The organism is Cupriavidus sp. TMH.W2 (assembly GCF_050847365.1).
GTDB lineage: Bacteria > Pseudomonadota > Gammaproteobacteria > Burkholderiales > Burkholderiaceae > Cupriavidus.
Genome location: NZ_CP193793.1, coordinates 1,642,732 through 1,758,074 on the forward strand (window position 1 = coordinate 1,642,732; position 115,343 = coordinate 1,758,074).

The following is a 115,343-nucleotide window of genomic DNA, read 5'->3' on the forward strand; positions in this document are numbered from 1 at the left end:
GGCCTGCGGATTCAGCCCATGGACACAACGCTTGTGCCGCACGACGAAGCGTCGCGTCAATAGTGTTGCGTTGACGCTGTGGGGGCTTGAAGCGCTGCGGCGAACGCAGCATCATGCGCATTTGGCATGCGCAATCGGGGAGCACAGCTTATGCAATGTCGCCTTGAGTTTGGCTTGGGCCGTCGGGATGGTGTGCGTCGCCTGAGGCATGCCGCGCTCTGCGCAGCATTGCTGATGGGCATCCACCATGTCGCCCAAGCCCAGGAGTTTTACGTGCTTGGCGGGCTGCAGCAGACGCCGTCGCTGGGGGAGAAGACCTATGGCTACACTTATGAGTACGCCCATAACCTGACCGACAATGTCTACGCCTCCTTCTCTTATCTGAACGAAGGGCACGTCACCAACCACCATCGTGATGGCCACAGCGCGCAGTTGTGGGGGCGGTTGCTGTCGGCGGACCGGCGCTTTGCCTTTTCGCTTGGCGTCGGTCCGTACCGTTATTTCGATACCACCGTGAGGACAGCAGAAGGCGGCGCGAATGACCAGCACGGGTGGGGCATCCTGATCAGCGCGGCAGGCACCTGGTATATCAACGGCGGTCCGTGGATCCTGCAGGCGCGATACAACCGCGCGCAGGCATTCGGCAGCATTGACACCAACACCTTCCTGCTCGGCGTGGGCTACCAGCTTGACCGGGGGGGCAGGGATGGCCCGGTCGTGCCTCCGACTTCGTACAACAACCTGACGACCCACAATGAGCTCACCGTGTTCGGCGGCACAACCATTGTCAATAACTTTGATTCTCCCAGCGGCATCGCCTACGCGGCCGAGTACCGGCGCGGCATCCTGCCGTACGTAGACCTCACAGCCACCTATCTGAACGAGGGCGATGCCCGGGTCGTGCGCCGGCAGGGCCTGGCCGCGCAAGCCTGGCTGGTGCGGCCATTCTTCAATGACCATCTGACGCTTGGCATCGGCTTTGGTCCCTATTTCGCACGGGACCATGACGATGGTGGCGGGGTCACGCGTACGCTCGGCCTGTTCACCATGTCGGCGAGCTATCGCATCAGTCCGTCCTGGACCACGCGCTTTTCCTGGCATCGCACCATCACGACCAATAGCCGCGATACCGATGTGATGGTGCTGGGCCTGGGGTATCGGTTCTAGCCAGCCGGAGACACCCCTCCGGTTGTCATCAACGCCGCTGCGCCGACCAGGACGGTATCAGCCGAAAAATTCATCTCCGAGGTTCGCCCCGCGTGATCAGGGCAGGCAAGGTCGCGCCGGCAGTGGGCAACATCATTGCCAGCGACGTCGCGAGCAGCGAGCCGGGCCATTTCATAACAAGGCATTTCATAACCCTTCCTGGGTGACTGCCAGAGGAGAGGCCAAAGCGCGCATTTAGCCTCATGACCTCCATTAACGCTGATCCTTTTGACTGACCGAGGTGGCCAAGATCGCCCCTAGCCGGGCGCCGCTGATCCCGCAGCCGCCCCGCCTTATCCTTCCGCGCAGGGGAGTTGATACAAATTGTATGCAATTTTTGTATCACCGAGTGCTTATCCCTGTTATTCTTGCTCCCCGATATCGCCGGGGCCAGCCCCCCCCCCGCTTCCCCGGCGCAGGAAGAACAAGACAGTCCGGAAAGATATCCGGCCAGACAACAGGAGACATGAATGGCGCCCTTGCTGTTCAAGGTGGAAGACCGCCCCCCACGGTTGACGACGTTCTTGCTTGCGCTCCAGCATCTGCTGGCGGCCCTTGGCGGCATCATCGCGGTGCCGCTGGTCATCGGCGGTACCCTGAAGCTGCCGCCGGACCAGGTCGTGGCGCTGGTGAATGCCGCCCTGCTCGGCTCGGGCATCGTCACCATCATCCAGTGCAAGGGCGTCGGCCCGGTCGGCATCCGCATGCCGTGCGTGATGGGCACCAGCTTCGCCTTTGTCGGCGCGGCCATCAGCGTGGGCGTCGAGCACGGCGTGGCCGGCATCCTGGGCTCCGCGCTGGCGGGCTCGCTGGTGATGATCCTGGGCAGCTTCTTCATGCCCGCGATCCGCAAGCTGTTTCCGCATACCGTCACCAGCGTGGTCGTCACCATGATCGGCCTGTCGCTGATCCCGGTGGCCATCGACTGGGCCGCGGGCGGCCACGGCAGCAGCAGTTATGGCTCGCCCGGCAATCTCGCGATTGCCGTCGCGGTGCTGGCGCTGGTGGTGGCCGTGGTGCAGTGGGGCAAGGGCATGCTGTCGGCCTCGGCCATTGTCGTCGGCATTGCCGGCGGCTACCTGCTGTGCCTGGCACTGGGACTGATCGACTTCACGCAGTTTCACCGGGCGCCGGTGTTCGCGGTGCCGCAGCCGCTGCACTTCGGCATATCGTTCCCGATCTCGGGCGTCGTCGCCATGTCGATTGCCTTCCTGGTGACCATCGTCGAGTCGACCGGCACGTTCATGGCGCTCGGCGCGGCCACGCAGCGGCCGATCTCCGGCAAGTGCCTGTCGCGCGGCATCCTGTGCGATGGCTTTGGCTCCGCCTTTGCGGCGCTGGTTTGCAGCCCGCCGCTGTCGACCTTTGCGCAGAACGTCGGCGTGGTCTCGCTGACCGGCGTGGCCAGCCGCCATGTGGTGGCGCTGACCGGCGTGATGCTGCTGCTGGCCGGGCTGTTCCCGGTGCTGGGCGCGCTGGTGGTGACAATCCCGCAACCGGTGCTCGGTGGCGCGGGCCTGATGATGTTCGCGATGATCGTGTCGGGCGGGATCCAGATGCTCAGCACGGTCAGGTTCACGCAGCGCAATACCCTGATCGTCGCGGTCTCGATCGGCTGCGGCCTGGCGGTGACCTTCCGCCCGGAACTGCTGTCGAAGCTGCCGGCCTTTGTCCATGAAGTGTTTGGCTCCGGCATCACGGTGGGCTCGCTGTCGGCGGTGATCCTCAACCTGCTGCTGCCTGGCCGCAAGGATGAGGCGCAAACGGCTGACGATGCGCAGCATGGCGGCGTAGGCACCGCTGCCGGCGAAGCCGCCTGAGCTACCAGACATTGAAAAAGGCGCGCCGGCCCACTTGCCCGCGCGCCTTTTTTGCCGTGACTGACCCGTCCTGAATTCGGACGCGGTACGTCCCGCCCTCACGCCACCTTGCGCCTTCGCCACGCAGCTTCCACGGCGGCATCACGCAACGCCGTCGGCAGCGCGCGCAGTTCCGCAGCAAGAAAACACCCGCTGCGCCGGCCGTCGCGCGGGGCCTGATGCCGGCCGACGGAGGCATCATCGTGACCGCAGCACGCGCCTAGCACGCACGCTGATGATGGCCGGCAGCACCGGGACCGGCGGGTATTACACCGTGCAGATGCCGAAGCAATAAGCCCGCACGCGGGCAGCCTCCCCTGGCGCCCCCTGCGGGCGGGCCGCCGCTATCCCTCCCTTCCCTTCCGCGTTAGTGGCGCCAACTTCACCCGGCATCCATGCGACGCCCCCACTCTCCGGGTTTCCCCGCGGTTGAGTTCTGCGCTCTCATATCATTTAATTCAACGTGAATTAATTAATAGCGCCAGCCTCAGGGCCGGACGAACAGGACGGAGACAAGATGACCGCATCCAAAGCAGGCCGTGGCGTGAATTCCGCCAGCCTGCGCCTGTACAACGAACGCGCGCTGCTGCTGGCGCTGCGCCGTGCCGGCGAAGCCTCCAAGGCCGACCTGGCGCGCATGGCCCAGCTGACCAATACGGCGGTCGGCAGCATCGTGCAGACCCTATCCGAGGAAGGCCTGGTCGAGCAGTCCGGGCGCCGCACCGAAGGCCAGCGCGGCCAGCCCGCCAGCCTGATCCGGCTGCAGCCCAAGGGCGCCTTCGGCATCGGCGTGCGGCTGGACCGGGGCAGCATCGAGGTGGTGATGGTGGACTTTGCCGGCCATATCCTTGCCAGCCGTGCCCATCAGCTGGTCCTGCCCCACCCCGACCAGGCGCTGGAGATGGTGCGGCATGACATCGCCGAGCTGCGCGCCCTGCTCACCCCCGCCGAACAGAAGCGGCTGCTGGGCATCGGCGTGGCGCAGCCGTACAACCTGGGTGCCTGGCTGCGCGAGCTCGACGTACAGGGCGAGGCCTTCCAGGCGAGCTTCCGCGCCTGGGACCAGGCCGATTTCCCGGCGATGCTCAACGCCGCCACCGGCTTGCCGGTGTTCGGCGAGAACGACGGCACCGCCGCCGCGGTGGCCGAGCTGTTCTACGGCCGCCACCATGCCCAGCATTTCCTCTATGTGTTCCTTGGCCCCGCCATCGGCGGCGGCGTGGTGCTGAATGGCGATTGCGTGCGCGGTGTCTCGGGCAACGCGGGCGATATTGCGATGATGCCGGCGCCGCCCAGCACCCTGCCCTCAGCGCCGTCGGCAAACGGAAATGGCAAGCGCCATGACATCCTGATCTCACGCGCGTCGCTCAACGCCCTGACCCGCCACCTGCGCCACCACGGCGTGGTGGTCAACGGCCATGCCGACCTGCAGCGCCAGGCCGAGCTGGGCCACCCGGCGGTCGAGGAATGGATTACGGACTGCGTCGATGCGCTGGCGCCTGCGCTGCAGTCGGCCCTGGCCGTGCTCGACGTGCCGCTGGTGATCTTCGATGCCGATATCGACGGCGGCCTGGTCGCCACGATGATCGCGCGCCTGCAGCAGGCGCTGGATGAAAGCGCCCCCGAAGCCCGCGCGCCCGCCACCGTGGTGCGCGGCTGCTTTGGCGCCAACGCCGGCGCGGTAGGTGCCGCGTCGCTCCCGATGTTCATGAACTTCTCGCCGCGCGCCGAACTGCTACGGGGTGCGTCGGCCATCGTTCCGGAGGCCAGCCATGCCATTGTCTGAAGCACCGCGTACTTCGGCCGTCCCGGCGCACCTGCATGGCAGCCATGCGCCGCTGCTCGAACTGCGCAACATCTCCAAGACCTTCCCCGGCGTGAAGGCGCTCACCAACATGGCGCTGACCGTCTACCCCGGGGAGGTCCATGCCCTGATGGGCGAGAACGGCGCCGGCAAATCCACGCTGATGAAAATCCTGTCGGGCGCCTACATTGCCGACCCGGGGGGCGAGTGCCGCATAGCGGGCGCGCCGGTGGCCATCGACGGCCCGGCCACGGCGCGCGCCCACGGCGTGGCCGTGATCTACCAGGAGCTGAGCCTGGCGCCCAACCTGAGCGTGGCCGAGAACATCTACCTGGGCCGCCACCTGCACCACCGCGGCATGGTCGACCGCACTGCCATGGCGCGCGCGTGCGAGGCAACGCTGGCCCGGCTGGGCGCGGACTTCACACCGCAAACGCCGGTGCATACGCTGTCGATCGCGCAGCGCCAGCTGGTGGAAATTGCCCGTGCGGTGCATTTCGAGACCCGCATCCTGGTGATGGACGAGCCCACCACGCCCCTGTCCACCCGCGAGACCGACCGCCTGTTCGCGCTGATCCGCCAGTTGCGCGCCGAAGGCATGGCCATCATCTACATCAGCCACCGCATGGCGGAAATCGATGAACTGGCCGACCGCGTCACCGTGCTGCGCGACGGCTGCTTTGTCGGCACGCTCACGCGTGAGGCGTTGACGCAGGCGGCGCTGGTCAAGATGATGGTCGGCCGCGACCTGTCCGGCTTCTACACCAAGACCCACGGCGAGACCGCGCCGGGCGAGATCATGCTGTCAGTGCGCAATATGTCCGACGGGCGCCGCGTGCGCGGCTGCAGCTTCGACCTGCGCGCCGGCGAGGTGCTGGGCCTGGCGGGGCTGGTCGGCGCCGGGCGCACCGAGCTGGCGCGGCTGGTCTTCGGCGCCGATGCCCGCACCGATGGCGCCGTGTTCGTGGCCGGCACGCCGCTGGCCGTCACCGGCCCGCGCCAGGCGATCGATGCCGGCATTGCCTACCTGACCGAAGACCGCAAGCTGCAGGGCCTGTTCCTGGACCAGAGCGTGCACGAGAACATCAACCTGATCGTGGCCGCGCGCGATGCATTGCGCGGCGGGCGCCTCAACCGCGCCAGCGCGCGCCAGCGCACCGCCGCCGCGATCCGCTCGCTCGGCATCCGCGTGGCGCACCCGCAGGTCAATGTGGGCTCGCTGTCGGGCGGCAACCAGCAGAAGGTGATGCTGTCGCGCCTGCTGGAAACCCGGCCGCGCGTGCTGATCCTGGACGAGCCCACGCGCGGCGTGGACATCGGCGCCAAGGCCGAGATCTACCGCCTGATCAACGAGCTGGCGCGCGCCGGCGTGGCGGTGCTGATGATTTCCAGCGAGCTGCCCGAGGTGGTCGGCCTGTGCGACCGCGTGCTGGTGATGCGCGAAGGCGAGCTGGTCGGCGAAGTGCCGGGCTGCGCCGATGCCGCCGCCATGCAGGAACAGATCATCGCGCTGGCAACTGGTGCCGGCGAGCAAAAGCCCACCGTCCTGCATTGAACCGTTGAATTCCCGTACAGGCCGGCAAAGAACGGCCGCGCCGGGGCGGCAAGCCGCCTCGCAGCATCAGGAGACACTTATGCGCAATCCCCTTTCGTCCACGGCCCACGGCGCCACCGCCCAGGCCTGCGCGCCGCTCGCACGCGCCACCGGTCGCGCCACCACGCAGGAACGCCTGCGCGCACTCGGCATGCTGCCGGTGCTGGTGCTGCTCTGCTTCGGTTTCACGCTGCTGACTGAGAACTTCGCCAGCCTGCAGAACCTGTCGATCATCGCCCAGCAGGCGTCGATCAACCTGGTACTGGCCGCGGGCATGACCTTCGTGATCCTGACCGGCGGCATCGACCTGTCGGTGGGATCGATCCTGTCGATCTCGGCGGTGGTAGCAATGCTGGTTTCGCTAACGCCGCAGCTGGCCGCGCTGAGCGTGCCGGCGGCATTGCTGTGCGGGCTGCTGTTCGGCCTGCTCAACGGCGCACTGATCGCCTTCATGAAGCTGCCGCCGTTCATCGTCACGCTGGGCAGCCTGACCGCGGTGCGCGGACTGGCGCGGCTGGTCGGCAACGACAGCACGGTCTACAACCCGGATATCTCGTTCGCCTTCATCGGCAACGGCGACCTGCTGGGCGTGCCCTGGCTGGTGGTGATCGCCGTTGCGGTGATCGCGGTGTCGTGGCTGGTGCTGCGCCGCACGGTGCTGGGGCTGCAGATCTACGCCGTCGGCGGCAACTCCGAGGCCGCGCGCCTGTCGGGCATCAAGGTGTGGGTGGTGGTGCTGTTCGTCTATGCGGTGTCCGGCCTGCTGTCGGGGCTGGGCGGCGTGATGTCGGCCTCGCGCCTGTATGCGGCCAACGGGCTGCAGCTGGGCCAGTCCTATGAGCTGGATGCGATCGCCGCGGTGATCCTGGGCGGCACCAGCTTTGTCGGCGGGGTCGGGTCGATCGCAGGGACACTGGTGGGCGCGCTGATTATCGCGGTGCTGTCCAACGGGCTGATCCTGCTGGGCGTGTCGGATATCTGGCAATACATCATCAAGGGCCTGGTGATCATCGGCGCGGTCGCGCTCGACCGCTATCGCCAGAAGGGCTCGGCCCGTACCTGAGATGCGCCCGCACCGGAGACAAAGCGTGATCAAACCCATCCTCAAGGCCCTGGCGGCGGGCTCGCTGGCAGCGCTGTGCGCCGTGCCAGCCATGGCACAGGCCCCCGCGCAGACGGCGCCGGCTTCCGAGGCGCAGGCCGCGCCGCGCCCGCTCAGGAAGGTCGGCGTAACACTGGGCTCGCTGGGCAACCCGTACTTCGTTGCACTGGCCCGCGGCGCCGAGGCCGCGGCCCGGCAGGTCAACCCGAACGTGAAGGTCACCGTGCTGTCGGCCGACTACGACCTGAACAAGCAGTTCACCCATATCGACAGCTTTATCGTCGCCGGCGTCGACCTGATCCTGATCAACGCCGCCGATGCCCGCGCCATCGAGCCGGCGGTACGCAAGGCGCGCAAGGCGGGCATCGTGGTGGTGGCGGTCGACGTGGCCGCGGCCGGCGCTGACGCCACCGTGCAGACCGACAACACCCAGGCCGGCGAACTCGCCTGCGGCTTTATCGCCGACCGGCTCAAGGGCCGCGGCAACGTGATCATCCAGAACGGCCCGCCGGTGTCGGCGGTGCTGGACCGGGTCAAGGGCTGCAAGAGCGTGCTGGCGCGCCACCCCGATATCCGCATCCTGTCCGACGACCAGGATGCCAAGGGCTCGCGCGAAGGCGGCCTGAACGTGATGCAGCTGTACCTGACGCGCTTTCCCAAGGTGGATGCGGTCTTCACCATCAACGACCCGCAGGCCGTGGGCGCGGACCTGGCCGCGCGCCAGCTCAACCGCCGCGGCATCCTGATCGCCTCGGTCGACGGCGCGCCCGACATCGAGGCAGCGCTCAAGGCCGATACGCTGGTGCAGGCCTCGGCCAGCCAGGACCCGTGGGCCATTGCCCGCACCGCGGTGCAGCTGGGCGTGGGCATGATGCATGGCCAGCGCCCGCCCAACCCGACCGTGCTGCTGCCGTCCACGCTGGTGACGCGCGCCAATGTCGGCCAGTACAAAGGCTGGGCCGCGCCGCGCTGAGCGGCAGGGCCGGTCCCTCCACCCCTTCACCTGTTTTCTGATCCATGATGGCTAGCCACCCTGCCGGCGCTCCGGTGCCTGAACCTGCCCCGGAGTTTGATTTCGTAATGTTCGGCGCCACCGGCGACCTGGCGCGGCGCAAGCTGCTGCCCGCGCTATTCGACGCCCATGCCGCCGGCTCCCTGCATCCGCGCGGGCGCATCCTGGCGCTCGGCAGCCAGCCGCTGTCGCACGACGCCTACCTGGCCATGCTCAACGATGAAGTGTTGCCGGCGCTGGCGGGCAATGCCGCGGCGGCGGCCTGGCAGGGCTTTCTCGACCGCATCCTGTACCTGCAGGTCGATGCCAACGCCGATGCCGGCTTCGATGCGCTGGCCGAGCTGGTCAATGCGCGCGCGGCACCTGTCGTAGTGTTCTACCTGGCCACGGCCCCGCACCTGTTTGTCACCATCTGCGAGCAACTGGCGCGCGTGGGCCTGACCGGTCAGCGCAGCCGCATCGTGCTGGAGAAGCCGCTCGGGCACGACCTGGCCTCGTCCGAAGCCATCAACGCCGAAGTGGCGCGGCACTTTGCCGAGGACCAGATCTACCGGATCGACCACTACCTGGGCAAGGAGTCGGTGCAGAACCTGATGGCGGTGCGCTTTGGCAACGTGCTGTTCGAGCCGCTGTGGCGGCGCGAATGGGTGCGCCAGGTGCAGATCACCATCGCCGAAGAGCTGGGCGTGGAGCGCCGCGGCAACTTCTACGACGGCATCGGCGCGCTGCGCGACATGGTCCAGAACCACCTGCTGCAGCTGCTGTGCATGGTGGCGATGGAGCCGCCCACCAGCCTGTCGGAAGACGCCATCCGCGATGAGAAGCTGAAGATCCTGAAGGCGCTGCGGCCGATCCGGCCCGAGGACGTCGCCGAGAAGGTGGTGCGCGGCCAGTACACCCGCGGGGCCGCTGGCGGCGACCCGGTGCCCGGCTATGCCAGCGAGCCCGGCATCGCGCCCGACAGCCGCACCGAGACCTTCGTCGCCATCCGCGCCGAGATTGCCAACTGGCGCTGGGCCGGCGTGCCGTTCTACCTGCGCACCGGCAAGCGCATGCAGTCGCGCGTGGCGGAAATCGTGATCCATTTCCACGATGTGCCCTACCCGCTGTTCCCGCATCCGCTCGGTGTCATGTCCGGCAACCGGCTCGTGATCACGCTGCAGCCCGAGGAAAGCATCCGGTTGTATTTCCTGACCAAGCAGCCGGGCGACACCCAGGCGCTGACTCCCGCGTCGCTCGACCTGCAGTTGAACCACGCCGCGCCACGCGTGCGGCGCGTAGGCGCATACGAGCGCCTGCTGCTCGACGTGATCCGCGGCCGGCTGGGCCTGTTCGTGCGGCGCGACGAACAGGCCCAGGCATGGCGCTGGGTCGCGCCCATCCTGAAGACGTGGGAGAGCTCCCCCACGCCGCCCAAGCCCTACACCGCCGGCTCCTGGGGCCCGGCGGCGTCCAGTGCCCTGCTGTCGCGCGACGGCATGGCCTGGCATGAAGAGATGTAGTCCACGTATTGACTGGTATTGCCCAAGTATTGCGGAGCACCCGAGATGACCACTTCCCTACCGGCCTGGCAAGCCCTGCGCGCGCACGCCGACACCCTGCGCGGCACCCATATGCGCGACTGGTTCGACGGCCCGCGCGGCCCGCTGCGCGCCGAGCGTTTCACTGCAGAAGCCTGCGGCCTGATGCTGGACTACGCCAAGAACCGCATTACCGACGACACCCTGGCACTGCTGTTCGCGCTGGCCGGCGAAGCGCGCGTCGCCGAGCGGCGCGACGCCATGTTCGCCGGCGAGCCGGTCAACACCACGGAGCACCGTGCCGCGCTGCACATCGCGCTGCGTGCCTATCCGGAGGATGGCTATCGCGCGCTCGGCGTATCCGTCGGCGCGGACGTCGCCGCGGTGCTGGCGCAGATGGAACGCTTTGCCGGCGCCGTGCGCGGCGGCGCGTGGACCGGCTTCGATGGCCGTGCAATCACGGACATCGTCAATATCGGCATCGGCGGCTCGGACCTGGGCCCGCGCATGGTCTGCCGCGCCCTGGCCGACGCGCAAGCCAGCGGCCCGCGCATGCACTTTGTCGCCAACGTCGACGGCAGCGACCTCGCGCGCACGCTGTCCGGGCTCGATGCCGCCGCCACGCTGGTGATCGTCTGCTCCAAGACCTTCACGACGCTGGAAACCATGGCCAACGCCCGCACCGCGCGCGACTGGTTCCTGCGGCAAGGCGTGACGCGCGCCGGACTGGCACGGCATTTCGTGGCGGTGTCGACCAACCGCGAGGCAGTCGCCGAGTTCGGCATCGACCCGGCCAATATGTTCCCGTTCTGGGACTGGGTGGGCGGGCGCTTCTCGCTGTGGTCGGCGGTGGGCTTGTCGATCGCCGTGGCCATCGGCTTCGAGCGCTTCCGGCAACTGCTGGACGGCGCGCGCGCCATGGACCTGCATTTCGCCAGCGCGCCGCCTGAACGCAACCTGCCGATGATCCTGGGCCTGCTCGACGTCTGGTACCGCAGCTTCCTCGGCGCCGGCAGCCGCTGCGTGGCACCGTACTGCGAGCCGCTGGAGCTGCTGCCGGCCTTCCTGCAGCAGCTGGAGATGGAAAGCAACGGCAAGTCCGTGCGGCTCGATGGCGGCGCGCTCGACGCGGGCTCGGCCGCGGTGGTGTGGGGCACCACCGGCACCAATGGCCAGCACGCCTACTTCCAGATGATGCACCAGGGCTCGCAGCTGGTTCCGGCAGACTTCATCGCCACGCTGGAGCCGGTCAGCGACCTGCCCGGCCACCATACCAAGCTGCTGGCCAACTGCTTTGCCCAGGGCGAGGCGCTGCTGCGCGGACGCACCGCGGACGAAGTGCGCGCCGAGGGCGTATGCGACGAGGCGCTGGTGCCGCACCTGGTGTTCGAGGGCAACCGCCCCAGCAATACGCTGCTGCTGCAGCGGCTGGACCCATACCACCTCGGCGCGCTGCTGGCGCTGTCGGAGCATCGCACCTTCGTGCAGGGCGCGCTGTGGCAGCTCAACTCCTTCGACCAGTGGGGCGTCGAACTTGGCAAGAAGCTGGCAGCGCCGATCCAGCGCGAACTGGAAGGCATGGCCGACGCGGGCGCGCACGATGCCTCGACCGCCGCCCTGATCCGCCGCGCGCGGGCAGTGCGGACAACGGCCGCAAGCTGACCCGCAGCAGACCAAAAGGAGACACCGATGTCCACGCCCCTACCCCGCTATGTCGTGTTCGGCGAGGCCCTGACCGACATGGTCCGCCAGCCCGACGGCAGCTGGCTGGGCCTGCCCGGAGGTTCATGCTGGAACGTGGCGCGCGTGGGCGCGCGGCTGGGCATTGCCACCGCCTTTGCAGGCGCCGTCAGCCTGGACCTGTTCGGCGATGAGCTGGCGCAAGCCAGCGCCGAAGCTGGCCTGGACAGCCGCTTCCTGCAACGGGTGGCATGCTCGCCGTTGCTGGCCTTCGTGGCCTCGCGCCATCCGCCGCAGTATTTCTTTGTCGGTGACGACAGCGCGGACCTGCATTTCGACCCGGCCCGCTTGCCAGAGGGCTGGCGCCAGGCGGCAGAGGTGATCCACTTCGGCTCCATCAGCCTGGTGCGCCAGCCGCTGGCGGCACGGCTGTGTGAAGAAGCCACGCTGGCAACAACGGCGGGCAAGCGCATTGCCTTCGACCCCAACTTCCGGGACCTGATGCGCGCACCGGGTTACGCCAACGTCCTCGCACACATGCTGCGGCTGGCCAGCTACGTCAAGATCTCCGACGAAGACCTGGCCGGGCTCTTTCCCGCGCTCGATACGGACGCAGCACTGGCACAGGTACGCGCCATGGCACCCGATGCAACACTCATGCTGACGCGCGGCGCGCATGGCATGACGTTGCTCAAGGGCAGTATTGTCGTCGAGCAACCCGCGCTCGCAGTGAATGTGGCCGACACCGTCGGCTGTGGCGATGCGGCGATGGGCGGCTGGATGGCCGGCGTGCTGTCCGGCGCGGCGGGCGACCTTGCCGCACAGGCGCGGCTGGCTGCCGCCGCGGCAGCCATTGCTGCGACCCGGGCCGGCGCGTATCCGCCGCGGCGCGAGGAAGTGGAAGAATTGCTGGCTGCCTGAAGGGCCGGCGAAAGGAGCCGCAAGCGATCAGCAACGGGAAAGCCGGAGCCAGCAAGGGAAGCCTTTTGGGAAAGCTCTAAATATGCGCAAGATCTCGGGAAAGTAACCCCCTCCTTACATTGTCGGTGGCAAAGTGATGTGCTAGCCAGACTAGCCTTGGCCACAGGCAACGTTATTCGGGCGTCCTCACGGACGTACGACACATGCAAGCGGTCGGGCTCGCACAACTTATCACACCGTGATAGCATACTTATGCGCGACCGTAGCCTCGACACACTGTTGGACCTGGATGGACTCCGCTTCGTCATAGATGACGAAAGCCTGCATTGGGTAAAAATCGTGGTGCGCACCTGCCCTGTCTCGCAGGAACGCCCTCACGGACTGAGGTATTCGCTGACACTGCATGACAGGATTGGCCGCCGTTTGCTTGGCTTTGACAATGCGCACGGCATCAATGAGGGATCCGGGCCAGGAGTGCGGACGCGCATTGAATACGACCACCAGCACATGGCGGCGGGCGTTCGATCCTATGACTACCAGGATGCTTCCACGCTGCTGGAAGATTTCTGGACAGAGGTCGACAAGATCCTGCAGCAAAAGGAGTGAATGATGAGCGGCAACCTCAAGATTGGCATCGCCTCACTGGAAGACTTCAAGGCCCGCACCATGGCGATCGCCCGCGGCAAACTCAAGCCCGGAAAGGATGAGCCCAAGGTCTGGTTTCAATCGCTGGACGTGCTGGCAAAGGTCCTGTCCCCAGCCAATCGCCAATTGCTCGCGCTGATCGCGGAAACGAATCCTGAATCGCTCGAAGAGCTATCGCAGAAAACCGGACGGGCCGTGTCGAACCTGTCGCGGACACTCCGCACGATGGAGGGCTACGGCTTGATTCACTTCGAACAAGGGCCACGCCGCAGGCTTGCTCCGCGCGTTGACTACAGCGGCGTGGAGCTTGAGCTTGCTTTTCACTAGCGTCCGCTGACATGGTTGGCGGCATGGCCGGCGCGTGCTGCTCAGCGGTTCGGCGCTGCTGATCCTGGTGCTGGCGTGGCCCATGTGCCTGCGCGAAGACTTGCTGGTGCGCGCCAGCGACGCCAGCGCCAGCCTCGGCGGCGGCGACTACGTGGTCTGGCAGCGCGACCGGATGGAGCCGGCCGCTGCGCGCGCGTTCCGCAACTGGCTGGTGCGGCAGGCGACGCCGTCACCAGCCTGATCATTCAGGAACCCGCCTTGTAATTCGTATCCTTGACGATCTTGACCCACCTTGCCGCATCCTCGGCAATGGTCGCGCCGAACTGCTCCGGCGTGCCTCCCACCACCTCATAGTCGATCGCGGCCAGGCGCTGCCTGATTTCCGGCTGCGCCAGGATGCGGTTCATTTCCTGGTTCAGCCGCGTGACGATCTCCTTGGGCGTGCCGGCCGGCGCCAGCAGGCCCGCCCAGGAATTGAACGCCATGCCGTCATAGCCGGCCTCATGCATGGTCGGCACATCCGGCAGCGCGGGCGAGCGCTTGGGCGCGAACACCGCCAGCGGACGCAGCTTGCCGGCCTTGATCATCGCCATGCCGTTGAACGGATCGATGGTCATGTCCACCTCGCCCGCCACCACCGCCTGCATCTGCGGCCCGGTGCCGCGGTAAGACACGCTGACCACGTCCGGCGTGCCCGCTGCGGCCTTGAAGGTGGCGCCGATCAGCTCGATCATGCTGCTGCCGGCCGACAGGCTCAAAGGCTTGCTCTTCGACCTGGCCAGCGCCACGAACTCCTGCACGGTCTTGGCCGGCACCGACGGATGGACCACCATCACGAAGCCGATATTGCTGATCTGCGAGATTGGCGCAAAGCTCTTCAGCGGCTCATAGCCGGCCTTGTACAGCACCGGGCTGAGGGTCTGCGCGCCGGCGCTGTTGAGCAGCAGCGTATAACCGTCTGGCGCCGCGCGCGCCACGACGTCCGTGCCGATGATGCCGTTGGCGCCGGGGCGGTTTTCCACCACCACCGACTGCTTGAGCGCCTCGCCCAGCTTCTGCGAGATCAGCCGCGCCACCACGTCGGTGGCCCCGCCGGGTGCGAACGGCACCACCATGCGGATCGGTTTGCTGGGATAGGTGTCACTCCAGGCCAGAGCAGGCATCGCGCCCAGCACGGCGGCGCACAGCATCAGGCGGCGGCGCGAGTTCGGTTTCATCGGGTTGTCTCCTGGACGGCGGTTGTCGGAAGCCGGCGATATTCATATTTATGAATTCGATTTTACGCATATAAATTACCTCGTCAACCGAGGGTATGTGCGGACGGGTGGCCGAGACCAGCGCGCTATGCGCGCTTCGAGTCCAGGGAAGTGCCGGGCGCGTGAGTGCTGGCGCGGTGGAGGACCCGTGGCCAGGGTCCCCACCGCGCGACGCCGCCTCAGGCGGCACAGGCAGCCGCCTGCACCCCCATTTCGGCAAATACCTCGGCAATGGCCTTGACGGCCCCCGGGATCCCGGCATCACCAAAATGGCCGATGCATCCCACACGGAACGTTTCGACCTCGGTCAGCTTGCCGGGATACAGAATGTAGCCGCGCGCCTTCACCTTCTGGTAGAAGGTCTTGAACGCATAGTTCGGATCGTCGGGTGCGTGAAACGTCACGATGATCGGTGCCTGCACCGAGCGGTCGAGATAGCTGCGCACCCCCAGGGCCGCCATGCCGTCGAGCAGCAACTGGCAGTTGCGGGCGTAGCGCGCGCCGCGGGCGGCGAGCCCGCCCTCCTCCATATATTGCTGCAAGGCCTGGTCGAGCGCGGCGACCACATGAGTCGGCGGGGTGAAGCGCCACTGCGTGGTCTTCTCCATGTATTGCCACTGGTCATGGAGATCCAGTGCCAGCGACTGGCTGTTGCCCTCGGTTGCGGCCAGCGCCTCTCTCCGGGCGATGACGAAGCCCATCCCCGGCACCCCTTCCAGGCATTTGCCCGACGCAGCGATGACCGCGTCGAAACGGACCCGTCGCGCATCGATGTCAAGCGCGCCAAACGAGCTCATGGCATCGACAATCAGCCCCCGGCCATGGCTGGCAACCACCTTCGCGATGGCCTCGAGCGGGTTGAGCACGCCGGTGCCGGTCTCGCAATGGACCACGGCGACATGCGTGATGGATTTATCGTTCTGCAATGCGGCATCGATGTCTTCCGGCCGCATGATCTGGTCCTCGGGAAAGTCCAGGGTAGACAGCCGGCGACCCATGGTGCGGCAGATACGCGCAATGCGCCGGCAATAGGCGCCGTTGACCGGCACCAGCACATGCCCGTCGCGCGGCACCATGGTGCCGATGGCGGCCTCCACCGAGAAGGTGCCGCTGCCTTGCATCGGGACGCATTCATGAGTGCCTTCGCCGTGGACGATGGCAAGAATCTGCTTGCGGATGCGCCCGGTGATGGCATTGAAATCGCTGTCCCAGGAGCCCCAGTCGCGCAGCATGGCTTCGCGCGTACGGTCGGATGTGGTCAGCGGACCGGGGGTCAGCAGGATCGGGGTGGTCATGCGGTGTCTCCTTGCAGTATTCAGTGTTGCCAGTGATGGATTCAGTGCCTGGCGAGGGTGCGCCAGCCCTGGGTGCGCGCCAGCAGCACGCGCGTGCACAGGGCGTAAAGGATGCAGACCACCGTGGAGGTCAGCACGATCAGGCTGGCGAGCGCCGCGGCGGACCCAATGTCGCCCGCGTCGTCCATGTGCATGATGGCCACTGAGGCGAGAATGGTTTCAGGCGTATAGAGGAAGATCACGCACGACAACGTGGCCATCGACACCACGAAGTAGTAGCGGGCGATATCCAGCACCGCCGGCAGGCAAACCGGCAGCGTGACCCGGAAGAACGTCTTGTAGAACGGCACCTTCAGCGACGCGGACACCGCCTCGAACTCGTTGTCGATCTGCTTGAGTGCAGTCACCGCGGTCAGGTGGCTGGACGTGTAGTAGTGGATGATCGTTGACTGGATGACCAGGATCATCGTGTTGTACAAGAAGTTCAGCGGATTGGACGGATGGTTGAAAAACACCACGTAACCGAGGCCCAGCACCAGGCCCGGCACAGCCATCGACAGCACTGCCAGGAAATGCATGGCCGGCCGCATAAAGCCGAGGTTGCGGGTTTTCTCGATCAGGTAGGCGCCCGCGAACACGATCAGCGAGCCGAAGAACGCGGTGGTGGTCGCCAGCACCAGGCTATTGCGGTATGCCACCGCCATGTCGCTCTCGAACAGCACCGTGTGGTAGTTCCGCAGCGACAGCGTCAGATCGTAGGGCCAGAGCTTGATCAACGATGTGTACACGGCCATGCCGATCACCGCCAGCAGGAGCAGGCAGACCACGGTGCTGTAGGCGCCCAGCAGGAAGTTGGCCCACCGGTTGTGCTTGGGCACATATGGCACCGAGCGCGCCGTCAACTGGGCGCGCAGCTTGCGCCGCACCACCGAGTCGATCACGAACGAGATCACCGAGGGGATCAGCAGCAGCATGCCGACCACGGCGCCCATCGAGAAGTTCTGCTGGCCAATGACCTGCTTGAAGACATCGATGGACAGCACGTTGAAATCGCCGCCGATGACCTTCGGCGCGCCGAAGTCAGAGATGACATAAGTAAAGGTCACGGTGGCCGCGCTGATGAGCCCGTACTTGCACGACGGCAGCGTGATCGTGGTGAATTTCCTCAGGTTGCTCGTGCCCAGCGCGCTGGCTGCCTCATACAGCCGTCCGTCGGCGAGCGACAGCGCGGTGACCAGGATCATCAGCGCATGTGGAAAGGTGTTGTAGACCTCGGCGATCACGATGCCGGGCGCGCCGTAGATCGAGACACCACCCAACAGCCACTTCAGCACGCCCTGATTGCCAAACCACTGCACGAAGGAGATCGCCGACAGTAGCGATGGCGCCAACAGTGGAATCAGGGCAATCAGCCTGAAGGTCGCCTTTAGCGGGGCCGGCAGCGTGCTGCGCGTCAGCGCATAGGCAAAGATGAATGCGGCAGGAACCGAAATACTGGCGACGCTCAGCGCCAGCACAACGGAATTGCGCGCCGACTGCAGCAGGTAAGGTGTGTGCAGGTAGGTGACAAAGTGCGCCAGGCCAACGAAGTTGCCTTGCCGGTCGAGCAAGGCGTTGACGAGGATGGCGCACAGCGGTGCCAACAGGAACAGCACCAACGCAAGCAGGACCGCCGCCAGCACGCCGCGCGCGAGCCAGTCGTCCCAGTTGACGCGCGCCAGCGGCGCGCGCGCCGCGCGTTGGCGTGGCAAGGCCAGGTCATTCATCTCCGTCTCCTAGGCAGTGGCGGCCGCGAAGGCCTGGATGCGGTTGGCCCGCAGCGCAAGGCGGAGCGAGCGCCCCGGCCTGACCTCGAAATCGTGGAACTGGTCGAGGGTGAACTTGAGCGACAGCGTCTGGCCCGGCAGGTCATCGCACTGAACTTCAGCGATGCAGGAGTCGCCCAGGAACTCCACCTTGTCCACGCGAGCCTGAATCTGGTTCGGCGTCAGCGGCGGCAGGTTGCCGATCTTGCGGTCTTCCGGACGCAAGTAGAGGTTCACCGCCGTACCGGGGGCGAAATCCCGTGCGCAGCCCTCGCACTGCAACTCCATCTTGCCGACCCGGTACCGCTGCCCGCCCAGCGCGACGCCAGACAGCACGTTGACCTTGCCGACAAAGTCCGCCACAAATGGCGATGCCGGGCGTTCATAGACCTCGAGCGGCGTGCCGATCTGCTCGATCGCGCCATGGTTCATCACAACGATGCGATCGGCCATGGACAGCGCCTCCTCCTGATCGTGCGTGACCATGATGGTGGTAACGCCCACCTGCTGCTGCAGCCGGCGGATTTCGCCACGCAAGCGCACCCGCTCAAGCGCATCCAGCGCGGACAGCGGCTCGTCGAGCAACAGCAGCTTGGGATTGGTGGCCAGCGCCCGCGCCAGGGCCACGCGCTGCTGCTGGCCGCCGGACAGCTGGCTTGGATACTTCTTGCCAGAGGTGGGCAGGCCGACCAGGGCCAGCAACCTGGCAACGCGCGCATCCACCTCGGCGCGAGCGGTGCGCCGGTTCACGAGCCCGTAGCCGACGTTGTCCGCAATGGTCAGGTTCGGGAACAGTGCGTACGACTGAAACACGATGCCATAGTCGCGCCGCGAAGGCGGCAGCCTGGAGATGTCGCGGCCGCTCTGGCTGATGGTGCCGGCCGTCTGTGCCTCGAGCCCTGCGATGATCCGCAGCAGCGTGGTCTTGCCACAGCCAGATGGGCCCAGCAGGCAAAGCATCTCGCCCTGGCGGACCGTCAGGTCGACCCCGCGCAGCGCGCAGAACGAATCAAAATCCTTGCGTACTCCCCTGATCTCGAGGGCAGCCGGCATGCTCGCCCCGTCACCGGCGATTTGGATGCTACTCATGTCCATGATGTATCCGAAGTCGAAAACAGCCTGGAGCACCGTCCGCGCAGGAAGGGACGGTGCCGGAACGAAACGCCTGCTCAGCGGCCGGCGACCTTGCTTTCGTAGCGCCTGCCCCATTCGGCCAGGATGCGGGTGCGGTTCTTGGCCGACCAGTTGAAGTCGTTCTTGCTGAAGCGCTGTTCGTAATCGTCGGGGATGCCGTCGAGCTTCTTCGCTACGCCTGGATAGGCGACCACGGCCCACCAGTTGGCGTGGATCTGGTTGGCGTCGCGGCTCGCCATCCAGTCGGCAAAACGCCTGGCTTCGGCCAGCTTCCTGGTGGTCTTCATGATGCCGGTGGCTTCAATGTCCCAGCCGAGGCCTTCTTTCGGGAAGATCAGATCCACTGGCGCGCCAGTCTTGCGCACCTGGTGGGCGCGGAACTCAAACGAGATACCGATCGGGAACTCGCCGGTGGCGGCTTGCTGGCAGGGCTTGGAGCCGGAGTGCACGTACTGGGCCACGTTCTGGTTGAGGGCGTCCATGTACTTCCAGCCCTCGGACTCGCCCCACATCTGCAGCCAGGCGGTGACATCCAGATAGCCGGTGCCGCTCGAAGCCGGGTGCGGCATCGAAATGTGGCCCTTGTAGACCGGCTTGGTCAGGTCCTTCCATGTCTCAGGCTTGGGCAGCCCCAGCTTCTGCGCTTCCACGCGATTGAAGCAGATCGTCGCTGCCCAGACGTCCATGCCGACCCAGGCGGGCGGCCGCGCGCTGTCGGAGTAGGCGGCATTGAGCGCGGCAAAGCCCTTGGGCTCATAGGCCTGCAACATCCCCTCCTGCTTCAGCAACTCCAGGCTGCTGGCAGCGAGGCCGGCGACGACATCGGCCTGCGGATTCGCCTTTTCGGCCAGCAGGCGCGCTGTGACGATACCGGTGGAATCGCGCACCCAACGCACCTCGATGTCGGGATTGGCTTTCTCGAAGGCCTCCTTGTACAACCGCATCGCATCGGTTTCCAGCGCGGTGTAGACGCTGAGCGAGGTTTTTTGCTGGGCGTGGGCCGCCGCGGTCCAGAACGCGCAGGCAAGTGCGCAGACTGAGGCGGCTGCGGCAGCCGAGCTGCGCAGGGTGGCGTTTTGCATGAATGTCTCCGGTCTGTATGAAGTGCAGATCTGTGCCTGACTTGTGATCCCGCCGCCACGGTCGAATCCGGCACGTGGGGTAAGATGGAATTCAATGTAGACCGTCAATCGTCGACTGTCAAACGTAGATTGCCAACTGTTGACAATTTACAGTTCATTGCCTTTAATGGAGACATGGAAATGACCTCTGCCCTTCAGCTGCTGCGTTCCAGTTCGCTGCCGATGCTCGTCCAGGACGAGATCGAGCGAATGATCATGACTGGCGAACTGGCGCCGGGTATGCGCATCAATGAAAGCGACGTGGCTGCCGGCTTCGGCACAAGCCGCGGGCCGGTCCGGGAGGCGCTGCGCGCGCTCGAGGAGGCCGGGCTGGTGCGCAACGAGAAAAACCGCGGCGTGTTCGTGCGAGAGATCCAGCTGGAGGAAGTCGAGGAAATCTATGAGCTGCGCGAAGCACTGGAAGAGATCATCGGCCGCCGGGTGGCGCAGCGCATGGATGCCACGCTGCTGCAACACCTCGATGAACTGGTGGGCGCAATGGAAGAAGCCAGCGTGCACAAGGATGCGGGCCAATACGCAGCACTGAACCTGCGCTTCCACGAGCGGCTGCTGGAAGCCGCTGGCAGCCGCAAGCTCGCTGAAACTTACCGCCGCCTTGTCAAGGAGCTGCATCTGTTCCGGATGCAGGCCCTGACCAAGGGCGGCGGGCTGGACGTATCGGCCGACGAGCACCGCTCGATCCTGGCTGCGATTGCGTCCGGCGAACCCGCGCGCGCCGGCGCCGCGTTGCGCAAGCACGTGGCCGCCAGCCGCGCGCGGATGCTGAAGGCGCACCGGCAACAGGCGCAAACCGGCGGCCGGTCACCGTAAATTCTTCTCCAACGGGAGCGACAGATGGCAACGACGAAGATCGAAGTGAATGGCAGGGGATATCGCCGCAGCGATGCCCCGGTCGTGGTGGTGTGCGTGGATGGCTGCGCCCCCGAATACTTGCAAGCCGCATCCGCCGCGGGCGTGGCACCCCACCTGACGCGGATGATGGCGCAAGGGGCCAGCCTGCTCGGCGACTGCGTGGTGCCGTCTTTCACCAACCCGAACAACCTCTCCATCGTCACCGGCGTGCCACCGGCCGTGCATGGCATCTGCGGCAACTACTTCTTTGACCGCGATGCCGGCCGCGAGGTCATGATGAACGATCCGCGTTACCTGCGCGCCCCTACCCTGCTCGCGGCCTTTGCCGACAATGGCGCGCGCGTGGCCGTGGTGACCGCCAAGGACAAGCTGCGCAAGCTGCTCGGTCATGGCCTGCGTGGCATCTGCTTCTCGTCGGAGAAGGCCGACGAAGCCACCGAGGCGGAAAACGGCATCAGCGATGTGGTAGCCATGGTCGGCATGCCAGTGCCATCGGTATACAGCGCGGAGCTTTCCGAGTTCGTCTTCGCCGCCGGCGTCAAGCTGATGGAGCGCGTGCGGCCTGACCTGACGTACCTGTCCACGACCGACTACATCCAGCACAAGGCGGCGCCCGGCAGCGACACCGCCAATGCCTTCTACGCCATGATGGATGGCTACCTGGGGCAACTCGATGCCCTGGGCGCCACCATCGTGCTGACTGCCGACCACGGCATGAACGACAAGCACGGCCCCGACGGCGAGCCGCGCGTCATTTACCTGCAGGACCAGCTCGACCGCTGGTACGGCGCCGGCGCTGCCCGCGTCATCCTCCCCATTACCGATCCGTATGTGGTCCACCACGGGGCGCTCGGATCTTTTGCCACGGTCTACACGCCCGACGCAGAATCGGCCGCGCGCTGGATCCCCCGCATTGCCGACCTCGACGGCATGGAGGCCGTCCTGACGCGCGAGCAGGCCGCGGCACGCTACGAGCTGCCTCCCGACCGCATCGGCGACATCATCGCCGTATCGCGCCGCGACGTGGTCATCGGCACCTCGCGCGAGCGCCACGACCTGTCCGGCCTGGACGCACCGCTGCGCTCGCACGGCGGCGTGTCGGAACAGGTGGTGCCGCTGGTCTGCAACCGCCCCCTCCGCGGGCTGGACCCGGCGCGGCGGCTGCGCAACTTCGATGCTTTCGACCTTGCGCTGAACTACGCGCATTAATCGCCCAGAGGGCGGCCAACCGCCTCGCCCAATCCCTTAGGAGACACCATGAACGCACCGGAACGCGCCGGCGTGCGGCAGGAAGCCCTGCGCATCGCTGGCGAGAAAATCTACCGCAACGATGTCATTGAAGTGACCTACCCGTACACCGGGGAAGTCATCGCCACCGTGCCCAAGGCCACGCTCGACGACGTGCGCCGCGCCTACCGCATCGCGCGCGACTACCAGCCCACGCTGACGCGCTATGAGCGCTACAAGATCCTGATGCGCGCGGGCGAGATCATCGCCTCGCGCCTGGACGAGATCTCGCGCACCATCACGCTGGAATCTGGCCTGTGCCGCAAGGATTCGCTCTACGAGGTGGGCCGCGCCTCCGACGTGCTGCTGTTTGCCGCCAACCAGGCGCTGGTCGACGACGGCCAGGTGTTCTCGTGCGACCTGACCCACCACGGCAAGAGCCGCAAGGTCTATACGCTGCGCGAGCCGCTGCTGGGCGTGATCACCGCGATCACGCCGTTCAATCACCCGCTCAACCAGGTCATCCACAAGGTGGCGCCGTCGGTGGCGACCAATAACCGCATGGTGCTCAAGCCCAGCGAGAAGACACCGCTTGCGGCTTTCATGCTGGCCGACATCCTGTATGAGGCCGGGCTGCCGCCGCAGATGCTGTCGGTCATCACCGGCGATCCGCGCGAGATTGCCGACGAAATGCTGACGCATCCGGACGTCGACCTGGTGACCTTCACCGGCGGCGTGCCGATCGGCAAGTACATCGCCGCCACCGCGACTTACAAGCGCCAGGTGCTGGAGTTGGGCGGCAATGACCCGATCATCGTGATGGAAGACGCGGACCTGGAAGAGGCCGCCACGCTGGCCGCCAGCGGTTCGTACAAGAACTCCGGGCAGCGCTGCACGGCGATCAAGCGCATGCTGGTGCATGAGTCGGTGGCGGATCGTTTTGTCGATCTGCTGGTGGCCAAGACCGAAGCACTGCACTACGGCGATCCGATGGATCCGAAGATGGATATGGGCACAGTGATCGACGAGGCCGCCGCGATCCAGTTCGAAAAGGTGGTCAATGAGGCCATCGCCGCCGGCGCGAAGCTGCGCTGCGGCAATATCCGCCGCGGCGCGCTGTACTCGCCGACGGTGCTTGATCACGTCGATCCTGAAATGACCGTGGTGAAGCATGAGACCTTCGGGCCGGTGTCTCCGGTGATCCGCTTCAGGGATATCGAGGATGCGATCCGCATTTCCAACGGCACCGCCTACGGGCTGTCGTCGTCGGTCTGCACCAACCGGCTGGACTACATCACCCGCTTTGTGCGCGAACTGAAGGTCGGCAGCGTCAATGTGCGCGAGGTGCCGGGGTATCGGCTGGAACTGACCCCGTTCGGTGGGATCAAGGATTCCGGCCTAGGCTACAAGGAAGGGGTGTTGGAGGCGATGAAGAGCTTCTGCAATACCAAGACCTACTCGCTGCCCTGGTAACCGGCGCAAGCTATCCGACGCAAACCAAGACAAGGAGACATCATGAAAATCGGAGTCCCCAGGGAAATCAAGAACCATGAGTATCGCGTAGGCCTGACACCCTCATCGGTACGCGAGATCGTGGCACACGGCCACACCGTGCTGGTCGAGACCGGCGCCGGAGCCGGCATCGGCGCCGGCGATGAAGACTACCGCAAGGCAGGCGCCACCATGGCGGGGTCCGCCGCGGAGGTGTTTGCCAAGGCGGAAATGATCGTCAAGGTCAAGGAACCGCAGGCCGCGGAACGCGCCATGCTGCGCGAGGGCCAGATTCTCTTCACCTACCTGCACCTCGCGCCAGACCCGGACCAGTGCGCCGACCTGGTCAAGAGCGGCGCAATCTGCATTGCTTACGAGACCGTGACCCAGGCCGGCGGCGGCCTGCCGCTGCTGGCACCCATGTCGGAGGTAGCGGGACGCATGTCGGTGCAGGCGGGCGCGCATTGCCTGGAGAAAGCAAGTGGCGGCATGGGCATTCTGCTCGGCGGCGTGGCCGGCGTGGAACCGGCCAGGATCGTGATCCTGGGCGGCGGCGTGGTTGGCTCCAATGCCGCGCAGATCGCAGTCGGCACGGGTGCGCAGGTGGTGGTCATCGACCGCAACATTGACGTGCTGCGTCGCATGGACCGCTTGCTGGGCGCGCGCGTGATGACCGTGTATTCCAACCAGGACAATCTGGAGCGCCATGTGCTGTCGGCTGACCTGGTGATTGGAGGCGTGTTGGTGCCGGGCGCCGCTGCGCCCAAGCTGGTGACCCGTGCCATGGTCGACGCCATGAAGCCGGGCGCGGTCATCGTCGACGTCGCCATCGACCAGGGCGGCTGTTGTGAAACCGCGCACGCCACCACCCATGCGGAACCGACCTACGCCGTTGGCAATGTGCTGCACTACTGCGTCGCCAATATGCCCGGGGCCGTGCCGCGCACATCCACCTATGCGTTGAACAACGCCACGCTGCCGTTTGCATTGCAGCTCGCCGACAAGGGCTGGAAGGCGGCATTGTCAGGAAACCCGCATCTGGCAAACGGATTGAACGTCGCGTTCGGCAAAGTGACTTGCCGTGAAGTCGCGCAGGATCTTGGCTACGAATACGCGAACCCCTCAGCCGTCCTGGCAGCCTGAGACCGCTCACGCGGACTGCGCTCCTTCCGGAGCGCAGGGAATCTCAGCGGCCCGAACCCGCCGGTGCCGCCATCGCAGCGGCAGCTTGCGACCCTCTCCAATCCCGCCTCTAATAGTCTTGAGTACCGTCCAGGCAACGACGGTCGGGAGGCGAAATGCGCTGCAGCCGTTGTGGCTTTGCAAACCTTGCGGGGGCGAACTTCTGTGAGGAGTGCGGGACACGCCTAGCCCGCGTTTGCCCCCAGTGCGGAGAAGAAGCCACTGCAGCCGCGAAGTTCTGCCGCGCCTGCGGCTTTGCGCTCAGCGACGCCCCGACCAGCGCCGCGGCAACGTCGGCCGCGCCCCCGCCTGCCGCGCCGGCCCCGGTCCAGTACACCCCGCCCCACCTGGCCGACCGCATCCTGGCCGAGCAGGCGGCGATGGAGGCCCGGGGCGAAACCGCCGGCGAACGCAAGACCATTACCGCCCTGTTCGCCGACATGGCGGGTTCCACCGCGCTCACGCAAGACCTGGATCCTGAGGACGCGCGCCGGCTGATCGACCCCGTGGTGACGCTGATGATGGAGGCCGTCCACCACTACGAGGGCTACGTCGCCAAGTTCCTCGGCGACGGCATCCTGGCGCTGTTCGGCGCACCGATTGCCCATGAGGACCACGCCTTGCGCGCGCTCTACGCGGCGCTGCGCATGCAGGACGCAATGCACCGGCACAGTGACCGCGTGCGCCTGGAGCAAGGCATTCCGCTGCAGATCCGCATCGGCATCCATACCGGCGAAGTGGTGGTGCGCTCGATCCGCAAGGACGACCTGCACACCGACTATGACCCGGTCGGGCATACCATTCATATCGCCTCGCGCATGGAGGGCATCGCCACGCCGGCATCGATCCTGGTCAGCGAATCGACCCACAAGCTGACCGAGGGCTATTTCGAGTTCACGGCGCTGGGCACCACGCACGTCAAGGGCGTGCGCGATCCGCTGGCGGTGTATGAGGTAGTGGGCCTGGGCGCGTTGCGCACGCGCCTGCAGGTGGCCGCGCATCGCGGCCTGGCCCGGTTTGTCGGGCGACAGGACGAGCTGGAGCACCTCAACGCGGCGCTGGATCACGCCAAGGCAGGACACGGGCGCATCGTTGCGGTGGTCGGCGAGGCTGGCGTCGGCAAGTCCCGGCTGTTCCATGAATTCAAGGTCAGGTCGCAGCAAGGCTGCCTGGCGCTGGAGACCTTCTCGGTCTCGCACGGCAAGGCCTTTGCCTACCTGCCCCTGATCGAGATGCTGAAGAACTACTTCCAGATCACGGCGCAAGACAGTGACCGCTCTTGCCGCGAGAAGGTGACCGGCAGGCTGCTGACGCTGGACCGCTCGCTGGAAGAGCACCTGCCTTACCTGCTCTATCTGCTCGGCGCAGTCGAGCCCGATTCGCCGCTGCCGGCCATGGACGCGGCCATCCGGCGCCAACGCACTTTCGACGCCATTGCGCGGCTGCTGGTCCGGGAAAGCCTCAACCAGCCGCTGGAAGTCATCTTCGAAGACCTGCAATGGCTGGACGGCGAAACCGAAGCCTTTCTCAATATGCTGGTCGACCATGTTCCGGGCGCGCGCATCCTGCTGCTGGTGAACTACCGCCCGGAGTATCGCCATCGCTGGCATGCCGGCGGGCATTACTCCCAGCTGCGGCTGCAGCCGTTGGGGCAAGCCGAGGCCCAGGAGCTGCTGACCGCGCTGCTCGGCGACGCCCCCAGCCTGGTGCCGCTGAAACGGCTGGTCCTCGACAAGACCGAAGGCAACCCCTTCTTCATGGAAGAAGTGGTCCAGACCCTGGCCGAGGAAGGCACGCTGCTGGGCCAGCCCGGCCGCTACCGGATCGAGAAGGCGCCGGCGCTGCTGCACATCCCCACCACCGTGCAGGGCGTGCTGGCCGCACGTATCGACCGGCTGCCGCTGGCCCAGAAGGAGCTGCTGCAGACGCTGGCGGTGATTGGCAAGGAGTTTCCGCTGAGCCTGGTCCTGCGCGTAACCGGCCTGCCGCAAGACCAGCTGCACACGCTGCTGGCAGACCTGCAGGCGGCCGATTTTGTCTACGAACGCCCGGCCTTCCCGGAAGTCGAGTACGTCTTCAAGCACGGGCTGACCCAGGAGGTGGCCGGCAGTTCACTGCTGACCGAGCGCCGCAGCGCCTTGCATGAAAGCTCCGCCCAGGCCATCGAGGCCATCTTCCACGGCCGGCTCAAGGACTACTGCAGCGATCTGGCGCACCACTACAGCCACAGCGGCAACATCCCCAAGGCGGTCGAGTATCTGCACTGCGCCGGCCAGCAGGCGCTGCAGCGCTCCGCGCAGGAGGAAGCCATCCGGCACCTGAGCGCCGCCATCGAACTGCTCAAGCGGCAACCCGACAGCACCGAACGCGCGCGCCTGGAATTAACGTTGCTGCTGACGCTCGGGCCGGCACTGTTTGCCGCCCGGGGCCAGGCTTCACCCGAAGTGGAGGCCAATTACCGGCGCGCGATGACTTTGTGCGAGCAAGGCCGGCAGACGCCCTATGTATTCTCGGCGCAGTTGGGGCTGTGGGCGTTCTATCAGCTCCGCGCGAATTACCAGGTCTCGCTGCCGCTGGCCAAGCGCCTGCTTGCGCTGGCCATGGAATCGCAGAAGCCCAAACAGCTGGCCGAGGGCCATCGCGCGATGGGCGCCACGTTGTTCCGCCTGGGCATGCTGGTCGCCGCGCGCGAGCATATGGAGGCGGTGCTCGCCGTGCCGCACCCTGAGCATTCGACCTACGACTTCCTGACGGGCTACGGACGCGACCCGGCCGTCCATGCCACCGGCACCCTGGGCTGGATCATGTGGTACCTGGGCTTTTCCGACCAGGCGCTCGCGCGCAGCCAGGAGGCGCTGGTGCTGGCCCGCGCGCGCCCGGATGCGTACAACCTGGCGCTGTGCCTGGTGTTTGCGGCGGAACAGCACCGGTGGCGGCAAGACGTCCGGATGACAAGAGAGTATGCGGAAGCCGCCATCGCCATATCGGGCGAACAGGGCTTCCCGATCTACCTGGCCTGGGGAACAGTCCTGCAGGGCTGGGCGCTGTCTGAACAGGGCGATCACCGGGAAGGCATAGCGCTGATGCGCCAGGGCGTGGCCGCCTATGAGGCAACCGGCGGGGAACTGGGCATGCCGAACCTGCTGACCATGCTGGCCGAGGGCTGCGGCAAGGCTGGCCAGCCCGCTGCCGCACTGGACGCGCTCACCCAGGCACAAGCCATGGTGGAAGAGACCGGAGAGCGGCTCGATGAAGCGGCTGTGTACCGCCTGCGCGGCGACATGCTGCTGCGCTTGTCGGCGCAAGGCGCCGGCTCTGGCGCCGACAGCGAGGAAGCCGAAGCCTGCTTCCAGCGGGCAATTACGGTCGCCCGCGCCCAAGGCGCAAAGCCGCTGGAACTGCAAGCCGCCATCAGCCTGGCCCGGCTGTGGCAACAACAAGGCAAGCGCGCGGCGGCGCATGAAACGCTGGCGCGCATCCACGGCAGCTTCAGCGAGGGCACCGATAGCGCTGACTGGCTGCAGGCGCAGGCACTGCTGGCGGAGCTGGCCGGCCACAATGTCTATGATCCAGGGCCTGCACGCACATGACCGCAACCCCAGGCGCCCCTCTGCAAGACCGTTTTGCCGCGCTCTGGACGATTGCGGGCGGCACGCGCGCGGCAGACGTTTACGCCGACCTGGCCCGTTGCTACGGCGAGCCGACACGGCACTACCACACCCTGGACCATGTGCGCCGCTGTCTGCATGACCTGGACTGGGCCCGCAGCGCGATACCGGATGCCGTCGACGTGGAGCTGGCGCTCTGGTGCCACGACGTCATCTACGTGGCCGGCGCCACCGACAACGAGCGGCGCAGCGCGGCATGGCTGCGGCACTGGTCGGGCGGCACCATCGCCGCGGCCGAGCGCGTTGCCGGCCTGATCCTGGAAACCACGCACGCCGATGTGCCGGCAAGCCTGGCCGGCCGTTTCACCGCCGATATCGACCTGGCCGCGCTGGGGTGCAGCCGCGCGCGCTTCCAGCATAACGGCACCTGCCTGCGGGCCGAACGCACCGACCTGGACGACGCCGCTTATGACGCCGCCGAGCGCGCCTTCCTGGGCCGGCTGCTGGCCAGCCCGCGCATTTACTTCACCGACCTGTTCCAGTCGCGCTTCGAGGCGCAGGCGCGCGCCAACCTTGCCTGGCGCCTGGGGCAACCGGGTCTGCCTGGTGCCTAATGACTAGAGGAATTCGCCGCTGATATCGATGCTGGAGCGCTGGCCGACGTTGTCGTAGTTCCGCTCCAGCCATGTGGCCGCCGCTTCCCGGCCCTTGTCGCGCAGCGAGCACAGAAAATCCCAGTCGGCGTTGTACTTGGTGGAGATCCCCAGCGCGGCCATGGTCTCGTCCGAACGGATCGAGTGGATCCACATCTCCTTCATCTCCTTGCCATCGACCTTGCCCTGCTGGATCAGCGAGGTGACAAAGGCGATGGCGCGCATCTCCCGCATCAGCGATGAGTTGAAGCTGACCTCGTTGACCCGGTTCAGGATCTCCGCGGCCGTGGTCGGCACCCCGCGGCGCACGATCGGGTTGATGTGGACGATCACGACATCGCGCGTCTGGCAGTGGTAGATCAGCGGATAGATCGCCGGGTTGCCGACATAGCCGCCGTCCCAGTAATGCTGGCCGTCGATACTGACTGCCTGGAACAGCGTCGGCACGCAGGCCGAGGCCAGCACCGCGTCAATGCTCAGTTCTTCCGGCGGGAAGATGCGTATGCGGCTCGTCTCGATATTGGTCGCGCAAAGGTAAAGCTGGATCGGGCAATGTTCTCGCAGCGCCGCAAAGTCCACCTGGCTGCCCAGTACGTCGCGCAGCGGATTGAGATTGCTGGGATTGAACTGGTACGGTGACAGGAGCCGCAGCGTGATGTCGGCCATCGCGTACAACGGGGAATGGTTCAGGCCCAGGGTATGGCTGCCCTTGAACCACGGCAGCCAGCGAAACGGGTTGAAGCGCTGCGCCGAGTTCGCAATCGCCAGCCAGAAGTCATGCAAGGCCAGGCGCGCGCCGTCGCTTCCGCCCCGCATCAGGCCATAGGCCAGCACCGTGCCGTTCATGGCGCCGGCACTGGTGGCGCTGACGCCCTCGATCGCCAGACGGCCGTCCTCCAGCAGCCGGTCGAGCACGCCCCAGGTAAAGGCGCCATGCATGCCTCCGCCTTGCAGGGCCAGCGCCACGGGCTTGGGTTGTGCAGGCTCCGGCTGCATAGATTCTTCCCTTCAGCGGCGGAGACCCGCCATGCTCAAGTGTAGGGAAGAACCATGCATGCAGCGTAGGGCAGCGCGAGTGTTGTGACACACTCGGCGGTGGCCCGGGCCATCAAGGCACTACAATGGCCGCATAAAAGCAGACCGGCTCCTTTTGTGCGCCACATACATCACTTACCGGCTCGCCCAGCCATCCACCGTCCGGCCTCGCTGATCGTGGCCGCCAGCCTTGTCCTGGTCTTCATGATCGCAGGGCTTGGCGCATTCGCCCTGGTGCAGATGCGCCGGGACGCCATGGACAATGCCGGCGTCGCGGCGGCCAACCTGGCGCTGACGCTGGAACGCAGCATCACCCGCAATCTGCAGATCCACGAGCTGTCGATTGGTGGCGTGGTGGAAGCCATGCACGATCCCGCACTGCTGACGCAACCGCCGGCGCTGCGCCAGCGCCTGCTGTTCGACCGCTCGATCAACGCCGAAGACATGGGTTCGCTGCTGGTCGCCGACGCCAACGGCAAGCTGGTGTACGATTCGCACCAGTGGCCGCCGCGTCCGGTCGATGTCTCCGACCGCGACTACTTCCAGGCCCACCTCGGCGCCGATCACGGCGGCGTGTTCCTGAGCCGGCCGTTCCAGCCGCGCCTGACGCCCGAGAACAAATCCATCGGCATCAGCCGGCGGCTCTCCGCGCCGGACGGCAGTTTTGCCGGCATCGTGGTCGGCACACTGCGCCTGCAGTACTTCCGCAAGCTGTTCGATGGCGTCAGCCTTGGCGCCGGCGGCACGCTGACGCTGGTGCGCACGGACGGCACCATCATCATGCGGCGTCCCTATGAAGCGGAATCGATCGGGCGCGACATCTCCTCCAGCCCGTCGTTCGCGCCGTTGCTGCAGGGCACGCAAGGCACCTTTATCGGCGTCGCGGCGCTTGACGGCGTGCAGCGGCTCTACAGCTTCCGGCGGGTCCCGGGCTTTCCGCTGTTGGTCGTGGTGGGTCGCGCCACCCACGACGTGCTGGCACCGTGGTACAAGCGCGCATGGATATTCGGCGCCCTGATCTGCGCCCTGGACGCCGCCATCATCGCACTCTCGCTATTGCTGTCGCGCCAGTGGCGGCGCCGGGTGGAGATGGAGGAGCACCTGCGCTGGATGGTCAACACCGATGCCCTGACCGGGCTGGGCAGCCGGCGCGCGCTGGACGATGCCGCCGACATGGAATGGAGGCGTGCGCGCCGCCACAGCCAGCCTTTGTCGCTGCTGATGCTCGACGTCGACCACTTCAAGGAATTCAATGACCGCTACGGGCACCAGGCCGGCGACGATGCGCTGGCCGCGGTAGGGGCCTGCATCCAGGGGCACATACGGCGTCCCGGAGATTACGCAGGACGCTATGGCGGCGAAGAATTCGCCATCCTGCTGCCCCACACCGGCGCCGCCGGCGCGGCCGCCAGGGCGCAGACCATCCGCGCCGCGGTCGAGGCCTTGCAGATCCCGAACCCGGCGGGCGCCAACGGCGTGCTGACGGTCAGCGTCGGCGCGGTGACCGACGCCAACATCCCTGGCAGCGAACAGGGTTTCGCCGAACTGCGCGCCTTTCTCCGTGCCGGCGACGAAGCGCTCTATCTGGCCAAGCGCTCCGGGCGCAATTGCGTGGCAACTTTCGGCACAGCCACGGCGGCGATGGCGTCTTGAGCGTCCCTTCCGCCACGTCAGCTACGCCAGTTCGAATCCATCCCGCGCGGCCACTGCGGCGCGGTGGAAGTCATGCCGGACTTCTTCCTCGCGCGACCAGATCCGCTTGACCGGCTGTTCCGCAGCTTTCAAGGCCGGGCTCTCGGCAAACTCGTGGCGCCTGCAAAAGTTGCATGGCGTGCTAGTCGATACTGCAACCGCATGACCCATACGGCATCCGCAGCCGCGCCCAAGGTCTCCGCACGGCCCGCGCCGGATACCTGCCCGGATGGCGTATCCCTTGCACGACGAGCGCGTCAAAACGGGGCGGGACCGCTAGTGAGCCATGCAGCCGCCGGTGCCTGCACTGGCGGCTGCACCGGCGTCAGCGCGCCGTGCCCGAACCGCTGGCCGCACCGCTGCTGCCGCTCGACGTGCCGCTCGGGCTGGTCGAGCTGGTCGCGCCGGACGTTCCGGTGGAGGCGCTGGAGCCAGGGGCGCTGCGGCTGCGGTTCTGTTCCGTCACCGAGCCCGAGCCCGACAGCGAACCGGAGCCGCTGGTACTGCCGGTGGCGGTGCAGCCTGCCACGATGCCAAGTGCGAGCAGGGCTGTGCCGATGCGTAGAGTTGTTTTCATGTCTTCCTCCAACTAGCAGATTGGCGGCAAGGCCTGGCGCATGGCACAGCCTGCCGGCGAGCGCGCTGGAATCGCCGCTGCGCTGCGAAAGACGCAACTGGCGTACCAGTGGAGAGGTGCGAGAGCGGTGCCGGCGACGCAGCCCGCGGTAATGCAAGAAAGGAGGATGATCGCCGCCCTGTCACAGTAAGAAGTGCTCGACGCGGGTAAAAATTACCACGCAACTGCGCACCATCAAGGCGCTGGCGCGGTTGTTCAGCCTCGGCTGAAAACGCCAGACTCCGCTCCTAACGCGCCAGGGTCCACTTATGGGCGTAGCGGTCCGGGCGGAACAACAGGTCTGCGCAAAGCACCGGCATGCCCTCGATATCGTATGGCGTGCAGCGCAGCCGCAGCAACGGCTCGCCCTCGGCGACGCCTAGCCGGCGTGCGGCCTCGGCGGGCGCCGCTATCGCGGTGGCTTCCATCGCCACGTCCCTGAAGCGGTACCCCAGCCGGCTTTCAAACAGCGCCATGGCGTCGTTGGTTTCCAGGTCTTCCTGCACCAGGCGGCGCATCAGCGGCTCGGGGCCCATCAGGTTGAAATAAGCCACCGCGGCATCGTCCCAGTAGCGCACCGTCGCCACGCTCAACACCTTCTCGCCGGGCTGCAGCCGCAGCGCTGCCGCTACATGAGCCGGCGCGCGCATCAGGCGCACGGAAGCCAGCTTGCCATAGGCCAACTGGCCGCGGGCGCGGGCAGTCTCATAGAAGCCTGTCAGCGCGCCGAGGCTCGGCGTGTCCGCCGGACGGGTTACAAAACTGCCTTTGCCATTGACCTTCTCGATCAGGCCAGCGTTGTGCACGCCGGACAGGGCCTGGCGCACGGTGATCCGGCTGACGCAGAACTCGGCCATCAACTCCGCCTCAGACGGGAGTTTTGCGCCTGGCCCCCATGTATTGCAGGCAATCCGCTGGCGGATCTCGTTTTCGATCTCTTTGAACCTGGGCAGCGCCACGTGTTTCCCGCCTTGGCGGCGGCTCCGAACTGGGTGAGCCGATTATACCTATCATGATAGGTGGCGTCATAGCCTATTGACCTGTTATAACAGGTAATGGCAGTATCTATCGTCAGCAGATGTGTGCATCCACCGAAGATCACCGCATGCTGGCAACTCAGGAGACACCAAATTGAATACCAGGGCATCACAAGACCCCGCGGGGCCGGCGGCGGAGTTCGATTACATCGTCATTGGCGCGGGATCGGCCGGATGCGCCGTGGCCGGGCGCCTGGCTGAGGACCCCAATGCAACGGTAGCGCTGCTGGAGGCGGGGCCGCATGACCATCACTACTCGATCTGGGCGCCGGTGGGTATTGCCGCGGTCGTCGCCAAGGCCGGGCCGCGCAACTACGCCTACTACACCGTACCGCAACCCGGGCTGAACGGGCGCCGCTCCTACCAGCCGCGCGGGCGCGGCCTGGGCGGCAGTTCGTCGATCAACGGCATGGTCTATATCCGCGGCCACCGGCGCGACTATGACGATTGGGCCGCTCTGGGTTGCCGGGGCTGGAGCTTCGAAGACGTCCTGCCCTACTTCCGCCGCAGCGAGCGCAATCCTCGGCTCGCCGGCCAGGAACACCCCCTGCATGGCAACGACGGCCCGCTGCACGTGAGCGACCTGCGCTCGCCCAACCCGTTCGCGCAGCGCTTTGTCCAGGCTGCGATGCAGGCCGGCCTGCCGCACAATGACGACTTCAATGGCCTCAGCCAGGAAGGCGTGGGCCTGTTCCAGGTGACGCAGCGCAACGGCGAACGCTGGAACGCGGCACGGGCCTACCTGCACGGCGGCAATGCGGCGGACACGGCGCTGAACGGCGGCCGCCGCGGGCTGGCAGTGCTGACCGACACGCAGGCGCTGCGCATCGTGTTTGAAGGCAAGCGCGCTGTCGGCGTGGAAGTCTTGCGCAGCGGCATTGTGCAAATGCTGCGCGCACGGCGCGAGATCGTGGTCAGCGGCGGTGCCTTCAACTCGCCGCAACTGCTGCTGGCCTCCGGCATCGGCCCGGCAACGCAGTTGCGCGGCTTCGGCATCGAAGTGGTCCATGACCTCCCGGGCGTGGGCGAAAACCTGCAGGACCATCTCGACATCATCGTCAACAAGCAGCTGCAGACCACCGAGCTGTTCGGCAAGACCGCCCGCGGCATGCTGCGCCTGGCGCGCGAAGTGCTGCGCTACCGGCGCGCGCGCACCGGCATGGTGTCGTCCAATGTTGCCGAGGCCGGGGCCTTCCTGCGCACCCGCCCTGAGCTGGAGATCCCCGACGTGCAACTGCACTTTGCCGTGGCGCTGCTCGGCAACCGCAACCTGGGCAATCTCGGCCACGGCTACTCCTGCCACGCCTGCGTGCTGCGGCCGAAGAGCCGCGGCCATGTCCGCCTGCGCAGCGCGGACATGCGCGAAACGCCGGTGATCGACCCGCGCTTTCTGTCGGCCGAAGAGGACATGGCCGGCATGGTCGAAGGCGTGCGCGCGATTCGCCGCATCTTCGCGCAGCCGGCGCTGGCGCAGCACGGCGGGCGCGAGATCCTGACCGACGCCTTCGGCCCCGACAGCAGCAATGAAGCCGCCATCCGCGACTTCGTGCGGGCCCACGCGGACACGGTCTACCACCCGGTCGGCACCTGCAAGATGGGCGTCGACGAGATGGCGGTGGTCGATCCCGACTTGCGCGTGCATGGCGTGGAGGGCCTGCGCGTCGCTGACGCGTCGATCATGCCTACGCTGATCGGCGGCAACACCAACGCGCCCGCCATCATGATCGGCGAAAAGGCCGCGGACCTGATCAAGGCCGCGCTCCGCTAAGCCGGCTCACACCCTGCGTTGTCAACCACAATACCGAGGAGACCCCCCATGCAAGCCACTGCCGCAGTCACCATCAGCCCGGAAGCCTACCGCGCGCTGGAAAACGAAGCCTTTCCCTTTACCGTGCGCCGCTGCACGCCGACGATCGGTGCCGAAGTCGAAGGCATCGATTTCCGCGAACCGCTGGACGACGACACCTACCTCTCGCTGCGCCGCGCGCTGCTGAAGTACAAGGTGCTGTTCTTCCGCAAGCAAACCATTACGCCCGCTCACCACGTGGCTGTGGCGCGCCGCTTCGGCGAACTGGAAGTGCATCCGATGCTCAGCTGCCACCCGGAGCTGCCCGAGCTGGTGGTATTCGGGCGCGACGGCACCACGCGCGGCCGCGAGAACCTGTACCACTCGGACGTTAGCTGGCGCGAGATCCCGTCGATGGGTTCGATGCTGCGCTGCGTGGAGTGCCCCGAGGTTGGCGGCGACACCATTTGGGTCAACATGGCCGCCGCTTACGAAAACCTGCCCGAAGACGTCAAGGCACGCATTGCCAGCCTCCTGGCCGTACACGACGCCATCCCGCTCTTCGGCGCGGCCCTGGACGAAGGGAAGTACGCCGAGATGCGCGCCAAATATCCCCCCATGGTCCATCCGGTAGTGCGCACGCACCCGGAGACCGGCGAGAAGATCCTGTTCGTCAATGGAGCCTTCACCACGCACTTCACCAATTTCGCCAAGGAACAGCCATACCGCTTCGGTTCGGACTTCCGTCCCGCGGAACTGGACCTGCTGCAGTACCTGTACCGCCAGGCCGCCGCGCCGGAATACCAGGTGCGCCTGCGCTGGCAGCCCGACACCATTGCACTGTGGGACAACCGCTCCACGCAGCACTATGCGGTGCAGGACTACTTCCCGGCCGTGCGCCACATGAACCGCGCCACCATCATCGGCGACCGTCCGGTCTGACCGAACCCCAACCCATTCGAGGCAACCGGCATGCATAGCGTCGACACGTTCTATATCAACGGCAAGTGGGTGCAGCCCGCAGCGGGCGCAGCCCAGGCCGACATCATCGATCCGGCCACCGAAGCAGTCGCGGGCAAGCTCGCCATGGGCACCGCGGCGGACGTGGACCGGGCCGTGGCCGCCGCGCGCGCGGCCTTTCCGTCCTGGTCAGAGTCCACGCGGGAAGCGCGTATCGCCCTGCTCGAGCGCATCATCGCCGCCTACCAGGCGCGCATGGGCGACCTGGCGCAGGCGGTGCGCCAGGAAATCGGCGCGCCGGTCACGCTGGCCACCAACCTGCAGGCCGCCATCGGCCTGGCGCAATTGCAGGCGACGCTGCAGGCGCTGCGGGACTTCGAGTTCGAAGCCGCCCGCGGCAAGAGCTATATCCTGCGCGAGGCCATCGGCGTGGCAGTGCTGATCACGCCGTGGAACTGGCCGCTGAACCAGATCGCTGCCAAGGTGGCGCCGGCGCTGGCGGCGGGCTGCACGGTGGTGCTCAAGCCGTCGGAGATCGCGCCGCTGGACGCGCGGATCTTCGCCGAGATCATGGATGCCGCCGACACGCCGCCGGGCGTCTTCAACATGATCTATGGCGAGGGCCGCGTGGTCGGCGCCGCGCTGTCGTCGCATCGCGACGTCGACATGGTGTCGATCACCGGCTCGACCCGCGCCGGCGTGGAAGTGGCCATCAGCGCCGCGCCCACGGTCAAGCGCGTGGCGCAGGAACTGGGCGGCAAGTCGCCCCTGATCATCCTGGACGATGCCGACCTGCAGGCTGCGGTGACCAGCGGCGTGGCGCAGTGCATGGTCAATTCCGGCCAGACCTGCATCGCGCCCACGCGCATCCTGGTGCCGCGCTCGCGCTACGAGCAGGCCGTGCAGATCGCCGCCGCCGTGGCCAATGCGGTGAAGGTGGGCGACCCCTCCGATCCCGAAACCAAGATGGGTCCGATCTCCAACCGCGGCCAATACGACAAGGTGCAGCACCTGATTGGCGTGGGCATCGAGGAAGGCGCGCGGGTGGCTGCCGGCGGCCCGGGCCGCCCGGATGGGCTGGAACGCGGCTTCTATGCGCGCCCGACCATCTTTGCCGACGTGCGCAACGACATGACCATCGCGCGCGAGGAGATCTTCGGCCCGGTGCTGTGCCTGCTGCCGTACGACACCGAGGATGAAGCCGTGGCCATCGCCAACGACACTGAGTTCGGCCTGGCCGCCTACATCGCCTCGTCCAGCCCGGAACGCACGCGCAAGCTGGCCGCGCGGCTGCGCGCCGGCAATGTGCGCATCAACGGGGCAATGATGGACATCACGGCCCCGTTCGGCGGCTACAAGACCTCCGGCAACGGCCGCGAATACGGCCCGGAAGGCATTGCCGAATTCCTGGAAACCAAGACTGTGACCGGCTGAGCCTGCGTTGCTTCGGCGCTTCGGCGCTTCGGCGCCTGACCGCCCGGTCGTGCAGCACAACGCTGCCGCCCGGGCGGTGTCGCTTTCAAGGCACGCGCGAGCAGCCGGCGCAATGCCTGCCGTGCTTGTCTGACATCGGCGCGCGGCGGTGTCCGACAGCCGCCGACTGCCAGCCAGCTATCTTCATAGCAGCGCCAGGCCTTTTTGCCAGGGCGCCCGGCTATGTCGACCATTCCCGAATCCGCTGCCTCGCCGATTCCCCCGGTTCAAGATGTCCCGTCGGCGGAAGGGGCCGGCGTGCGCGCAGATCTGCCGGCCGGCGCCGAGACCGAAGCCACGGCAGGCTCGACTGCGGTCACCGCAGGCGATGCCGTCACCACATCCCTGCATCGCGCCAGCACGGCGCTGGTGGTGTTGGCCACACTCTTTTCGCTGTACGCCATGCATATCGCGCGCGACTTCCTGGTTCCGGTGGTGATTGCGATTGTGCTGGCCTATTTGCTGGATCCGCTGGTCTGTGCGCTGCAGCGGCTGGGCCTGCCGCGCGCCGTGGCCGGCACGGTGGTGCTTCTGGCCCTGCTGGGCGCCCTGCTCAGCGGCGCGTACCTGCTGCATGGGCAGGTAGAGTCCATCGTCAACAGCTTGCCTGAGATGGCCAGCAAGCTGTCGCGCTCCGTGGAGGCGCTGATGAGCGGCGGCGACTCCATGCTGCAGAAAATACGCCGCGCCGCCACCGTCCTCAGCGGCACCGGCCAGCCGCCGCCGGCGCGCGGCACGCATGTGGTGGTGGACCAGTCGGCAGGCCAGATCGACCACATGCTGCTGGCCGGCTCGGTCAGCATTTTCACCATGGCCGGCCAGGCGGTGGTGGTGGTGTTCCTGCTGTACTTCCTGATGCTCGCGGGCGATACCTTCAAACGCAAGTTCATCAAGATGATGGGAACCACCATTTCGGAAAAGAAGATCAGCGTGCATATGCTGGACGAGGTCAACCACTCCATCCGCCGCTACATGGGAATATTGCTGCTGACCAACGCGGGCCTTGGCGTCTGTACCTGGCTGCTGTTGAAGTGGCTTGGGGTCGACAACGCCGGCAGTTGGGCACTCGCCGCAGCGGCGCTGCATCTGGTGCCTTATTTTGGCGCCATGGCTGTCGCAGCGTGCCTGGGGATGGTGACATTCATGCAGTTCGGCACCCTTGGCATGGCGGCAGCGGCCGCGGGCGGCTCGCTGCTCATCGCCACCCTGATCGGATCGGTGATCACCACCTGGTTGACCGGCCGCATGGCCCGGATGAACGCCGTCGCGGTCTTTGTTGCACTGCTTTTGCTCACGTGGCTCTGGGGGGTGTGGGGCATGTTGCTTGCGATCCCGCTGATTACCAGCGTCAAGGTGGTTGCCGATCACATTCAAGGCCTGCAGGTGATGGCAGAGTTCCTTGGCGAGTAGCCGCCGCTCGCGGCCCACGGAACCAGCCTTCCGCCCCTATACTGGAAACGCGAATGCTGCGCCACAGCATTTTGTGCACCGGGGATCGGGCGGGGGAAGAATAATGATATTTCTATGCGACCTGTGCGACGCGCAGCTGGGCCGGCCTGGGCATGTGCCGCCGCACGCCAGACTGGTGATGTCGGCAACGCTGCGCACCGCCAGCGGCCACAATGCGTTTGTGTACAGATGCCAGCACTGCGGCCAGACGCTTTTGCTGGCATCGCAGGATGGCGAGGTCCCGGACCGCTGGACGCGGCTGGATGCGGACGGTTGGCAGTAGCCGCGGCCGGATGTGGCAAGTACTGCCCGTAGATGCCGTGCGCCGCGGCAACGGCTCCCCCCTGGGGGCTAATGCCGTTCAGTTGGCGACTGTCGTTCCCGCGCAGGCGGGAACCCAGTGACTTCATCCCCAAAGGGGACGTGAAAGACGCTGGATTCGCGCCTGCGCGGGAATGACGGTAGGGCTTGAGACCTTGACTGAACGGCATTACCCCCTAGGGGCAGGATTACAATCGTTGTCCCAGCCTCCCAAAAAAGACCCGCGCCACACACAGGCCGGCATCACCGAGACAACCATGCTGAACCTCCAGGACTCCTCGCTGCTGCGGCAGCAGTGCTATATCGACGGCCGCTGGATCGATGGCGAGCGCCGCATCGATGTGACCAATCCCGCCACCGGCGAGCGCGTCGGCCAAGTGCCGCAACTGGGCGCAGACGAAACCCGCCAGGCCATCGAAGCCGCCAACCGCGCGCTGCCGGCGTGGCGCGCCCGCACCGCCAAGGAACGTTCAGCGCTGCTGCGCAAATGGTTCGCGCTGATCCTGGCCAGCCAGGAAGACCTGGCGCGCATCATGACCGCGGAGCAAGGCAAGCCGATCGCCGAGGCGCGCGGCGAGATCGCCTACGCGGCCTCGTTTATCGAATGGTTTGCCGAGGAAGGCAAGCGGGTCTATGGCGATACCATTCCCGCCCCGGTGAGCAATCAGCGCATTGTCGTGACCAAGGAGCCGGTGGGTGTCTGCGCGGCCATCACGCCGTGGAACTTCCCGGCGGCCATGATCACGCGCAAGGCGGGCCCGGCGCTGGCGGTCGGCTGCACCATGGTGCTCAAACCCGCCTCGCAGACCCCGCTGACGGCGCTGGCGCTGGTGGCCCTGGCCGAGCGCGCCGGCATTCCGGCGGGCGTGCTGTCGGTCCTGACCGGCTCGGCCAGCGCGATTGGCGGCGAGATGAGCAGTAATCCGCTGGTGCGCAAGCTGACTTTCACCGGCTCGACCGAGGTCGGGCGCGTGCTGATGGCGCAGACCGCGTCGACCGTCAAGAAGGTGTCGATGGAGCTGGGCGGCAATGCGCCCTTCATCGTGTTCGACGATGCCGACCTGGATGCGGCAGTGGAAGGCGCAATCGTGTCGAAGTACCGCAACGCCGGCCAGACCTGCGTCTGCGCCAACCGCATCTACGTGCAGTCGGGCGTGTACGACGCGTTTGCGCAGAAGCTGGTGGCGGCGGTGGCGGCCCTCAAAGTTGGCAACGGCATGGATGACGGCGTGCGCATCGGCCCGCTGATCGACGACAAGGCCGTGGCCAAGGTGGAAGAACATATCGCCGACGCGCTCGGCAAGGGCGCCCGCCTGCTGCAGGGCGGCCAGCGCCACGCGCTGGGGCATTCCTTCTTCCAGCCGACCGTGCTGGCCGACGTCGCCCCCGGCATGCTGGTCGCGCGCGAGGAGACCTTCGGCCCGCTCGCACCGCTGTTCCGTTTCGAGACCGAGGACGACGTCGTCGCCATGGCCAACGACACCGAGTTCGGGCTGGCCAGCTACTTCTACGCCCGCGACCTGGGGCGGGTCTGGCGCGTGTCCGAACGGCTGGAGTACGGCATGGTCGGCGTGAACACGGGCCTGATCTCCAACGAGGTGGCGCCGTTCGGTGGCGTCAAGCAATCGGGCGTGGGCCGCGAAGGCTCGCACTACGGCATCGACGATTACCTGGTCATCAAATACACCTGCATGGCCGGCATCTGACGATGCCTGGCCTCAGCACGCCGCGTGCCCGCATGCGGCATGCCGGGGTCCGGCCCACGGCTCGGCCAGGCGGCAGGCGTCCCGAAACCGCGCGATCCGGTCATGGACGCGTTGCATCTGTTCGAGCTGGTAGCTGGCCCGCTCGAAGCTGTAGCGGGTCCCAAACTCATACAGCGCCCCGTCGGCGGCGCGGGACAGGCCTTCCAGCGCCTGCGCCAGCGCCCGACCTTCCACACTGCGGTGCCGGCGCAAGCGCCAGGACAGGGCCTCCTGGCCCTGGTCCAGCAGGCTTTGCTCGAGGTAGCCAAGGCGCTCGGCGAGGCCCTGCGCGTCATGCAGCACCGAAAGATAAGCGCACACGACCGCGAGGCGCCGGTGCATTTCGCCGCCGCGAAGCAGCAGTTCGCGCGCACAGGCGCGGAAGGCTTCCGCCTCGAACGCCGTGCCTGCGGCCGTGGACTCCCGCATGTAGACGTCCAGCGGCAGCACTGATACCGCCAGCCCGGGCGGCAGCACACTGGTGAAACGGCTGGCGATGGCCTGCTGCAGTGCGCTGTCCAGTTCGCAACAGGTCTGCGCGTCGGCATCGACGTAGAAATCCAGCGCCGGCTGCCGCCCGTGCCCCACCGACACCACGGCACGCGCGGGCGGGCGCCCGGCCATGGCCAGCACTTCCAGGCCGGCTTCGATGCAGCGCTGCTCCCCGGCTTCGGCACCCAGCGCCAGGACGATATCCTGCATCTGCAGTGTGCCGACGATTTCCCTCCGGGTTGCCGCGGGCAGGAAGGCGCCCCGGCGGTCGGCGGCCATCGCCATCCGCTTCAGGTCGACATGTGTTGTCGCATTGCCAGTCATATACCCTCTGATTGCTGAAGTCGTGTTCTATGCCCGCCGCGTAGCCATGACAATGGCGGCATGCAGGCTTTGCAGGACGTGCGGCGGCTCGGCCCTGGTCAATGCGGCCAACAGCATGCCGTCGTCCAGCCGGAAGCGGCACAGCACCAGGTGGGAGCGCGCCAGCGCCAACATCTGCGGCGGTGTCAGGGACACCAGCACGCGGCCGACATCGCGGTCGATCCCCAGCCGGAACAGGGCCTCGGCCTCGTTCTCGCGCATGAGCCGCTGCGCCAGCAGCAGGTAGGACAGGTTCAGCGCCTTGATCTCCCGAAGGCTGTCGCTGTCGGGCCCCTGGCCATGGTCCTTGCCGGCCGGCCCGGCTTGCCTTGCATGCTTCATGTCAGCCTTGCGCCAGACGTGCTTCGTCAATTGCCATGAACAGTCCAGGCGCGGGCGCATGGGCCAGGATCATGGGGCGCCCGGCGATGGCCCGCAGCGCGTGCTTGTCGCGCAGCGTGATGGTCCGGTGCCGCACCCCGATCAGTCCGACCTCCGCCAGCCGCGAGAATTGCCGGCTCACCGTTTCCAGCGTCAGGCCGATATAGCTGCCGATCTCTTCCCGGCTCATGCGCAACACGAATTCCGAGGACGAGAAGCCACGCGCCGCAAAGCCGTCGGCCAGCCACAGCAGGAAGGTCACCAGCCGCTCTTCGGCAGTCATCAGCGCCAGCATGGTCTGCAGCGCCCGCGCATGCCGTAGCTGGGCGTCCAGGGCCAGGAACAGCCGGTTGCCGAGCGGCGGCAGGCTGGCCGCCGCATGGCGCAGCGCATCCACCGGGAACTGGCACAGCTTGGTGTCTTCCAGTGCGGTGGCGTAAGACGCGTAGCGCAGGCCTGCCAGGCTATCCAGTCCGACCATGTCGCCGGGAAAGTGGAAGCCGACCACCTGGGTGCGTCCGTCCTCGGTCGTGACATGGGTCTTGAGGGTGCCGGCACGGATGGCATACAGCGCGGTTACCGGGTCGCCCAGCAGGTACAGGAATTCGCCCTTGCGCAGCCGGACCGAGCGCTGCCCCGGCTCGGCGCCGGCTGGCTGGCAGCCATGGCGCCGCTGTCCGCAGTCCGGGCAGCCGCCGGCCATCTGGCAACCGGTGCTGCACGGCATGGCATTGTGCCGCGGGCGGCGTTGGTCGGACTGTGTCATTGGCGCTGTGAATGGAATCGCTGAGAACCCCTGTGCGCCCATTCTAGGGAGCCGGCCCGGCCAGACAATCCGTACATTCTGATTTGCGGCAAGGAACCTTCTGACTCTGAGGACGCCTCCCGACAGCGGCTTGCTGCATTGGCCGGATGCGTATTTGCCCTGCAAGGCAGCCGCAGGGGTATGCTTACAGCACCATCAGGATCAAAGGCGCTGGCTCACGCGGGCACACGCGCCCCGGACCAACCATGACCAGATGCCCCGACGATCCGCAACCGCAAGCCGGAAGCGCGCACGGCCCCGGCGCTGGCGGCCAGGACGACCGTCAGGCGGCGGATACACCCTATCGGACGCTGGTGGAAGCCATCCAGGACTACGCCATCTTCACTCTCGACGTCGACGGCCATGTCTCCAGCTGGAACAAGGGTGCGGCGCGCATCAAGGGGTATCAGCGAGACGAGATCCTGGGCAAGCACTTCTCGCAGTTCTACACGCCCGACGCGGTCGCCCGGCATTGGCCCGAAGCCGAGCTCAAAGCCGCCGCCGAACTGGGCCGGTTCGAGGACGAAGGCTGGCGCGTGCGCAAGGACGGCACCCGCTTCTGGGCCAACGTCGTCATTACCGCCCTGCGGGACGCCGACGGCCGGCTGATCGGCTTCGGCAAAGTCACGCGGGACCTGACCGACCAGCGCCGCGCCGCCGAGGCGCTGCGCGAGAGCGAGGAAACGCTGCGCCTGCTGGTGGAGGGCGTCAAGGATTACGCGATCTTCATGCTCGATCCCGGCGGCCGTATCGTCAGCTGGAATTCCGGCGCATCGTATATCCAGGGTTACCGCCGCGACGAGATCATCGGCCGGCATTTCTCGGTGTTCTACCCGCGGGAAGACCTTGCCGCGGGCAAACCGGAACGGCTCCTGGACCTGGCGCGCCGCGCCGGGCGCGTCGAGGACGAAGGCTGGCGGGTGCGCAAGGACGGTTCGCTGTTCTGGGCCAATGTCACCCTGACCGCGATCTACGACGAATCGCGCGCGCTGCGCGGCTTTGCCAAGGTGACGCGCGACATGAGCGAACGCCGCCGCCGCGAGGAACTGGAACGCTCCAGCCAGCGCCTGAACGAATTCCTCGCCACGCTTTCGCATGAGCTGCGCAATCCGCTGGCGCCGGTGCGCAGTGCGCTGACTGCAATGCGGCTCGCACCGGAAGATGGAGCGCTGGCAAACAAGAGCCTGGGCCTGATCGAGCGCCAGGTGGCTCACCTGAGCCGGCTGGTGGACGACCTGCTCGATATCGGGCGCATCACCTCCGGCCGGATCGAACTGCGCACCGGGCCGGTCCAGTTCAACGACATCCTTGCGCTCGCCATCGAAGGGGCCCGGCCCGTGCTCGATGCCAAGGCACAGCGCGTGGACGTGCAGAACCCGGCCGGGCCGATCCGCATGGATGCCGACAAGACGCGGCTGGTGCAGGTCATGCAGAACCTGGTGCTCAATGCGTCGAAGTTCTCGCCGCCGGGCACGGTCGTGGTAATTGCCGCCACGGTCCAGAACCGCACACTGGAGGTCCGGGTCATCGACCAGGGCCGCGGCATCGCCCCCCGCGCCACCGAGGACATCTTCCACCTGTTCGTGCAGGAAAGCCGGCCGGGCACGGATGTGCACGGCGGGCTCGGCATCGGCCTGTCGCTGTGCCGGTCGCTGGTGGAGCTGCATGGCGGCACGATCGCTGCCGCCAGCGCCGGGCCGGGGCTGGGCAGCACCTTTACCGTGCGCCTGCCGCTGCCGGCCGCGCACCAGGCCGACGCGGTCCACGGCCCGGCACAGCAGGCGCCAGGCCCGGGCACGCCGAAGCTGCAGGCACAGCGCATCCTGCTGGTCGACGACAACCGCGACGCCGCCGACAGCCTGGCCATGCTGCTGGAGATGTGCGGCCACGAGGTGACCATTGCCTATGACGGTGCCGAAGCCCTGCACGTGGCCCCGCGCTGCCGTCCGCATATCGCGCTGATCGACCTGGCCATGCCCGGCATGGACGGCTTCGAGGTGGTGCGCGCCATGCGCGGCGTGGCCGGCACCGAGTTGACGCGCTTCGTGGCGCTGACCGGCTTCGGCCTGCCCGCGGACCGGCAGCACACCGAGGCAGCCGGTTTCGACGCGCACCTGGTCAAGCCGGTGGAGCTGGAAACGCTGTTCGCCACAATTGCGCGGCTGCGCCGGCCGGACTGACCAGCCGCAGCCCCGAACGCGACCTTCGTCAATCCCAAACACGCGCCCGCCGCCCCTGCGACACACTAGGGCCATGGGCTCTATGGCCCATTCCATCGCAACAGACCACAGAAAGGAGACAGCGATGCAGGGTTGGATCAGGCGCGCAGCCGCAGGGCTGCTGTTTGCGTTGGCGGCCACCGCCGGCGGTACCGCGCTGGCGGACTATCCCGACAAGCCGGTGCGGCTGGTGGTGCCCTTCCCGCCCGGCGGCGCCACCGACCTGCTCGCGCGCGAGATCGGCAACGCGCTGTCGCTGCGGCTGCACCAGCCGGTGGTAATCGACAACCGGCCTGGCGCCGGCGGCAACCTGGCGGCCATCGCCGTGGCGCGCGCACCGGCCGACGGCTACACGCTGCTGTTCGGCACCTTCGGCTCGCTGGCGGTGAACAAGAGCCTCTATGACAAGCCCGGCTACGATCCGCTGAAGGACTTCGCACCGGTCGCTTCGGTCGCTTACCTGCCCAATGTGCTGGTGGTGCATCCCAGCGTGCCGGCGCACAACGTGCCGGAACTGCTGGCGCTGGCGCGCAAGGAACCGGGCAAGCTGACCTACGGCTCGTTCGGCAACGGCTCGTCGTCGCACCTGGCGGGCGAGCTGTTCACGCACCTGGCCGGCGTCAATATCACGCACATTCCATACAAGGGCAGCGCCGCGTCGATGACGGACCTGATCGGCGGGCGCATCACCATGATGTTCGACAGCGTCTCGACCGCGCTGCCGTATATCCGCGACAGTCGCGTGCGCGCGCTGGCGGTGACCACGCAGAAGCCATCGGACCAGCTCCCGGGCGTGCCGACGCTGGCCGCCGCCGGCGTGCCCGGCTACGAACTGACCGCGTGGTTCGGCGTGGCCGCGCCGGCTGGCACGCCCAAGGTAGTGATCGACCGCCTCAACGGCGAGATCGTGGCGGCGCTGAAGCAGCCGGAAATGGTTGCCAGGCTCGCCAGCCAGGGCACCGTGCCCTTCCCCGCGACGCCGGCACAGTTCGGCAGCTATATCCGGGCGCAGTACGAAAAGTGGGACAGCCTGATCAAGTCGGCCAATATCAAGCTGGACAACTGATAGCCCGACCGATGGCCTGACTCAGGCCGCGTCCGGCGCGCCGAAGCGCCACGACAGCCGGCGCGCCGCCTGCCTCAGCAGCGCGGCGGTGGTACCTTCGGTGCTGCTGTCGAAGCTGCCGCTGGAACCCATCACCGCGATCACCAGCGCCAGGCTGCCGGTATGGTCGAACACCGGCGCCGCCAGCGTGTCGATGCCCGGCACCGGGTGGCTCAGCGCATTGTCGAGCCCGGCCGCGCGCACCTGAGCCAGGCCGCCGGCGTAGGCCGGCGCCAGCTTGCCGCCGGGCGCAAGCACTTCCGCCGCGGCGGTGCCGGCCATGCGCAGCTCATCTTTTTCCAGCAGGCCCGCCAGCACGTTGGCCGGCAGCCAGGCCGCCGCAGTGCGGCCGATGGCGGTATGGACCAGCGACAGCACCGTGCCCACGCGCAGGCTCACGTGCTGCGGCCGCGCCGATTCCTCCAGCCGGACCACCGTCGGCCCCAGCGGCCCCAGCACCGCCATGGCCACGCTCAGGCCCGTGGCGCCGGCCAGCTCGATCACCTCCGGTTCCGCCTCGCGCGTCGGCGACAGCCGCTGCAGCGCAATCAGTCCCAGCTCCAGCGCCAGGGGTCCGCACAGGTAGTTGCCCGCCGCATCGCGCGCCAGCAGGCCGGTCTTCTGCAGGCTGACCAGATGCGGGAACGCCTTGGCCGGCGGCATGCCCGCGGCCAGCGCCAGGTCGCGCAGCGCCAGCGGCCGGCCGGCAGCCACCAATGCGCCCAGCAACTGTCCGGTGCTGTCCAGCGACTGGATGCCGCGCTGCGGCTTGCCGCCTTCCAGGTCTTGCCGGGCTTCTGTAGCGCTGTTCATAACGGCTCCTGTGCTTCGCGCAGCGCGGCGCCGATGTCGGCCGCCGCAGCCAGCAGGGCCTGCGCCGCCGCGCCACGCCAGTCCACGTCGATGGCACCGGTCGAACCCACCAGCGTCAGCACGAGCCGCAGCGCTCCCGCTGCGTCCAGCACCGGCACGCTGAGGCTGCTGACCGCCGGACTGGGGGTGTCGATGCTGCGCTCGATGCCGCGTGCGCGGATCTCAGCCAGCCTGGCGCCGAAGGCGGCCAGGTCGGACTCGGTCGCATCCGGCTGCTGCGCGCGCCACAACGGCTGCCACAGCGCCGGCGGCTGGAAGGCGCAGAACACGCGCCCGGTGGCGGTAGCGGACAACGCCATCACCGTGCCCACGTGCAGATTGACGTGCAGTGGCGCGCTGGCCGGCACATAGCGCACGATGGTCGGGCCCTGCGGCCCGGCAAGGCTCGTCGCCACGCTGAAGCCCAGGGCCTGCGCCAGCGCATCCACCCGCGGCAACGCGGCGCGCCAGGCAGGGTCCTGCTCCAGTTGCAGCATGCCCAGCCGCAGCGACAGCGGCCCGGGCTCGTAGCGGCCCGACAGGTGGTCGCGCTTGATCAGGCCCAGCCGTGTCAGGCTGACCAGGTAGGCATGCGCCTGGGCCGGCGCCAGTTGCGCGGCGTCGGCCAGCGCGGCCAGCGCCAACGGCGCGCGCGCAGCGGCCAGCGCCGCCAGCAGGCGCCCGCCCACCTCCACGCTCTGGATGCCGCGCTGTGCCTTGTCGGCACGCGCCGCGGGCTCGCCTGCCTGTGCTGCTTCCCCAGCCTTGCGTCTGGCCATTGCCATCCAGTGTGATCGGAAACCCCGGATATTAATCGAACGCCTCCCGAAGCTACACGAGCAAGGGTTTACCCGCGAGTTTCGGCATATCTGGAACGCGTTCGCCACTCACCTTAATTATTTGTCATAGACGAATCATTTCGCTATTGATTAATTTTCGAACGTTTCCTAAGATTGCACTACCCCGTCGCAACACGGCGCAACCGCGTCGCGAGACATCCCTAGCATTCATACGAACGGGGGCGAGACAGCACGCGCAGCCAGCGCAACGCAGCCATCGTGCCCTGCCGGTGCCGTCTCGCCTCCCCACACAGAGGAAAGACGCCATGTCCAAGGCATTCGCATCGCAGGCCGACCTGGAAGCCAAGCAAGTCACCTTTACCCAGCTGTCCGAAAACGCCTGGGCCTACACCGCCGAAGGCGATCCCAACTCGGGCGTGGTCATCGGCGACGACGGCGTGCTGATCGTCGACACCACCGCCACCCCGGCGATGGCGCAGGACCTGATCGCGCGCATCCGCACCATCACCGACAAGCCGATCAAGTACGTGGTGCTGTCGCACTACCACGCGGTGCGCGTGCTGGGCGCATCGGCCTACTTTGCCGAGGGCGCGCAGCAGGTCATCGCCAGCCGCGGCACCTACGAGATGATCGTCGAGCGCGGCGAGGCCGACATGAAGTCCGAGATCGAGCGCTTCCCGCGCCTGTTCGCCGGCGTGGAGACCGTGCCCGGCCTGACCTGGCCGACGCTGGTGTTCGACAAGGAAATCACGCTGTTCCTGGGCAAGCTGGAAGTGCGCATCGCCCACCTGGGTTCGGGTCATACCAAGGGCGATACCGTGGTCTGGCTGCCACAGCAGAAAGTGCTGTTCTCGGGCGACCTGGTCGAGTACGACGCTGCCTGCTACTGCGGCGACGCCCAGCTGGAGCAATGGCCGGCCACGCTGGACGCCCTGCAGGCGCTCAACCCCGAAAAGCTGGTCCCCGGCCGCGGACCCGCGCTGACCACGCCCGAGGAAGTGAAGCAAGGCATCGCCTACACCAAGGACTTTGTCTCCACCCTGTTCCAGGCCGGCAAGGAAGCCGTGGCCGAAAAGCTCGACCTGAAGGCCGCGATGGCGCACACGCGCCGCGCCATGGACCCCAAGTTCGGCCACGTCTTCATCTACGAGCACTGCCTGCCCTTCGATGTCTCGCGTGCCTACGACGAGGCCGCCGGGGTGCGCCATCCGCGCATCTGGACGGCCCAGCGCGACAAGGAAATGTGGGCCGCGCTGCAGGACTGAAGCAAGCAGAACCGAACCGGCAACAGAGCAACAAGGTGGATGGAGACACAAGCATGAGCAGCATCGACTACCAGCGGCTGTCGTTCGCATACCAGCCCTGCGCGGAACAGCGCGCCGGGCAATCCGCTGCAGCCGCGCCCGCCGCGGTGCATCCGGTGGTCGTGGTCGGGGCCGGCCCGGTCGGGCTGGCCACCGCCATCGACCTGGCGCAGCGCGGCGTGCGCGTGGTGCTGGTGGACGACGACTGCACGCTGTCCACCGGGTCGCGCGCGATCTGTTTTTCCAAGCGCACACTGGATATCTTCGACCGGCTGGGCTGCGGCGAGCGCATGGTCGACAAGGGCGTAGGCTGGCATGTCGGCAGGGTGTTCCTGCGCGACGAGCAGGTCTACAGCTTTGATCTGCTGCCCGAGAGCGGCCACCGCCGCCCGGCCTTTATCAACCTGCAGCAGTACTACGTCGAAGGCTTCCTGCTGGAGCGCGCGCAGGCGCTGCCCAATATCGAGATCCGCTGGCACAACAAGGTGGTCGGGCTGGAGCAGCGCGGCACGGGCGATGCCAGCGTGGTGCTGACCGTCGAAACCCCCGAAGGCTGCTATCCGCTGGCCGCGCGCTACGTGGTGGCCGCCGACGGTTCGCGCAGCCCGATGCGCAAGCTGCTGGGCCTGGACAGCAAGGGCCGCACCTTCCGCGACCGCTTCTTGATTGCCGATGTGAAGATGGAAGCGGACTTCCCGGCCGAGCGCTGGTTCTGGTTCGACCCGCCCTTCCACCCCAACCAGTCGGTGCTGCTGCACCGCCAGCCGGACAATGTCTGGCGCATCGACTTCCAGCTGGGCTGGGATGCCGACCCGGTGCTGGAGAAAACGCCGGAGCGCGTGATCCCGCGGGTGCAGGCACTGCTGGGCAAGGACGTGAAGTTCGAGCTGGAATGGGTCAGCGTCTACACCTTTTCGTGCCTGCGCATGGACAGTTTCCGCCATGGCAATATCCTGTTTGCCGGCGATGCCGCGCACGGCGTGTCGCCATTCGGCGCGCGCGGCGCCAACAGCGGCATCCAGGACGCGGAGAACCTGGCCTGGAAGCTGGCCTGCGTGCTGCAGGGCCAGGCCTGCGACAAGCTGCTGGACACCTACGCCAGCGAGCGCGAATACGCCGCCGACGAGAATATCCGCAACTCCACCCGCTCCACCGACTTCATCACGCCCAAGAGCGCGGTGAGCCGCGTGTTCCGCGATGCGGTGCTGACGCTGTCCAAGCGCCATGCGTTTGCGCGCACCCTGGTCAACAGCGGACGATTGTCGGTGCCCGCGGTGCTGCAGGATTCGCCGCTGAACACCAACGACGAACCGCAAGGCTATGCCGGCAACATGGTGCCCGGCGCCGTCTGCTGCGACGCCCCGGTATCCGGCGCGCACGGCGCGGGATGGCTGCTGTCGCACCTGGGCGGAGATTTCACGTTGCTGGTGTTCGGCAATCCCGATGCGATCGATGCCGGCACGCCGGGCGAGCTCGCCGCGCTGAAGCACGCGGGTGTGCCATTGCAGCTGGTCTATGTGACCGAGGCCACGGAGCCGGCGCCGAGCTGCACCGACGCCACCGTTCTGCGCGATCACGAGGGACTGGCCGCGGCGCGCTACGGCGCCACTCCCGGCACCTGCTACCTGATCCGCCCGGACCAGCACGTCTGCGCCCGCTGGCACCGCCCCGACCCGGCCGCGATCCGCACTGCGCTGGCGCGCGCCACCGGCGCCGACCTGCAAGCACCGCAGCCTGGCCGCATGGCCGCCTGAGACCGGCCAGATCCCTGCACCGCGGAGACTTTCATGCCCAATTCGCTCAATACCCAGCCTAACCTGGCGCGGCCCGACGACTTCTACGAAGCGCTGATCGACATGCACCGCGACCTCGACGACGCCCGGAGCCAGGCCGCCAACGCGCAGCTGATCCTGCTGCTGGCCAACCATATCGGCGACCACGACGTGCTGCTTGCCGCCATCGCCGCCGCGCGCGAAGGCGTGGCCGCCATGCCGGCCACGACGCCAGCCTGACCTGACGCCGGTGCGGCCAGGCCGCACCGGCGCCGCGTTTTTCTCAAACCATCCCGGGCCAACGCGCGCCAGACGCGGCCCGCTGGCGGCACCCGCCGGCTGCCCGCCGCCGCAGCCAACACCGTACGGAGACAACGTTCATGAGCCATCCGGTCTCAGGGGATCTTTCGTCCCTATCCAGCCTGACGCCCCCCGCCCAGCCCCTTCCCGCGCTGGCTGCGCCCGATGAGGACGCGCTCTACCGCAAGGTCTGGCTGCGCATCATCCCGTTCCTGTTCGTCTGCTACGTGGTGTCGTTCCTGGACCGCATCAACATCGGCTTCGCCCAGTTGCAGATGAAGCAGGACCTGGGCTTTAGCGACGCCATGTACGGCCTGGGCGCCGCGGTCTTCTACGTCGGCTACGTGCTGTGCGAGGTGCCCAGCAACATGCTGCTGGCGCGTTTCGGTGCGCGCCATACGTTCACGCGCATCATGGTGCTGTGGGGTGTGGCTTCGGTGGCGATGATGGCCGTTTCCACGCCCACCCAGTTCTACGCGCTGCGCTTCCTGCTGGGCGTATTCGAGGCCGGCTTCTTCCCCGGCATCGTGCTCTACCTGACCTACTGGTTCCCGGCGCGCCGGCGTGCCGCGGTGATGGCGATCTTCTTTGCCGGCGTGGCGGTGGCGGGCGTGCTGGGCGGGCTGGTGTCGGGCTGGATCATGCGCGACATGGCCGGCGTGCTCGGCCTGCAGGGCTGGAAGTGGATGTTTGCGATCGAGGGCGCGCCCGCGGTGCTGCTGGGTCTGGTGGCCGCGCGCTGGCTGGTGGACGGCCCGCAGCAAGCCAGCTGGCTGACCGACGGCGAACGCGCCCACCTGGCGCGTGACACCGCCGCGCAGGCGCATGCCGGCGGCCATTCGCTGCAGGCGCTGCGCCAGGTGCTGCGCAACCCGCGCGTGTACCTGTTCGCCTTCATCTATTTTTCGCTGACCTGCGGTTCGCTGGCACTGAGCTTCTGGATGCCACTGATGATCCGCGACTTCGGCATCACGGACGTGGTGTCGGTCAGCCTGTATTCAGTCGTGCCCAATGCGGTGGGCGCGGTCGGCCTGATCCTGATCGCGCGCCATTCCGACCGCACCGGCGAGCGCCACCGCCACTTCCTGCTGTGCACGGCAGGCGGCGCGCTAGCCCTGGCGGCGCTGACGCTGCACCTGCCCAGCCTGGCGTTGATGCTGGCCATCCTGTCGGTGGCCGCGGTGCTGATCTTTGCCGCGCTGCCGGTGTTCTGGTCGCTGCCGCCCAGCTACCTGCCGGGCGCGGGCGCGGCGGCGGGCATCGCCTTCATCAGCAGCATCGGCATCACCAGCGGCATTGTCAGCCCGTGGGTGATCGGGCAGATCAAGACCCAGACCGGCAGCCTGGACCATGCGCTCTACCTGCTGGCGGCGCTGCTGCTGGCCAGCGGGCTGGCGATGTGGCTGGGCGTGCCAAGACAGCCCGCGCGGCAGGCCTGAACCGGGCCACAGGCGTCTTCAAAACCGGAATGTCCGCACCCGCGGGGTGCGGCGTTCAGTGGGACCGGGCGCAGGGGATGACGGAGGCGATTTCCTCGCGCATTACCTCGACCACGTCGTCGATCTCCAGCCCTTCGGCCGTGACCAGCACGTCCTGTCCGCGGCCGATCGCGTAGACCACGCCGCGCCAGTGGCCGGGCTCGACGGCCTCGCACAAGCGGATATTGAATTCGGTGTCCTGATCCTGGCTATATACCGTCACCAGGTCGCCCACCTGGGGATTGCGCACCGCTTCTCCGTCGAACGCCCGGGCCACCACGGTCACCGGCGACTGCGTCAGCCCCCTGGCAAATCTTGCTCGCATGGTTCGCTCCTCTGTTTGCGATCCAAGTCCAGCTTACAAGAGGCCCGACAAATAACCAGGGATTTCCATCGAAAAGTGGAACCTGATGCGCTTTGCGCCTGTCAGACGCCGCCGGATAGACAGCGCGCGCAGATCGACCACAATAAAAGCACCGATCTTCGAGGAGACCCAACATGGGCAGCAACATACACGTCGTCCCGCACAACGAGGGCTGGGATGTCATCCACGAAGGCGCGCGCTACGCTGAATCGCACCATGCCACGCAGGAAGAAGCCGTCGCGGCCGGCGCCATTCAGGCGCAGCGCGAACATGTCGAACTGCTGATCCACGGCCGCGACGGCCAGATCCGGGCGCGCAACAGCTTCGGCCACGATCCGCGCGCCATTCCGGGCTGATCTTCCACGCGCGCTGCGTTGGTCAGTCCGCACCCCGCTACTTCTGCCGCGGGGGCACCAGGCCCTGGCCGGGCGCGCGCAACTCTCCCGCGCGCAGCAGCCGCACCGCGCAGGCCAGCGCGCGCGCCACGTTGTCGACCTCGCCTTGCATGCCAGTATCCTTGTCCAGCGTGGCGTGGCTGGTGGCATAGGGTTCGTAGTAGCCGATATAGCGGTCCAGCCGCGCCTGCGGGCCCGCCTCGATCAGCCCCATCCAGTCCAGCCAGTCGGACAGCGCGCGGCGCACGCCCTCGATGCCGGCCACGTCGCCGTGCACCACCAGGCCGTAAGCGCGCCCGGACAGGTGCTTGGGATAGTCCCAGCCCGCCAGCTCGATCGTCTTGGCGCGCACCACGTCCTTGCCGTGCGTGCTGGTGGGATCGGGATTGCCGCCGTCGGCACACACCAGCCGGTCCATCATCAGCTTCAGCGGGCTGGCGGCCTGGTACCAGTACACCGGCGTGACGATCAGCACGCCATGGCAAGCGGCCCAGCGCGGATAGATCTCGTTCATCCAGTCGTTGACCTGGCCCAGCGCATGGTTGGGATAGCAGCTGCATGGCCAGTGGCACAGCGGCATGGCCGTCGACACGCACGCCTTGCACGGATGGATGTGCAGGTCCGCGTCCGAGGTGAGGTGGCTCAGGTCGAGCAGGTCGACCTCGACGCCATCCGCCTCCAGGCGTTCCCGCGCGCGACCGGCCAGTCGCCAGGATTTCGACATCTCGCCCGGGCAGGTGTAGTCGTTGCGGGCCGCGCCACACACCAGCAGCACGCGCGACGGCGTGGCGGGATCGGCCTGGCGCTGCTGTGCGATCCGCACGGCCTCGCTGGCGGCGCGCCATTCATCCGAAAGGTCGTAATCAGGGTCTGCATAGCCAGGCCCCGCCTTATGCGTCTGCGGCGCCTTGCGGCCTTCCTGGTAGGCGTCCCAGGCGATGCGCTCGAGGCGGTCCAGGGCCTCGTCCTCCTGCCGGTACGCAGGGTCCGTGAAGCGCGCGAGAAAGCGCTCGCGGAAGGCATCGCGCGGCAGCGGGCCGGTCACCTGCCCCTTGCGCACATCGTCCGGGTTGCCGGGGTGGCGCGGCGCGCGCGGGGCATCCTGCAACGGCCGGGGTGGCTTGCGCGGGTGCTCTGGCATGGCGGTCTCCGTACGGGTGGTGGTGCGGCAGAGATGCAAGATGAGCGCCATCGCCCGGGCGCGGCTGGTCCCGCTTGCCGCCAGTCGTGGCAAACGCGCGCAGCGAGGCCGCCCCCCGGGCGTTCTTTCCATCGGCACGGCGCGCGCAGGTAGTTTTTACAAGCAGTTCCGCATCGCGCACATGGCGGGCAGCGGCGTAATCCCTTGAGGCGCCTCGGCTCGGCGCGTAACGGCGCCGGGCCGGGCGCGCTGGCACGCACTTCGCATGGAGGTGCCATCCCGCCGGCTGGCCGCGAGGCGCCGGTTCGGGATTTTGTTGCTCCGCCGGAGCGAAACACCGGGAGGACTTTGTGCGGATCTGCCAGATCGACCTGACCGGAGCGCCCGATGCCGATCAGCACGCACTGCAGCGCGTGGCGGCCCTGGGCTTCGACCACGTGCTGATCGGCGGCTGGCCGCACCTGCCTGGGGAACACACGCTTGCGGCCTGCGCCCGGCATGGGCTGGCGCCGCTGCTCGATATTTCGCTGGACCGCTATCTGGCCGACGGTGCCGCCGGGACTGACAACCTGCCGGACGCCGCCTGGATCGACACCGCGTCGCCGGCCTTTGCCCCCCACGAGACCGACAACCATATCCCCGGCACGCGCCTGCGCTGGCACGACCACCATATTGCCGAAGCGCTGGGGCAGTGGTGGGCGGCGCGGCTGCGCATGGCCTGGGCGGCGGGCGCCGCGGGGTTCTGCTGCCGCGCGCCGGCACGCGTGCCCGGCAGGTGCTGGACCGCGCTGCTGGAAACCCTGCGCAGCGATGCCGTGCCGGCCCAGGCCCCCGGCAGGCCGCGCTTTCTTGCCTGGACGCCGGGCCTGACGCCGGCGCAGTTGGACGATCTGGCGCCGGCGGGCTTCGACGGCGCTTTCTGCTCGCTGCCGTGGTGGGACTACCGCAGTGCCTGGCTGACCGAGGAGATGGCGCGACTGCGCCGCTTTGGCCGGGTCCTGGCGGCGCCGGCATTAACGCCGTCCAGTCATGACGCGCTCAGCGCGCGGCGCGCGCTGTGGACGGCTGCGGCCATCGGCGACGGCATCCTGGTGCCGGCGGGCTTCGAGACCGGCGGCGCGCTCGCGCGCGATCCTCTGGCCCCTGACGGCGCCGCGCAAGACGGCGCCCCCTACGACATCACCCATGAACTGCTGGAAGCCAACACCTGGCTGGCCGCGCGCGATCCGGCGCCGGCCCTTGCCGTGCGGCTGCTGAGCGGCCCCGATGCGCCGCTGACCGTGCTGGCGCGTTTGCCCGCGCCAGACCACGACTGCGCGTTGCCCAATGCGACGGTCCAGAGGGACGACCCCGCCGTGCCTGACGGCGGCCCGGCGCTGGCCGTGGTGCTCAACCCCGATCCGATCGCACCTGGCAGCCTTGGCGCCGACCGCGTGCTGAGCGCCTTGCCGCACGCCAGCGCCCGCCTTGAACCCGCGGCAGGCGGCCCCGGCGGCACGATAGACGGCGCCAGCCGGCTTGACGCGCTTGACAGCATCACGCTGGCGCCCGCGGATATCCGCCTGTATGAAGTGCCCCCGGTGCCGCTGCGCCGGCCCGGCATGCCCCGCCCCGACGCGCGCGCGCCGCATGGCCATGAGACCCTGGCCGTGACCGGCCTCGCCAGTGCGATGGTCGCGACGGAGGCCCCGCGCATCGCCATCGAGCGGGTCGAGCCCTCCTGCGACGAAGGCCGCTTCGCGGTGCGGCGCGTGGTGGGCGAGCGCGTGACCGTCAGCGCCGACATCTGGATGGATGGCCATGACAAGCTCGCCGCAGCCGTGCTTTGGCGCGCGCCGGGCGAGACCGGCTGGCATGAAGCGCCGATGCAGGCATTGATCAACGACCGCTGGCAAGGCAGCTTCCCGCTGGTGGCGCTGGGCCGGCATGAATTCACGGTCGAGGCCTGGCGCGACGCCTTCGCCAGCTGGCTCGACGAGGTCGGCAAGAAGCGCGCGGCAGGACTCGATGTGGCGCTTGAAACCGAAGAAGGCGCGCGGCTGGTGGCGGACGCGCTGCTCCAGTCCGGCCGGACGGGCAATGGCAAGGGGAATGGCCAGAAGGACAATCAAGAGGCCCCCGCGGACAGCAAGCTGTCCGCCATCGTCGACCAACTCACCGCCGCGGCCGGCGATGACGCGCGCCGCCTCGAACTGCTGCTGTCCGAGCGCACCGCGGCGGCGATGCACGCGGTGATGCAGACGCCGGCAGGACGCCCGTTTGCTTCGCGCCATCCGGTGACCATGCCCGTCGAGGCTGACCGCCTGGCCGCGCGCTATGCCAGCTGGTATGAACTGTTCCCGCGCTCGCAGAGTAACGACGCGCGGCGTCACGGCACTTTTGACGATGTCATTGCGCGGCTGCCCGCGATCCGCGCGATGGGCTTCGATGTGCTTTACCTCACGCCGATCCACCCGATCGGCCGCACCCATCGCAAGGGCCGCAACAACAGCTTGCGCAGCGAGCCCGGCGACCCGGGCAGCCCCTATGCCATCGGCGGCGAAGAAGGCGGCCACGATGCCTTGCACCCCGAGCTGGGCACTTTCGAGGATTTCCGCCGCCTGATCGACGCGGCCGCCGCCAACGGCCTGGAGCTGGCGCTGGACTTCGCGATCCAGTGCTCGCCCGACCATCCGTGGCTGAAGGACCACCCGGAGTGGTTCGCGCACCGGCCCGACGGCTCGCTGCGCTATGCCGAGAACCCGCCCAAGAAATACGAGGACATCGTCAACGTCGACTTCTACGCGGCGCCACCGGCCGGCGCCGCGTTGTGGCAGGCGCTGCGCGACGTGGTGATGTTCTGGGCCGGCCACGGCGTGCGCATCTTCCGCGTGGACAACCCGCATACCAAGCCGCTGCCGTTCTGGGAATGGATGATCGCCGACGTGCGCGCGCACCACCCCGACACCATCTTCCTGGCCGAGGCCTTCACCCGGCCCAAGATGATGGCGCGGCTGGCCAAGCTGGGCTTCAGCCAGTCATACACCTACTTCACGTGGCGCCACACCAAGTGGGAGCTGACGGAGTACATGACCGAGCTCACCCAGAGCCCGCTGCGCGACGTCTTCCGGCCGCATTTCTTCGTCAACACGCCCGACATCAACCCCTACTTCCTGCACCACGGCGGCCGTCCCGCCTTCCTGATCCGCGCGGCGCTGGCGACGCTGCTGTCGGGGCTTTGGGGCATGTACAGCGGCTTCGAGCTGTGCGAGAGCGCGCCCTTCGTGCTGGATGGCAAGGTGCGCGAAGAATACCTGGACTCCGAGAAATACCAGCTGCGCGTGCGCGACTGGCGGCAGCCGGGCAATATCGTCGCGGAAATCTCGCGCCTGAACGAGATCCGCGCCGGGCACCCCGCATTGCAGAATCACCTCGGCCTGCGCTTCTACCACGCCGGCAGCGATGCGGTGCTGTGGTTCGCGCGCTTCGTGCCGGGCACTGACTACCTGTTCGGCGACGATGTGCTGCTGGCGGCGATCAACCTGGATCCGCGCACGGCACACGACAGCGATATCGAAATTCCGCTATGGGAATGGGGCCTGCCCGACCAGGCCGGCCTGGCGGTGCAGGACCTGATGCGCGGCCAGCGCTTCGAGCTGCGCGGCAAGCACCAGCGCATCCGGCTCGACCCGGCGCAACTGCCTTTCGCGGTCTGGCATGTGCGCCCGCTGGAACGTCCCGCCCGCCGCCCACCCGTGGCGCCGGCTTCGACCGACCCGCACGGCGCCTGACAGGCATGCGTGGAGACACGGATGAGACGCCTTACCGAAACCGGCAATGCCGCCCTGCTCAACGCCGATCCGCTCTGGTACAAGGACGCGGTCATCTACCAGCTCCACATCAAGTCCTTCTACGACGCCAACGGCGACGGCGTGGGCGACTTCGCCGGGCTGCAGGCCAAGCTCGACTACCTGGTCAACCTGGGCGTGGACACCGTCTGGCTGCTGCCGTTCTATCCGTCGCCGCGCCGCGACGACGGCTATGACATCGCCGACTACCGCAATGTCCACCCCGACTACGGCACGCTGGCCGAGGCGCGGCGCTTCGTCGCCGCCGCCCATGCGCGGGGGCTGCGCGTCATTACCGAGCTGGTCATCAACCACACCTCTGACCAGCACCCATGGTTCCAGCGCGCGCGCCAGGCCAGGCCAGGCTCCGCCGCGCGCCGCTATTATGTGTGGTCCGACCATGACCAGGCCTATGCCGGCACGCGCATCATCTTCTGCGATACCGAGAAGTCCAACTGGAGCTGGGACCCGGTGGCGGGCGCCTATTTCTGGCACCGCTTCTATTCGCACCAGCCGGACCTGAACTTCGACAATCCGCAGGTGCTCAACGCTGTGCTGTCGGTGATGCGCTTCTGGCTTGACATGGGCATCGACGGGCTGCGCCTGGACGCGGTGCCGTACCTGGTGGAGCGCGAAGGCACCAGCAACGAGAACCTGCCGGAGACCCACGCCGTCATCCGCCATATCCGCGCGCACCTGGACCAGCACTTCCGCGGCCGCATGCTGCTGGCCGAAGCCAATATGTGGCCAGAAGACGCCCAGCAGTACTTCGGCCTGACCGGGCCCGAGCCGGAGGGCGATGAATGCCACATGGCCTTCCACTTCCCGCTGATGCCGCGCATGTACATGGCGATCGCGCGCGAAGACCGCTTCCCGATCACCGACATCATGCGCCAGACCCCTGAGGTGCCGCCCAACTGCCAGTGGGCCATCTTCCTGCGCAACCATGATGAACTGACGCTGGAGATGGTGACCGGCAGCGAGCGCGACTACCTGTGGGAAGTCTATGCCTCGGACCGGCGCGCGCGCATCAACCTGGGCATCCGGCGCCGGCTGGCCCCCTTGATGGAGCGCGACCGCCGCCGCATCGAGCTGATGAACAGCCTGCTGTTTTCGATGCCGGGCACGCCGGTGATCTACTACGGCGACGAGATCGGCATGGGCGACAACATCCACCTGGGCGACCGCGACGGCGTGCGCACACCGATGCAGTGGTCGCCTGACCGCAACGGCGGCTTCTCGCAGGCCGACCCCGAGCGCCTGGTGCTGCCGCCGCTGCAAGGGCCGCTGTACGGCTACGAGGCGGTCAACGTGGAGGCGCAGGCGCGCGACCCGCATTCGCTGCTGAACTGGATGCGGCGCATGCTGGCGCTGCGGCGCAAGCACCGCGCCTTCGGCCGCGGCACGCTGCGCTTCCTGTTTCCCGGCAACCGCAAGATCCTGGCCTACCTGCGCGAGTTCGAGGGCGAGCACATCCTGTGCGTGGCCAACCTGTCGCGCGCGCCGCAGGCGGTGGAGCTGGACCTGTCCGCCTTCAACGGCCGCGTGCCGGTAGAGATGATGGGCGCCACGCCGTTCCCGGCGATCGGCACGCTGACCTACCTGCTGACGCTGCCGCCCTATGGCTTCTACTGGTTCGTGCTGAGCGACGAGGCGCAGCCGCCCTCATGGCATGTGGAGGCACCAGAGCAAATGCCAGACCAGATCACGCTTGTGATGCAGAACACGGGCCGGCCCGAGCTGACCGACGCCTCGCGCCGCCTCATGGCCAGCGAAGTGCTGCCGCACTATATCGGCCGGCGCCGCTGGTTCGGCGCCAAGCATGAGCGCATCGAGCGCGTCGCGCTGACCTACCTGCTGCCTTTTGCGCGCGGCAGCGGCGGCGAGGATATCTACCTGGGCGAGGTCGAGGTGTCCCTGCCCGGGCGCACCGAACGCTACCAGTTGCCGCTGGGCATCCTGTGGGACCGCGAAAGCGCCGACGGCGTGTCGCAACTGGCGCAGGGTCTGTCGATGGCGCGCGTGCGCCAGGGCAGCCGCTTGGGGCTGGCCACCGATGGCTTCGTGGTCGAGCCGTTTGCGCGCGAGGTGGTGCGCGCGCTGCACGACGACGTGCAGATGCAGGCCGGCGACGACGTCATCCGCTTCCGCCCCGAACCCGGTCTGGCCGCGCTCGACCTGGAGCGCGACCCGATCGAGTATATGTCGGCCGAGCAGTCCAACAGTTCCCTCTCGTACAACAGCACGGCCGTGCTCAAGCTGGTGCGCCGGCTCTCGGGCGGCATCCACCCCGAGGCCGAAATGACGCGCTACCTGACCGCGCAGGGCTATGCGCACGCAGCCCCGCTGCTGGGCGAAGTGGTGCGCACCGGGCCGGATCGCGTGCCGCATACGATGATGCTGCTGCAGGGCTATATCCTGAACCAGGGCAATGGCTGGGACTGGACCCTGGACTACCTGGGCCGCACCATCGACGACGCCCTGCCCTCGCAGGAAGGCGAGGACGAGTTTGGCGAGGCCATGAACGGCTACGCCGCGCTGGCCGGCACGCTCGGCCGCCGGCTGGCCGAGCTGCATGCGGTGCTGGCGCGCCCCACCGGCGACGACGCCTTCGCGCCGCTGCCCGCCACCGATGGCGATGCGCGCGCGTGGGCCGGGCAAGCCCTGGACGCGCTGCAGCGCGCGCTGAACCGGCTGCAGCCTCCGCCCGCCACGGTGCCCGGGCCGGTGCGCCAGGCCTTCGAGGCCGACGTGCAGACCCTGCTGGCCGCGCGCGACGCGCTGCCGGCACTGGTAGAACAGCTTGCCGCCGCCGCGCCCGGCAGCCTGCAGACGCGCATTCACGGCGACTTCCACCTGGGCCAGGTGCTGATCGCGCAGAACGACACCTACCTGGTCGACTTCGAGGGCGAGCCCGGCCTGCCGCTCGACTGGCGCCGCCGCAAGACCTCGCCGCTGCGCGATGTGGCGGGGCTGCTGCGCTCGCTGGACTATGCCGCGGCCACGGTCGGCACCGACCGCCAGGAACGCACCCACAGCGAACTGCCGCCGCAACTGGCCGAACGCCGCGCGGTGCTGCTGGAGCAATTCCGCGCCACCGCCAGCGAAGCCTTCCTGAATTGCTACCGCCAGCACATGGAAGCCTCGCCCGCGCCGTGGGTGGCGCCCGACCAGCTGCAGCCCCTGCTCGACCTGTTCCTGCTGGAGCGCGCGGCTTATGAGGTCGAGTACGAAGCCGCCAACCGCGTGGCATGGATCGACCTGCCAGTCAGCGGGCTGGCCCGCCTGCTGCGCAAGCTGGCCATGCCGGGAGACCAGCCGTGATCCCCCCGGCCAACACCAGCGGTGACAGGCAGGCCGGGATGCTGCCGGAACACGAACTCGACGCCCTGCTTGGCGCACGCCACCACGACCCGTTTGCAGTACTGGGCCCGCATCCTGATGGCGACAGCACGTTGGTGCGCGTCTGCCTGCCGGGAGCGGCATCAGTGCAGCTGGCCGATGCCAGCGGATCACCGCTGGCGGACATGGAACGGCTGCATGGCGGCGGCGTCTTCGCCGCACGCCTGCAGCGCGCGCAGAAAGCCGATGCGGCCGGCTACCGGCTGCGCGTGCAATGGTCCGATGGCACCGAGCAATGCAGCGCCGATCCCTATGCCTTCGGCCTGCTGCTGGGCGAACTGGACCTGCACCTGATCGCCGAGGGCCGCCACTTCGAGCTGGGCGCCTGCCTCGGCGCGCAATGGCAGCGCGTGGACGGCATCGACGGCGTGCGCTTTGCGGTGTGGGCACCGAACGCGCGGCGCGTCTCGGTGATCGCGGACTTCAACGGCTGGCATCCGGCGCGGCACCCGATGCGGCTGCGCCATCCCAGCGGCATCTGGGAACTGTTCGTCCCTGCCGCACTGGGCGCGCAGCCGGGCAGCCGCTACAAATACGACCTGCTCGACCCGCACGGCACCGATCTGCCCGACAAGGCCGACCCGCTGGCGCAGGCCACCGAAGCGCCGCCCGCCACCGCATCGGTCGTCGCCGGGCCGGGGCAAGGCGCGCCGCCGTTTACCTGGCACGACGCCGCCTGGATGGCGCGCCGCGAAGCCGCCGACCCCTACAGCGCGCCGATGTCCGTCTACGAAGTCCATGTGCTGTCCTGGCTGCGCGCCGCCAATGACCCGCAACACGGCTGGGAAATCCTGGCCGACCGGCTGGTGCCGTATGTGCAAGAGCTTGGCTTCACCCATATCGAGCTGCTGCCCGTCACCGAGCACCCGTTCGGCGGCTCCTGGGGCTACCAGCCGCTGTCGCTGTATGCGCCCACCGCGCGCCTGGGGCCGCCGCAAGCCTTCGCCGCGTTTATCGACCGCTGCCACCAGGCCGGCATCGGCGTGATCCTGGACTGGGTGCCCGCGCACTTCCCCACCGATCCGCACGGGCTGGCGCGCTTCGACGGCACCGCGCTGTACGAGCACAAGGACCCGCGCGAAGGCTTGCACCAGGACTGGAACACGCTGATCTACAACCTCGGCCGCAACGAGGTGCGCGGCTTCCTGCTGGCCGGCGCGCTGCACTGGCTGGAGCACTTCCACGCCGACGGCCTGCGCGTCGACGCCGTGGCTTCCATGCTCTACCGCGACTACAGCCGCCAGCCGGGCCAGTGGGTGCCAAACCGCTTCGGCGGCCGCGAGAACCTCGAAGCCGTGGACTTCCTGCGCGAGCTCAACGCCGTGGTCCATGCGCGCTGCCCCGGTGCGCTGACCATCGCCGAGGAGTCCACCGCATGGCCCGGCGTGACCGCCAGCGTCGCCAGCGGCGGGCTCGGCTTCGACTTCAAATGGAATATGGGGTGGATGCACGATACGCTGCGTTACCTGGGCCATGAGCCCGTCCACCGTGCCTGGCATCACCAGGACATGACCTTCGGCCTGGTCTATGCCTGGTCCGAGGCCTTCGTGCTGCCGCTGTCGCACGACGAGGTGGTGCACGGCAAGGGCTCGATGATCGGCAAGGTGCCGGGCGACGACTGGCAGCGCTTTGCCGGCCTGCGCGCTTACTACGGCTTCATGTGGACGCACCCGGGCAAGAAGCTGCTGTTCATGGGCGGCGAGCTGGCGCAGTGGCAGGAATGGAACCACGATGCCGAGCTCGACTGGCCGCTGCTGGACCAGCCCATGCACCGCGGCGTGCATACGCTGGTGCGCGACCTGAACCGCCTCTACCGCGAACTGCCCGCGCTGCATGCGCTGGACCACAGCCCCGAGGGCTTCCACTGGGTGGTGGGCGACGACAACCACAACAGCGTGTTCGCATGGCTGCGCCGCGCCGGCCCCGACAGCCGCGAGGTGGTGCTGGTGGTGGTCAACATGACCCCGCTGCCGCGCTACAACTACCGCCTCGGGGTGCCATTTGCCGGCACCTGGCAGGAATGCCTGAATACCGATGCGGCCGTGTATGGCGGCAGCAACGCCGGCAACGGCGGCGCAGTGGCGGCAGTGGATGTGCCCTCGCACGGCCAGCCGGCTTCGCTCGCGCTGACGCTGCCGCCGCTGGCCACGCTGGTGCTGCGCTTCGATCAGACCAGCGGTACCCAGGGCGCATCGACATGACCCGCCAGTTTGCCGACCGGCTGCTGCCCGGCAAGCCCTATCCCCTGGGTGCCCACTGGGACGGCCTGGGGGTCAATTTCGCGGTGTTCTCCGCCCACGCCCCGCGCATCGACCTGTGCCTGTTCTCCGAAAACGGCCGCAAGGAGCTGGCGCGCCTGCCGCTGCCGGAATGCACCGACGAGATCTGGCACGGCTATCTGCCGAACGCCGCGCTAGGCACGCTGTACGGCTACCGCGCGCACGGTCCCTACGATCCCGCGCACGGCCACCGCTTCAACCCGCACAAGCTGCTGCTGGACCCGTATGCGCGGCAGCTGAGCGGACCGGTGCGCTGGTCGGATGCGCTGTTCGGCTACCGCCTGCAAAGCGCGCGCGGCGATCTCACGCCGGACCGCCGCGACAGCGCCCCGACCATGCCCAAGGCGGTGGTGGTGGACGAAAGCTTCCATTGGGGCGACGACCGCCCGCCGGCGGTGCCGTGGCCCGCCACCGTCATCTACGAAGCGCACCTGCGCGGCCTGTCGATGCTGCGCGGCGACCTGCTGCCCAACCTGCGCGGCACCTTCGCCGCACTGTGCGATCCGCGCTTCATCGACCACCTCTTGCAACTCGGGGTGACCACCGTCGAACTGCTGCCGGTGCACGCCATCCTGCAGGACCGCTTCCTGCTCGAACGCGGCCTGCGCAACTACTGGGGCTACAACACCCTGGCGTACTTCGCACCGGAGCCGGCCTATCTCGGCACCGGCCAGCTGCAGGAGTGCAAGGTGGCGCTGCGGCGCCTGCACGCAGCCGGCATCGAGGTCATCCTGGACGTGGTCTACAACCACACCTGCGAAGGCAACGAACTGGGACCGACGGTGTCCTGGCGCGGGCTGGACAACGCCAGCTACTACCGGCTGATGCCGGGCGACGAGCGCCACTACATCAACGACACCGGCTGCGGCAACACCCTCAACCTGGCGCATCCGCGCGTGCTGCAGATGGTGCTGGACTCGCTGCGCTACTGGGTGCAGTGCTGCCACGTCGACGGCTTCCGCTTCGACCTGGGCAGCACGCTGGGGCGCGAGGGCAATGGCTTCGACGCGGGCGCGGGCTTTTTCGATGCGCTGATGCAGGACCCGGTGCTGAGCCGCGTCAAGCTGATCTCCGAGCCGTGGGACCTGGGTCCCGGCGGCTACCAGCTGGGCAACCACCCGCCCGGCTTTGCCGAGTGGAACGACAAGTTCCGCGACGTGACCCGCCGCTTCTGGCGCGGCGATGCCGGCCACCGCGGCGAGCTGGCGGCGCGGCTGGCGGCGTCGGCCGACCTGTTCGACCGCCGCCGCCGCCGCCCGTGGGCCAGCATCAACTTCATCACCGCGCACGATGGCTTCACCCTGGCGGACCTGGTCAGCTACAGCAGCAAGCACAATGAGGCCAACGGCGAAGACAACCGCGACGGCACCGACGATAACGCCAGCGCCAACTGGAGCCCGGACGGCAGCGTGGAAGGTCCTACCGACGACCCGGATATCCTGATGCGGCGCCAGCGCGTGGCGCAGGCGCTGATGGCCACGCTGCTGCTGTCGCAGGGCACGCCGATGCTGACCGCCGGCGACGAGTGGGGCCGCGGCCAGCACGGCAACAACAACGCCTACTGCCAGGACAACGAGATCTCGTGGCTGGACTGGAAGCAGGCCCAGACGCCCGGCGCGCAACCGCTGCAGCACATGGTGCGCCGCCTGCTGGCCCTGCGCCGGCGGATGCATGCCCTCGCCGGCGACCGCTTTGCGCACGGGCGCGAGGAACCGGCGCATGGCATTGCCGACATTGCCTGGTTCGATACCGACGGCAAGCCGCCCACCCCGGAGGAATGGACCGACCCGGAGATCCGCACGCTCGCGCTGCGCCGCGCGGCCGCGCCGCCCCAGCCGGAGCGCGCGCAGCTGGGCTCGCTGGCGCAAGAGGAAGAGTGTGATGCCGACGCCGTGCAGGTAACCCTGCTGCTGCTCAATGCCGGCGACGCCGAAGCATGCTTCCAGCTGCCCGAGCCCGCGCTCGCCTGGACGCTGCTGTTCGACAGCAGCCGGCCCGACGCCACCGAGGCCGAGCTTGCGGGCGAAGCGGTCGCCACCAGCCAGCCGGTGGCGGGCCACTCGCTGGTGCTGCTGGCGGCGCAGGCGCGCAGCCGCCATAGTGCGCCCCAGGAAAGCCCGCCGCTGGGCGCACCGCAGGAGACACAGGCGTGAGCCCGCGCGCCACCCGCCACGCCGCACCCGCGCCGCTGCATGCGCTGGCGCTGCGCGCTGGCCTGCTGCCGCAGTGGACGGATGCCTGGAACCAGCCCCAGACGGTCTCGGATGCAGCGCTGCGGCGCGTGCTGGACGGCCTGGGCCTGCCTTGCGCCACCACTGGCCAGTGCGAGGCGTCGCGCGCATGGCTCATCGCCGATGACGCCGCGCACGCGCTGCCGCCGCTGGTCACCGCCGAGCGTGGCCAGCCGGTGGCGGTGCCGTGGCCGCATACGCTGCCGCGGCGCGCCTACCGGCTGACGCTGGAGGACGGCGCCATCGTCACCGGCACCGCGGTGCGCGGCCACGATGACAGCGCGCGCGCGCGCGACGGCGCCATGCTGCTGCCGGCCATCGACGTTTGCGGCTACCACCGCCTGGAGCTGGGCGATGCGCACACCGTGCTGGCAATCGCGCCGCCGCGCTGCTACGGCGTCGCCGATGCGCTGCGCCACGCCGGCCGCGCGGGCGAGCCGTCCCGGCCCTGGGGGCTGGCGGTGCAGCTGTACAGCCTGCGCCGCGGCGCGCCTTGCGGCATGGGCGATCTGAGCGCGCTGGCGCAGTGCTGCATCAGCGCAGCCGGCGCCCGCGCCGATGCCGTGGCCATCAACCCGCTGCACGCCGGCTTTGCCGCGCTGCCCGAGCGCTACAGCCCGTATGCGCCGTCCAGCCGGCTGTTCCTGAATCCGCTCTATGCCGACCCCGCCGCGCGGTTCGGGCAGGCCTCGGTGGACGCGGCCATCGCCGCCCTGGGCGCTGGCGAGGCCCTGGCCGCGCTGGAAGCGCGCAGCGAGATCGACTGGATCGCGCTGGCGCCGCTGCGCTACGCCATCCTGCGCTGGCTCTGGGAGCGCCGCGAGACGCTGCTGGCGCGCGCGGCGCTCGCTGACTGCGCCGCCTTTCGCGCGCGCGGCGGCACCGCGCTGCACGCACATGCCTGCTACGAGGCGATCCAGGCGCAGCGGCTGGCCGACAGCGCAAACGGCAAAAATCACAACGCCGCGCCTGACTGGCGCTGCTGGCCGGTCACGCTGCGCTCGCCCGGCGACGCCGCCGTGGCGGCCTTTGCACAGGCCCATGCGGACGAGGTTGCCTGCCACGCCTTTCTGCAATGGATCGCCGCCGACGGCATGGCACGCGCGCAGCGCGCGGCGTGCGATGCGGGCATGGCGGTCGGCATCGTCTGCGATCTGGCGGTGGGCGCCGACCCTGGCGGCAGCCAGGCCTGGACGCGGCAACAGGAAATCCTGGCAGGCTTCCATGCCGGCGCGCCGCCGGACCTGTACAACCCGCTCGGGCAGGACTGGGGCGTGGCGGTGTTCTCGCCGCGCGGGTTGCGCCGCCACGGCTACGCCGCCTTCCTGGAAATGCTGCGCGCCAACCTGGCCCATGCCGGCGGGCTGCGCATCGACCATGTGCTGGGCCTGGCGCGCATGTGGCTGGTGCCGGCCGGTGCCCCGGCGAGCGACGGCGCCTACCTGCGCTATCCGCTGCAGGACCTGTTGCGGCTGGTGGCGCTGGAGTCATGGCGGCACCGCGCCATCATCATCGGCGAGAACCTGGGCACAGTGCCGCCGGAGCTGAATGCGGCGCTGTCGGCGCATGGCGTGCTGGGCATCGACGTGCTGTGGTTCCAGCGCGAAGAGAGCCCGCAAGCCGATCCCGCGCAGGCATCCCGCCGCGTTCCCGACCCTGCGGCCGACCCGGTGCCGGCCTTCATGCCGCCCGCCGCCTGGCCGCCCGATGCCATCGCCACCACCTCGACGCACGACCTCCCCACAGTCACCGGCTGGTGGGCCGGCCGCGACCTGGCGTGGCGCGGCCGGCTGCGCCTGCTGCCGCCCGGCGAAACCGTCGAACAGGCGCAAGCCGGCCGTGCGCGCGAGCGCAACGCGCTATGGCAGGCGCTGTGCGCAGCGGGACTGTGCAGCGGCACCGTGCCCGACCCCTCCCATGCCCCGCTCGATGCCGTGCTGGCGTGGCTGGGCACGGCCCGCGCCGCCATGCGCGTGATGCCGCTGGAAGACCTGCTGGGCGAAACCGAGCAGCCCAACCTGCCCGGCACCACCAGCGTCCATCCCAACTGGCAACGCAGGCTCGATGCCGATGTGCGTGCGCTGTTCGATACCCCGGCGCTACGCGCACGGGCCGATGCCGTGCGCGGCACCAAAAGTGCCGCGCGCGAGACCAGCGCCGCGGTCCGTCCGCGCACGCACCGCACCATCCGCTAAGCTTGACCCACCCCCATGCGCAGGAGCCCGCCATGACGGAAGCCTTCCGCCCCGAACCTGCCGACGACACCCGCACTGCGCTGTCCGGCGCCAGCCTGCGCCGGGCCTTTCTCGATCACGTGTTCCATACCCAGGGCAAGCTGCCCGGCCATGCCAGCCAGAACGACCTCTACCAGGCGGCCGCGCATACCGTGCGCGACCGCCTGGTGCAGCGCTGGATCAGCACCGCCGAAGCCTACCTGGGCCAGCCCTCGCGCACTGTCGCCTACCTGTCCGCCGAGTTCCTGATGGGTCCGCACCTGGGCAACAACCTGATCAACCTGGGCATCTTCGACGAAGTGCGCGAGGCCATGGCCGCGGCCGGTCTGGATCTCGGCCGCATCCTGGACCAGGAGGTCGAGCCGGGGCTGGGCAACGGCGGCCTGGGCCGGCTGGCAGCCTGCTTCATGGATTCGCTCGCGACGCTTGAAATCCCCGCGCTCGGCTATGGCATCCGCTATGAATACGGCATCTTCCAGCAGACCATCATGGACGGCATGCAGGTGGAGAAGACCGATACCTGGCTGCGCAACGGCAATCCATGGGAGATCCAGCGCTCGGAATGGGCGGTGCAGGTGCGCCTGGGCGGGCACACCGAGCACTACACCGACGACCGCGGCCACTACCGCGTGCGCTGGGTGCCGGCCAAGACCGTGACGGGCGTGCCGTTCGATTCACCGATCCTGGGCTACCGCGTCAATACCGTGAACACCCTGAGGCTGTGGCGCGCGGATGCCACCGAGGCGTTCGACTTCCATACCTTCAACCGCGGCGACTACCTCGGCGCGGTCAGCAAGAAGGTCACCTCGGAGAACCTGACCAAGGTCCTCTACCCCAACGACGAAACCAGCCAGGGCAAGGAGCTGCGGCTGGAGCAGCAGTACTTCTTCGTCGCCTGCTCGCTGCAGGACATGCTGCGGCTGCTGGCCGTCGACGGCATCCCCGTGGCGCGCTTCCACGAGAAGTTCGCGGTGCAGCTCAATGACACCCACCCGGCGGTGGGCATTGCCGAACTGATGCGGCTGCTGGTCGACGAACACGACCTGCCCTGGCACGAGGCCTGGCAGATCACGCAGAACGCCTTTGCCTACACCAACCACACGCTGCTGCCCGAGGCGCTGGAGCAGTGGCCGCTGCCGCTGTTTGGCCGGGTGCTGCCGCGCCACCTGGAGATCATCCTGGAGATCAACGCGCGCTTCCTGGACGAGGTGCGGATCCGCTTCTACGGCGACGAATCGCGCCTGGCGCGGCTGTCGCTGATCGGTGAGAACGGCGAACGGCAGGTGCGCATGGCCAACCTGGCGTGCGTGGGCAGCCACGCCGTCAACGGCGTGGCAGAGCTGCACTCGCGCCTGATGCGCGAGGACGTGCTCAAGGATTTCTACGACATGTGGCCGGAGAAATTCACCAGCATCACCAACGGCGTGACGCCGCGGCGCTGGCTGGCGCTGTCCAACCCGCGGCTGACGCGGCTGGTGTCGGACGCGATCGGCGATGGCTGGATCTCGGACCTGGAGCAACTGCGCGCGCTGGAACCCCATGCGGACGACGCCGGCTTCCGCGAGCAATGGCAGGCCGCGCGGCTGGCCAACAAGACGGACCTGGCGCAACTGATCCGCGACACCACTGGCGTGGTGGTGGACCCTTCGTCCATGTTCGATGTGATGGTCAAGCGCATCCACGAGTACAAGCGCCAGCATTTGGCCGTGCTGCATGTGATTGCGCTGTATCACCGCATCAAGTCCGACCCGGGCGCGCAGATCCCGCCGCGCACCTTCCTGTTCGGCGGCAAGGCGGCGCCCGGCTATGCCTATGCCAAGCTGATGATCCGCTTCATCACCTCGGTGGCCGACGTGGTCAACCGCGACCCGCAGGTGCGCGACCGGCTCAAGGTGGTGTTCCTGCCCAACTTCAATGTCACCTACGGGCAGCGCATCTACCCGGCGGCGGACCTGGCCGAGCAGATCTCGCTGGCGGGCAAGGAGGCTTCCGGCACCGGCAACATGAAGTTCGCGATGAATGGCGCACTGAACATCGGCACCATGGACGGCGCCAATATCGAACTGCGCGAGGCCGTGGGCAACGACAACTTCTTCCCGTTCGGCCTGACCGCGCCCGAAGTCTATGCGCTGCGTGCCAACGGTTATGACCCCGCGGCCTACTACCACAGCAACCCGCAGCTGCGCGCGGTGATCGACCTGGTCCAGCAAGGCTTCTTCTCGCGCGGCGACCCGGCGCTGTTCCGTCCGTTGTTCAACCCGCAGCAGGGGCACGACCCCTACCTGCTGATGGCCGATTTTGCCTCTTACATGGAATGCCAGCAGCTGGTATCGGATGCCTTTACCGATCCGCAGCGCTGGCAGCGCATGTCAGTGCTGTCGTGCGCACGCTCGGGCAGGTTTTCCTCGGACCGGGCGATCCGCGAGTATTGCGAGCGCATCTGGAAGGTCGAACCCGTGCCGGTGCGGCTGCTGCACCACGCCAGCGGCACGCCGTGGCAGGCCGAGTCGGGATCAGCGGCCCGCGCGCAGCCTGACGCACGTGGCCTCGCTGCAGGCTGATCGCCACGGGCGCAAAGCCCAGGGTAGTTTCTACAATGTCCCATGTAACAAAGCCTGCGGCGCGACCTGCGGCAGGCTTGCGCGCCGCGCCGCGAATGCGCCGTTCCGCGGGCACGGAGTTCGCATCGGATTGGGGCCGGCTGTCTGGCCGGCTCGCCTTGCACCGCCTCCTTGACACCCCTGAAGGCAGGAGCCGAATTTGAACGCCAACCAATTTCTTCTAGCCCCCGGCGCCAGGTCAACAGTGCCCAGCCTGGCCCCGCGCGATTGCTTTGCCGCGCCTTCGGCATCCGCCTTCTCCTCCAACGACGAACATTTGCAGGACTATCTGTTCGGGCCGGTCTGGCTGCCCGACGGGCGCGTGCGGTTCCGGCTGTGGGCACCGGACGCGGCCGAACAGGGGCAGGCCGTGCGCCTGGAAGTTGCCGGGCTGGGTCCGGCGCATATGGCGTGCGGGGCCAACGGCTGGTTCGAGGCCATCGCGCCGTGCTGTGAAGGGGCGCGCTACTGGTTCCGGCTCGACGACGGCACCACCGTGCCGGACCCGGCGTCGCGCTGGCAGGCCGACGACGTGCACGGGCCCAGCATCGTGCCCGCCCCGGACGCCGCGGGCGCTTTTGCGTGGACATGCCCGGACTGGCGCGGGCGCCCCTGGCACGAAGCGATCATCTATGAAATGCACGTGGGGCTGTGTGGCGGCTTTGCCGGCGCCGCCCGGCAACTGCCGCGGCTGGCCGCGCTGGGCTTCACGGCAGTCGAGCTGATGCCGGTCGCCGAATTTCCCGGCACGCGCAACTGGGGCTACGACGGCGTGCTGCCGTTTGCGCCGGAGTCCGGCTATGGCACGCCGGACGAACTGCGCGCCCTGGTCGACCGCGGCCACCAGCTTGGCATGATGGTGCTGCTGGACGTGGTCTACAACCACTTCGGGCCGGAAGGCAACTATGTGCACCGCTACGCCAGCGCATTCTTCCGCGCCGACCGGCAGACTCCGTGGGGCCCGGCCATCGATTTCCGCCAGCCGCAGGTGCGGCGCTTCTTCACCGAGAACGCGCGCTACTGGCTGGAGCAGTTCCGCTTCGACGGCTTGCGGCTCGATGCCGTGCACGCCATCGAAGACGAAGGCTGGCTGGCGGCACTGCCGGGCGAACTGCGCGCCATGCTGGCCGCGGGCGGCGGCGCCGACCGCCATCTCCACCTGGTGCTGGAAAACGACAACAACGATGCCCGCCTGCTGGCCGAGGGCTATGACGCACAGTGGAACGATGACGCCCACCATGCGCTGCACGTGCTGCTGACCCGTGAGGAAGACGGCTATTACCGCGACTACGCCTCCTGTCCGGATGTCGAGGGTGACGCGCCTGGGCCGCCCGGGCGCGGCCAGCCTGCGCTGTGTCACCTGGCGCGCGTGCTGGGCGAAGGCTTCGCCTACCAGGGCGAGTTGTCATCTTTCCGCTCCGCCGCAGGGCACGACGTGCGCCGCGGCCAGCCCAGTGCGCACCTGCCGCCCACGGCCTTTGTCTGCTTCCTGCAGAACCATGACCAGGCCGGCAACCGCGCGCTGGGCGAGCGGCTGACCAGCCTGGCGGATCGCGACGCGCTGCGTGCGGCCGTGGCACTCCAGCTGCTGTGCCCGCAGGTGCCGCTGGTGTTCATGGGCGAGGAGACCGGCACGCAGCGGCCCTTCCTGTACTTCACCAGCCATCCGCCGGAACTGGCCCGCGCCGTGCGCGACGGGCGCCGCCGCGAGTTCGCCGCCACCGCCGCGTTCCGCGACGATGCGCGCGCCGCGGCGATCCCCGATCCCAACGACCCGGCCACCTTCGAGGCCTCGCGCCCCGAATTTGATGACGATGGCGACTGGACGCCATACTACCGCGAGCTGCTTGGCGTGCGGCGCCGCGAGCTGCTGCACCGGCTGGCCGGCTGCCAGAGTGCCGGCGTGGATATCCTGGGTCCGGCGGCGTTGTGCGCGCGCTGGCGGCTGACGGACGGCATGACGCTGAGCCTGTGGCTGAACCTGGGCAGCGAAGCCGTGCCGTGCACGCGCCCGTGCCGCGACATGAGCACGGCGCTGCATGAGAGCATCGCCGGCGCGGCGGCCGCCCTGTCGGCCGGCATGCTGCCGCCGCGGTCCTGCGTCGCCACCGTGTGCGAGCCCGCCGCGGCCCGCGCCCGATGATGCCTGCCGGCGCGCCGCAAACCCTGCCGCGCGCCACGGCCCGGGTGCAGCTGCACCCGGGATTCACCTTTGGCGATGCTGCGGCCGTGGTTGGCTACTACGCCGCGCTCGGCATCAGCCACCTGTACCTGTCGCCGGTCTGCTGCGCGCGGCCGGGCTCCACTCATGGCTATGACGTCACGGACTTCACCCGCGTGCGCGCCGAGCTGGGCGGAGAGTCCGGTCTGAAGGCGCTGGCCGCGCGCGCCCGCGACGCCGGCCTCGGCCTGATCCTGGATATCGTGCCCAACCATATGGCGGCCGACGCCACCCACAACGGCTGGTGGCGCGACGTGCTGACGCATGGCCGCGCCAGCCGCTTTGCCGCGTGCTTCGACATCGACTGGGCCTCGCGCAATCCGGTGCTGCACGGCAAGGTCCTGCTGCCGATCCTGGGCCAGTCGTACTGGGACACGATGGTCGCCGGCGAGCTGCGCTGGGTCCCCGCTAGCGGCGATGCCCCCGCCCACCTGCGCTATTTCGACCACTCGCTGCCGCTCGCGCCAGGCAGCGTGGAGGCCAAGGCAGAAACCGCGTGGTACGACACCACGCAGGCCGAAGGCCGCGGCCGGCTTCACGCGCTGCTGGAGCGCCAGCACTACCGGCTGGCCTGGTGGCGCACCGCCGCCGCTGCGCTGAACTGGCGGCGTTTCTTCGAAATCAGCGACCTGATAGGGGTGCGCGAGGAAGACCCGCAGGTGTTCGACGCGGTCCATGCACTGGTTTTCCGCCTGCTGAGCGAAGGCTGGATCGACGGCGTGCGCGTGGACCATGTCGACGGACTGGCCGATCCCGCGGGCTACTGCCGCCGGTTGCGCGCCGAACTGGACCGCCACGCCGCCGCGCGCCCGCCGCTGTTGCGGCTCGAACATCCGTGGCTGGTGGTCGAGAAGATCCTGGGCCCGCGCGAGCGTCTGGCGCCGGACTGGCAGGTGCACGGCACCACCGGCTACGACTTCATGGATGACGTCTGCGCGGTGCTGCACGACAGCAACGGCGAGGCGCCACTGGGTGCGTTGTGGGCCTCCGTCAGTGGCGATGCACGCTCCTATGCCGCGCATGTCGAGGCCGCGCGGCGGCAGGTGCTGGAGCGGCACCTGGTGACGGAATTCGAAGGCATCGCAGCCTGCCTGCTTGACTGCGCGGAGCAAGAGCCCGGCACTCGCGACCTCACCGGCGCAGCGCTGCGGCGCGCGCTGGCTGCACTGATGGCGGCGGTGCCGCGCTACCGCAGCTACTTCGATGCGCAGCCGGCCGAACGCGATGCCGTCGCGGCCCATGCCGATGACGCCATGCTGGACCAGGCCATGCAGGCGGCGCGCGCCGGCCTGGCTCCCGAGGAGGCCGTCGCACTGGCCTTTATCGGCGGCTGTCTGCGCACGGCCGCGCCGCCCGACAGCGAAACCGGGGAACTGCGCCGCCGCCTGCAGCAGCTGATGCCGGCGCTGGCGGCCAAGGCTGGCGAAGATACCGCGTTCTACCGCTATGGCCGGCTGCTGTCGCGCAACGAGGTGGGCAGCGATCCGGACCGCCTGGCGATGCCGCCCGCGCAGTTCCACGCGCGCATGGCGGCGCGGCGCCTGGCCTGCCCCGATGCCATGCTGGCCACCGCGACCCACGACCACAAGCGCGGTGAAGACGCGCGCATGCGCCTGGCCGTGCTGAGCGAGGTGCCGGGCGCCTGGGCCGGCGCCGTGGCCGCATGGGAGCGCGAATGCGCGCCCCTGCTGTCCACCCTGCTGCCGCGGGCGCCGGACCCTGGCGACAGGCTGATGCTGTACCAGACCCTGGCCGGCGCGTGGCCGATGGAAGACATCGGGCACCTGGCAGACACCAGCGCCCTCGAGGCCTTGCTTGCGCGCGTGTCCGCGTGGCAGCACAAGGCCATCCGCGAAGCCAAGCGCCACGGCAACTGGACCTGCCCCGACACGGAATACGAAGCCGCCTGCGAAGCCTTCCTGCGCGGCATCGCGGCAGCCTGGCCACAGGGCGTGCTGGCGCAGATCGGCCGGTTTGCACAACACATTGCCGTGGCCGGCGCCGTCAACAGCCTGGCGCAGGTGCTGGTGCAGCTGACCGCGCCGGGTATCCCCGACCGGTACCAGGGCTGCGAAGGCTGGGACCTGAGCCTGGTGGACCCGGACAACCGGCGCCAGCCGGACTATGCGCGGCTGCAGGCGCGCCTGGGTTGCAGCGCAGGCTGGGCGCACTGGCTGGCGCACTGGCGCGACGGTCGCATCAAGCAGCAGCTGGTGCGGCAGGTGCTGACCGTGCGCCGCGCGCATCCAGCGCTCTTTGCCGACGGGCACTACGACATGCTGGCCGCGCAGGGCACGCTGGTGCCCCAGGTGCTGGCCTTTGCGCGCACCGCGCACGCGTGCCAGGCCATCACGGTGGTGACACGGCTGGCGGCCGCGCGGGTAGATCCGACCGTGCCGCGCATTCCGCCCGCAAGCTGGGGCGACACCACACTGAACGTGGGGGCGCCGCAGCACAGCCGCTGGACCGATGCGCTGACCGGCCATGCGCTCGACGCGCCCATGGGCCGGCTGCGGCTGCGCGAGGTGCTGGGCGGCTTGCCGGTGGCACTGCTGCTGCGCGAGCCCTGATCGCTCAGGACTCCTGCGGCGGCGCGGTCTGCCCCACGATCGGCGTCAGCGGCCCATGCGGATGGAGCGGTACGCCATGCGGTGCCGCACGTGGCACCGCATGCGGCGCGGCATGGCCGTGCTGCGGCGGGTGCGCATCGTCCGGCGGCTCGCGTGCTGCCTGGCTTGGCGAAGCACTGCGGTCCTGCGGCAAGTAGGGCCGGATCACGACGGCAACGTAATCGTCTTCCTTCGGCGTCACGACGATATACGCCAGCCCCGACATCACCAGGCCGACTTCGCCCAGTTCGGTGGCGATGCGCGCCACGATAAAGCGCTGCAACAGCAGCGGGTTGACGCTGTCGTCAATCGCAAGCGCGGCGGTGCAGATGGTCAGGAAGCAGCGCTCGACTTCGCGGCACACGACCACCACCTCATCGATGGCATAGCCGGCGCGGCTGGCGCGGACCAGCACGGAAACGCCCGAGCTGGGCGCGGCACGGTGCCAGCCGGGCTCGACCTTGAAGCTGGGCAGGGCGAGACCGGAACCGGTGTCCTGCGCGACGGTATTGAAGCGCTGGGCGAAATCGGACGGCGTGATCGCAAGCAACTGACGCTCCACCGGCGCCGAAGACACCGAGACGGACGAGGCCAGGACCACGGTGGACAGAATGCTGGCTAAGTTCATGGCTACCTCGCGACGGATGATCAGCTCCCCCCGGCTGCGCTGTCATGCCCGGCGGCACGCGGGGCATGACAGGTGCCGCCGCGGCAATGGGGCCGGCGCTGCGGGCTGTGCTCGGCCGGCACATGCCGCACGCCAGTTCTTGCCAGCATTTCCTTCACTATAGACAGCACCGCACGCAAGCACAGGACGGTACGCAAGCGATACGCCAGGGCATGGGGCAGTACGTCCGCACCGTGGTGCCCGGGCGCAGCGGGAACGAAGCTTGCAGGTCACTGGCTGATGCGGGCCAGGAGCCGCCCTGCCCGCCACCATGTACAGGAGGAACCTCATGACCCCACGCCCCCGCTTCCGCATCGCCCGTCTGGCGCTGCCCCTGGCGGCGCTGGCGATAGCCGCTTCCCGGGCCGTCCCCGCCGCCCCGACCGACGCTCCCGCGGCGCCGTCTTCCACCGGCCGCACCGCTGCGCCGCGCGATACCGAAGCCGCCAGCGACCGCGCCATCACCGCCGAAGTGCGCGCGCGCCTGGCCAATGCAAGGTCGCCGGACCTGGCGAGAATCCGCGTATCCACCACCGACGGCGTGGTCAAGCTGGAAGGCACCGTGCGCGACGAGAAACAGCGTACGATGGCAATGGAACTGGCGCGTTCGGTGCGCGGCGTGAGTGCCGTATCCGATGAATTGCGCGCCGGTACCGACTGACCGGCAGCGCCAGGCAACCTTCATGGAGACGCCATGAGCACCCATCGCCAGCCCGACCATGACACCACCCGTCGCCGCAGCGAGCCGCGCGACCCGCACAAGGGTGGCCCGGACACCGAGCATGAACGCGGCAAGCCCGGGCGCGACCGGCGCCACAACCTCGAGCATGAGCATGACATCCCCGACGAGAACCGCGCGCCGCCTTCGGTCAGGCACTCCGGCAAGCCCGAGGAAAGCCAACAGCCAGTGGAGAACTACTGATTCCGACCGACCAACCGGACAGGAGGCACCATGAGCAAGACCGTACGTACCCGCCGCACCGGCGCGCGCCACGGTGACCGCGTAGGCGGCGCAGCGCCTGCGCCGCGCGAAGGCGCACAGGCCTCGGCGGGCCGCCGTTCGCGCGAGCACACTGCGTCCGGCGCCGCGCGCGCCGACGCCGGCTATATCCCCAGCACGCTCGACCCCGATTTCGAACCGGAAACCGACGATATCGAGGAAGAAATCGAGGAGCGCGAGCATGAAGCCCACACGGCGCAGGACGAGGAGAGCCCCGAGGAAGAGATCGCCGATGAAGTCATGCATGCTGCCGAAGACCTGCCGGCCGAGGTGCCGGTCGACAAGGCCGACCACACCGATCAGCGCGAGGAACACCCGCCCCGTACGCGTTAGGCTGCGCTGTGCAAGGCCGCTGCCTGCAGCCCGAAGCAGGCCAGCAGCGGCAGGTGGCCGGAGGGCACGCGTGCCAGCGGCGAGCGATAGCTCGTCACTGACACCGGATGCGCGCAGCGGCAGTGCAGCGCAACTGCGTATCGGCTACCGCGGGCCACCGCGCCGGCGTCGCCCGGGTCACGCGCCTGGGCAGGATTTACAAGGAGTGGTAAGTCCGGTTGCATTCGCAAGGCCGGTCGCTATGTGACGGGGCCGGTGTCTTTATCCCCTCAGGCCCCATCCAGGAACTTGTTGGGCTTGCCGACACGGCGGCCCAGGTCAGGACTTTCCCAGCGCGCGCCGTCCATGTATGGGTCCGGGCTGCGCTGCATGGTCGTGCCGGGCATGCCAGGCTGTGCCGGGGCGGTCGATGGCTCGGCCTCCGGCGCAGGTGCAGCCGGTGCCAGGTCGGTACGCGTCGGCGCATTGGCGCCTTGCGTGTACGGGTCGAATTTGTCGGTGCTGCGCGCGCCCTGCGAATACGGGTCATAGGTGCCGCGCGGCGTACCCGGCGTCTGTGCCATGGCGGGGATCGCTGCCGCGGCCAGGGCCACGGCAGCCAGAAATTGGCTGGTGCGGACAAGCTTCATGGTTACCTCCGATACGCGCAATATGCGCGCCAGTAACCATGGGCAAGCGAAAGGCGTGCCCGTACGCCCTTCGCTGCACCAGTTTCTCTCAGGCGATGCCGACTTTGCCGGCCTTGCCGGCCTCCGCATTGCCCCGCGCCAGCACCGGCACCAACGCCGCCCCGGTATGGCTGGCCTTGTTGCGTGACAGGGCCTCAGGATCGGCCGCGCCGACAATGGTGCCACCGCCCGCCCCCCCTTCGGGACCGAGGTCGATGATCCAGTCGGCCTCGGCAATCACGTCGAGGTCATGCTCGATCACCACCACGCTGTGCCCGCCGTCCGTGAGCCGGTGCAGCACTCGGATCAGGCGCGCTACATCGGCCATGTGCAGGCCCACGGTGGGCTCGTCCAGCACGTACAGCGTGTGCGGCGCCTTCTGGCCGCGGCGCGTGATGTCGTCGCGCACCTTGCTCAGCTCGGTGACCAGCTTGATGCGCTGCGCCTCGCCGCCCGACAGCGTCGGCGACGGCTGGCCCAGCGTCAGGTAGCCCAGGCCCACGTCCTTCATCAGCTGCAGCGGATGGGCGATGTTCGACATGGCGGAGAAGAACTCCACCGCCTCGTCGATCTCCATCGTCAGCACGTCGCCGATATTCTTGCCGCGCCAGGTCACCGCCAGGGTCTCGGGGTTGAAGCGCTGGCCGTGGCAAACATCGCACGGCACCTTCACGTCCGGCAGGAAGCTCATGCCGATGGTGCGCACGCCCTGCCCTTCGCACGCCGGGCAGCGCCCGTCGCCGGTGTTGAACGAGAAGCGCGACGCGCTGTAGCCACGTGCGCGCGCTTCCAGCGTGTCGGCAAAGAGCCGGCGGATGGTGTCCCACACGCCGATATAGGTGGCCGGGCACGAGCGCGGCGTCTTGCCGATCGGGGTCTGGTCCACCTCGAGCACGCGGTCGATCGGCTCCCAGCCGGTGATGGCATTGCACCCGTGCCAGTTGTGCTCGACATTGAGCGGCTTCCTGACGGTTGACTTTGCCGCCCTGGCCTCATCCTTCGCCGCATTGCGCGCGCGCCGGGTCGCCGGCGACGACAACACCGAACGCCCCACCGCATCGAGCAGGTTGGTCATCAGCACATCGCGCGCCAGCGTGGACTTGCCCGAACCGGACACGCCGGTGATTGCCACCAGCCGCGACAGCGGAATCCGTGCCGTCACCTTGCGCAGGTTATGCAGCGACGCGCCGTGCACGGTCAGCCATTCCGGCGGATCGGCCGGCTTGCCGGCGGCGCCGGGCTTCACCGTGCGCCGGGCCTGCAGCGGATGGATGATCGGGTGGGCCAGGAACTGGCCAGTGGTGGAGTCCGGCGCCGCGGACAGTTCAGCCACGCCGCCCTGCGCCACCAGCGTGCCGCCGCGTTTGCCCGCGCCGGGACCGATGTCGATGATATGGTCGGCGCGGCGGATGGTGTCTTCGTCATGCTCGACCACCACCAGCGTATTGCCCTTGTCGCCCAGCTTGCGCAGCGCATCCAGCAGGATCTGGTTGTCGCGCGGATGCAGGCCGATGGTGGGCTCGTCCAGCACGTAGCAGACGCCCTGCAGGTTGCTGCCCAGTTGCGCGGCCAGGCGGATGCGCTGGGCCTCGCCGCCAGACAGGCTCGGCGCGGCGCGGTCCAGGCTCAGGTAGCCCAGCCCCACTTCTTCCAGAAACTGCAGGCGGCTGCCGATCTCGCTGATCACATCGCGCGCGATCTCGGCATCGCGCCCGGCCAGGCGCAGGCCATCGACCCAGCGGCGGGTATCGGACACGGTCCACTGGGCCACGTCGACAATGGCGTTCTCATCGAAGGTCACCGCGCGCGCCACCAGGTTCAGGCGCGTGCCATGGCAGTCCGGGCACGGCGTATCGACCACGCCTTCGGGTTCCTGCTCTTCCGACGGCAGGCTCTGCTCGCGGCCGCGGTTGTCGTCGGCCAGCACCGTATCGTCGAACGCCGCGCGCTGTTCGCGCGTCAGCGCCAGCCCGGTGCCCACGCAGGTGGTGCACCAGCCGTGCTTGCTGTTGTACGAGAACATGCGCGGGTCCAGCTCAGGATAGCTGGTGCCGCACACCGGGCAGGCACGCCTGGTCGAGAACACCTTGACCTCGCCCACATGCGCGGTGCCACCGTTGTGCATGGCATCGTGCAGGCCGTCCAGCGGTGCCAGCAGGTGCATCACGCCCTTGCCGGCCTCGAGCGCCTGCGCCAGCAGCGCGCGCAGCTCGGCCTCGTTGTCGGGCGAGACCACCAGGTCGCCCACCGGCAGCTCGATGGTGTGCTCGCGGAAGCGGTCCAGCCGTGGCCACGGATCGACCGGCAGGAATTCGCCGTCGACGCGCAGGTGCGTATTGCCGCGTGCCTTGGCCCACTTGGCCAGGTCGGTATAGACGCCCTTGCGGTTGACCACCAGCGGCGCCAGCATCCCCACGTGCTGGCCGCGATGGTCGCGCAGCAGCTGCGCGGCGATCGACTCCGGACTCTGCGACGTCACCGGCGCGCCGTCATGCACGCAATGCTGGATGCCCAGCTTGACGTACAGCAGGCGCAGGAAGTGCCAGACCTCGGAGGTGGTCGCCACCGTGCTCTTGCGGCCGCCGCGCGACAGGCGCTGCTCGATCGCGACCGTGGGCGGGATGCCATAGACCGCGTCGACCTCGGGCCGGCCCGCCGGCTGCACGATGGAGCGAGCATAGGCGTTGAGCGATTCCAGGTAGCGGCGCTGGCCTTCGTGGAACAGGATGTCGAAGGCCAGCGTCGACTTGCCCGACCCGGACACGCCGGTAACGACGTTGAACTTGCCGTGCGGGATATCGACGTTGAGCGCCTTCAGGTTGTGCTCATGCGCATTGACGATGCGCACCACGTCCTCGCCCTCCACCTCGCGGCGCGCGCGCCGTGCCTGCAGCGCAGCCTGCAGCGGCACGCCTTCGATCCCGGCGCGCTCGGCGGCCAGCGTGCCGGCCTGGCCCAGCGCCGCGTCATAGTGGATCAGCGCCTGGCCGGTATGCGATCCGGCGCAGCGCTTCACGTCTTCCGGGGTGCCGGTGCAGACCACGCGCCCGCCGGCATCGCCGCCCTCGGGGCCAAGGTCGATCAGCCAGTCGGCGGCGCGGATCACGTCAAGGTTGTGCTCGATCACGATCAGCGAATGGCCGCCGTCCAGCAGCTTGCCGAAGGCGCGCATCAGCTTGGCGATATCGTCGAAGTGCAAACCCGTGGTCGGCTCGTCGAACATGAACAGGCGGCGCGGCATGGCGCTGGGACGGGTTCTGGACGGCGTTGCCTGCGCGGCTTCGGCAAGGAAGCCGGCCAGCTTCAGGCGCTGCGCCTCGCCGCCCGACAGCGTCGGCACGGGCTGGCCCAGCTTCACGTACTCGAGGCCCACGTCGACAATGGGCTGCAGCACGCGCAGCACCGCGGGGTCCGCGGCAAAGCAGGCGGCGGCTTCGCTGACGGTCAGCTCCAGCACGTCGGCAATGCTCAGCAGGCGCGGCAGCTGGCCCGGGACCGCGCGCTCGATCTTCACCTCCAGCACTTCCGGGCGGTAGCGGGTGCCGTCGCAGTCCGGGCAGCGCAGGTAGACGTCGCTCAGGAACTGCATCTCGACATGCTCGAAGCCCGAGCCGCCGCAGGTCGGGCAACGCCCGTCGCCCGAGTTGAAGCTGAAGGTGCCAGCGGTATAACTGCGCTGCAGCGCCAGCGGCGCCTTGGCGAAGATCTTGCGGATCTCGTCGAACGCGCCAACGTAGCTGGCCGGGTTGGAACGCGCCGTCTTGCCGATCGGCGACTGGTCGACAAAAACCACATCGTCGACCAGCTCCGCGCCGGTCAGCTTGCGATATGCGCCCGGCGATTCGGTGGCCTTGCCGAAGTGCCGCGCCATGGCCGGATGCAGCACGTCCTGCAGCAGCGTGGACTTGCCCGAACCCGACACACCGGTCACGCATACCAGCCGCTGCAGCGGGATCTCGACCGTGACGTCCTGCAGGTTGTGTTCGGTGGCGCCTTCCAGCACGATGCGCGGCAGCTGGGCATCCACCGGCCGGCGCTGCCAGTGCGAGGCATCGGCCACGCGCCGGCGCCCGCCCAGGTATTCGCCGGTCAGCGTGCCAGCGTTGCGAATGTCCGCCGGCGTGCCGTCGAAGATGATATTGCCGCCACGCTCGCCCGGGCCGGGGCCCATGTCGATCAGGCGGTCGGCGGCCAGCATGACGGACGGGTCGTGCTCCACCACCACCAGCGTGTTGCCCGCGTCGCGCAGCCGGTGCATGGCCTCGACAATGCGGTGCAGGTCGCGCGGGTGCAGGCCGATGCTGGGCTCGTCCAGCACGAACAACGTGTTGACCAGCGAGGTGCCCAGCGCCGTGGTCAGGTTGATGCGCTGCACCTCGCCGCCGGACAGCGTGCGGCTCTGGCGGTCCAGCGTCAAATAGCCCAAACCCACGTCGCACAGGTATTTCAGGCGCGTGCGCACCTCGGCCAGCAGCAGCTTGAGGGCATCGTCCAGCATCGCGCTGGGCAGGGTCAGGTCGTCGAAGAAACGGCGGATGCGCTCGATCGGCAGCAGCATCAGGTCATGCACGGTCAGGCCGGGCAGCGCCTCCAGTTGCGTGCGATCCCAGTCCACCCCGCGCGGCAGGAAGCGGCGCTGGGGCGCCAGCACGGCATCGGCATTGTCCTTCGAGCCCAGGCGCCACAGCAGCGACTCGGTCTTCAGGCGCGCGCCGCCGCAGGTATCGCACGGCGTATAGCTGCGGTACTTCGACAGCAGCACGCGGATGTGCATCTTGTAGGCCTTCGACTCCAGGTAGTTGAAGAACCGCATCACGCCGTACCAGTGCTTGTTCCACTGGCCGTTCCAGTCCGGCGAGCCGTGGATGACCCAGTGGCGCTCAGCCTCGGTCAGCTCCGCCCACGGCGTGTCGCGCGCAATGCCGGCCTTGGCGGCGTAGCGCATCAGGTCATCCTGGCACTCCTTCCACGCGGGGGTCTGCATCGGCTTGATCGCGCCGCCGCGCAAGGTCTTGCGCGCGTCGGGGATCACCAGGCCAAGGTCGACGCCGATCACGCGGCCGAAGCCGCGGCAGGTTTCGCACGCACCGTAGGCGGAGTTAAATGAGAACAGCGCCGGCTGCGGGTCGGCATAGCGCAGGTCGCTGTCCGGGCTGTGCAGGCCGGTCGAGAAGCGCCATACCGGACCGTCGTCGCCATCGGCCAGCACGTAAATATTGACGCGCCCGCCGCCGCGCTTGAGCGAGGCCTCGATGGCCTCGACCACGCGCACTTTCTCGGCGTTGCCGACGCGGAACCGGTCCGCCACCACGTCGAGCATCTTGCGCGCGCCCGTGGGCGACTGCACCACGCGCTGCGCCTGCACGCGGGTATAGCCGCTGACGGACAGCCACTGCTGGACTTCCTCGTCAGTGGCCGATTCCGGCAATTCCACCGGGAAGGTCACCACCAGGCGCGCGTCGTGGTGCGGCTGGCCCGCGGCCGTGCGCGCCACCAGTTCGGCGTAGATGGTCTCGGGCGAGTCATGGCGCACCGGCTGCGCGGTCTGCTTGTCGAACAGCTCCGCCGCGCGCGCGTAGAGCAGCTTCAGGTGGTCATTCAGCTCCGTCATCGTGCCCACGGTGGAGCGCGAGCTGCGCACCGGGTTGGTCTGGTCGATGGCAATGGCCGGGGGCACGCCGTCCACGCGCTCCACCTGGGGCCGGTCCATCCGGTCCAGGAACTGGCGGGCGTAGGCGCTGAAAGTCTCGACGTAGCGGCGCTGCCCTTCGGCATAGAGCGTGTCGAACACCAGGCTGGACTTGCCCGAGCCGGACGGCCCGGTCACCACGGTCATCTCGCCGGGACGCAGGTCGAGATCGACATCCTTGAGGTTGTGCTGGCGGGCGCCGCGAATGCGGATTAGCTGCTTGCTCGACACGATTTCTCTTTCGAATCAGGACGTTAAGGAAGAGACGGGTGGGCAGCCCGACTACTGTACATCCATACAGTCTATCAGGTTGGAAAAGAATTGGTATCGATCGCGTCGCTTGGAATCAGACAAGTGACGGTGTGGCGTGAGAGGTGAGCGGCTTTGATGAATGCTCGCCCAGGCCAATGCCTGGTTTTCGCTATATTGCTATTTATCGATTACCGGTATACGATATGATCCAGTCATTCAGATGTTCCGACACCTTTGAACTGTTCGCGGGCCGCTGTGTGCCGCGCTTCGCCCATGTCTGCGACGTCGCCCGGCGCAAGCTCACCATGCTTGACGATGCGATGACCCTGGAATACTTGCGCTCGCCGCCGGGCAACCGGCTGAAGCTGCTGACCGGGGATCGCAAGGGCCGCTACAGTATCCGCATCAACAATCAGTGGCGGATTTGCTTCATCTGGACCCATGACGGCCCGGCGGCCGTCGAGATCATCGACTATCACTGAGGACTACAGCCATGGCCCAATTCAAGGACGGCATGCCGCCCATCCACCCAGGCGAAATCCTGCGCGAGGAGTACCTGGTGCCGCTGAACATGAGCGCCAACGCGCTGGCGCTGGCGCTGCGCGTGACCGCGGCCCGCATCAATGAGATCGTGCGCGAGGAGCGCGGCATTACACCGGACACGGCGCTGCGGCTGGCGCGCTATTTCGGCGGCGATGCGCGCTCGTGGATGAACCTGCAGTTGCGCTATGACCTGAAGGTCGCTGAGCGCGACCATGGCGAGCGGATCAAGGCGGAAGTGGCGCCGCGCGACCCGGCGCCGGCGCAAGCGGGTCAATCGCCGGCAGCGGAGTAACCAGCGGGCATGCCCGGGCGGCGCAGCCACGCCGTCCGAGCCATCGCCTTATCGCATCAGCGAATCCGCCAGCGCCCGGAAGGCGCGGAACGTGATCGGGTTGTTGGCCGCGTTGCCGGCCACGGGGTGCGAGGCGTACCGCACGATGGTCAGCTCGGCCTTCGGATCAATGTAGATGCGCTGGCCATGGATGCCGGCAGCCTGGAACATGCCGTGGCTGTCGTGCGAAACCCACCACATGTCGCGATAGCTCCAGCCCGGCAGCACCGGCGCACTGGCAGACCTGGCAAACTGCTCGCGGTCGCCGCCGCGGCGGATATCCGCCACCACCGACGCCTGAATGATCTGCTTGCCGTTGAAACGCCCGTTGCCGCGGATGGTCTCGCCAAAACGCGCGAGGTCGCGCAGCGTGGTGTTGAGCCCGCCGCCGCCGGACTCGGTGCCGATGCCGTCCACGGTGAAATACGCATCCTGCTCCGCGCCCATCGGCTGCCAGATCCGATCCGACAGCAGCCTGGCCAGCGACTGGCCCGAGGCGCGGCGCACGATCCAGGCCAGCACCTCGGCATTGACGGTCTTGTAGGCAAACACGGCATCGTGGCCGCCGTCCTTCTGCAGCGTTTTCAGGAAGTCATAGAAGGTCCCCGGGCCGCTGTAGCCGGCCGGGCGGGCCAGCATGCCGCCAGCGCGCGCGTAGTCCCATACCTCTGCCTTGGGATCGGCATAGTCCTCGGAGTAGCGCACGCCGATGGTCATGTCCATGACCTGCCGCACGGTGGCGTCGCCATAGGCGGTGCCGGCCATCTCGGGCAGGTAGCGCGTCACCGGCGCGGCCGGATCCAGCTTGCCTTCTGCTGCCAGCATCGCGGCCAGCGTGCCGACGAACGACTTCGTCACCGACATGGCGATATGGGGCGTATGGCCATCGAGCGCGCCGAAGTAGCGCTCATAGATGACCTTGCCCTTGTGCATCACCAGGATGCCGTCGGTATAGGTCAGCGCCAGCATCTCGTCGAAAGTGCGGCGCGTGCCGTCGGCATCGGTGAACTGCACCGCGCCGATATCCCGCTCCGCGCGCGGCAGCACGCTGGCCGGACCGGCGCCGCGCCAGACGGACGCGGTCGGCACCAGTTCACGGATGTGCGAGAACAGCCAGCGGTTGCGTGGAAATTTGTCGGCGCCGGGCACATGCGTGATCTGCTTGTCCGGCGGCGGCGGAAACCCCTGCATCCAGCCCAGGCGGTTCGGATCGGTTTCCAGCGCGGCGGCAACCGTCGGCAGCGCGGCGGCCGGCGCTGCCGCGGCGGCGCTCGCGGCATGCTGGCTCCAGGCCGGCAGGCTCGCCGCGCCCAGCGCCAGGCATGCCAGGCGGCGCCACCGCCGCGAGGATTCCGGATGGGTCTTCAACGACATGCTGTCTCCTTGCGTTGTTTTGATTGAGGGATTGCCGCCCGCGGATCAACCCGCCTGCGCATCCGGGGCCTGCTGGTGCTCGATCAAGGCTGCGGTCAGCTTGTCGATGCAGCGGTCCAGCGTCTGCACCTCCGCTTCCGTCAGCACCGAAAGAAACATCTTCTCCAGCACGTCGCCGCGCTGGTACGTCTGCGCCACCAGTGCCTCCCCCGCCGGGGTCAGGTAGAGGTTCACCTGCCGGGCGTCGGCCTCGCCCACTTCACGGCGCAGCAGGCCCCGCTTTGCCAGCGTGGTGACCAGCTTGGAAGTCACCGTTTTCTCCAGCAGCACCAGCCCGATCAGCCGCGTCAGCGTCAGCCCGGGTTCCAGTCCGGCAAAGCGCAGCACGCGCAACTCCCGCAAGCCGATACCGAATTCACGCTCGTAGATGCCGGAGGCGGAGTTCTTGGTCATTTCGCACAGCCGGTTCAGGCGGAACGACATGAATTCGAGGATCGAGTTGGTGGGCTTGGCAGCGTTGGACATGGACAGCCTGAGGTCGGACGGCGGTTAGATTCTATGAGCAATAGTTTCCATCAGCAACTAATTACTCATGAAAAAGCCCGCCCCGGATTCCGGCAGCGGGCTGGTGCAGCCAGCGCAGCGATCAGTCCAGCAGGTGCCCCATGCGCGTGCGCTTGGTGGCCAGGTACTTCTCGTTCTCGGCGTTGGACGGCACGATATGGCGCAGTTGCTCGGTGACGGTAATGCCAGCCTTTTCCAGCGCGGCCGCCTTGAGCGGATTGTTGCTCATCAGGCGCACGGACTTGACGCCCCACTGATGCAGCAGGTCGGCGGCAAAGGCGTAGTTGCGCGCGTCGATGGCCTGGCCCAGGGCCAGGTTGGCGTCGACCGTGTCGAGTCCGCCGTCTTGCAGGCGGTAGGCGCGGATCTTCTCGGCCAAACCGATGCCGCGGCCTTCATGGCCGCGCAGGTACAGCAGGATGCCGCGGCCTTCGGCGGCGATCTTTTCCATGGCGAGTTCGAGCTGCGGGCCGCAATCGCACCGGCAGGAACCGAAGACATCGCCGGTCAGGCATTCCGAGTGCATGCGGATCAGGACGTTGTCGCCCGACACATCGCCCACGCTGAGGGCCAGATGTTCGATGCCTGAATCGGCGCCCTTGAAGGCGTGCGCCGTGAAGTCGCCGAACCGCGTCGGCAGGCGTGCCGAATCGATCAGCTCAATTTCTGTGTCATTCATACCGGAATTCTTGGTCATCAAGCGGGGGCGCAGCCCGCCACCGCCGACATTATGAGCGGAATCGGCCGTTCGCGCTTGGATCGCCCGCCAGGGCGGGGCAGACGGGGCGCCGGGCCTGCATCAGGGCTCGACCGAGGTCTCGCGCTTGAGCGTGCGCAGCACAAAGGTCGAGCGGCTGTGGCGCAGGCCTGGCAGCTTGTAGAGCTTGTGCCGCAGGAATTCCTCATAGCCCAGGGTCCCCGCCACGGCGACCTTGATCAGGTAGTCATACTCGCCCGTCAGCAAGTGCGCCTCGATCACCTCAGGCAATTCCGCCAGGGCCTTGCCAAAGCGGTACAGCATGTCGTCGTCATGCCGCTCCAGCGTGACCTCGATCAGCACCGTATCGGGCAAGCCCAGCGCCTTCTGGTTCAGCAGCGCCGCGTAGCCTTCGATCACCCCGCTTTCTTCCAGCGCGCGCACGCGGTTCCAGCACGGCGTGGCCGACAGGCCGACCTGCTCGGCCAGCCGCGCATTGGACAGGCGCCCGTCGCGCCGCAACTCGCGCAGAATGCGGCGGTCGATGTCGTCGAGTTTGGGTGACGGCGCCATCGAATAGCTCGGCCAAAGAATAATCATCCAGCCATTCTGCCATATATGGATGCCTATTCTCCATCTATGGCATGTTTGGAGAAAATTCAGAAGCTAATTTTGCGTCCACGCTGGTAAATTAACCTCATCGAACGCCTGCCGGAAACGACACATGCCAGCCACCGCCCTCCCCACCCTGCGCCTCTCGCTGCGACTCGAAACCGCCGACCTGTTCGGCGCCATGGAATGGGTACTGGCCAACGCGCGCCGCACCGGCCTGGCGCCGGCGCAACTCAGCTTCGACGCCGCGCAGCAGGCCGTGCTGCATGCCACCCTGACGGCGAACGATGCCGGCCTCCTGTGGCTGTTCCTGCGCCGTCTCGACAACGGTTTCGACGTAGAACTGCTGTTTGCCGACGTGGACGATCCGGACAGCGATGCCGTGGCCGACCCGGCCCCGCGCGCCGCCACGCGCCGCACTGGCAGCGAACTCGCGCTGACCGCCTGACACCTTCCTGTGCGGGCTACGCAGCCTGCGGCAGCAATTCGATCCCGTCGAGCTGCGCCGCGCAGGTATCGCGCACAATCGAGACAAAATCCGCGACATAGGGCCGGCGCGCCATCGCCGTCGGCACGGTCGCGTAAAGCTCGCTCCACAGCCCCTTGGCGCCGATGCGCTTGGCCAGCACATAGTCGTGGTCGACGTAGTTCTTCACGCCCCAGTTGGGTAGCGCCGCCACGCCCCGGCGGCTGGCCACCAGTTGCAGCACCGCCACCGTCAGTTCGGCCGTGCGCCGTTCCAGGTGGATGCCGGCGGGCACCAGCACCTCGCGGATCACGTCGATACGCTGCTCCGGCACCGGATAGGTAATCAGCGTCTCCCCCGCCAGGTCGGCGGCCTCGATGCGGCGCTTGTTGCGCAGCCGGTGCTCATTGGCGATGACCGCCAAAATCTCGAAACGGAACAGCGGCGCCACCTCCAGCCCGCGCCGCGCCGCCGGCTGCGAGCCGATCACCATGTCGGCGCGGCCGTCGCTGAGCAGCGCGATCGGGTCGGCGTGGAAGCCCGCCACCAGGTCCACCTCCACTTCCGGCCAGCGGCGGCGGAACTCGTCCATCACCGGCATCAGCCAGTCGAAGCAGGTATGGCATTCCAGCACCACGCGCAACTCGCCGCGGGTGTCGCCTTTGAGCCGTTCGATATCGCGGTCGGCCGCGCTGACCGCGGCCAGTACCTCGCGCGCCAGCGCCAGCAGCCGGTCGCCCGCCGGCGTGAAGCGCAGCCCCTGGCGCGTGCGGTCGAACAGCGGCAACCCGTAATGCGATTCGATCGCCTTGATCTGGTGCGACAGCGCTGACTGGCTGACATGCACGCGCTCCGCCGCGGTGGCCAGCTTGCCGGATTCGGCAATTGCCACCAGCGAGCGCAAATGGCGGACTTCGATCATGCCGCGCCCCCGGCGCGCTGCCCTGCCATCATGATATGAAACTGATTCATACGTTGTTTAAAACTTGTCGCTTGATTCATTCTACGGGCAAACCGACACTGAGCGCCAGACATCTTCCGGAGCAACCTCCATGGCACGCACCCATATCCTCGGCTTTCCCCGCATCGGCGAACGCCGTGAACTGAAATTTGCGCAAGAAGCCTTCTGGCGCGGCGAGCGCACCGAAGCCGAGCTGCGCGACGTGGCCGCGCAACTGCGCCGCCGCCACTGGCAACTGCAGGCCGACCGCGGCCTGGACACGGTCGCCACCGGCGACTTTGCCTGCTACGACCAGATGCTGAGCCTGACCGCGCTGCTGGGCGCGCTGCCGCGCCGCTTTGGCTTCGACGCGGCGCAGCTGACGCTGACGCAGTATTTCGAGCTGGCGCGCGGCAACCGCGAGCAGCCGGCGATGGAAATGACCAAGTGGTTCGACACCAATTACCACTACCTGGTCCCGGAACTGGATGCCGATACCACCTTCAGCGGCGGCCCGGCATGGTTCTTCGAGGAAACCGATGAGGCGCTGGCGCTTGGCCTGCGCGCCCGCCCGGCGCTGATCGGGCCGGTCACCTACCTGTGGCTGTCCAAGAGCCATGTGCCCGGCTTTGACCGCCTGGCGCTGCTGCCGCAACTGCTGCAGGCTTATCGCCGCATCCTGGGCCAGCTCAAGGCGCGCGGCATCGAGTGGGTGCAGATCGACGAACCGGCGCTGTGCCTGGACCTGGAGCCGGCCTGGCTCGACGCCTTCGACACCGCCTACGCCACGCTGCGCGATGCGGGTCCGAAGCTGCTGCTGGCCACCTACTTCGACACCGCCGCCGACCATGCGCAGCGCGCCGCCGCCCTGCCGGTGGATGGCTTCCATATCGACCTGGTGCGCGCGCCGGAGCAACTGTCCGCATGGCAGGCCGCGCTGCCCGCGCACGCGGTGCTGTCGCTGGGCGTGATCGATGGCCGCAATATCTGGCGCGCCGACCTGCGCCGCGTGCTGGATACGCTGCGCCCCGTTCACGACGCGCTGGGCGAGCGCCTGTGGCTGGCGCCGTCGTGTTCGCTGCTGCATGTGCCGGTGTCGCTCGCGCATGAAGCGCGGCTCGATGCCGAACTCAAGTCGTGGCTGGCCTTCGCCACGGAAAAGCTCGACGAGCTGTCGGTGCTGGCCCGCGCACTGAACCAGGGCGACGGCGCCGTCGCCGACGCCCTGGCGGCATCGGATGCCGCACAGGCCTCGCGCCGCAGCTCGCGCCGCGTGGTCAACCCGCGCGTGCAGCAGCGCCTTGCCGGCGTGAGCGCCGGGATGGCCAACCGCGCCAGCTCCTTCGCCGAACGCATCGAACGCCAGCGCCAGGCACTGCAGCTGCCGCTGTTGCCGACCACCACGATCGGCTCGTTCCCGCAGACCGCCGCCATCCGCCAGACCCGCGCCGCATTCAAGCGCGGCGAGATCGGTGCGCTCGAATACCTGGAGCGCATCCGTGCCGAGATCGCCGTGGCCGTGCGCAAGCAGGAAGAACTGGGGCTGGACGTGCTGGTGCACGGCGAGGCCGAGCGCAACGACATGGTCGAGTACTTTGGCGAGCAGCTGTGCGGCTACGGCTTTACCGAGAACGGCTGGGTGCAGAGCTATGGCTCGCGCTGCGTCAAGCCGCCGGTGATCTACGGCGACGTGTACCGTCCCGAGCCGATGACGGTCGATACCGCGCGCTATGCGCAGTCGCTGACCGAGCGGCCGATGAAGGGCATGCTGACCGGCCCGATCACGATGCTGCAATGGTCCTTCGTGCGCGACGACCAGCCGCGCGCCACCACCGCGCGCCAGCTGGCGCTGGCCATCCGCGACGAGGTCTGCGACCTGGAGCAGGCCGGCATCCGCGTGATCCAGATCGACGAACCGGCGCTGCGCGAGGGCCTGCCGCTGCGCCGCGCCGACTGGGACGCGTACCTGGACTGGGCCGTCACCGCTTTCCGCCTGTCGGCCAGCGGCGTGCAGGACCAGACCCAGATCCACACGCATATGTGCTATGCCGAGTTCAACGATATCCTGCCCGCCATCGCGGCGATGGACGCGGACGTGATCACCATCGAGACCTCGCGCTCGGCAATGGAGCTGCTGGAGGGCTTCGGCGAATTCGACTATCCGAACGAGATCGGGCCGGGCGTGTACGACATCCACTCGCCGCGCGTGCCGTCGGTGCAGGCCATGGAACGGCTGCTGGACCGCGCCTGCGAGGTGGTGCCGCCGCAGCGGCTGTGGGTCAACCCGGACTGCGGCCTGAAGACGCGCGGCTGGGAAGAGACCGAAGCGGCCCTGGCCAATATGGTCAGCGCGGCCCGCGCGCTGCGCCAGCGGCTGTCGGCGCCGGAGGTGGCAGCCTGGAAGCGCGTCACCAGGACAGCAGTGGCCGCCACCGCGGCAGTGCCGCACGCCGCCGGCGCCTGCACCGCCTGCGCCACGCACGCGCACTGAGCCCGCGCGGCGCACGTGTGGCACGCGCCTTTGTGGGGCGCTGTGTCACATGGTGGCGCCACCATCAGCTTCATATCCTTGCCGGCTGTCTGCATACACCGGGAGCACTGGCACCACGCCTTGGGAAAGGCATGGAAAGGGGTACCGATGTGCCGGCAAAACAAAGGCCGCATGCCCTCGCAGGCATGCGGCCCTTGTTGCTGATGGCGTCGCGGTCAGTTCACGCGCATCACCGCCGGCGGCATCCAGGTGCCGTCCAGCAGCGCCTGCTCCGGCCAGTACGCGCGCAGCATCATGTTCAGGCCATCGGGCGGCGCCGGCAGCCAGTTCGCTGCCCTGGCGCCGGCCGGGCGCTCATGCTGGATATAGATATCGAGCGAGCCATCGCGGTTGTGGCGCAGGCGGTCGCGGCTGCCGATGGCATAGCGCTGGATCGGGTTAGGGATAAAGGCCTGGCGGTCGTTGTACAGCGTCAGCGACCAGAATGCGCGCGCAGGCGGCAGCTGGTTCTTGTCGAAATGCAGCACATAGCTCGCCCCGCCCTGCAGCGGCTTGCCATTGGCATCGGTGCGGGCGGAGGCATAGATGGCATCCTCGGGCAGGTTGGCGCCCAGCCCCACCCACGCGGTCACCGCGCGGCGGCCATAGCTGGTGCCGTAGGTGCCCAGGTCGCGATGCATGACCCAGCCGTTGCCCGCGTCGGCGTTGCCCTTGCGCGCGCCCTGCACGATCGCCGCCAGCGCGGCGGTGGCGCCTTCCTGCACGGCACGCGCGGTGGAGGGCTCCATCACCGTGGTCTTGAACGGCACGCCGGGCTTGACGCCCATGCGGCCCATCTTTTCCACCATGGCGCTGTCCGCGGGCGCCGGCGGGTTGGCCGGCAGCAGCGCGGCAAAGCGCGTGAAGAACGCCTGGGCGTCCATGGCGGCCACCTGCTCCACGGGCGAGCTTTCGGTGTCGACGGCGCCGGGCCGCGGCGCGGCCTTGTCCGGCACGCGCCGGCCGCCGCCCCAGGCCGACAGCGGCGTCAGCCGGTACTGGTCCTGCAGCCGGTGCACGGCCGCGAAGTCCTGCTTGCCATTGGCCTGGGTGCGGCCGATCAGCCAGACCATCGACGTGGGCGAGCGGATCTCCTGCACGCCCTTGGGCAGCGTGCCGCGCCAGTCGGGCCCGGTGATGGCGAAGTTGCCGCGGCGGGTGCCGGTGGTGCGCTTGCCCGGCGACGCAAACACATTGGTCCACGCATCCATCAGCGGCATCAGGTAGTAGCGCCCGCGGGTGTCGGGCACGGACAGGATAACCGGCTCCGCGGACAGGTCGAGCCATGCCGACGAGTACAGCGTATCGGCATTGGGGCTGACGACGTCGGTGTAGCTGGCGTCCGGGAAGGTGCGCTTGTGGCTGAACGTATTGGCCGGCGTGCGCAGCGTCATCAGCTCGCGCGTGACGTCCATCAGCACCATCGGATAGGCGAAGGTAAAGACTTCCGCGGACAAGGCCTTCATGGCCTGGTCGGAGGGCGGCTGCTCGGCGACTGCCGGCTTGGTCCCGTGATCCGGCCCGACCGCGCAGCCGGACAGCATGACGGCGAGCGTGACCGCGCTCGCCAGTTGACGAAAGGTAGGCTTCATGACCCCGATTTCCCAATGTTCTTGCGTCTTCTTCGGGCATTGTGGCTATGACTGCCGGCATGTCGTCCCGAAAGCGCTTCTGTTCCGTCCGGATCTTGTCCGCACACTGCCAGCCTGTCAATTCCTCTGAAGTCGGGAAAAGAGGCCGGGCGCACCAAGCACAAGTCAGGACGGCAAAGGATGCATGATAAGCCACATTGACGGGGCCAGCCCTTCCGGCAACGCCAGGCACACCGGCTCAATACCGCATCTGGACATCGTCGACCTTGCCAGTCCGCGCGTTGTACAGGCAGGCGTAGTGGAAGCCGATCGACGCCGAACTGTCGTCGGGCTCGAACACGCCCTCGCCATTGACCGACGTCTGTGCGTTGGGGCGCTGGTAGTACTGCTCGCGGTCGGCCATCAGCATGACGCTGCCGGGCTGCGGATAGCGGCGCTTGAGGGCATCGGCCACGGCGGGCTCGCAGGCAGCGGAAGCGGCCTTCGACATGGCATGGGCATCGACAGTGATGCGGGTGGCGGCCGCAGGCACCGCGCGCGGTGCCCGTTGCGGCGGCGTCTCGCAGGCGGCCAGCAGGCACGCCAGAGGCAGGCACAGGTAAGAAGCTCGGATCACACGGACCTCCTCCATGGGCGCGCCGGCAACGGCGCGCCAGAAAGTGCAGCGGAGCTATCAGGTTACTGCCTCTGGGCGGAAAAGCCAAAGCCGCCGCGCCTCAGGCTCCGGACCCCGCCGCCGGCGTTCCCCGGAATAGCGAATCGTTGAACGCGGCTAAACTATGGCTCGCGGCAATGCCCCGTCTTGCGGCCGGGCGCGCCGCCAGCACAACCACGATGCCGACACAATGACAACCACAGAGACAAGCGGCGACCGCCCTGCCAACCCCGCTCCCCTGCTGCGCGCCGCCGCCAGCCTGCTGGTCGTGCGCGACGCGCCCTCCGGCATGGAAGTGCTGCTGGTGCGCCGCGTCGAACGCGCCAACGACCGCAGCAGCGGCGCCTATGTCTTCCCCGGCGGCACGCTCGACGCGCAGGACAAGACCCTGCACGCGCACGCCCACGGCCTGGACGACGCCATCGCCAGCGAACGCCTCGGGCTGCCGGCCAGCGGCCTGGACTTCTACCTGGCCGCCGTGCGCGAATGCTTTGAAGAGGCCGGCCTGCTGTTCGCCTGCGACCGTGACGGGCGCCTGCGCCCGCCGCACGAACTCGACGCCGCCCAGCGGGCGCTGCTGCATGAGGCAGTGCAACGTGGCGGCCCCGGCCTGGCGCATGCCTGCGAGCAACTGGGCTTGCGCCTGGCGGCAGACCGCCTCGCCTACCACAGCTATTGGCTGACGCCCCCCGGGCTGCCCAAGCGTTTCGATACCCGCTTCTTTGTCGCCATCGCACCCGAGGGCCAGCTCGCCGTGCCCGATGGCACCGAGATCGTCGAGCACCGCTGGGTCCGCCCGGCCGAGGCCGCCGACCCTGACAGCGGCCTGCCGCTATTGCACGTCACGCGCCGCACGCTGAGCTCGATCGCACAGTTCGAAACCGCCGCGGCCTGCTTTGCCTACTTCGCTCAGTTGCGCGGCATTGCCTGCATCATGCCGCGGCTGGCCACCGGCGCCGCTGGCGTGCGCCCGGTGATGCCCAATGAGGCGTGCTACGCCGAGATCGGCCGCATCGACCCCGACGGCAAGGGGCATGGCCGCTACGAACTCGCGCCCGGCGTGCCGGTGCAGGTCTCCGAGCGCGTCTGGCGCGTGACCGCCAACAACGGCAGCGTCATGACCGGCCCGGGCACCAACACCTACCTGGTGGGCGGCGGCGCGCGCAACGAATGGGCCGTGATCGATCCGGGCCCGGACGATGGCCAGCACGTGCGCGCCATCCTTGACGCCGCACCCGGACCGATCCGCTGGATCCTCGCCACACACACGCACGTGGACCATTCGCCCGCGGCCGCCGCGCTGCAGGCCGCCACCGGCGCCACCGTGCTCGGGCGTGCCGCGCCCGCCGGCCCGTGGCAGGACGCCACCTTTGCACCGCAACGCGAACTGGAGCACGGCGAGCGCCTTGCCATCACCGCGGACTGCACCCTGCGCGTATGCCACACGCCCGGCCATGCGTCGAACCATCTCTGCTATCTGCTGGAGGAGGAAAAGACCCTCTTCACCGGCGACCACGTGATGCAGGGATCGACCGTCGTGATCGGCCCGCCCGATGGCGATATGCGCGCCTATCTCGATTCGCTCGCGGCGCTGCAGGATGAAGACCTGGACTGGCTGGCGCCGGGGCACGGCTTCCTGATCGCGCGCCCGCAGGACGCCATCCGCGTGCTGCTCCGGCACCGGCTGCAGCGCGAGGCCAAGGTCGCCGGCGCGCTGCGCGAACTGGGTCCGTCCCCGATCGGCGAGCTGGTCCTGCGCGTCTATGACGATGTGCCGCCGCGCATGCACCCGGTCGCGCAGCGGTCGCTGCTGGCGCACCTGCTCAAGCTGCGCGACGAAGGCAAGGCGCGGGAAGTGAACGGCATCTGGTCGGCAGCCGCGGGCTGACGCTTGCCCTGGCGGCGAGGGCAAGTGAAGTTTCTTTGGCGGGGGGCTTGCGCAATTCAATAATTGCTATACAATCTCGCTTCTCGTGTGCGGCTGTAGCTCAGTTGGATAGAGTACTTGGCTACGAACCAAGGGGTCGTGGGTTCGAATCCTGCCAGCCGCGCCACCTATGCAGAAGGGAAAAGGGCTTCCGGAAACGGAAGCCCTTTTTTCATTCCTGCGCCCCTTTGCCGGTTACCACCGGTACCGCGCCCCGACCGTTCCGCTCGGGCCGTGTCCCGCCCTCACCTTGAACCATAGCTTCACGCCGGTCGCCGTGTTGCCGTGCGCGCCGATATTGAACGAAAACAGCCCGCGCAGCAGGTCGGCATCGATCTTGGTGCCGTTGATATTGATGACCTGCTTGCGGCTGTCCTGCCACCAGTCCGCTTCCACGAACGGATAGATGCCGGCCAGCCGCGTGGGCTGCGCGCCGTACAGGCGCACGCCGATGCCGGTGGCGCTGGCATCGCCGGGCAAGATTTCCGACTGCGTTGGCGAGACCGGGCTCATGCCGGGCTGGTAGGCCATCTGCAGACGCGGCTGGATGGTCAGGCCGCCCGCGCGCGGCACCACGGCATCGACAGCCAGCGCCATGGTGCGCACACGATTGTCGGCAAAGCCCCCCGCGCTGGTGACGTCGTCCAGGTGCAGCGACAACCGGCGCGGGCGTTCGGGCATGGCAGCGGTCTCGCGGTCCACGGCGGCGAGGCCCGGGGCGTCGTCATCGGGCCCGGGGGCCATGACAAGCGGCAATGCGGGTGGGGGTGGCGACGGCGGCCGTGGGGCCGCGTACTCGACGACGATGGGCTCGGCGGGCTGGACCGCCCAGCCAGGCGCTTCGGCCCTGGCGGCCACTTGGTCTGCCGGCGGTGCCGGCGGCGCCAGGTTGGCCTGCAGCGGCTGGTCCCAGCCTGAAAGGCCCTGGCCGTCCGGAACTGCCTCATCGGCGTGGGCCAGCGCACACATCAGCATGGCCAGGATGCTGCAGCAATGCAGGTAATGCAGGACAACACCGGGGTGCGCGGCACAGCCGTGCCACCCGGGGTTCGCCCCCGCCTCCCTCTCTCTCGATGATGACAAGACCACAGCCATGGCAACCACCTTCGGACGTTATAAAAGCTTGCCCGATGAGTTCGAGCATAGGTCAATTGCCATGCCATCGTTAGCCGGGAAATGTTCGCTTGCGCGCGCCCGCGGGCGGCGCGGATCTTGACGCGGATGGGGGCTTGGTTGCCGCAAATCTCCGGCGATTTGGACAGGAGGCAGCGCCGGTTCGGCGTCGCCGACGCGGCCATGCACCGCGCCAAGGCAGAGGGGCGCAATTGCGTGCGCGAAGCACAAGACCAGGAATGCCGGCCTGCTGCAAGCCCCGTCGATGCGACGGACGCAAAAAAACCCGCATGGCCGCTAATGCCGTTCAGTTAAGGTCTCAAGCCCTACCGTCATTCCCGCGCAGGCGGGAATCCAGCGTCTTTCACGCCCCCTTCGGGGATGAAGTCACTGGGTTCCCGCCTGCGCGGGAACGAACGTCGCTAACTGAATGGCATTACCGCATGGCCGCGGGTTCCATTACCTGTTCGAAGCGTAGCCCGCTCGCACGGGCCGAAACGAAAAAAGGCTCGCTTGCGCGAGCCTTTCCGAATATTGGTGCCCAGAAGAGGACTCGAACCTCCACAGTGTTGCCACCGCTAGGACCTGAACCTAGTGCGTCTACCAATTCCGCCATCTGGGCTTCGTTTCGCTGCATTGCTGCTGCGATGCGAAGAACGCAATTATGCCGAGCGTAACTGATGCTGTCAACACCTCTCCGCATAAAACTTTGTGCTTTCTATTGCTCGCCGCCATGTCGCAGGAAGTCTACCTGCGCCGGGCGGCCCGCCATCGCCAGCGTGGCCGTTGCCGGCGGCATGCTGGCGATGGTCTTGCCGGCGCGCAGGACCCGCAGCCGCGCGGCGCGCAGCCGGATCGCCTCCACCGGGTCGCGCGCCTGCAGCAGCACCAGGTCGGCACGGCAGCCGGGCGCCAGGCCGTAGCCATCCAGCCCGAGGATCCGCGCCGGCACCGCGGTCACCGCGTCAAAGCAGGCGCGCATTGGCTCCTGCCCGGTCATCTGGGCCACGTGCAATCCCATGTGCGCCACTTCCAGCATGTCGCCGGAGCCCAGGCTGTACCAGGGATCCATCACGCAGTCGTGGCCGAACGCCACTGGCACGCCGGCCGCCATCAGCTCCGGCACGCGGGTCATGCCGCGGCGCCTGGGGTAAGTATCGTGCCGCCCCTGCAGCGTGATGTTGATCAGCGGATTGGCGATTGCCGCCACACCGGCCTCGCGCATCAGCGGAATCAGCTTGGACACGTAGTAGTTGTCCATCGAATGCATCGAGGTCAGGTGCGAGCCCGCCACCCTGCCCTGCAGGCCCAGCCGCGCAGTCTCGCTGGCCAGGGTCTCGATATGGCGCGACAGTGGATCGTCGCTCTCGTCGCAATGCATGTCGACACGCAGGCCGCGATCGGCCGCCAGCTCGCACAGCAGCCGCACCGATTCCGCGCCCTGCGCCATGGTGCGCTCGAAATGCGGGATGCCGCCGACCACGTCGACGCCCATGTCCAGCGCGCGCTTCAGGTTGTCCAGCGCGCCGGGCGCGCGCAACACCCCGTCCTGCGGGAACGCCACCAGTTGCAGGTCGAGGTAGGGCCGCACGCGTTCGCGCACGTGCAGCAGCGCCTCCACGGCCAGCAGGCGCGGGTCGCACACGTCCACATGCGAGCGGATCGCCAGCAGCCCGCGCGCCGCGGCCCAGTCGCAATAGGCCAGCGCACGCTCGACGATCGCCTCCTGCGTCAGCATCGGCTTGAGCTCGCCCCACAGCGCAATGCCTTCGAGCAGCGTGCCGGACTGGTTCACGCGCGGCAGCCCGTACGACAGCGTGGAGTCCATATGGAAGTGCGCATCAACGAACGGCGGCGTCACCAGCAGGCCAGCCGCATCGATTTCCTCGCCCGCGCGCGCGGCCAGTGCCGGCTCCACCGCGGCGATGCGGCCGCCGGCGATGCCGATATCGATGCCGGTGCGCCCGTCGGGCAGGTTGCAGCGCCGCAGGATCAGGTCGAGCATGTGTTGTCGATGTCGCAGGTAGAAGTTGTGCGGCTCAGGCGAGCGGCTCAGGCGCCAGGCCGCAGCCGCGCAGCAGCATCACCACCACGTGCTCGGTGGCGTGCGCATAGTCCTGCTGCCCCAGCCGGTTGACGCCGAGCACCGCGCAGACCTGCGATTCAAAATCCGCGTAGGTCTGCGTGGCGGCCCAGATGGTGAAGAACAGGTGCTGCGGGTCGACCGGTGCCATCTGGCCGCGGTCGATCCACTGCTGCACCACCGCGGCCTTGCGCGATACCAGTTCGCGCAGGGCATGGCGCAGGATCTCGCCGATCTCGGGCGCGCCATGCAGCAGCTCGTTGGCAAACACCCGCGATGCGTCCGGATGGCTGGCCGAGAGCCGCATCTTGGCGCGGATGTACTGCTCCAGCGCGACCTGTGGCGGCAGCTCTTCGCGGATGATGTCGGCTTCCGACAGCCATAGCTGCAGCGTGTGCGCCAGCACCGCGCGGTACAGCGCCTGCTTGGTGCGGAAGTAGTAATGCAGGTTGGACTTGGGCACGCCCGCGCGCACCGCGATCTCGGCCATGGTGGCACCGGCAAAGCCCGCGCGCGCAAACACGTGCTCGGCCGCGTGCAGGATCATGGCCTGGTTCTCTTGCCGGATGCGCCCGCCCGAGGCATCGCGCGCCGGCAGCGGACCGCGCGCCGCGGCGCCGGCCTGCGTGTCCATCAGCGCGTACCGTAGAGGCGGTCGCCGGCATCGCCCAGGCCGGGCACGATATAGCCGTGCTCGTTGAGTGTGTCGTCGATGGCCGCGGTGACGATGCCCACCTCGGGATGCGCCGCGCGCAGCGCGCGCAGCCCGGGGCGCGAGGCAATCAGGCACACGTACTTCATGGTGGTGACACCGGCCTCCTTCAGCCGGTTCAGCGCGGCGATGGCCGAGTTGCCGGTGGCCAGCATCGGGTCCACCACGATCACCATGCGTTCCTGGATGTCTTCGGGCATCTTGAAGTAATACTCGATCGGCTCCAGCGTCTCGGGGTCGCGGTACAGGCCGATATGCCCGACGCGCGCCGCCGGCAGCAGCTCCAGCATGCCGTCGATAAAGCCATTGCCCGCGCGCAGGATCGACACCAGGCACAGCTTCTTGCCGGACAGCACCCGCGACTGCATCGGCGCGATCGGCGTGCGGATGGCGATGGTCTCCATCGCCAGGTCGCGCGTGGCTTCGTAGGTCAGCAGCTGGCTGATCTCGCGCACCAGCCGGCGGAAGTTGTCGGTGGTGGTTTCCTCGCTGCGCACCAGCGTGACCTTGTGCTGCACCAGCGGGTGGTCGACCACCATCACGCCGGGCAGGCCCGCGGGCTCTGCAGGCGCGCAGGCAAGGGGCTCAACTGCGGAAACAGCGGACATGTCGTTCATGGTGACGCTCCTGATCCCACGTTTCACATGCAATGCCTGCCAGCGGGGTGGCCGATTGCCCGGCCGCCCGGCGGCCGGCGCAGTCAGAACACCGTGCCGTCGCTGACGATGGCAAACGGCGGCGCACCACCCGGGCGCCGCTTGGCGGCGATGCGGCGCCCCGCCGCCCAGGTGCCGCCTTCCAGCACGCGCGCCAGCGGGAAATCCGTCTCCGCCAGGCCAAGGGCCTGGCGCACGCCGTCGGCCACCTGGTCCAGGCCTGTCACCGTCAGCGCGCGCCATTCGACGATCACGGCCTCATCCACCGCATGCGGCTCGGCGGCGAAGCCGGGGTCGCGCGGCACCATCAGCTCGAAGTCGTACAGCAGGCCGCCGTTGCGGTATTCGGGCAGGCCGGTCAGCGCGTCCAGGCCGGTCACGGTCAGGCCGGCGTCTTCCAGCGGCTCCAGCAGCGAATAGGTCAGCCACTGGGTCAGCTTGTGGAACGGCACCAGCCCGCCCGGCGCGGCCGGATGGCGCCAGCAGTCGCCCAGCGACACGCCTTCGACGATGATCCGCCCCGGCCACACCGGCCCCAGCCCGACCAGCAAGGTGCGCAGCAGGAAGCTGGCATCGAGCTGGCCGCCTACCGCATGCGCCTTCAGGTAGTCATAGAGGTTGCCCAGCCGGGCCGGCCGGCCGAACAGCGCCGGCGTCGCCTCCATCACCTCGCCGAGCCGGCGCAGCAGCCCGGCGCGGCCTTCCAGCCCCACCAGCGGGTTGTGCTGCGCGACCTGGAAGGCGTGGGCGATGCTGTCGGCGTCAACGCGCTGCAGCCGTTCAGCATCCGCGCGCAGCGGGTCGCCCGGCGCCGCGGAGAAGCCGCCGCGCGCGAACAGGTCGAAGCTGGCCGCGCCGAGCCCTTCCGAGCGCGTCAGCACCTGGTCGCTGGCCGGATCGCGGTAGCGCCAGTCGGGGCCGGCGCCCGCGTCCAGCAGTACGCTCGGGATCACCAGGTCGATGCCGATGCGGGCGCGCTCCTCGCGGTGTTCGGGACCGCTCAGCGCGGCACGCTCGCACAGCACCTGCCAGCGGTCCGCACGCGGGTCGGCGCCGCCGCTTTCAAAATGGCGCCAGCGGCTGTGGTACGGCACCTGCAGGTCCGGATAGCGCTGGCGGATGGTGCTGGCGACGTAATCGGCAATCGCGTGCACGCGGTCGGGATGCCAGGTGAAGAGTTCGGACGCGCCGCTGGCCACGTGTTCGGTGACCGCCGCGCAATGGGTGCGCACCGCCTCGGCGCACAGCAGCGCGGAAGCGGGATGCCCTTCCGGCACCGGGCTGAGCCAGCCAGTGCCTTGGCGGTCCTTGCCGGCACTGCCATCCTCGGGATACATCGTCATTCCTTCAACCCCCTGCCCTTTGCCAGGGCCAGTTCGTTCGCATCCGGCGGCGTGTAATGCGTGAAGTAGCCGGCGGCCACCTTGGCATCGATCTCGACACGGGCGTCGGCGGGGATCAGGGCCTCGGGGATCGCCACCTGCTCGACCACCTCGATGCCCTGCGCCACCAGCGCGCCATGCTTCATATTGCTCATCGACGCCCAGCGGTCGATGCGGCGGATGCCCAGCCAATGGAACACATCCGGCATCAGCTCCTGGAAACGCATGTCCTGCACGCCTGCCACGCATTCGGTGCGGGCAAAGTAAGTCTCGGCGCGGTCGCCGCCCACTTGCCGCTTGCGCGCGTTGTAGACCAGGAACTTGGTCACCTCGCCCAGCGCGCGGCCCTCCTTGCGGTTATAGACCACCAGCCCGACACCGCCCTGCTGCGCCATCTCGATGCACACCTCGATGCCGTGTGCCAGATACGGCCGGCAGGTACAGATGTCTGACCCGAACACATCCGATCCGTTGCATTCATCGTGCACGCGGCAGGCCACGCGGGTCTCGGGCTTGCCCAGCTGGCTGACATCGCCGAAAAAGTACAGCGTCATGCCGCCGATGGGGGGCAGGAACACCTTCAGGTCCGGCCGCGTCACCAGTTCCGGGAACATGCCGCCGGTCTGCTCGAACAGGCTGCGGCGCAGCACGCTTTCCTTGATGCCGAAACGGGCCGCCAGCCCGGGCAGGTACCACACCGGGTCGACCGCGGCCTTGGTCACGCGCACGTCGCCATTGGCATGGAGGATGTCGCCGTCGGGCTTGAGCCGGCCGGCCGCAATGGCCGACACCAGCTCCGGCATGTTGATATGCGCGCGGGTGACGGCGATGGTCGGGCGGATATCCACGCCGGCCGCGATGCGGTCGGCAAAGACGGTGGACACCAGGTGGCCCCAGGGATCGAGCGAGACAATCTTGCCCGGGTCGCCCCATTGCGGATGCGGTCCGATGGCTTCGGCGGGCGCCGTATCGGTCAGGTCGGGACGATGGTCGCGCTGCAGCGCGCCCGAGGCCACCGCCAGGGCACGGTAGATGGCATAGGCGCCGGCATGGGTGCCGATCACATTGCGCTGCGCCGGATTGGCCAGGCTGGCGATGACCGGCCCCCGCTCAGCCGCCGTGGGCGCGCCCCAGTGGATCGGCTCGGCCGGATGGTCGCGGCGCGCGTGCGAAGTGAGGACGATATGGTCGGACATGGCACCCTCGGTTCCCGATGGAATCCTGACCAAATGGTCAGGTTTACGATTCCATAGTAGGCAACCTTTGTGCCATCGCCCAATGCCCGTTTACGCGAGTGTCGCGCCTGTGTGTGTGGCGTCGAACGCAAGTCCGCGGGGCCTCATGCACCCTTCGCGTGCCGACGGCGAGACACCGGCCGTGCGCAAGCACCAGCAAGAAGCGGCGCACGGCCAGGCTGGCGCAGCGCCGCTCAGGGAATTCGCGCCGCTGGCGCGCGGCGCGGCTTGCAAGCGTTACACGGTCGGGCGGCTGGCCGAATCGCGGCCCGGTTCCCGCACCGAGTCCCGGCCGCTGCCGAACAGCGCGCGCAGCGCCGCAAGCGGCTGTGCGCTTTCCACAAACCGGTAGAACAGCGCACCGGCCACGTTGCTGAGTGCCCACGCCGCCACCATGCCGAGCGCGTTCAGCACCGGTTGCCCCGGCGCGAGGCTCGACACCATCGCATTCACCACCAGGCATACCGGGAAGTGGACCAGGAACACGGAATAGGAGATGCGCCCGAAGCAGCCCACCACGCGCGCGCGCGGCCATTGTTCCAGCCAGCCGCCGCGGCGCGACAGCGCCAGCAGCAGCGCGGTGGCCAGCGCCACGGCAATGCGCAGGCGGAAGTCCAGCATCAGCGCGGCCAGCGCCACCGCACCGATCAGCAGCAGCGGCAGCAGCGGCCGGCCGGGCCTGGAGGCCCAGTAGGCCAGCGTGCCCAGGCCATAGGCGCCAAAGAAGTACACGGCCCAGATATCCCACGCGGCATCGCGGTTGAACCAGAACAGCGACGCCACTGCCACCAGCGCCACCATGCCGATGCTGGCCGCCACGCCCGCCGGGGCTTTCCCGCGCGCCACGGCGCGCGCGGCCCACAGCGTGCCCAGCAGCAACGCGAACAACTGCAGGTCGATGGCCACATACCAGGCTCCCGCCGACAGCGCGTCCACGTCCAGGATGCTATGCAGCAGCGTCACGTGCGCCAGAAACTGGGGCAGCGTGGGCGGCGCGGGGATCGAGTCATGCGCCATCCAGTGGCGCGCCAGCGCGGCGCCGGCAATGCTGAGCAGGATCGCCGCGGCATAGGGCACCACCAGCTTCTGGTAGCGCCGCCACAGCATCAGCATCGGGTGCTGGCGGGTCTCCAGCCGCCCGTTCGGCGCCAGGCTGCGCGCGGCCAGGAAGCCGCTGATCACCAGGAAGACCTGGACGGCAATGCGGGCGTAGTCATACAGCCAGTCCACCAGGCCCGGGGCCAGGTGATAGGCGGTATCCGACATCGGGCCGTAGAAGGCCAGGTGGTGGAGCACGATCAGCTGCGAGCTGACGGCCTTCAGGACGTCGATGCACGGCAGGCGCGACGGACGGGGGCTCATTGTTATGGGAATGTTGCAAATGGCACTGAAGGCGCGATTCTACCCGTTTGGAGGCATTCTAAAGTGGCGCAATCCACACTATTTGCAGATTCGTTACACACTATCCCGGCTTGTAGCGAGTTTGGCCCAGGGGGGTCAATGTCCTAGCCAGCAGGCATTTGCTTATGACAACAATGTCCTTCGCCCCTTGCTGACTCGGGTATACCCTTGCGACTTTTCCGCATTGCCGGCCGCTCTCCGGTCCCCCCGCATGTCTGCCTTTGCCCTGCCCGCCCTGTCCGCCCGCCTTCTGCGCGCCCGCCGTTCGCTGGCGGCTGTCGCCTTCGCAATCTTCTGCGCTGCCGCGCTCGCGCCGGCGGCGGCCCACGCCCAAAGCCCGGTCCTCGACAAGATCCGCGAGTCCGGCACCATCGTGCTGGGCTACCGTGAATCGGCGCTGCCGTTCTCGTTTGCCGACGACAAGGGCCAGCCAGCCGGCTATGCGGTCGACCTGTGCCTGCGCGCGGCCGAGGCGGCGCGCCAGCAGCTGGGCCTGAAAGACCTGAAGGTGCGCTGGATGCCGCTCACGCCGCAGAATCGCATCCCCGCGGTGGTCAACGGCCTGGTGGACCTGGACTGCGCCCCCAATACCAATTCGCTCGAACGCCAGAAGCAGGTTGCCTTCAGCGTCTCGCACTATGTGTCGACGGTGCGCATGCTGGTGCGCGCGGACTCGGGTATCCGCTCGTTCGGCGACCTGCGCGGCAAGACCGTGGTCACCAGCGCCGGCTCCACCGGCGACCGCCACGTGCGCCGCCTCAAGGGCCAGTATGGTTATCACGACGTCTACGCCAAGGACCACGGCGAGTCGTTCCTGCTGCTGGAATCGGGCCGCGCCCAGGCCTTTGTCATGGATGACGTGCTGCTGGCCGGCCTGCGCGCCCGCGCCAAGGATCCCTCGCAATATGTGATCGTGGGCCCGGCGCTGTCGGTGGAGCAGAACGCGCTGATGCTGTCCAGGGCCGATCCGGAATGGAAGCGCCTGGTCGACCAGACCCTGGCCGCGACCTTTGCCGGCCCCGAGGTCACCACGCTGCAGAAGCGCTGGTTCCAGCAGCCCATCGGCAGCCGCGCCATCAACCTTGCGCTGGCGCCCTCGGGCGAGGTGCGCGCGGCCTGGAAGCACCCGTCGGACGCAGTCACCGAATAAGCGAATCAGGCATCGCCGCGGCCCGCACGCGCATTCGCGCCCGGGCCGCAATGCAGGGTTTCCATGAGATGGTGTACCGGGCAAGCCCCAAGTTGACAGCCGTGAATGATGTTGGCGACACTGGCCCGGGCCATCCCTGCGAAGGGCAGGCCAAATACACGACCGCCCGACGGCGGCATTTTTCAGGAGAAACCATGAACAAGTTCGTCGCGACCGCGATCGCACTCTGCCTCGGCGCCGCTTCGCTGGCCGTTCAGGCGCAAACCGGCGGCAAGAAGCAGTTCGATCCCTATACCCAGGGCGCCAAGTCGGGCGAGAAGTTCGACCCGTACACCCAGGGGGCCAAGTCCGGCGACAAGTTCGACCCGTACACCCAGGGCGCGAACAAGAGCACCCGCAGCGAGCTGACCGACGCTTCCGCGCCGGCCGCGGAGAAGAAGCCGGCCAAGAAGTCCACCAAGAAGAAGAGCAAGAAGAAAGCCGCCTCGGCGCCGGCTGCCAGCTGACCGGCACGGGCCTGACGCAAAAAAACCCGCCGAGGCGGGTTTTTTTGCGTCAGGCGGGTCACCGAAGCGGCTTACGGCGCCTGCGTGTCGCGCTCCAGCGCAGTGACATCGATGCGCTGCACCTTGTCGCCCTGGCGCACCTCGGTGCGCAGCACGAAGGCGTCGCCCGGGCAGTACCAGTCGGTCACGTGCATCACGGTGGGCTCCACTTGCACCACCTCGTCGCCGACCAGCAGCGGCCCCAGCGAGGTGCGCTTCTCGTAGCTGACCGGCAGGCATTCCTTGCGCCCCATCACGGTATCGATCATCTGGCGCTTGCCGACGCGGCGCGACCCGATATTGATTGACGCATGTTGCGCGCGCATGTTGCTGACCGCCTCGTCGGATCCCAGCGGGTAGACCTTCAGCGAGACGCTGGATTCGAAGGTCTCGCCGTCAATCACGGTCCCTTCGCGCAGGTCCAGGCCGGCGTAGTTGAAGACACCCATGCCGCGGAACGCCGCCTCGCCATACATGCGCGCATAGCGGGCGCGGGCGTTGATGATGGCATGCTGGCTTTCGATGCTGGTTGGCGCGTCGGGCGCGCGGCGGTCGATCACTACCTCGTGGACCTGGTTGGTGATCACCGGCGGCCCCATCAATGCCGACAATGCCGTCTTGGAATTGATCTCCAGCTGGGCGCGGCACCCGGTCGGGCTGCGCACCACGCCGCGCAGGGTCATGGTGATCGACATCGGCATCACGCCGTCGCCCTCCATCTGCACATGCGAGCCGGAACGGAACCAGGGCGCGTTGCACAGCGCCGCCGCAGCCGCGGCCTGTGCCTGGCCCGCCGCCGCCTGCGCCACCCCACCGGCGCCCGGCGGCGTGGCCGCGCCCTGCGCACCGGCCGGTTGCGCCCACCCCAGCGCCGCGCCCGCCACCAGACCCGCCAGCCAGATTTGCTGCGCCTTTGTCTTCACATGGATCCCCGTCTAGAATGTCCAGGCGCCCCGATCAGCGCCCGGCCCGCCAGGCGACGGCCTGGTCACCGAAATTATCGCGTTTTTGTTGCACGTGTGACCGGGCTTTTTTCCCCGCGCTGACAGGGTTCAGCCCGCCCGCCAGCCGGCGGGGTTCCGTGGCCGTCGTGCTACCATTGCCCGCCTCGCGTATTCCGGCGGTTGTGGCGTCCCAGGCGCCGGGCTGCCGCCAGGCGGCCGGGGCGACTTGCCTGACCCGGTGTTCTCCCCGGCGTCCACGGTTACGCACGGCCCTGCGTTGTGATGTCTTCCTCGTCACCGCGCGCCACGCAGGGCCATTGATTCGTTGCGCTTTTCCAGGAGATCTATGCGTAGTTCATCGACCTCGCGGGTTACCGCGCTGTCCGTCGGAACCACCACCAGTACTATTGTGCTGGTCAGCCTGCTTATCCTGCTGGTCTGGTTTGGTACCCTCGACATGCGCCACCTGCTGCGCTCCGATGAAGGCCGCTACGCCGAGATTGCCCGCGAGATGTTCGCCACCGGCGACTGGGTGACGATCCGCTACCACGAACTCAAGTATTTCGAGAAACCGCCCTTCCACCTGTGGATGACGGCGCTGGCCTATACGCTGTTCGGCGTTGGCGACTGGCAGGCGCGGCTGTGCGTGGCCTTGTCCGGCATGCTGGGCGTGGCTGTGTCGATGCTGGCCGCGGCACGCTGGTACGGCCAGCGCGTGGCGATGCTGACCGGCCTGGTGCTGGTCTCTGCGCCGATGTGGAACGTCGCCGGGCACTTCAACTCGCTCGACATGACGCTTTCCGGCGCCATGGCCTGCGTGCTGGCCTTCATGCTGCTGGCACAGCACCCGGATGCCACGCGCGCGCAACGCCGCAACTGGATGCTGGCCTGCTGGGCAGCCATGGGCGTGGCGGTGCTGGTCAAGGGCCTGGTCGGACTGGCGTTGCCGGGACTGGTGCTGGTGGTCTATACCCTGGTGACACGCGACTTTGGTTTGTGGCGCCGACTTCACCTTCTGGGCGGCATCGTCGTCATGCTGCTGGTGACGGTGCCGTGGTTCTGGCTGATGTCCGAGCGCAACCCCGAGTTCCTGCGCTTCTTCTTTATCCACGAGCACTGGCAGCGCTATACCTCGAACGTGCATCATCGCGAGGGGTCGGTCTGGTATTTCGTGCCGTTGCTGCTGGCCGGCTTTCTGCCATGGCTGGGCCTGGTCCCGCAAATGTGGCAGGCAGTGCGCGAGCGCGCCGGCGTGGCGCGCGGCACCTCGCCGCGCCCGTTCCAGCCGGCCCTGCTGGCGGCGCTGTGGGCTGTGGCGATCTTCGCCTTCTTCAGCCTGTCTGCCTCCAAGCTGCCCGGCTATATCGTGCCGATCTTCCCGGCGCTGGCGCTGCTGGCCGGCGTGGCGCTGGACACCGCGACCGAACGCGCCTGGCGCTGGCAGGTCACCGCCATGATCGCGCTGGGCGTGATCGGGCTGCTGGCGTGCCCCGTCGTCGGCATGATGGACAAGCCGGGCACGCCCAATTCGGCCTATCGGGAATTTGCCCTGTGGCTCGGTCTTGCCTTCGCGGTGCTGCTGGCCGGTGCGCTGCTGGCCCGCCGCCTGCTGCGCACGCGGGGCGTGTTCCCCAGCGTGGTGGCCTATGCGCTGGCGATGTTTCTCTGCTGCACGACAGCGCTGCGCGCCCATGAGGCCATGGGCCGTCCGAGCTCCGGCGTGGACCTGGTGCCTGCGATCAATGCCGTGTTGACGCCTGACATGCCGCTGTATAGTGTGCGCCTGCTGGACCACACGCTGCCGTTCTACCTGCGCCGGACCACCATCCTGGTCGAGCATCCCGACGAGCTGGAATTCGGCGTGGGCCAGGAGCCGCAGAAGTGGATTCCGACCGTCGATGGCTTTATCGCGCGCTGGCAGGACGGCCAGCGCGCCGTGGCGATCATGGCGCCGGAGACCTACGCGGCGCTGACCGCGCGCGGCGTGCCGATGCACAAGATCGCCGGTGACCGCCGGCGCGTGGCCGTCGCCAATTTCACGCTGCCGGGCCAGGCCCCGCAAGCACAACCCCAAGGACAGTAATCCGTAACCCGCAGCGCCATGACGCTTTCCACCTTTGCTTTCATCCTGACCGGCGTGCTGCTCAATGCGGCCGCGCAACTGTTGCTCAAGGCCGGCGTCAACGCCATCGGCGCGATCACGCTGGACCGCGGCACGCTGCTCCTCACGGCGCTGCGCGTGCTGACACAATGGCCGGTGCTGGCCGGGCTGACGCTGTATGTGGTCAGCGTGGGCGTGTGGATCGTGGGGCTGTCGCGCGTGGACGTGTCGATCGCCTACCCGATGCTGTCGCTCGGCTACGTGGTCAACGCGCTGGCCGCCTGGTGGCTGTTTGGTGAGATGATCGGCCCCTTGCGCGTAGCTGGCATCCTGCTGATACTGGCTGGCGTCTTCCTGATCGCCCGCTCCTGACAGCCCCCCCGCCCCTCGCCAGGACTGACATCCACTGCCTCCTAACCGCCTTGCCATGACCGCACCCGCACCAGAGTTCCTGCCCTTTGTCCGGCCCGATATCGACGCCGCCGCCATTGCCGAAGTCGGCAAGGTGCTGGCCTCGGGCTGGATCACGTCCGGCCCGAAGATGCAGGCCTTCGAAGCCGCGCTGTCGGAGCTGTTCGGCGGCCGCCCGGTGCGCACTTTCGCCAACGGCTCGGCGACCATGGAGATCGCGCTGCGCATCGCGGATATCGGCCCCGGGGACGAAGTCATTACCACGCCCATCACCTGGGTCGCCACCGCCAACGTAGTGCTGGCAGTGGGGGCACGGCCGGTGTTCGTCGACATCGATCCGCGCACGCGCAACCTGGACCTCGATGCGGTCGAGGCCGCGATCACGCCGCGCACGCGCGCCATCATGCCGGTGTACCTGTCCGGCCTTCCGGTCGACATGGACCGGCTGTACGCCATGGCGGCGAAACACGGCCTGCGCGTGATCGAAGACGCCGCCCAGGCCATCGACTCGCGCTGGCGCGGCCGGCGCATCGGCGCCTTCGGCGACCTGGTCAGCTTCAGCTTCCAGGCCAACAAGAACATCACCACCATCGAAGGCGGCTGCCTGGTGATGAACTCGCCCGAGGAAGCCGTGCGCGCCGAGCGCCTGCGCCTGCAGGGCGTGATCCGCACCGGCATGGACGGCATGGATGTCGAAGAGCCCGGCGGCAAGTTCAACCTGACCGATGTCAATGCCGTGGTCGGCCTGATGCAGCTGGGCAAGCTCGACGCCATCACCGCGCGCCGCGCCGAACTGGCGCAAACCTACTTCCGTTGCGCGGCCGACAGCGGCCTGGAAGCACTGGGCATCGAACTGCCGCAAGCGCTGGATGCGCATGCCGCCACCACCAACTGGCACATGTTCCAGGTAGTGCTGCCGACCGACCGCCTGCAAGGCGGCCCGGCCCAGGCGCGCCAGCTGGTCATGGAAGCCATGCGCGAGCGCGGCATCGGCACCGGTGTTCATTACCCGCCCGTCCATCTTTTCACTTACTACCGCTCGCTCGGCTGGCGCGAAGGCATGCTGCCGCACGCCGAACGCATCGGGCGCGGCATCGTCACGCTGCCGCTGTTCCCGGCGATGCAAGCCTCCGATGTGGAGCGGGTCTGCACAATCCTCAGCGAAACATGCAAACGTCTCTCCAAATGAGCCCGGTCGAAGTCTCGGTCGTCATTCCGGTCTACAACGAAGAAGACGGGCTGCAAGCCCTGTTCGACCGTCTCTATCCGGCGCTGGATAGCCTGGGCGAGTCGTACGAGATCATCTTCATCAACGACGGCAGCGTCGACCGCTCCGCGCAGATGCTGGCGGCGCAGTTCCACAAGCGCCCGGACGTGACCCGGGTGGTGCTGTTCAATGGCAACTTCGGCCAGCACATGGCGATTCTGGCGGGCTTCGAGCATACCCGCGGCAAGATCGTGATCACGCTGGACGCCGACCTGCAGAACCCGCCGGAAGAGATCCCGCGCCTGGTCGAGACCATGCGCGCCGGCCACGACTACGTGGGCACCATCCGCCGCCAGCGCAACGACACCGCGTTCCGCCGCTATGCCTCGCGCGCGATGAACCGGCTGCGCGAGCGCATCACCAAGATCCGCATGACGGACCAGGGCTGCATGCTGCGCGCCTATGACCGCAATGTGATCGATACGATCAATGCCTGCCGCGAAGTCAACACCTTCATTCCCGCGCTGGCGTACACCTTTGCTTCCAATCCGGTCGAGATCGAAGTCGGCCACGAACAGCGCCACGCAGGCGAATCCAAGTATTCGCTGTACCAGCTGATCCGCCTGAACTTCGACCTGGTGACCGGTTTCTCGATCGTGCCGCTGCAGTGGTTCTCGGCCATCGGCACATTGCTGTCGCTGTTCTCGGCCGTGTTGTTCGTGGTGCTGCTGGTGCGGCGCTTCGTGCTCGGCTCGGAAGTCCAGGGGGTGTTCACGCTGTTCGCCATGAACTTCTTCCTGATCGGCATCCTGCTGTTCGGCCTGGGGCTGCTGGGCGAATATGTCGGCCGCATCTACCAGGAAGTGCGCGACCGCCCGCGCTACCGCATCAAGGCCGTGCTGGAAGCCGACCCGGCACGCACAGGCGTGCCTGCCGCCAGCACCGCGGGCTCGGAGCAATGATGCGCGCCGTCGTCTTTGGCTACCACAATGTCGGCGACCGCTGCCTGCGCGTGCTGCATGCGCGCGGCGTGGAGGTGGCGCTGGTGATCACGCACCGCGACCGGCCCGACGAGAACATCTGGTTCCGCCGCGTGGCCGACACCGCCACCGAGCTGGGCATTCCCTTCGTCTACGGCGAGGACCCGGCCGATCCCGCGATCGCCCAGGCTGTGCGCGACGCGCGCCCGGACGTCCTCTTCTCCTTCTACTACCGCGCCATGATCCCGGCGAGCGTGCTGGCCCTGGCCCCGGGCGGCGCCTTCAACATGCATGGCTCGCTGCTGCCGAAATACCGCGGGCGCGTGCCGGTCAACTGGGCGGTGCTGCATGGCGAGACCGAAACCGGCGCGACGCTGCACGCGATGGAAGCCAAGCCTGACGCGGGCTTTATCGTCGACCAGACCGCCGTGCCGATCCTGCCCGACGACACCGCCGGCGAAGTGTTCGAGAAAGTCACCGTGGCGGCCGAACAGACGCTGTGGCGCGCCCTGCCCGCGATGATCGCGGGACAGACGCCGCAACACCCCAACCGGCTTGCCGAAGGCAGCTACTTCTCCGGGCGCAAGCCCGAGGACGGCCGCATCGACTGGAGCCGCCCGGCCGCCGGCGTCTATAACCTGATCCGGGCGGTCGCGCCGCCCTATCCCGGCGCGTTCACCGATCTCGCCGGGCACCGCTTCATCGTGGCGCAGGCGCGCCGGCCGCTGGCGGATGCCGCACAGGCGCTGCCCGCCGGCACGGCGCCCGGCCTGCATGTGCTCGACGGCCACATCGTCGGCCTGTGCGGCGACGGCGGCCTGCTGGTCGTGACCCGGCTGATGGCACAGGACGGCTCGACGATCTCCCCGCAAGCTTTCGCCCAATTTATCCATATCGAACCATCCAACGAGGAAAACCGATGAAAAAGGTCCTGATTCTTGGCGTCAACGGCTTCATCGGCCACCACCTGACGCGCCGCATCCTGGAAACCACGCCGTGGGAGGTCTACGGCATGGACATGTCGTCGGACCGCCTGGGCGACCTCGTCGACCACCCGCGCATGCACTTCTTTGAAGGTGACATCACCATCAACAAGGAGTGGATCGAGTACAACATCCGCAAGTGCGACGTGGTGCTGCCGCTGGTGGCCATCGCCACCCCGGCCACCTACGTGCGCCAGCCGCTGCGCGTGTTCGAGCTGGACTTCGAGGCCAACCTGCCGATCGTGCGCGCCGCCGTGAAGTACGGCAAGCACCTGGTGTTCCCGTCGACCTCCGAGGTCTACGGCATGTGCAGCGACGAAGAATTCGATCCCGAGGCTTCGCCGCTGGTCTACGGCCCGATCAACAAGCCGCGCTGGATCTACGCCTGCTCCAAGCAGCTGATGGACCGCGTGATCCACGCCTACGGCATGGAGCAAGGCCTGAACTACACGCTGTTCCGCCCGTTCAACTGGATCGGCGCCGGGCTCGACTCGATCTTTGAATCGAAGGAAGGCTCGTCGCGCGTGGTGACGCAGTTCCTCGGCCATATCGTGCGCGGCGAGCCGATCAAGCTGGTCGACGGCGGCGCGCAGCAGCGTGCCTTTGCCGATATCGCCGACGGCATCGACGCGCTGATGCGCATCATCGAGAACCCCAACGGCGTGGCCAGCGGCAAGATCTATAACATCGGCAATCCGGGCAATATCCACTCGGTGCGCGAGCTGGCCGAGATGATGCTGAAGATGGCAGCCGACTACCCGGAATACGCCGAGGAAGCGCGCAAGACGCAGATCGTCGAAACCTCGTCGGGCGACTTCTACGGCAAGGGCTACCAGGACGTGCAGCACCGCGTGCCGAAGATCGACAACACCATCGAGGAACTGGGCTGGAAGCCCGGGATCAGCATGGAAGCGGCGCTGCGCCGCATCTTCGAGGCGTACCGCGGGCATGTGAGCGACGCGCGCACGCTGGTCGACTCGGCCAACTGAGCGCGCAC

At 67.9% G+C, this 115,343-nt stretch carries 89 protein-coding genes, 2 tRNA genes and 1 pseudogene; 58 read left to right on the forward strand and 34 right to left on the reverse strand.

Going from position 1 to position 115,343, the window contains the following annotated elements; translation table 11 throughout:
• Positions 1-234 precede the first annotated feature (234 nt).
• The 12 genes and pseudogenes from ACREYQ_RS25005 to ACREYQ_RS25060 form a co-directional block, all read left to right on the forward strand.
• Positions 235-1,167 carry a hypothetical protein gene (locus ACREYQ_RS25005; protein WP_432260675.1) on the forward strand — a complete coding sequence of 311 codons (933 nt, stop codon included), beginning with the start codon at positions 235-237 and terminating at the stop codon, positions 1,165-1,167.
• A 509-nt stretch (positions 1,168-1,676) separates the two neighbouring features.
• Positions 1,677-3,026 (forward strand): nucleobase:cation symporter-2 family protein, encoded by a 1,350-nt coding sequence (locus ACREYQ_RS25010; protein WP_432260676.1) that lies wholly within the window; start codon positions 1,677-1,679, stop codon positions 3,024-3,026.
• 556 nt (positions 3,027-3,582) lie between these two features.
• Positions 3,583-4,851, forward strand: a complete 1,269-nt coding sequence (locus tag ACREYQ_RS25015) for an ROK family protein (protein ID WP_432260677.1) — start codon at positions 3,583-3,585, stop codon at positions 4,849-4,851.
• Complete coding sequence (locus ACREYQ_RS25020) at positions 4,838-6,424, forward strand: sugar ABC transporter ATP-binding protein (protein ID WP_432260678.1); 1,587 nt, start codon at positions 4,838-4,840, stop codon at positions 6,422-6,424. Before ACREYQ_RS25015 ends, ACREYQ_RS25020 begins: the two co-directional genes overlap by 14 nt.
• 79 nt (positions 6,425-6,503) lie before the next feature.
• The gene (locus ACREYQ_RS25025) at positions 6,504-7,526 is read left to right on the forward strand and encodes an ABC transporter permease subunit (protein ID WP_432260679.1); all 1,023 of its coding nucleotides are present in this window, start codon (positions 6,504-6,506) and stop codon (positions 7,524-7,526) included.
• A 91-nt stretch (positions 7,527-7,617) separates the two neighbouring features.
• Positions 7,618-8,538 (forward strand): ABC transporter substrate-binding protein, encoded by a 921-nt coding sequence (locus tag ACREYQ_RS25030; RefSeq protein WP_432262651.1) that lies wholly within the window; start codon positions 7,618-7,620, stop codon positions 8,536-8,538.
• 44 nt (positions 8,539-8,582) lie between these two features.
• Positions 8,583-10,079 (forward strand): glucose-6-phosphate dehydrogenase, encoded by a 1,497-nt coding sequence (gene zwf / locus ACREYQ_RS25035; RefSeq protein ID WP_432260680.1) that lies wholly within the window; start codon positions 8,583-8,585, stop codon positions 10,077-10,079.
• A 45-nt stretch (positions 10,080-10,124) separates the two neighbouring features.
• Positions 10,125-11,759: a glucose-6-phosphate isomerase gene (gene pgi, locus ACREYQ_RS25040; protein WP_432260681.1), complete on the forward strand. Its 1,635-nt coding sequence runs from the start codon at positions 10,125-10,127 to the stop codon at positions 11,757-11,759.
• A gap of 27 nt (positions 11,760-11,786) precedes the next feature.
• A complete protein-coding gene (locus tag ACREYQ_RS25045) occupies positions 11,787-12,698 on the forward strand; it encodes a carbohydrate kinase family protein (RefSeq protein WP_432260682.1) in 912 nt (303 codons plus the stop codon).
• A gap of 252 nt (positions 12,699-12,950) precedes the next feature.
• On the forward strand, positions 12,951-13,304 hold the full coding sequence (locus ACREYQ_RS25050) for a toxin-antitoxin system TumE family protein (RefSeq protein WP_432260683.1): 354 nt from the start codon (positions 12,951-12,953) through the stop codon (positions 13,302-13,304).
• 3 nt (positions 13,305-13,307) lie between these two features.
• Positions 13,308-13,670: a helix-turn-helix domain-containing protein gene (locus tag ACREYQ_RS25055; RefSeq protein ID WP_013953158.1), complete on the forward strand. Its 363-nt coding sequence runs from the start codon at positions 13,308-13,310 to the stop codon at positions 13,668-13,670.
• Positions 13,671-13,752: 82 nt separating this feature from the next.
• Positions 13,753-13,911 (forward strand): annotated as a pseudogene (locus ACREYQ_RS25060) (LysR substrate-binding domain-containing protein); the annotation flags it as partial.
• A 4-nt stretch (positions 13,912-13,915) separates the two neighbouring features.
• Here the strand turns inward: ACREYQ_RS25060 and ACREYQ_RS25065 are convergent.
• From ACREYQ_RS25065 to ACREYQ_RS25085, 5 genes are all read right to left on the reverse strand, one after another.
• On the reverse strand, positions 13,916-14,887 hold the full coding sequence (locus ACREYQ_RS25065; RefSeq protein ID WP_432260684.1) for a Bug family tripartite tricarboxylate transporter substrate binding protein: 972 nt from the start codon (positions 14,885-14,887) through the stop codon (positions 13,916-13,918).
• 218 nt (positions 14,888-15,105) lie between these two features.
• The gene (locus ACREYQ_RS25070) at positions 15,106-16,221 is read right to left on the reverse strand and encodes a 2-aminoethylphosphonate--pyruvate transaminase (protein ID WP_432260685.1); all 1,116 of its coding nucleotides are present in this window, start codon (positions 16,219-16,221) and stop codon (positions 15,106-15,108) included.
• Positions 16,222-16,262: 41 nt separating this feature from the next.
• Positions 16,263-17,987, reverse strand: coding sequence for a putative 2-aminoethylphosphonate ABC transporter permease subunit (locus ACREYQ_RS25075; RefSeq protein WP_432260686.1), 1,725 nt, complete (start codon positions 17,985-17,987; stop codon positions 16,263-16,265).
• A 9-nt stretch (positions 17,988-17,996) separates the two neighbouring features.
• Positions 17,997-19,121, reverse strand: a complete 1,125-nt coding sequence (locus ACREYQ_RS25080; protein ID WP_432260687.1) for a putative 2-aminoethylphosphonate ABC transporter ATP-binding protein — start codon at positions 19,119-19,121, stop codon at positions 17,997-17,999.
• 74 nt (positions 19,122-19,195) lie between these two features.
• Complete coding sequence (locus tag ACREYQ_RS25085) at positions 19,196-20,242, reverse strand: putative 2-aminoethylphosphonate ABC transporter substrate-binding protein (protein ID WP_432260688.1); 1,047 nt, start codon at positions 20,240-20,242, stop codon at positions 19,196-19,198.
• A gap of 180 nt (positions 20,243-20,422) precedes the next feature.
• Here ACREYQ_RS25085 and ACREYQ_RS25090 point away from each other — a divergent pair, with 180 nt between their 5' ends.
• From ACREYQ_RS25090 to ACREYQ_RS25115, 6 genes are all read left to right on the forward strand, one after another.
• On the forward strand, positions 20,423-21,112 hold the full coding sequence (locus ACREYQ_RS25090; protein ID WP_432260689.1) for a phosphonate utilization associated transcriptional regulator: 690 nt from the start codon (positions 20,423-20,425) through the stop codon (positions 21,110-21,112).
• Between the two features lie 24 nt (positions 21,113-21,136).
• Positions 21,137-22,363 carry a phosphonoacetate hydrolase gene (gene phnA / locus ACREYQ_RS25095; protein WP_432260690.1) on the forward strand — a complete coding sequence of 409 codons (1,227 nt, stop codon included), beginning with the start codon at positions 21,137-21,139 and terminating at the stop codon, positions 22,361-22,363.
• Positions 22,364-22,411: 48 nt separating this feature from the next.
• Positions 22,412-23,854 (forward strand): phosphonoacetaldehyde dehydrogenase, encoded by a 1,443-nt coding sequence (gene phnY / locus ACREYQ_RS25100; RefSeq protein ID WP_432260691.1) that lies wholly within the window; start codon positions 22,412-22,414, stop codon positions 23,852-23,854.
• A 42-nt stretch (positions 23,855-23,896) separates the two neighbouring features.
• Complete coding sequence (ald, locus tag ACREYQ_RS25105; protein WP_432260692.1) at positions 23,897-25,015, forward strand: alanine dehydrogenase; 1,119 nt, start codon at positions 23,897-23,899, stop codon at positions 25,013-25,015.
• Between the two features lie 155 nt (positions 25,016-25,170).
• The gene (locus ACREYQ_RS25110; RefSeq protein ID WP_432260693.1) at positions 25,171-28,644 is read left to right on the forward strand and encodes an adenylate/guanylate cyclase domain-containing protein; all 3,474 of its coding nucleotides are present in this window, start codon (positions 25,171-25,173) and stop codon (positions 28,642-28,644) included.
• Positions 28,641-29,276 carry an HD domain-containing protein gene (locus tag ACREYQ_RS25115; protein ID WP_432260694.1) on the forward strand — a complete coding sequence of 212 codons (636 nt, stop codon included), beginning with the start codon at positions 28,641-28,643 and terminating at the stop codon, positions 29,274-29,276. Before ACREYQ_RS25110 ends, ACREYQ_RS25115 begins: the two co-directional genes overlap by 4 nt.
• A gap of 3 nt (positions 29,277-29,279) precedes the next feature.
• Here ACREYQ_RS25115 and ACREYQ_RS25120 read toward each other — a convergent pair whose 3' ends face one another.
• On the reverse strand, positions 29,280-30,311 hold the full coding sequence (locus ACREYQ_RS25120; RefSeq protein WP_432260695.1) for a patatin-like phospholipase family protein: 1,032 nt from the start codon (positions 30,309-30,311) through the stop codon (positions 29,280-29,282).
• 216 nt (positions 30,312-30,527) lie between these two features.
• On the opposite strand from ACREYQ_RS25120, the gene ACREYQ_RS25125 reads away from it, so the two are divergent.
• Positions 30,528-32,003 carry a sensor domain-containing diguanylate cyclase gene (locus ACREYQ_RS25125; RefSeq protein ID WP_432260696.1) on the forward strand — a complete coding sequence of 492 codons (1,476 nt, stop codon included), beginning with the start codon at positions 30,528-30,530 and terminating at the stop codon, positions 32,001-32,003.
• Between the two features lie 364 nt (positions 32,004-32,367).
• Here the strand turns inward: ACREYQ_RS25125 and ACREYQ_RS25130 are convergent, their stop codons facing one another.
• Both ACREYQ_RS25130 and ACREYQ_RS25135 read right to left on the reverse strand, forming a co-directional pair.
• Entirely contained in the window at positions 32,368-32,619 is a 252-nt protein-coding gene (locus ACREYQ_RS25130; RefSeq protein ID WP_432260697.1) for a hypothetical protein, read from the reverse strand.
• 287 nt (positions 32,620-32,906) lie between these two features.
• Positions 32,907-33,617, reverse strand: a complete 711-nt coding sequence (locus tag ACREYQ_RS25135; RefSeq protein ID WP_432260698.1) for a GntR family transcriptional regulator — start codon at positions 33,615-33,617, stop codon at positions 32,907-32,909.
• Between the two features lie 172 nt (positions 33,618-33,789).
• Between ACREYQ_RS25135 and ACREYQ_RS25140 the strand changes: the two genes are divergently transcribed.
• The 6 genes from ACREYQ_RS25140 to gabD all read left to right on the forward strand — a co-directional run bounded on the left by ACREYQ_RS25140 (position 33,790) and on the right by gabD (position 41,390).
• Positions 33,790-35,463, forward strand: a complete 1,674-nt coding sequence (locus ACREYQ_RS25140; protein ID WP_432260699.1) for a GMC family oxidoreductase — start codon at positions 33,790-33,792, stop codon at positions 35,461-35,463.
• Positions 35,464-35,511: 48 nt separating this feature from the next.
• Complete coding sequence (locus ACREYQ_RS25145) at positions 35,512-36,423, forward strand: TauD/TfdA dioxygenase family protein (RefSeq protein ID WP_432260700.1); 912 nt, start codon at positions 35,512-35,514, stop codon at positions 36,421-36,423.
• A 30-nt stretch (positions 36,424-36,453) separates the two neighbouring features.
• Positions 36,454-37,875: an aldehyde dehydrogenase family protein gene (locus ACREYQ_RS25150; protein ID WP_432260701.1), complete on the forward strand. Its 1,422-nt coding sequence runs from the start codon at positions 36,454-36,456 to the stop codon at positions 37,873-37,875.
• A gap of 222 nt (positions 37,876-38,097) precedes the next feature.
• Positions 38,098-39,324, forward strand: a complete 1,227-nt coding sequence (locus tag ACREYQ_RS25155; RefSeq protein WP_432260702.1) for an AI-2E family transporter — start codon at positions 38,098-38,100, stop codon at positions 39,322-39,324.
• Positions 39,325-39,427: 103 nt separating this feature from the next.
• Complete coding sequence (locus ACREYQ_RS25160) at positions 39,428-39,646, forward strand: hypothetical protein (protein WP_432260703.1); 219 nt, start codon at positions 39,428-39,430, stop codon at positions 39,644-39,646.
• Between the two features lie 295 nt (positions 39,647-39,941).
• Positions 39,942-41,390: an NADP-dependent succinate-semialdehyde dehydrogenase gene (gene gabD, locus ACREYQ_RS25165; RefSeq protein WP_432260704.1), complete on the forward strand. Its 1,449-nt coding sequence runs from the start codon at positions 39,942-39,944 to the stop codon at positions 41,388-41,390.
• A 12-nt stretch (positions 41,391-41,402) separates the two neighbouring features.
• Here gabD and ACREYQ_RS25170 read toward each other — a convergent pair whose 3' ends face one another.
• From ACREYQ_RS25170 to ACREYQ_RS25180, 3 genes are read right to left on the reverse strand one after another with little or no spacing between them, the layout of a single operon-like run.
• On the reverse strand, positions 41,403-42,245 hold the full coding sequence (locus ACREYQ_RS25170) for a hypothetical protein (protein WP_432260705.1): 843 nt from the start codon (positions 42,243-42,245) through the stop codon (positions 41,403-41,405).
• Between the two features lie 27 nt (positions 42,246-42,272).
• Entirely contained in the window at positions 42,273-42,626 is a 354-nt protein-coding gene (gene flhD, locus ACREYQ_RS25175; RefSeq protein WP_432260706.1) for a flagellar transcriptional regulator FlhD, read from the reverse strand.
• A gap of 1 nt (position 42,627) precedes the next feature.
• The gene (locus ACREYQ_RS25180; RefSeq protein ID WP_432260707.1) at positions 42,628-43,392 is read right to left on the reverse strand and encodes a helix-turn-helix domain-containing protein; all 765 of its coding nucleotides are present in this window, start codon (positions 43,390-43,392) and stop codon (positions 42,628-42,630) included.
• A 284-nt stretch (positions 43,393-43,676) separates the two neighbouring features.
• On the opposite strand from ACREYQ_RS25180, the gene ACREYQ_RS25185 reads away from it, so the two are divergent.
• Positions 43,677-45,650 (forward strand): hybrid sensor histidine kinase/response regulator, encoded by a 1,974-nt coding sequence (locus ACREYQ_RS25185; RefSeq protein WP_432260708.1) that lies wholly within the window; start codon positions 43,677-43,679, stop codon positions 45,648-45,650.
• 124 nt (positions 45,651-45,774) lie between these two features.
• Positions 45,775-46,755, forward strand: a complete 981-nt coding sequence (locus tag ACREYQ_RS25190) for a Bug family tripartite tricarboxylate transporter substrate binding protein (protein WP_432260709.1) — start codon at positions 45,775-45,777, stop codon at positions 46,753-46,755.
• Between the two features lie 21 nt (positions 46,756-46,776).
• Here the strand turns inward: ACREYQ_RS25190 and ACREYQ_RS25195 are convergent, their stop codons facing one another.
• Positions 46,777-47,607 (reverse strand): IclR family transcriptional regulator, encoded by an 831-nt coding sequence (locus ACREYQ_RS25195; protein WP_432260710.1) that lies wholly within the window; start codon positions 47,605-47,607, stop codon positions 46,777-46,779.
• Positions 47,604-48,425 carry an IclR family transcriptional regulator gene (locus ACREYQ_RS25200; protein WP_432260711.1) on the reverse strand — a complete coding sequence of 274 codons (822 nt, stop codon included), beginning with the start codon at positions 48,423-48,425 and terminating at the stop codon, positions 47,604-47,606. Before ACREYQ_RS25200 ends, ACREYQ_RS25195 begins: the two co-directional genes overlap by 4 nt.
• A 326-nt stretch (positions 48,426-48,751) precedes the next feature.
• Here ACREYQ_RS25200 and ACREYQ_RS25205 point away from each other — a divergent pair, with 326 nt between their 5' ends.
• The 4 genes from ACREYQ_RS25205 to ACREYQ_RS25220 all read left to right on the forward strand — a co-directional run bounded on the left by ACREYQ_RS25205 (position 48,752) and on the right by ACREYQ_RS25220 (position 53,261).
• Complete coding sequence (locus ACREYQ_RS25205; protein WP_432260712.1) at positions 48,752-49,711, forward strand: MBL fold metallo-hydrolase; 960 nt, start codon at positions 48,752-48,754, stop codon at positions 49,709-49,711.
• A 53-nt stretch (positions 49,712-49,764) separates the two neighbouring features.
• Positions 49,765-51,504, forward strand: a complete 1,740-nt coding sequence (locus ACREYQ_RS25210; RefSeq protein ID WP_432260713.1) for an FAD-dependent oxidoreductase — start codon at positions 49,765-49,767, stop codon at positions 51,502-51,504.
• Positions 51,505-51,537: 33 nt separating this feature from the next.
• Entirely contained in the window at positions 51,538-51,762 is a 225-nt protein-coding gene (locus ACREYQ_RS25215) for a DUF2783 domain-containing protein (protein WP_432260714.1), read from the forward strand.
• A 140-nt stretch (positions 51,763-51,902) separates the two neighbouring features.
• On the forward strand, positions 51,903-53,261 hold the full coding sequence (locus ACREYQ_RS25220) for an MFS transporter (RefSeq protein WP_432260715.1): 1,359 nt from the start codon (positions 51,903-51,905) through the stop codon (positions 53,259-53,261).
• A 55-nt stretch (positions 53,262-53,316) separates the two neighbouring features.
• Here the strand turns inward: ACREYQ_RS25220 and ACREYQ_RS25225 are convergent, their stop codons facing one another.
• The gene (locus ACREYQ_RS25225) at positions 53,317-53,625 is read right to left on the reverse strand and encodes a hypothetical protein (protein ID WP_432260716.1); all 309 of its coding nucleotides are present in this window, start codon (positions 53,623-53,625) and stop codon (positions 53,317-53,319) included.
• A 173-nt stretch (positions 53,626-53,798) separates the two neighbouring features.
• Here ACREYQ_RS25225 and ACREYQ_RS25230 point away from each other — a divergent pair, with 173 nt between their 5' ends.
• Positions 53,799-54,020, forward strand: coding sequence for a DUF2188 domain-containing protein (locus ACREYQ_RS25230; RefSeq protein ID WP_432260717.1), 222 nt, complete (start codon positions 53,799-53,801; stop codon positions 54,018-54,020).
• A 37-nt stretch (positions 54,021-54,057) separates the two neighbouring features.
• Here ACREYQ_RS25230 and ACREYQ_RS25235 read toward each other — a convergent pair whose 3' ends face one another.
• Complete coding sequence (locus ACREYQ_RS25235) at positions 54,058-55,200, reverse strand: flavodoxin family protein (protein ID WP_432260718.1); 1,143 nt, start codon at positions 55,198-55,200, stop codon at positions 54,058-54,060.
• A 40-nt stretch (positions 55,201-55,240) separates the two neighbouring features.
• Here ACREYQ_RS25235 and ACREYQ_RS25240 point away from each other — a divergent pair, with 40 nt between their 5' ends.
• From ACREYQ_RS25240 to treY, 9 genes are all read left to right on the forward strand, one after another.
• The gene (locus ACREYQ_RS25240; RefSeq protein ID WP_432260719.1) at positions 55,241-55,408 is read left to right on the forward strand and encodes a hypothetical protein; all 168 of its coding nucleotides are present in this window, start codon (positions 55,241-55,243) and stop codon (positions 55,406-55,408) included.
• 142 nt (positions 55,409-55,550) lie between these two features.
• Positions 55,551-58,970 (forward strand): alpha-1,4-glucan--maltose-1-phosphate maltosyltransferase, encoded by a 3,420-nt coding sequence (locus ACREYQ_RS25245; RefSeq protein ID WP_432260720.1) that lies wholly within the window; start codon positions 55,551-55,553, stop codon positions 58,968-58,970.
• A 21-nt stretch (positions 58,971-58,991) separates the two neighbouring features.
• Entirely contained in the window at positions 58,992-62,351 is a 3,360-nt protein-coding gene (gene treS, locus ACREYQ_RS25250; protein ID WP_432260721.1) for a maltose alpha-D-glucosyltransferase, read from the forward strand.
• Positions 62,352-62,389: 38 nt separating this feature from the next.
• Positions 62,390-64,630, forward strand: a complete 2,241-nt coding sequence (gene glgB, locus ACREYQ_RS25255; protein ID WP_432262652.1) for a 1,4-alpha-glucan branching protein GlgB — start codon at positions 62,390-62,392, stop codon at positions 64,628-64,630.
• Positions 64,627-66,861, forward strand: a complete 2,235-nt coding sequence (glgX, locus tag ACREYQ_RS25260; protein WP_432260722.1) for a glycogen debranching protein GlgX — start codon at positions 64,627-64,629, stop codon at positions 66,859-66,861. The genes glgB and glgX overlap by 4 nt, the downstream gene beginning before the upstream one ends.
• The gene (malQ, locus tag ACREYQ_RS25265) at positions 66,858-69,134 is read left to right on the forward strand and encodes a 4-alpha-glucanotransferase (protein ID WP_432260723.1); all 2,277 of its coding nucleotides are present in this window, start codon (positions 66,858-66,860) and stop codon (positions 69,132-69,134) included. The genes glgX and malQ overlap by 4 nt, the downstream gene beginning before the upstream one ends.
• 32 nt (positions 69,135-69,166) lie before the next feature.
• On the forward strand, positions 69,167-71,734 hold the full coding sequence (locus ACREYQ_RS25270; RefSeq protein ID WP_432260724.1) for a glycogen/starch/alpha-glucan phosphorylase: 2,568 nt from the start codon (positions 69,167-69,169) through the stop codon (positions 71,732-71,734).
• A gap of 199 nt (positions 71,735-71,933) precedes the next feature.
• Complete coding sequence (gene treZ, locus ACREYQ_RS25275; RefSeq protein ID WP_432260725.1) at positions 71,934-73,916, forward strand: malto-oligosyltrehalose trehalohydrolase; 1,983 nt, start codon at positions 71,934-71,936, stop codon at positions 73,914-73,916.
• Positions 73,916-76,564 (forward strand): malto-oligosyltrehalose synthase, encoded by a 2,649-nt coding sequence (gene treY, locus ACREYQ_RS25280; protein WP_432262653.1) that lies wholly within the window; start codon positions 73,916-73,918, stop codon positions 76,562-76,564. Before treZ ends, treY begins: the two co-directional genes overlap by 1 nt.
• A gap of 4 nt (positions 76,565-76,568) precedes the next feature.
• Here treY and ACREYQ_RS25285 read toward each other — a convergent pair whose 3' ends face one another.
• Entirely contained in the window at positions 76,569-77,231 is a 663-nt protein-coding gene (locus tag ACREYQ_RS25285; protein ID WP_432260726.1) for a malto-oligosyltrehalose synthase, read from the reverse strand.
• 328 nt (positions 77,232-77,559) lie between these two features.
• Here ACREYQ_RS25285 and ACREYQ_RS25290 point away from each other — a divergent pair, with 328 nt between their 5' ends.
• Genes ACREYQ_RS25290 through ACREYQ_RS25300 form a run of 3 tightly spaced genes read left to right on the forward strand, consistent with a single transcriptional unit; the run spans position 77,560 to position 78,603 of the window.
• The gene (locus ACREYQ_RS25290) at positions 77,560-77,931 is read left to right on the forward strand and encodes a BON domain-containing protein (RefSeq protein ID WP_432260727.1); all 372 of its coding nucleotides are present in this window, start codon (positions 77,560-77,562) and stop codon (positions 77,929-77,931) included.
• Positions 77,932-77,964: 33 nt separating this feature from the next.
• Positions 77,965-78,192, forward strand: a complete 228-nt coding sequence (locus ACREYQ_RS25295) for a hypothetical protein (protein WP_432260728.1) — start codon at positions 77,965-77,967, stop codon at positions 78,190-78,192.
• A 30-nt stretch (positions 78,193-78,222) separates the two neighbouring features.
• Positions 78,223-78,603 (forward strand): hypothetical protein, encoded by a 381-nt coding sequence (locus ACREYQ_RS25300; protein ID WP_432260729.1) that lies wholly within the window; start codon positions 78,223-78,225, stop codon positions 78,601-78,603.
• Positions 78,604-78,872: 269 nt separating this feature from the next.
• Here ACREYQ_RS25300 and ACREYQ_RS25305 read toward each other — a convergent pair whose 3' ends face one another.
• A complete protein-coding gene (locus ACREYQ_RS25305) occupies positions 78,873-79,232 on the reverse strand; it encodes an endonuclease (protein WP_432260730.1) in 360 nt (119 codons plus the stop codon).
• Positions 79,233-79,320: 88 nt separating this feature from the next.
• Positions 79,321-85,191, reverse strand: a complete 5,871-nt coding sequence (uvrA, locus tag ACREYQ_RS25310) for an excinuclease ABC subunit UvrA (RefSeq protein WP_432260731.1) — start codon at positions 85,189-85,191, stop codon at positions 79,321-79,323.
• 224 nt (positions 85,192-85,415) lie between these two features.
• On the opposite strand from uvrA, the gene ACREYQ_RS25315 reads away from it, so the two are divergent.
• Together ACREYQ_RS25315 and ACREYQ_RS25320 are read left to right on the forward strand one after the other, a co-directional pair.
• Positions 85,416-85,694: a type II toxin-antitoxin system RelE/ParE family toxin gene (locus ACREYQ_RS25315; RefSeq protein WP_432262654.1), complete on the forward strand. Its 279-nt coding sequence runs from the start codon at positions 85,416-85,418 to the stop codon at positions 85,692-85,694.
• Positions 85,695-85,705: 11 nt separating this feature from the next.
• Complete coding sequence (locus ACREYQ_RS25320; protein WP_432260732.1) at positions 85,706-86,047, forward strand: HigA family addiction module antitoxin; 342 nt, start codon at positions 85,706-85,708, stop codon at positions 86,045-86,047.
• 48 nt (positions 86,048-86,095) lie between these two features.
• Here ACREYQ_RS25320 and ACREYQ_RS25325 read toward each other — a convergent pair whose 3' ends face one another.
• From ACREYQ_RS25325 to ACREYQ_RS25340, 4 genes are all read right to left on the reverse strand, one after another.
• A complete protein-coding gene (locus ACREYQ_RS25325; protein WP_432260733.1) occupies positions 86,096-87,460 on the reverse strand; it encodes a serine hydrolase domain-containing protein in 1,365 nt (454 codons plus the stop codon).
• A gap of 45 nt (positions 87,461-87,505) precedes the next feature.
• Positions 87,506-87,985: a MarR family winged helix-turn-helix transcriptional regulator gene (locus ACREYQ_RS25330; protein ID WP_432260734.1), complete on the reverse strand. Its 480-nt coding sequence runs from the start codon at positions 87,983-87,985 to the stop codon at positions 87,506-87,508.
• Positions 87,986-88,106: 121 nt separating this feature from the next.
• Positions 88,107-88,703 carry a GTP cyclohydrolase II gene (gene ribA, locus ACREYQ_RS25335; protein ID WP_432260735.1) on the reverse strand — a complete coding sequence of 199 codons (597 nt, stop codon included), beginning with the start codon at positions 88,701-88,703 and terminating at the stop codon, positions 88,107-88,109.
• Positions 88,704-88,823: 120 nt separating this feature from the next.
• On the reverse strand, positions 88,824-89,294 hold the full coding sequence (locus tag ACREYQ_RS25340) for an Lrp/AsnC family transcriptional regulator (protein ID WP_432262655.1): 471 nt from the start codon (positions 89,292-89,294) through the stop codon (positions 88,824-88,826).
• Positions 89,295-89,445: 151 nt separating this feature from the next.
• On the opposite strand from ACREYQ_RS25340, the gene ACREYQ_RS25345 reads away from it, so the two are divergent.
• Positions 89,446-89,781, forward strand: coding sequence for an AsnC family transcriptional regulator (locus tag ACREYQ_RS25345; RefSeq protein WP_432260736.1), 336 nt, complete (start codon positions 89,446-89,448; stop codon positions 89,779-89,781).
• A 16-nt stretch (positions 89,782-89,797) separates the two neighbouring features.
• On the opposite strand, the gene ACREYQ_RS25350 is transcribed toward ACREYQ_RS25345, so the two are convergent.
• On the reverse strand, positions 89,798-90,721 hold the full coding sequence (locus ACREYQ_RS25350) for a LysR family transcriptional regulator (RefSeq protein WP_432260737.1): 924 nt from the start codon (positions 90,719-90,721) through the stop codon (positions 89,798-89,800).
• Positions 90,722-90,851: 130 nt separating this feature from the next.
• Here ACREYQ_RS25350 and metE point away from each other — a divergent pair, with 130 nt between their 5' ends.
• A complete protein-coding gene (gene metE / locus ACREYQ_RS25355; RefSeq protein ID WP_432260738.1) occupies positions 90,852-93,230 on the forward strand; it encodes a 5-methyltetrahydropteroyltriglutamate--homocysteine S-methyltransferase in 2,379 nt (792 codons plus the stop codon).
• Between the two features lie 215 nt (positions 93,231-93,445).
• Here the strand turns inward: metE and ACREYQ_RS25360 are convergent, their stop codons facing one another.
• The gene (locus ACREYQ_RS25360; RefSeq protein ID WP_432260739.1) at positions 93,446-94,861 is read right to left on the reverse strand and encodes a DUF1254 domain-containing protein; all 1,416 of its coding nucleotides are present in this window, start codon (positions 94,859-94,861) and stop codon (positions 93,446-93,448) included.
• A 238-nt stretch (positions 94,862-95,099) separates the two neighbouring features.
• The gene (locus tag ACREYQ_RS25365) at positions 95,100-95,477 is read right to left on the reverse strand and encodes a short-chain fatty acid transporter (RefSeq protein ID WP_432260740.1); all 378 of its coding nucleotides are present in this window, start codon (positions 95,475-95,477) and stop codon (positions 95,100-95,102) included.
• A gap of 229 nt (positions 95,478-95,706) precedes the next feature.
• On the opposite strand from ACREYQ_RS25365, the gene ACREYQ_RS25370 reads away from it, so the two are divergent.
• Together ACREYQ_RS25370 and ACREYQ_RS25375 are read left to right on the forward strand one after the other, a co-directional pair.
• Positions 95,707-97,404: an MBL fold metallo-hydrolase gene (locus ACREYQ_RS25370; protein ID WP_432260741.1), complete on the forward strand. Its 1,698-nt coding sequence runs from the start codon at positions 95,707-95,709 to the stop codon at positions 97,402-97,404.
• 89 nt (positions 97,405-97,493) lie between these two features.
• Positions 97,494-97,570 (forward strand) — tRNA-Arg (locus ACREYQ_RS25375).
• A 68-nt stretch (positions 97,571-97,638) separates the two neighbouring features.
• On the opposite strand, the gene ACREYQ_RS25380 is transcribed toward ACREYQ_RS25375, so the two are convergent.
• From ACREYQ_RS25380 to ACREYQ_RS25415, 8 genes are all read right to left on the reverse strand, one after another.
• Positions 97,639-98,538, reverse strand: a complete 900-nt coding sequence (locus tag ACREYQ_RS25380) for a hydrolase (protein WP_432260742.1) — start codon at positions 98,536-98,538, stop codon at positions 97,639-97,641.
• 553 nt (positions 98,539-99,091) lie between these two features.
• Positions 99,092-99,178 (reverse strand) — tRNA-Leu (locus tag ACREYQ_RS25385).
• A gap of 96 nt (positions 99,179-99,274) precedes the next feature.
• Entirely contained in the window at positions 99,275-100,561 is a 1,287-nt protein-coding gene (locus ACREYQ_RS25390) for an amidohydrolase family protein (protein ID WP_432260743.1), read from the reverse strand.
• A 34-nt stretch (positions 100,562-100,595) separates the two neighbouring features.
• Positions 100,596-101,273, reverse strand: a complete 678-nt coding sequence (locus tag ACREYQ_RS25395; RefSeq protein WP_432260744.1) for a TetR/AcrR family transcriptional regulator — start codon at positions 101,271-101,273, stop codon at positions 100,596-100,598.
• On the reverse strand, positions 101,273-101,968 hold the full coding sequence (gene upp, locus ACREYQ_RS25400; protein WP_432260745.1) for a uracil phosphoribosyltransferase: 696 nt from the start codon (positions 101,966-101,968) through the stop codon (positions 101,273-101,275). The genes ACREYQ_RS25395 and upp overlap by 1 nt, the downstream gene beginning before the upstream one ends.
• Before the next feature lie 83 nt (positions 101,969-102,051).
• Positions 102,052-103,350, reverse strand: coding sequence for a URC4/urg3 family protein (locus ACREYQ_RS25405; protein ID WP_432260746.1), 1,299 nt, complete (start codon positions 103,348-103,350; stop codon positions 102,052-102,054).
• On the reverse strand, positions 103,347-104,585 hold the full coding sequence (locus tag ACREYQ_RS25410) for a GTP cyclohydrolase II (RefSeq protein ID WP_432260747.1): 1,239 nt from the start codon (positions 104,583-104,585) through the stop codon (positions 103,347-103,349). Before ACREYQ_RS25410 ends, ACREYQ_RS25405 begins: the two co-directional genes overlap by 4 nt.
• 276 nt (positions 104,586-104,861) lie before the next feature.
• On the reverse strand, positions 104,862-105,986 hold the full coding sequence (locus ACREYQ_RS25415; RefSeq protein WP_432260748.1) for an acyltransferase family protein: 1,125 nt from the start codon (positions 105,984-105,986) through the stop codon (positions 104,862-104,864).
• Between the two features lie 250 nt (positions 105,987-106,236).
• Between ACREYQ_RS25415 and ACREYQ_RS25420 the strand changes: the two genes are divergently transcribed.
• Together ACREYQ_RS25420 and ACREYQ_RS25425 are read left to right on the forward strand one after the other, a co-directional pair.
• Positions 106,237-107,175, forward strand: a complete 939-nt coding sequence (locus ACREYQ_RS25420; RefSeq protein WP_432260749.1) for an amino acid ABC transporter substrate-binding protein — start codon at positions 106,237-106,239, stop codon at positions 107,173-107,175.
• Between the two features lie 194 nt (positions 107,176-107,369).
• Positions 107,370-107,681, forward strand: a complete 312-nt coding sequence (locus tag ACREYQ_RS25425) for an amino acid ABC transporter permease (protein ID WP_432260750.1) — start codon at positions 107,370-107,372, stop codon at positions 107,679-107,681.
• Between the two features lie 71 nt (positions 107,682-107,752).
• On the opposite strand, the gene ACREYQ_RS25430 is transcribed toward ACREYQ_RS25425, so the two are convergent.
• Complete coding sequence (locus ACREYQ_RS25430; RefSeq protein WP_432260751.1) at positions 107,753-108,643, reverse strand: hypothetical protein; 891 nt, start codon at positions 108,641-108,643, stop codon at positions 107,753-107,755.
• A 367-nt stretch (positions 108,644-109,010) separates the two neighbouring features.
• Between ACREYQ_RS25430 and ACREYQ_RS25435 the strand changes: the two genes are divergently transcribed.
• From ACREYQ_RS25435 to ACREYQ_RS25460, 6 genes are read left to right on the forward strand one after another with little or no spacing between them, the layout of a single operon-like run.
• The gene (locus ACREYQ_RS25435; RefSeq protein WP_432260752.1) at positions 109,011-110,747 is read left to right on the forward strand and encodes a glycosyltransferase family 39 protein; all 1,737 of its coding nucleotides are present in this window, start codon (positions 109,011-109,013) and stop codon (positions 110,745-110,747) included.
• 18 nt (positions 110,748-110,765) lie between these two features.
• On the forward strand, positions 110,766-111,137 hold the full coding sequence (locus ACREYQ_RS25440) for an EamA family transporter (RefSeq protein WP_432260753.1): 372 nt from the start codon (positions 110,766-110,768) through the stop codon (positions 111,135-111,137).
• 55 nt (positions 111,138-111,192) lie between these two features.
• The gene (locus ACREYQ_RS25445; RefSeq protein WP_432260754.1) at positions 111,193-112,365 is read left to right on the forward strand and encodes a DegT/DnrJ/EryC1/StrS family aminotransferase; all 1,173 of its coding nucleotides are present in this window, start codon (positions 111,193-111,195) and stop codon (positions 112,363-112,365) included.
• Positions 112,344-113,345 (forward strand): glycosyltransferase, encoded by a 1,002-nt coding sequence (locus tag ACREYQ_RS25450; protein ID WP_432260755.1) that lies wholly within the window; start codon positions 112,344-112,346, stop codon positions 113,343-113,345. Before ACREYQ_RS25445 ends, ACREYQ_RS25450 begins: the two co-directional genes overlap by 22 nt.
• Positions 113,345-114,286 (forward strand): formyltransferase, encoded by a 942-nt coding sequence (locus ACREYQ_RS25455; RefSeq protein ID WP_432262656.1) that lies wholly within the window; start codon positions 113,345-113,347, stop codon positions 114,284-114,286. The genes ACREYQ_RS25450 and ACREYQ_RS25455 overlap by 1 nt, the downstream gene beginning before the upstream one ends.
• Entirely contained in the window at positions 114,283-115,335 is a 1,053-nt protein-coding gene (locus ACREYQ_RS25460) for a bifunctional UDP-4-keto-pentose/UDP-xylose synthase (RefSeq protein ID WP_432260756.1), read from the forward strand. The genes ACREYQ_RS25455 and ACREYQ_RS25460 overlap by 4 nt, the downstream gene beginning before the upstream one ends.
• Positions 115,336-115,343: the final 8 nt, after the last annotated feature.

Coding starts and splice junctions, on each gene's coding strand:
- ACREYQ_RS25005 (WP_432260675.1), top strand. CDS start 235: ATGGGCATCCACCATGTCGCCCAAGCCCAGGAGTTTTACGTGCTTGGC.
- ACREYQ_RS25010 (WP_432260676.1), top strand. CDS start 1,677: ATGGCGCCCTTGCTGTTCAAGGTGGAAGACCGCCCCCCACGGTTGACG.
- ACREYQ_RS25015 (WP_432260677.1), top strand. CDS start 3,583: ATGACCGCATCCAAAGCAGGCCGTGGCGTGAATTCCGCCAGCCTGCGC.
- ACREYQ_RS25020 (WP_432260678.1), top strand. CDS start 4,838: ATGCCATTGTCTGAAGCACCGCGTACTTCGGCCGTCCCGGCGCACCTG.
- ACREYQ_RS25025 (WP_432260679.1), top strand. CDS start 6,504: ATGCGCAATCCCCTTTCGTCCACGGCCCACGGCGCCACCGCCCAGGCC.
- ACREYQ_RS25030 (WP_432262651.1), top strand. CDS start 7,618: ATGGCACAGGCCCCCGCGCAGACGGCGCCGGCTTCCGAGGCGCAGGCC.
- zwf (WP_432260680.1), top strand. CDS start 8,583: ATGATGGCTAGCCACCCTGCCGGCGCTCCGGTGCCTGAACCTGCCCCG.
- pgi (WP_432260681.1), top strand. CDS start 10,125: ATGACCACTTCCCTACCGGCCTGGCAAGCCCTGCGCGCGCACGCCGAC.
- ACREYQ_RS25045 (WP_432260682.1), top strand. CDS start 11,787: ATGTCCACGCCCCTACCCCGCTATGTCGTGTTCGGCGAGGCCCTGACC.
- ACREYQ_RS25050 (WP_432260683.1), top strand. CDS start 12,951: ATGCGCGACCGTAGCCTCGACACACTGTTGGACCTGGATGGACTCCGC.
- ACREYQ_RS25055 (WP_013953158.1), top strand. CDS start 13,308: ATGAGCGGCAACCTCAAGATTGGCATCGCCTCACTGGAAGACTTCAAG.
- ACREYQ_RS25065 (WP_432260684.1), bottom strand. CDS start 14,887: ATGAAACCGAACTCGCGCCGCCGCCTGATGCTGTGCGCCGCCGTGCTG.
- ACREYQ_RS25070 (WP_432260685.1), bottom strand. CDS start 16,221: ATGACCACCCCGATCCTGCTGACCCCCGGTCCGCTGACCACATCCGAC.
- ACREYQ_RS25075 (WP_432260686.1), bottom strand. CDS start 17,987: ATGAATGACCTGGCCTTGCCACGCCAACGCGCGGCGCGCGCGCCGCTG.
- ACREYQ_RS25080 (WP_432260687.1), bottom strand. CDS start 19,121: ATGGACATGAGTAGCATCCAAATCGCCGGTGACGGGGCGAGCATGCCG.
- ACREYQ_RS25085 (WP_432260688.1), bottom strand. CDS start 20,242: ATGCAAAACGCCACCCTGCGCAGCTCGGCTGCCGCAGCCGCCTCAGTC.
- ACREYQ_RS25090 (WP_432260689.1), top strand. CDS start 20,423: ATGACCTCTGCCCTTCAGCTGCTGCGTTCCAGTTCGCTGCCGATGCTC.
- phnA (WP_432260690.1), top strand. CDS start 21,137: ATGGCAACGACGAAGATCGAAGTGAATGGCAGGGGATATCGCCGCAGC.
- phnY (WP_432260691.1), top strand. CDS start 22,412: ATGAACGCACCGGAACGCGCCGGCGTGCGGCAGGAAGCCCTGCGCATC.
- ald (WP_432260692.1), top strand. CDS start 23,897: ATGAAAATCGGAGTCCCCAGGGAAATCAAGAACCATGAGTATCGCGTA.
- ACREYQ_RS25110 (WP_432260693.1), top strand. CDS start 25,171: ATGCGCTGCAGCCGTTGTGGCTTTGCAAACCTTGCGGGGGCGAACTTC.
- ACREYQ_RS25115 (WP_432260694.1), top strand. CDS start 28,641: ATGACCGCAACCCCAGGCGCCCCTCTGCAAGACCGTTTTGCCGCGCTC.
- ACREYQ_RS25120 (WP_432260695.1), bottom strand. CDS start 30,311: ATGCAGCCGGAGCCTGCACAACCCAAGCCCGTGGCGCTGGCCCTGCAA.
- ACREYQ_RS25130 (WP_432260697.1), bottom strand. CDS start 32,619: ATGAAAACAACTCTACGCATCGGCACAGCCCTGCTCGCACTTGGCATC.
- ACREYQ_RS25145 (WP_432260700.1), top strand. CDS start 35,512: ATGCAAGCCACTGCCGCAGTCACCATCAGCCCGGAAGCCTACCGCGCG.
- ACREYQ_RS25150 (WP_432260701.1), top strand. CDS start 36,454: ATGCATAGCGTCGACACGTTCTATATCAACGGCAAGTGGGTGCAGCCC.
- ACREYQ_RS25155 (WP_432260702.1), top strand. CDS start 38,098: ATGTCGACCATTCCCGAATCCGCTGCCTCGCCGATTCCCCCGGTTCAA.
- ACREYQ_RS25160 (WP_432260703.1), top strand. CDS start 39,428: ATGATATTTCTATGCGACCTGTGCGACGCGCAGCTGGGCCGGCCTGGG.
- gabD (WP_432260704.1), top strand. CDS start 39,942: ATGCTGAACCTCCAGGACTCCTCGCTGCTGCGGCAGCAGTGCTATATC.
- ACREYQ_RS25170 (WP_432260705.1), bottom strand. CDS start 42,245: ATGACTGGCAATGCGACAACACATGTCGACCTGAAGCGGATGGCGATG.
- flhD (WP_432260706.1), bottom strand. CDS start 42,626: ATGAAGCATGCAAGGCAAGCCGGGCCGGCCGGCAAGGACCATGGCCAG.
- ACREYQ_RS25180 (WP_432260707.1), bottom strand. CDS start 43,392: ATGCCGTGCAGCACCGGTTGCCAGATGGCCGGCGGCTGCCCGGACTGC.
- ACREYQ_RS25185 (WP_432260708.1), top strand. CDS start 43,677: ATGACCAGATGCCCCGACGATCCGCAACCGCAAGCCGGAAGCGCGCAC.
- ACREYQ_RS25190 (WP_432260709.1), top strand. CDS start 45,775: ATGCAGGGTTGGATCAGGCGCGCAGCCGCAGGGCTGCTGTTTGCGTTG.
- ACREYQ_RS25195 (WP_432260710.1), bottom strand. CDS start 47,607: ATGAACAGCGCTACAGAAGCCCGGCAAGACCTGGAAGGCGGCAAGCCG.
- ACREYQ_RS25200 (WP_432260711.1), bottom strand. CDS start 48,425: ATGGCCAGACGCAAGGCTGGGGAAGCAGCACAGGCAGGCGAGCCCGCG.
- ACREYQ_RS25205 (WP_432260712.1), top strand. CDS start 48,752: ATGTCCAAGGCATTCGCATCGCAGGCCGACCTGGAAGCCAAGCAAGTC.
- ACREYQ_RS25210 (WP_432260713.1), top strand. CDS start 49,765: ATGAGCAGCATCGACTACCAGCGGCTGTCGTTCGCATACCAGCCCTGC.
- ACREYQ_RS25215 (WP_432260714.1), top strand. CDS start 51,538: ATGCCCAATTCGCTCAATACCCAGCCTAACCTGGCGCGGCCCGACGAC.
- ACREYQ_RS25220 (WP_432260715.1), top strand. CDS start 51,903: ATGAGCCATCCGGTCTCAGGGGATCTTTCGTCCCTATCCAGCCTGACG.
- ACREYQ_RS25225 (WP_432260716.1), bottom strand. CDS start 53,625: ATGCGAGCAAGATTTGCCAGGGGGCTGACGCAGTCGCCGGTGACCGTG.
- ACREYQ_RS25230 (WP_432260717.1), top strand. CDS start 53,799: ATGGGCAGCAACATACACGTCGTCCCGCACAACGAGGGCTGGGATGTC.
- ACREYQ_RS25235 (WP_432260718.1), bottom strand. CDS start 55,200: ATGCCAGAGCACCCGCGCAAGCCACCCCGGCCGTTGCAGGATGCCCCG.
- ACREYQ_RS25240 (WP_432260719.1), top strand. CDS start 55,241: ATGAGCGCCATCGCCCGGGCGCGGCTGGTCCCGCTTGCCGCCAGTCGT.
- treS (WP_432260721.1), top strand. CDS start 58,992: ATGAGACGCCTTACCGAAACCGGCAATGCCGCCCTGCTCAACGCCGAT.
- glgB (WP_432262652.1), top strand. CDS start 62,390: ATGCTGCCGGAACACGAACTCGACGCCCTGCTTGGCGCACGCCACCAC.
- glgX (WP_432260722.1), top strand. CDS start 64,627: ATGACCCGCCAGTTTGCCGACCGGCTGCTGCCCGGCAAGCCCTATCCC.
- ACREYQ_RS25270 (WP_432260724.1), top strand. CDS start 69,167: ATGACGGAAGCCTTCCGCCCCGAACCTGCCGACGACACCCGCACTGCG.
- treY (WP_432262653.1), top strand. CDS start 73,916: ATGCCTGCCGGCGCGCCGCAAACCCTGCCGCGCGCCACGGCCCGGGTG.
- ACREYQ_RS25285 (WP_432260726.1), bottom strand. CDS start 77,231: ATGAACTTAGCCAGCATTCTGTCCACCGTGGTCCTGGCCTCGTCCGTC.
- ACREYQ_RS25290 (WP_432260727.1), top strand. CDS start 77,560: ATGACCCCACGCCCCCGCTTCCGCATCGCCCGTCTGGCGCTGCCCCTG.
- ACREYQ_RS25295 (WP_432260728.1), top strand. CDS start 77,965: ATGAGCACCCATCGCCAGCCCGACCATGACACCACCCGTCGCCGCAGC.
- ACREYQ_RS25300 (WP_432260729.1), top strand. CDS start 78,223: ATGAGCAAGACCGTACGTACCCGCCGCACCGGCGCGCGCCACGGTGAC.
- ACREYQ_RS25305 (WP_432260730.1), bottom strand. CDS start 79,232: ATGAAGCTTGTCCGCACCAGCCAATTTCTGGCTGCCGTGGCCCTGGCC.
- ACREYQ_RS25315 (WP_432262654.1), top strand. CDS start 85,416: ATGATCCAGTCATTCAGATGTTCCGACACCTTTGAACTGTTCGCGGGC.
- ACREYQ_RS25320 (WP_432260732.1), top strand. CDS start 85,706: ATGGCCCAATTCAAGGACGGCATGCCGCCCATCCACCCAGGCGAAATC.
- ACREYQ_RS25325 (WP_432260733.1), bottom strand. CDS start 87,460: ATGTCGTTGAAGACCCATCCGGAATCCTCGCGGCGGTGGCGCCGCCTG.
- ACREYQ_RS25330 (WP_432260734.1), bottom strand. CDS start 87,985: ATGTCCAACGCTGCCAAGCCCACCAACTCGATCCTCGAATTCATGTCG.
- ribA (WP_432260735.1), bottom strand. CDS start 88,703: ATGAATGACACAGAAATTGAGCTGATCGATTCGGCACGCCTGCCGACG.
- ACREYQ_RS25340 (WP_432262655.1), bottom strand. CDS start 89,294: ATGGCGCCGTCACCCAAACTCGACGACATCGACCGCCGCATTCTGCGC.
- ACREYQ_RS25345 (WP_432260736.1), top strand. CDS start 89,446: ATGCCAGCCACCGCCCTCCCCACCCTGCGCCTCTCGCTGCGACTCGAA.
- ACREYQ_RS25350 (WP_432260737.1), bottom strand. CDS start 90,721: ATGATCGAAGTCCGCCATTTGCGCTCGCTGGTGGCAATTGCCGAATCC.
- metE (WP_432260738.1), top strand. CDS start 90,852: ATGGCACGCACCCATATCCTCGGCTTTCCCCGCATCGGCGAACGCCGT.
- ACREYQ_RS25360 (WP_432260739.1), bottom strand. CDS start 94,861: ATGAAGCCTACCTTTCGTCAACTGGCGAGCGCGGTCACGCTCGCCGTC.
- ACREYQ_RS25370 (WP_432260741.1), top strand. CDS start 95,707: ATGACAACCACAGAGACAAGCGGCGACCGCCCTGCCAACCCCGCTCCC.
- ACREYQ_RS25380 (WP_432260742.1), bottom strand. CDS start 98,538: ATGGCTGTGGTCTTGTCATCATCGAGAGAGAGGGAGGCGGGGGCGAAC.
- ACREYQ_RS25390 (WP_432260743.1), bottom strand. CDS start 100,561: ATGCTCGACCTGATCCTGCGGCGCTGCAACCTGCCCGACGGGCGCACC.
- ACREYQ_RS25395 (WP_432260744.1), bottom strand. CDS start 101,273: ATGGACACGCAGGCCGGCGCCGCGGCGCGCGGTCCGCTGCCGGCGCGC.
- upp (WP_432260745.1), bottom strand. CDS start 101,968: ATGAACGACATGTCCGCTGTTTCCGCAGTTGAGCCCCTTGCCTGCGCG.
- ACREYQ_RS25405 (WP_432260746.1), bottom strand. CDS start 103,350: ATGACGATGTATCCCGAGGATGGCAGTGCCGGCAAGGACCGCCAAGGC.
- ACREYQ_RS25410 (WP_432260747.1), bottom strand. CDS start 104,585: ATGTCCGACCATATCGTCCTCACTTCGCACGCGCGCCGCGACCATCCG.
- ACREYQ_RS25415 (WP_432260748.1), bottom strand. CDS start 105,986: ATGAGCCCCCGTCCGTCGCGCCTGCCGTGCATCGACGTCCTGAAGGCC.
- ACREYQ_RS25420 (WP_432260749.1), top strand. CDS start 106,237: ATGTCTGCCTTTGCCCTGCCCGCCCTGTCCGCCCGCCTTCTGCGCGCC.
- ACREYQ_RS25425 (WP_432260750.1), top strand. CDS start 107,370: ATGAACAAGTTCGTCGCGACCGCGATCGCACTCTGCCTCGGCGCCGCT.
- ACREYQ_RS25435 (WP_432260752.1), top strand. CDS start 109,011: ATGCGTAGTTCATCGACCTCGCGGGTTACCGCGCTGTCCGTCGGAACC.
- ACREYQ_RS25440 (WP_432260753.1), top strand. CDS start 110,766: ATGACGCTTTCCACCTTTGCTTTCATCCTGACCGGCGTGCTGCTCAAT.
- ACREYQ_RS25445 (WP_432260754.1), top strand. CDS start 111,193: ATGACCGCACCCGCACCAGAGTTCCTGCCCTTTGTCCGGCCCGATATC.
- ACREYQ_RS25450 (WP_432260755.1), top strand. CDS start 112,344: ATGCAAACGTCTCTCCAAATGAGCCCGGTCGAAGTCTCGGTCGTCATT.
- ACREYQ_RS25455 (WP_432262656.1), top strand. CDS start 113,345: ATGCGCGCCGTCGTCTTTGGCTACCACAATGTCGGCGACCGCTGCCTG.
- ACREYQ_RS25460 (WP_432260756.1), top strand. CDS start 114,283: ATGAAAAAGGTCCTGATTCTTGGCGTCAACGGCTTCATCGGCCACCAC.